Here is a 113,151-nt window from a genome sequence, read left to right on the forward strand (position 1 = left end):
GGATGCGGCCGCTGCCGTCCACCATCAGCACGCCAACGCGCATGCGGCGGATGATCAGTTCGTTGATTTCGGCGAGGTTGGCGGCCTCGGCCCCGCGCCGGTCGGCCAGGGTGCGGCTCTCGCGCATGTCGCGGCCGAGGAAGTTGGTCAGCGACGCCATCGCCAGGTAGCTGACCGAGAACATCAGCACCTCGGCCAGCGGGCGCTCGCGGATCGGGCTGCCCGCCAGAATCACCGCCATGTACTGCGCGACCAGCGCGCCCGAGGCCAGCGCGGCTGCCGCCAGGCCCAGGTGCAGGGGCAGCAGCAGGGCGGCGGCGCCGACGTTGAACAGCAGCATCATCGCGATGCCCGGCCCGGCGTGGGGCAGGGCATGGGTGGCCAGGGTGGCCACGGCGATGTCGATGGCCACGCCGAAAATGACCTGCGCCGGGAGCGGAATGGATTCGCGGCCAGAGAACAGCAGCAGTACGGCGGACGCCACGAGATACGTGGCGGCGACCGCCGAGGCCAGGGCGGGGTCCCGCGCTTCGCCACCGAATACGCCTTGCAGGGGGCCGAATACGGCCAGCGCAAGCATCGCGGCTTCGAGCGTCCGGTACAGGGCCAGCAGGTACAGCTCGCGCCTCATGGCGCGATCGGTGGGGGTCTTGGGCACTCGGGCGGGCTCCGTGGGCGTTGGCGCACTATAATGGTCGGCGCTGTGTCCCACTTTCCCACGACGGACCCCACATGAACTTCCACGAGTACCAGGCGAAGCAGCTCTTCGCCGATTACGGCATTGCAGTCCCGGCCGGGCGCGTCGCCCGGACCCCTGAAGAGGCGGTTGACGCCGCCAAGGCCATCGGCGGCGATTTCTGGGTGGTCAAGGCCCAGATCCACGCCGGCGGCCGCGGCAAGGCCGGCGGCGTCAAGCTCTGCCGCTCGCTCGACGAGGTGCGCGAGCACGCCAAGGGCATGCTCGGCAAGAAGATGGCGACCTACCAGACGGCCGGCATCGAGCTGCCGATCGACTCGGTGCTGGTGACCCAGGCCACCGACATCGACAAGGAGCTGTACCTGTCGGTGCTGGTGGACCGTTCGACCCAGTCGGTGACCTTCATCGCGTCCAGCGAAGGCGGCATGGACATCGAGCAGGTGGCCGCCGAGACGCCCGAGAAGATCCAGTCGCTCAACGTGAACTTCATCCAGGGCCTGCAGCCCTACCAGTGCCGCGACATGGGCTTCGCCCTGGGCCTGACCGGCAAGCAGGTCAACCAGCTCTCGAAGATCATGATGGGCCTGTACAAGCTGTTCAACGAGAAGGACCTGGCGCTGGTCGAGCTGAACCCGCTGGCCATCCTCACCGACGGCAACCTCGCGGTGCTGGACGGCAAGGTCGACTCCGACGACAACGCCGGCTTCCGCCACGCGGACCTGGTCGCCATGCGCGACATCCGCCAGGAAGACGAGACCGAGGTCAAGGCCAGCCAGCACGACCTGAACTACGTGACCATGGACGGCAACATCGGCTGCATGGTCAATGGCGCGGGCCTGGCCATGGCCACGATGGACGTGATCCAGCTGGAAGGCGGCTCGCCCGCGAACTTCCTCGACGTCGGCGGCGGCGCCACCAAGGAGCGCGTGACCGAGGCGTTCAAGCTGATCCTCTCGTCGGATGACGTGAAGGCGATCTTCGTCAATATCTTCGGCGGCATCGTGCGCTGCGACATGATCGCCGAAGGCATCATCGCCGCGGTCAAGGAAGTCGACGTCAAGGTCCCGGTGATCGTGCGCCTCGAGGGCACGAACGTGGACGCGGGCAAGGAGCTCTTGAAGAACTCCGGCCTGGCCATCACCGCCGCCGACAACATCAACGACGGCGCCCGCAAGGCTGTCGAAGCCGCGAAGGCCGCCTGAGCCCCGACATCCACCATATTTCTTCCTGCCACCTGGGCCTTGACCCTGTGGGAGCGGCTACAGCCGCGATTCCCGCACGGCCAAGACAGAAATCGCGGCTATAGCCGCTCCCACAGGTGGGGCGCGGAAGACACAGAAGAACCGAGGAAACACATGAGCGTTCTCGTCAACAAAGACACCAAGGTGATCGTGCAGGGTTTCACCGGCACGCAGGGCACCTTCCACGCCGAGCAGATGCTCGAGTACGGCACCAAGGTCGTGGGCGGCGTGACCCCCGGCAAGGGCGGCACCGAGCACCTGGGCCTGCCCGTGTTCAACACCGTGGCCGATGCCGTGGGCGAAACCGGCGCCAATGCGTCGGTGATCTACGTGCCGCCACCGTTCGCGGCCGACGCGATCCTTGAAGCCGCGGATGCCGGCATCAAGGTCATCGTGTGCATCACCGAGGGCATCCCGGTGCTGGACATGCTGCGCGTCAAGAAGACCCTGGTCACGACCTACCCGGACACCGTGCTGGTGGGCCCGAACTGCCCCGGCGTGATCACCCCGGGCGAGTGCAAGATCGGCATCATGCCGGGCCACATCCACATGCCGGGCAAGATCGCCATCGTCTCGCGCTCGGGCACGCTGACCTATGAAGCGGTCAAGCAGACCACCGACGCCGGCCTCGGCCAGTCGACGGTGATCGGCATCGGCGGCGATCCGATCAACGGCCTGAACTTCATCGACTGTCTGAAGCTGTTCCAGGACGACGAGCAGACCCAGGGCATCATCATGGTCGGGGAGATCGGCGGTTCGGCCGAGGAAGAAGCGGCCGAGTTCATCGCCGAGTACGTGACCAAGCCGGTGGTGGGCTTCATCGCCGGTGCGTCGGCCCCGAAGGGCAAGCGCATGGGCCACGCCGGCGCGATCGCCTCGGGCGACTCGGGCACGGCCGAAGGCAAGTTCGCCGCGATGGAGAAGGCCGGCGTCACCACCGTGCGTTCGCCTGGCGACCTGGGTGCCGCCATCGCGAAGCGCCTGGCCGGCTGATCCGGCGCCTCCCGTGGGAGCGGCCATGGCCGCGATCGCGTTGCAGCGATCGCCGCCATATCGGCTCCGGCAAGGGATGCGTTCCAGGAAGGCCGCCGCGAGGCGGCCTTTTTCGTGCCTGCACGGAAATGCGACCATCATGGCCACCCCACGTCGAGCCACTGGAACCCTCCAATGACCGAACACCTCCGCATCGCCCTGGCCCAGTTCGATTTCCCGGTGGGCGACGTCGCCGGCAACACGACGCGCATCGCCGCCATGATCGGCGAGGCGCGCGACGAATTCGGCGCCGACATCGTGGTGTTCCCGGAACTCGCGGTCAGCGGCTATCCGCCGGAGGACCTGCTCATGCGGCCGCAGTTCCTGGCCGACTGCGAGCAGGCGCTGCGCACCGTCGCCGATGCGGCGACCGGCATCGTCGCCATCGTCGGCTGGCCGGAATCGGCCGGCAGCGTGCTGTACAACTCGGCCAGCGTGCTGCGCGACGGCCGCATCGAACGCACCTATCGCAAGCGCGAGCTGCCCAACTACAACGTGTTCGACGAGCGCCGCTACTTCCACGTCGATCCCGACGGCGGCAGCTGCGTGTTCGAGGTCAAGGGCGTGCCGGTGGGCCTGCTGGTGTGCGAGGACCTGTGGTTCGTCGAGCCCATCGCCGACACGGTGGCGCAGGGCGCGCAGCTGGTGCTGGTGCCCAACGCCTCGCCCTTCGAGCGTGGCAAGCACGCGCAGCGCGACGCGATGATCGCCGCGCACACGCGCGATACCGGCGCGGCGCTGGCCTATCTCAACGTGGTGGGCGGGCAGGATGCGCTGGTGTTCGACGGCTCATCGGTGGTCGCCGACGGCGACGGCACGGTGCATCCGGCCGCGGCCGCGTTCACCGACCAGTGGCTGGTGGTGGACTATGACGTCGCGCGTCGCGCGTTCACGCCCATCGTGTGGATGGACGACGGCGACGAGAGCATGGACGCGATGGCCTGGCGCGCGGTGGTGCGGGGAATCCGCGACTACTTCGGCAAGAACGGTTTCCGCCGCGCCTGGCTGGGGCTGTCGGGCGGCATCGATTCGTCGATCGTGCTGGCGATGGCGGTGGAAGCACTGGGCGCGGACAACGTGACCGCGGTGCGCATGCCCTCGCGCTACACGGCGGAGCTCAGCAACGATCTTGCCGCCGAGCAGTGCCGCGCGCTGGGCGTGGAGATGATGACGGTGCCGATCGGGCCGGCATTCGACGGCCTGCTGGCCAGCCTGGGCGATGCCTTCGACGGCCGCGAGGCCGACGTGACCGAGGAGAACCTGCAGTCGCGCGCGCGCGGGATGATCCTGATGGCGCTGTCGAACAAGCTCGGCGGCCTGGTGCTGACCACCGGAAACAAGAGCGAGTACGCGGTCGGCTATGCCACCATCTACGGCGACATGGCCGGTGCCTACGCGCCGATCAAGGACCTGTACAAGACGGAGGTCTACGGGCTTTCCAAGTGGCGCAACACCGTGGGCGGCGCCCCGGTGATCCCGCCCGCGGTGATCGCGAGGCCGCCATCGGCGGAGCTGCGCGAGAACCAGCTGGACCAGGATTCACTGCCGCCCTACGACGTGCTGGACGCGATCCTCTTGCGCTTCGTCGACCAGGAGCAGTCGCGCGACGAGGTCTGCGCGGCGGGCTTCGATGCGGCGGTGGTGGATCGCGTGGTGGCGCTGGTGCGGCGCAGCGAATGGAAGCGCCAGCAGGCCGCCCCGGGTCCGAAGATCTCCCGCCGCGCCTTCGGCCGCGAGCGCAGGTACCCGATCACCAACAGGTACCCGCACTAACCGCGATTCCCGGCTTACCGGATCGCGGAACGCTCGCTGGCGAAGGGGTTGAGCTTGCGGATGGTCCACGGATAGTCCGGCCAGTCGCCCGTGAGGTACGGATGGTCGGGCTCGTTCAGCTCGAGCACGCGGCGCGCGTCGTTGGCCAGGGCGTCGTTGCCCAGTTCGGCGTAGGCGCCGGCGAGGACGGCCACGGCGTCGTTCTGGTATTCACTCTGCGGGTAGGTCTCGAGCAGGTAGCGGGCGCGCTCGGCGGCACCTACCCAGGCGTCGCGGCGCATGTAATACAGCGCCGTCTCGATCTCGTGGCGGGCGAACGTGTTGCGCAGCGCGGCCATGCGGTTGCGCGCGTCGGCGGCATAGCGGCTGTTGGGGTAGCGTTCGGCCACGGTGCGCAGGTCGTTGTAGCCCTGCATGGGCGTGGCCAGGTCGCGGCGGCTGGTGTCGAGGTTCCACGCGCGCTGCAGGAATACCGTATCGCGGGACGAGTTCACCAGGCCGCGCAGGTAGTACATGTAGGCCACGTTGCGGTGCGTGGGATAGGTGCGGATGAAGCGGTCCACCGACGACACGGCGTCGTCGTGGCGGCCCATCTTGTACTGGGCGTAGGCGATTTCCATCAGCGCCTGCTCGGTGTACGGGCCGTAGGGGTACTGCGCGACCAGGCGGCGGTAGGTGGTGGTGGCGCCGTTCCAGTTGCCGCTGCGCATCGACCGGTAGCCCTTGTCGTACAGGGCCTCGACGGCCACGCCTTCATCGGCCTCCTTGTCCTTGAACATGCCCTTCATCCGCGCGCAGCCCGAGATGGAGAACATGGCCAGCAGCAGGAGCAGCAGGGCGCTGCGGAACAGGAGGGTGCTTCGGGTCATGGGACGTCCGGGGCGGCGAGGGCGTGAACCGGGGATAATAGCAGCCACCACCCGCCCGCCAGCGGCCACGCCTGAACCCGAGCCGACACCCCATGACCGACGACCACGACGCCGAGATCCCGGAAGCCGCCGCAGATGCCCCACGGGCCGCCCGCGTGCCCGATGCCATGGCCGGGCGGCGCTTCGACGCGGTGCTGGCCGAACTGTTCCCCGAGTTTTCGCGCTCGCGCCTGGCCGCCTGGGTGAAATCGGGCGACGTGCTGCTCGACGGCGCCACCGTGCGCCCGCGCGAGGCCGTCCGCGGCGGCCAGGAAATACTGCTCACCGCCACCCTGGAGGTCCAGGTCAGTGCCGGGCCCGAGGACATCCCGCTGTCGGTGCTGTACGAGGACTCCGAGGTCCTGGTGATCGACAAGCCCGCGGGCCTGGTGGTGCACCCCGGCGCCGGCAACCACACCGGCACGCTTGTGAATGCGCTGCTGTTCCGCGATCCGGCGTTCGCCGCGGTGCCGCGTGCGGGCATCGTGCATCGCCTCGACAAGGACACCTCCGGCGTCATGGTGGTGGCCCGCACCCTGCAGGCGCATGCCGCGCTGGTGGCGCAGCTGTCGGCGCGCGACGTGCACCGGCAGTACCTGGCGATCGTGGTCGGCGCGCTGGTCTCCGGCGGCACGGTGGAGGCGCCGATCGACCGCCATCCGCGCGACCGCCTGCGCATGGCGGTGCGCGAGGAAGGGCGCGAGGCCACCACCCATTACCGCCTGCAGGAGCGGTTCCGTGCCCATACCGCGCTTGAGTGCCGCCTGGAGACCGGGCGCACCCACCAGATCCGCGTCCACATGGCACACCTGAAGTTCCCGATCGTCGGCGATCCGCTGTACGGCGGGCCGGTGCGGCTGCCGCGCGCGGCAGCGGACGGGCTGGTCGAAACGCTGCGCGGATTCCGCCGCCAGGCGCTGCACGCACAGGTGCTGGAATTCGTGCATCCGACCAGCGGCGAGCCGGTGCGCTGCGAGGCGCCGCTGCCCGAGGACATGCAGGCCCTGGTCCGAGAGCTGCGGGCCGATGCGGCCGCGCATGCGGTCACCGGGTCGGGCGTGCGCCGATGACCGGCGCGGCCGGGACGGGCGGCATCCGCACGGGATCGCTGCGCCGGGCCTGGCTGGACGCGGATTGGCCCGCGCCACCGGGCGTGCGCGCGCTGGTGACGCTGCGCCACGGCGCCGGTGCATCGATGGTGCCCTTCGACCGCTTCAACCTGGGCAATGTGCACGGCGCGGGCGGCGACGACCCGGTCATCGTGGCGGCGAACCGCGCGGAGCTGGTGGATCGCGCCGACCTGCCTTCGGCGCCCCACTGGCTGCGCCAGGTGCACGGCACCGGCGTGCTGCGGGTCGACGACGTGCTTCCCTACGGCAACGCGACCGCCGAGCGCGGGCGCATGGCGGCCGAGCCGGAGGCCGATGCCGCGGTCACCGGCGTCCCGGGCGTGGTGCTGGCCATCCTCACCGCCGACTGCCTGCCGGTGGTGTTCGCCGCCCGCGACGCCGGCGAGGTGGCGGTCGCCCACGCGGGCTGGCGCGGACTGGCCGCGGGCGTGCTGGAACGCACGATCGCGACGATGCAGGCCGCGCCTGGCGAAATCCTGGCCTGGCTGGGTCCTGCAGCGGGGCCGGCGGCCTACGAGGTCGGCGCCGAGGTGCGCGATGCGTTCGTCGCCGGGGATCCGGCTGCGGACGCGGCGTTCGCGGCGACGCGCGCCGGACACTGGCACGTGGACCTGTACGCGCTGGCGCGGCGACGCCTGTGCGCTGCCGGCATGGCCGGCGCAGACATCCACGGCGGCGGCGAATGCACGATGTCCGATCGCCGGTTCTTCTCCCACCGCCGCGACGCGCGCACCGGGCGCATGGCGACGCTGGCCTGGCTGGACTGAGGCTTTCCGCGCTCCAGCGACCGCAACCGGCTGCAGCGATAATGGCGTCCCCCCCCATGAGGATGCCGATCATGACCAATGCCATCGCCAGCCTGGCCAACGTGCCCGGCGTTGCCGCGCGCGACACCGCGACCAGCGGCTTCGTGTTCAACCACACCATGCTGCGGATCAAGGATCCGCGCGCTTCGCTGGATTTCTATACCCGCGTGCTGGGCTTCAGCCTGGTGCGGCACAACGACTTTCCGGAAGCGGAGTTCTCGCTCTACTTCCTTGCCATCGTCGACCCGGCGGACATCCCCGGCGACGAAGGCGAGCGCAAGGCCTGGGTCGCCGGCCTGCAGGGCGTGCTTGAGCTCACCCACAACCACGGCACCGAATCGCAGGACGGCGCGGTGTACCACGACGGCAACAGCGAGCCGCGCGGCTTCGGGCATATCTGCCTGAGCGTGCCCGACGTGCGCGCGGCCTGCGCGCGCTTCGAGGAATTGGGCGTGCCCTTCCAGAAGCGCCTGACCGACGGGCGGATGAAGGAAATCGCCTTCATCAAGGATCCGGACGGGTATTGGGTGGAGATCATCCAGCCGACGCCCCTGGGCTGACACGCGCTGTTGCAGGGGCGCCATGGCGGCAAATCGCGGCCATGGCCGCTCCCACAAAAGACAGGGTGTCGCTTTTGTGGGAGCCGCTATAGCGGCGATCGATGTCATGCAGGCGCCGCCTGGCAGCGCGCGACGATGGCTGCTCCCGCAGGGCGGGTCAGGCCGTGAGGGTCTCGAGGAAATCGCGCCGCCAGGCGTGGATGTCATAGCCCTCGATCCGGTCCATCATCGCGCGCCAGCGCTGGCGGCGTTCGTCCAGCGGCATCGCGTGGGCTTCGGCGATGGTGTCGGCGACGCCGTCGACGTCGTAGGGATTGACCTGCAGCGCCTCGTGCAGCTCCTGGGCGGCGCCGGCGAAGCGTGACAGCACCAGCACGCCGGGATCGGCCGGGTCCTGCGCGGCCACGTATTCCTTGGCGACCAGGTTCATGCCGTCGCGCATGGGCGTGACCAGGGCGATGTCGGCGATGCGGTAGAAGCCGGCCAGCACGTCGTGCGGGAAGTTGCGGTTGATGTAGCGCACCGGCGTCCAGTCGGGCACCGCGTGGCCGCTGTTGATGTGGCCGCTGAGCGTTTCCAGCTCGCGCCGCAGGCTCCGGTATTCCGGCACGTCGCTGCGCGAAGGCGGGGCGATCTGCAGGAACGTGATGCGCCCGCCCTGGTTGGGATGGCGCTCGAGATGCCGTTCGAAGGCGCGGAAGCGCTCCGGCAGGCCCTTCGAGTAGTCCAGGCGGTCGACGCCGATGGCGAGCGCGCGCCCGCCAAGGCTCTCATGCAGCCGCCGCACCGGAAGTCGCTTCATCGCGCGCACGGCCAGGCCGGCGATCGTGGGTACGTCGATGCCGATCGGGAACGCGCCGCCGCGGAAGCGCCGGCCGTTCGCGGTTTCCATCACCCCGTCCTCGACCACCCGGCCGCGCCCGAACAGGCGCACGTAGTCCTGGAAGCGCTCGAGGTCGCGCCGGGTCTGGAAGCCCACCAGGTCGTAGGATGCCAGCGCGGCGAACAGTTCGCGGTGGTGCGGCAGCGCCGCCAGCAGGTCTGACGAGGGCATCGGCGTGTGCAGGAAGAAGCCGATTCGGTTGCCGATGCCGCGTTCGCGCAGGCGCTGCGCAAGCGGGATCAGGTGGTAGTCATGGACCCAGATCACGTCGTCCGCGCGCAGCTCCGGCACCAGGCGGTCGGCGAACAGCACGTTGACGCGCCGATAGCCGTCGTAGGTCGCGCGCGTGTAGTCCACCAGGTCCATGCGGAAGTGCAGCAGCGGCCACAGCGTGCGGTTGGCGAAGCCGTTGTAGTAGGCGTCGAAATCCGCCGCCGAGAGGTCCATCACCGAATAGCGCGTGCCGCCGTCGGCGTGTTCGTGCATCGTCCCGGAGGTCGCGGCGGCGGACTCGCCGCTCCAGCCGAACCACAAGCCCCCGCGCTCGGCCAGCGCGGCGCGCAGGGCGATGGCCAGGCCGCCGGCCCGGTCTTCGTCGGGCAGGGTGACGCGGTTGGAGACCACCACCAGCCGCGCCACGTCAGGTGGCCTCGGACCAGGGCCGCGACAGGCGCATCGCGGTCATCACCACGCCAACGTGGGAGTACGTCTGGGGGAAGTTGCCCCAGGCTTCGCCATCGTCGAAGGCCAGGTCCTCCGACAGCAGGCCAAGGGGGTTGCGCCGGGCAAGCAGACTTTCGAACTGCTGCCGCGCCTCGTCCACGCGTCCGATGGCGGCGAGCGCATCGATGTACCAGAAGCTGCAGATGGTGAAGCTGGTTTCCGGGTGCCCGAAATCGTCCGGGGCGATGTACCGGAACAGCGAGGTGCCACGGCGCAGGTCGCGGCCGATGGCTTCGACCGTGGCCACGAAGCGCGGGTCGCGGGCGTCGATGAAGCCGAGCTCGGCGAGCAGCAGCAGGCTGGCGTCCAGGCGCCGGCCGTCGGCGGATTCGACGAAATGCCCCAGCTCCTCGTCCCAGGCGCGCTCGAGGATGATGTCGCGCATGGCATCGGCGCGCTGGCGCCAGTGCGTGGCGCGGTCGGCCAGCCCCAGGTGCGCGGCGATGCGCGCAAGGCGGTCGCAGGCGGCCCAGCACATCACGCTGGAATAGGTGTGCACCTCGGCGCGGCCACGGAATTCCCAGATGCCGGCGTCCGGCTCGTCGTGAAGCGCCCAGGCATGCTCGCCCAGGGGCTCCAGGCGGTGGAATGCGGCGACGTCGCCGGGACGCTCCAGGCGCTGGTCGAAGAACAGCTGGGTCGCGGCCAGCACCACGCTTCCGTACACGTCGTGCTGCTTCTGGATCCAGGCCAGGTTGCCGCGGCGCACCGGTCCCATGCCGCGGTAGCCGGCCAGCGCGGGCATGGCGTGCTCTTCCAGCCGGTCCTCGTAGGCGATGCCGTAGAGGGGCTGCAGGGTGCCGTCGTCACCGGTGGCGAGGTTGAGCACGTAGCGCAGGTAGCCCTCCATGGTGCGCGTGGCGCCAAGGCGGTTGAGCGCGCGCACCACGAAGGCCGAGTCGCGCAGCCAGCAGTAGCGGTAGTCCCAGTTGCGCTCGCTGTGCGGCGCCTCGGGAATCGAGGTGGTGATGGCGGCCACGATCGCGCCGGTTTCCTCGTACTGGCACAGCTTGAGCGTGATCGCGCTGCGGATCACCGCCTCCTGCCATTCCAGCGGGATCGACAGCGAGCGCACCCAGTCGCGCCAGTAGTCGATGGTCAGCCGCTCGGCCCGGTGCGCGAAGCCCTGTACCGATTCGGTGAGCGTTTCGTCCGGGCCCAGCACCAGGTGGCGCTCGCCGTCGAGCTCGAAGGGCAGCGATTCGCGCACCAGGCGCACCGGCACGTCGCTGGTCAGGCGCAGGGTGAAGCCGGGCAGCAGGTAGCGGATGTGGTTGCTGCCCCAGGTCTGTGCGGGCACCTCGGCGCCGTAGTCGGCCAGGGGGCGCAGCGCCACCCGGATGCGCGGCCGGCCGGACAGCGGACGCAGCCGCCTGACCAGCATCACCGGCCGGTAGAAGCGGCCGTGCTGGCGCCAGCGCGGCATGCAGTCGGTGATCTCCACCGCGCCGCCGTGGCGGTCGCGCAGCACGGTGCGGAGCACGGCAGTGTTGTCGACGTAGGCCTGCTCGGCGCGTTCGAAATCCTCGAGTTCGATGGCGTAGTCGCCGCCGCCGGCATTGGGCGAAAGCAGGGCGCAGAAGGCCGGGTCGCCATCGAAGGCGGGAATGCAGCACCACGTGACCCGCGCGCGGGCGTCGACCAGCGCGGCGACGCTGCCGTTGCCGATCAGTCCAAGATCAAGGCTGGCCCGCCCCACCGGTGCAGGATCAGGACCGGTCTGCCCCGCCTTTGTGTGAGCGGCTGCAGCCGCGATATCCACTCCGCTCAATGTCTTGTCCTGTTCACAGCTGCGCTCCGCTCACTGCGCCGTTGCGATCCATGCGCACTCCAATCCAGGCATGCACCTCCGCCGTCCCCGCCAACCCGAAGTGCGCCGCGCTTTCCCGCGGCCGCCCCACCAGTACGCTGACGCCGTCGCGCGCGTTGACCGCGGCGAAACCCGCCTCGTCGGTGATGTCATCGCCTGCAAATACCGGCAAGCGGCCTGCGAAGGGAGGCTCGGCAAGGAAGGCCAGGATCGCCGCGCCCTTGTCTGCGCGACCGCCCTTGTGTTCGGCGGGTCGCAGTTCAAGCACGTCATTGCCGGGCTGCAGGCGGTAGCCGGGCAGGCGGGGCAGCGCGGCGTTGGCGAAAGCCACGAGTTCGCCACTGGCGGCGGGCGCTGCGCGCCAGTGCAGCGCCAGCGCCGCGCCCTTGTCCTCGACCACGGCGCCGGGATAGCGGGCGGCCACCCGCGCGGCCTCGCTGCGGACCAGCGCCAGCGCGGCGGGTGTGGCGGGCGCGCGATGGCCACGACGGCCGTGGCGGCGCTCGAGGCCGTGCAGGCCGGCCGCGGGCATGACGGGTGGCGCAAGCAGTGCGTCGAGCGTGGCGATGGAGCGGCCGCTGATCAGGGCCAGGGCGCCATCGAGGCGCCCATGCAGCGCTGCCAGCGCTTCGCGCAGCGCCCCGGGCACGTCGACCGCGTCGGGATGCGGCGCGAAATCGAGCAGGGTGCCATCCACATCGAGGAACAGCGCGCAGCCGTCGTCGATGGCGGGCGGTGGCGGGAGCGCGGAGGTCTCGGCGGCCATGCGCCGCATTGTGTCCCGCCGCATGTGAGAGTTTCGCTAGGACACCCGCGGCCGCGCCTGCACCGGTGGCTTGAATTGGCCGTGCGGGGGCCGCATTTCCAAGGCAATGCCGGCCTGGCCGGCCACCGACAGCCGAGGCATCACCATGCGAATGGACAAACTCACCTCGCGTTTCCAGCAGGCGCTGGCCGACGCGCAGTCGCTGGCCGTGGGCCGCGACCACAACCTCATCGAACCGGCCCACGTGCTGGTGGCGCTGCTTGACGAGTCCGGCGGCGGCAGCGGGCCACTGCTGGCGCAGGCCGGCGTGAACGTGCCGCTGCTGCGCGAGCGCCTGGGCGAGATCCTGGAGAAGCTGCCGAAGGTGTCCGGCCAGGCCGGGCAGGTCTCGCTGGGCAACGACCTGGGGCGCCTGCTCAACCACACCGACAAACTGGCGCAGCAGCGCGGCGACGCCTTCATCGCGTCCGAGTTGTTCCTGCTCGCAGCGCTGGACGATGGCGGCGACGCCGGCCGCGCGCTGAAGGCCGCGGGTGCCGACAAGGCGCGCCTGGAGGCCGCCATCGACGCCATGCGCGGCGGCGACAGCGTCAACGAAGCCAGCGCCGAAGAGGCCCGCCAGGCGCTGGAGAAGTACACCATCGACCTCACCGCGCGCGCGGAGTCCGGCAAGCTCGACCCGGTGATCGGCCGTGACGAGGAGATCCGACGCACCATCCAGGTGCTACAGCGGCGCACCAAGAACAACCCGGTGCTGATCGGCGAACCCGGCGTGGGCAAGACCGCCATCGCCGAGGGCCTGGCGCAGCGCATCGTCAACAACGAGGTGCCCGAAGGCCTGCGCGGCAAGCGCGTGCTGTCGCTGGACATGGGCGCGCTGATCGCCGGCGCCAAGTTCCGCGGCGAATTCGAGGAGCGCCTGAAGGCGGTGCTGAACGACCTGGCCAAGAACGAGGGCCGGATCATCCTCTTCATCGACGAACTGCACACCATGGTCGGCGCCGGCAAGGCGGAAGGCTCGATGGATGCGGGAAACATGCTCAAGCCGGCCCTGGCGCGCGGCGAACTGCACTGCATCGGCGCGACCACGCTGGACGAGTACCGCAAGTACGTGGAAAAGGACGCGGCGCTGGAGCGGCGCTTCCAGAAGGTGTTCGTGGGCGAGCCCTCGGTGGAGGACACGATCGCGATCCTGCGCGGGCTGAAGGAAAAGTACGCGGTGCACCACGGCGTGGAGATCACCGATCCCGCGATCGTCGCCGCGGCGACGCTGTCGCACCGTTACATCGCCGACCGCCAACTGCCGGACAAGGCGATCGACCTGATGGACGAGGCGGCGAGCCGCATCCGGATGGAAATCGATTCCAAGCCCGAGGAGCTCGATCGCAAGGAGCGGCGCCTGATCCAGCTCAAGATCCAGCGCGAGGCGCTGAAGAAGGAGAAGGACGCCGAATCGAAGCAGCGCCTGGCGGATCTTGAAAGCGAGATCGCCGTGCTGGAGCGGGACTACAACGACCTTGAGGAAGTCTGGAAGGCCGAGAAGGCGACGCTGCATGGCGCGACCAGGATCAAGGAGCAGATCGAGGCCGCCAAGCTCGAGCTCGAGGCCGCGCAGCGCCGCCAGGACTTCGCGAAGATGAGCGAGATCCAGTACGGCCGGTTGCCGGAGCTGGAGAAGCAGGCGCGTGCGGCGCAGGAAGCCGAAACCAAGGGCTTCACCCTGCTGCAGGACAGGGTGACCGCGGAGGAGATCGCCGAGGTGGTCGCGCGCTGGACCGGGATCCCGGTCAGCAAGATGCTGGAAGGCGAGCGTGACAAGCTGCTGCGCATGGAGGAGGTGCTGCACTCGCGCGTGGTCGGCCAGCAGGAGGCGGTAAAGGTGGTGTCCGACGCCGTGCGCCGTTCGCGCGCGGGCCTGAGTGATCCCCACCGGCCGAGTGGTTCGTTCCTGTTCCTTGGCCCCACCGGCGTCGGCAAGACCGAGCTGTGCAAGGCGCTGGCCGAGTTCCTGTTCGATTCCAGCGACGCGATGGTGCGCATCGACATGAGCGAGTTCATGGAGAAGCACGCGGTGTCGCGCCTGGTCGGTGCGCCCCCGGGTTACGTGGGCTACGAGGAAGGCGGTTATCTCACCGAAGCCGTGCGCCGGCGCCCGTATAGCGTGATCCTGCTCGACGAAGTCGAGAAGGCGCACCCGGACGTGTTCAACATCCTGCTGCAGGTGCTCGACGACGGCCGCCTGACCGACGGCCAGGGGCGCACGGTGGATTTCCGCAACACGGTGATCGTGATGACGTCCAACCTCGGCAGCCAGATGATCCAGGAGCTCGACGGCGACGATTCGCCCGAGGCCTACATGCAGATGAAGGCGGGCGTCATGGCGGTGGTGCAGTCGCACTTCCGGCCGGAGTTCATCAACCGGCTGGACGACATCGTGGTCTTCCACTCGCTGGACAAGGCGCAGATCAAGGCGATCGCGCGCATCCAGATGGGCGGGCTCGAGAAGCGGCTGGGCGAGCGCGGGATCCGGCTCGAGGTCAGCGACGCCGCCTTTGACCTGCTGGGCGAGGCCGGCTTCGACCCGGTGTACGGCGCGCGCCCGTTGAAGCGCGCGATCCAGCAGCAGCTGGAGAACCCGCTGGCGCAGAAGATCCTGGCCGGCGAGTTCGGGCAGGGTGATGCGGTGAAGGTGGATGCCGAGGGCGGGAAGCTCACCTTCAGCTGAGCCGGCTCCCGCAAAAGGCGCTCCCGGAGTCAGGTGCGGACCGGCCGGTACGGTGGCGTCGCCATCACCATCTCCGCCAGCGAATAGGCAAGTTCGCGTTCGGCCAGCACGGCGCCATCCGCGCCGTGCGCCAGCAGGTGCTTCACCTCCGCATCGCTGTGCGCGCGCGCCAGGACGGTGATCGCCGGGTTCAGGGCCTTCAGCCGGGCGATCGTTTCGCCCGCCTCGAGCGCGTTGGGAATCGCGAACACCGCCAGCGCCGCGCGGCCGGGCGCCGTTTCCAGCATCACGGCTTCCGAAGCGGCGTTGCCGCGGACTGCGTGCAGGCCTTCCCCGCGGGCCGTTTCAACCAGTTCGGCGTCGTCCTCGATCACCACCAGCGGCACGCCGCGGGCATGCAGCAGGGTCGCCAGCTGGTGGCCGACGCGGCCGTAGCCGACCACGATGGCATGCCCCGACAGCGATTCCGGGAGCTGGTGGTTCGCGGCATCCGCGGCGACTTCGCGCGCGGTGGCGCTGGCGGCGTCCGCGACCGCGCTCGCGTCCTGGCGCGCAAGCCAGCGGTCGACCACGCCGAACGCGACCGGGTTGAGCATGATTGTAATCAGCGCGCCGGCCAGCACCAGGTCCTGGCCTTCCTCGGGCAGGATCCCGAGCGTCACGCCCAGGGCCGCGATGATGAAGGCGAACTCGCCGATCTGCGCGAGGCTGGCGGAGATCGTCAGCGCGGTCGACTTCGGATGTCCGAAACCACGCACGATCAGGTAGGCCGCCGCCGATTTTCCGAACATGATGATGAAGGTGGTCGCCAGCACCAGCAGCGGCTCGCGCAGCAGGATGGCGGGATCGAACAGCATGCCCACCGAGACGAAGAACAGCACGGCGAACGCATCGCGCATCGGCAGCGAATCCTGCGCGGCCTTCTGGCTGAGTTCCGATTCGTTGAGCAGCATGCCGGCGAAGAACGCGCCCAGCGCGAACGAGACCCCGAACAGCTCCGCCGAGCCCAGCGCGATGCCCAGCGCGATCGAGAGCACCGCCAGCGTGAACAGTTCGCGCGAACCGGTGCCGGCGGTGCGCTCCAGCATCCACGGGATCACCCGCCGCCCGACCACCAGCATCACCGCCACGAACAATGCCACCTGCACCAGGGTCTTGCCGATCTCGAGCGCCAGCCGCCCGGCCGACACCGGCTCGCCGGCCGCGTTGCCGAACACGCTCGCCACTGCAGGCATCAGCACCAGTGCCAGCACGCAGGCCAGGTCCTCGACGATCAGCCAGCCGACCGCGATCCGCCCGCGCGTGGTCTCCAGCAGCCGCCGCTGCTCCATCGCGCGCAGCAGCACCACGGTGCTGGCCGTGGCCAGCGAGAAGCCGAAGACGATGCCCTGCAGCGTCGGCCAGCCCAGCGCCGCCGCCAGCCCCCAGCCAAGCACGGTGGCGACGCTGATCTGCACCACCGCGCCCGGGATGGCGATGTGCTTCACCGCCATCAGGTCGCGGATGGAGAAGTGCAGGCCGACACCGAACATCAGCAGGATCACGCCGATCTCGGCCAGCTGCGGCGCCAACTCCTGGTCGCCGACGAAGCCGGGCGTGAACGGCCCGGCGATGATGCCCGCCACCAGGTAGCCGACCAGCGGCGACAGTCGCAGGCGATGCGCGGCCAGGCCCAGCACGTAGGCCAGCACGAATCCGACGGTGAGAATCGCGATGAGTTCGGTGTGGTGCGGCATCCGCGTGTCCGCTTGGGGTCGGGACAGAATAGTGGAGGCCGCGTGACGTTGGCTGGATCCCGGGCGCATGGCCCTGCAAGAGCGGCCTTTGTAGGAGCAGCTATAGCTGCGATCCGGCGGGGCGACCTCCAGCAATCGCAGCTATAGCTGCTCCTACAAAAGTTTGCGGGTGTATCCCGAATCGCCTACCAGCTGTAGCCGATCTTTCCGTACACGAAGGCGCCGTTGAAGCCGAACGGCGAGAGGTTGCTGTACGGGAACTGCCCGTTGGTCGAGTTCGCGAAGCTGTTCTCGTCCGGGTATTCGTTGAGCAGGTTGTCCGCGCCCACGGTGAAGGTCCAGTTGTTCATCCTGTAGGCCGCGGAGGCGTCAAGCAGCCACTTGGCGTCGTAGGTCTGGTCGTTGGCGGCGTTGGCCGGGCGGGTGGTGACGCTGCCGTAGCGGGTCGCGGCCAGGGTGAAGTCCCAGGCGTCCAGCGACCAGGTGCCCGAGAGCAGCAGCTTGGTGTTCGGGAAGCCGTCCTCGATCCGGCCGATCTCGGTGCGGTCGATGCGTTCGAGGTCCAGCCCGGCCTGTTCCAGCTCGTCCGGATTGGGCGCGATGCGGGTGATTTCCGTATCGGTGTAGTTCCAGCCGGCGGTGAGATCCAGTGTGCCGGTGCCGAGGTCGATGCCGTAATTGGCGACCACGTCGATGCCCTGCGTGCGGGTGTCGATCGCATTGGTGAAGTAGCGGCCGCCGTTGACGCCGAAGATGCCGCGTGACTCCAGCAGCGCGCGTACCGCGTCGCCGGTGAGGTTGGACGACAGCGCGATGCGGTCGTCCACCTCGATGTGGTACGCGTCGACGGTGACATAGAGCCTGTCCGCCGGCTGCAGCACCAGCCCCAGGCTGTACGAGAGCGATTCCTCCGGCTGCAGCGCCTCGGCGCCGAAGGCCTGCGCTACCGCGCTGGACGCGGGGAAGGTGCGCACCTCGAACGGATCCGGGATGCCGGCGAGGAACAACGTGCTCACGGTCTGGAAGTACTGCTGCGCCAGCGACGGCGCGCGGAAGCCGCTGGACACCGTGCCGCGCAGTGCGACGGCATCGCTGAAGGCGTAGCGTGCGGAGAGCTTGCCCGAAGCCTGGCTGCCGAAGTCGTCGTAGTCCTCGTAGCGTCCGGCGATGCCGCCGGAGAAGCTGTCGGTGAAATCGGCCTCCAGGCTGGCGTAGACGGCATGGCTGTCGCGCGAGTAGGCGCCCGATACCGCCGGCGCGAAACCGCCGAAGCCCTGCGCACCACCCGGGCGGGCAAGGTCTGGCTGCGAATACGAGCCAGGCTCGCCGGGCGACTGGTTCCACTTCTCGTTGCGGAACTCCACTCCCATCGCCAACGCCACCGGATAGGCCAGGCCCCAGTCGAGCTGCCGGCTGAGGTCGAAGTTGGCGATGTTCTGCGTGGTCTCCAGCGCACCGTCGTAGAACGAGGTGGGCGAGGTCGCGCCAATGCTGGCGTTGAGCGTGTTGCGGGTGAAGAACTCGAGGTTGTTGTAGCCGTGGTTGAAGCTCAGGTCCCAGTCCCAGGCCTCGCCGATGCGGCCGGTCAGGCCGGCGACGATGGCGCGGTCGCGGGAGACGTTGTTGATTTCCGGCAGGAAGCCGTCGGGATGGATGGACGGGATGTTCTGGTTCGGGTTGCCCGGCGCGCGGAAGAACGCGAACGAAGTGATGTCGCGGTTGCTGACCGTGCCGAAGGCGTACAGCGACAGCGTCTCGCTGATGTCGAAGCCGGCGTTGAACGACGCGGCGGCGGCATCGACCTCCGGGTCGCCGATCACGAAGGCCTTCTGCCCCGGCTCGGGCTGGGTCGGCCCCGGCGTGCCGGCGAAGGGGCGCGCGCGGTTGGTGCGGTCCTGCCGGTTGACCTGGGCCGAGAGGTGCATGAAGCCGCGGCCGGCGCCCAGCGCCAGGCCTGTATCGCCGGCAAGCTGGGTCTGGTCGCCATCGCCGGCGGAGTACTGGCCGTGGCTGAGCGACAGGCTGCCGCCTTCCGATGCGCCCTTCAGCACCACGTTGACCACGCCGGCGATGGCGTCCGAGCCGTACTGCGCCGAGGCGCCGTCGCGCAGCACTTCCACGCGTTCGATCGCCGAGATCGGGATCGTGTTGAGGTCCACCGGCGCCGAGCCGCGGCCGATGGTGCCGTTGAGGTTGAGCAGCGAGGACGCGTGGCGGCGCTTGCCGTTGACCAGCACCAGCACCTGGTCGGGCGCCAGGCCGCGCAGCTGTGCCGGGCGGATGGCGCTGGTGCCGTCGGTCAGCGCTGGGCGCGGGAAGTTGAGCGAGGGCAGGGCGCGCGCCAGCGCAGTGGCGAGCTCGGTGGTGCCGGTCGACTGCAGCGCATCGCTGGTGATGATGTCGATCGGCGACTGTGATTCGGCGACGGTGCGATCGGTGACCCGGGTGCCGGTGACGATCACGCTGTCCAGGCTGGTGGCGTCGCGCCGCGGCTGGGCCGGCTCCTGCGCCTGGGCGGCGAGGGTGGGGGCGAGGGCTGCAAGCAGTGCGATGGCGAGGGGGGCGATGGCGAGCGGGGCAGGCTTCATGGTCGGATCCTTGCGACAGGGGACAGGAACGGGCTCAGCGATAGGGGCGCTCGCGCATCCAGCGCGTGGCGATCCACTTTTCGCCGCGGGCGACGGGGGCGCCGGCGTGGAAGGACATCGGGTCGGTGCGCGACTGCGCATCGGTGTAGGCGAAATAGACGGCACTGCCCTTGCGCGGGGTGATCGACAGGCCGCTGTCGGGGAAGGTGGTCTCGCCGCCGGCCTCGACGTCGTTGAGGTAGACCACCAGGCTCGAGACGCGCTGCCCGCCGATGGCCAGGTAGGAGGCCTGGCCCGGCTGCGCGAGGTCGAAGTAGTCGAAGTGCGGCTGGTATTCGGCGCCCACGCCGTAGCGCATGACCTGCAGCGGCTCGCCGTTGGCCACGGGCACGCCGGTGATCCGCTCGATGCGGGCGTCGATGCGCGACACCAGGGGCGAGGCGCCGCGGGCGAGCGAGGTGAGCTCGCTGGTGCGGCGGCCGTCGATGTGCGCGCCGCCGCGCTCGGAATCGACCACGGCGGCGCGCGCCAGCCCCGGCCGGGCTTCGGCCACCAGCGCGTCGCATTCCTCGTGGGTGAACACGTTTTCGAACAGCACGACATGCGGGCGCCGGCAGCGGAAGGCGATCCGGACTTCGCCGTGGTCGCAGGCGATGCCGTGGCCGATGTCGTCGGTGATGGCGGCCACGGGCAGGAAGGGTGGCTGTTTTTTCACCGCGCCGAGGGCCGCGGCAGGCGCTTCCACGAGTCCCGCCGGCAGTTTGTGCTCGACCTGGGGCTGGCCGGCGTGCACGCGCGAGAATCCGGCCTTGAAGCCGTCGGGATCGGTCAGCACGGCGTTGTAGAGCTTGCGCACCTGGACTTCGCTGAAGCCCTGCCGAGCCAGCGCGCCCTGCACGGTGGCGAAGGGCGCGCCCGCCACCACCTGCGAGTGCAGCCATGCCGCCACCTGGGTGCTGAGCTGGATCGCCATTCCCCGTACCCTCCCCGACGCGCCATGAGGCGCAGTCCCGACGTTACCGCACACGGACCCGGCCGTGCAGCCCGGTAAACTGTGCGAATGATCTCTTTCCGCAATTTCGCCCTCCGCCGCGGCGAACGCCTGCTCCTGTCCGATGTCGACCTGTCGTTGCACGCCGGCTGGCGGGTGGGCGTGGTCGGCCGCAACGGCACCGGCAAGTCCTCGCTGTTCGCCGCCGTGCGCGGCGAGGTCGAGGCCGACCGTGGCGACCTCGACCTGCCTTCGCGCCTGCGCATCGCCTCGATCGCGCAGGAAATGCCCTCGCTGCCGGACCCGGCCATCGACTTCGTGCTGGCCGGCGACCAGGCCGTGCACGCCGCGCTGCAGGCCGAGGCCAACGCTTTCGCCGCCGAGGACTGGGAGGCCGTGGCCGAGGCCCACCAGACGCTCGAGGAGGTCGGCGGCTACGACGGCGCTGCGCGCGCCGGCAAGCTGCTGCACGGCCTGGGCTTCCCGGGCGAGGCCCAGCAGCGCCCGGTGGCGAGCTTCTCCGGCGGCTGGCGGGTGCGCCTGAACCTGGCGCGCGCGCTGATGACCCCGTCCGACGTGCTGCTGCTGGACGAGCCCACCAACCACCTGGACCTGGACGCCGTGCTGTGGCTCGAGCAGTGGCTGATGAAGTACCAGGGCACCCTGCTGCTGATCTCGCATGACCGCGAGTTCCTGGACAACGTCAACACCCACACCCTGCACCTGCATGGCGGCAAGGCGAAGCTGTACATCGGCAACTACACCGCCTTCGAGCGCCAGCGCTCCGAACAGCTGCGCCTGCAGCAGATCACCCACGAGAAGACCCAGGCCGAGCGCGCCCACCTGCAGAGCTTCATCGACCGCTTCAGCGCCAGCGCCGCCAAGGCCAAGCAGGCCCAGTCGCGGGTCAAGCGCCTGGCGAAGATGGCCGATACCGAAGCCGTGCGCGCCGAGCGCGATGTGCGGATCGATTTCCCGGCGCCGGCGAAGTTGCCGCATGCGTTGTTGCGCTTGAACCACGCCGACTGCGGCTACCCGGGCGCGGCTCCCACGAAAGCCGCTCCGACAGTGATCCTCCATGACGCCAACTTCGGTCTCGAAGCCGGCGATCGCATCGGACTGCTCGGCCCCAACGGCGCCGGCAAGTCGACGCTGGTGAAATCGCTGGTCGGCGAGCTTCCGCTGTTGACCGGTGAGCGCTATGCCCACCCGGACCTGCGCATCGGCTACTTCGCCCAGCACACCGTCGAAGCGCTGGTGGCCGGCACCTCGCCGATCGACCACCTGCGTGAGATTTCGCCGAATGCCTCGACCCAGGACTTCCGCAATTTCCTGGGCAAGTGGAGTTTCCCCGGCGACCGCGCCTTCGAATCCATCGACGGCTTCAGTGGCGGCGAACGCGCACGCCTGGCGCTGGCGCTGATCGCCTGGCGCCAGCCCAACGTGCTGCTGCTCGACGAACCGACCAACCATCTCGACCTTGAGATGCGCGAGGCGCTGGCCGAAGCGCTGTCCGATTTCCCGGGTGCGATCGTGCTGGTTTCGCATGACCGCCACCTGATCGGCCTGGTCGCCGATACCTACTGGCGCGTGTCCGAGGGCGTGGTGCGTCCCTTCGATGGCGACCTTGACGACTACGCGGCGTGGCTGCGCTCGCGGCCCCAGGATGCGAAAGCGGCGACGGCCGCGCCCGAGGCGCTTGGCGCCAATGCCGCAGCTGCTCCTGCCGCGGCACCGGTTCCAGCACCGGCGCCGGCGCCCGCGCCAACCAGGCCTGCAAGGAAGACCAACCCGCACCGCCTGGCACGGGCCGAACAGCGGGTCGCCGAGCTGGAGGCCGCGCGCGCTGCGATCGAGGCCGAGCTTGCCGACCCGGCGCTGTATTCGGCCGGGAGCGGTGACCGTGCCCAGGACCTGGCGCGGCGGCAGGCCGGACTGGTGGCCGAGCTGGCGCAGGCGGAAGAGTTGGTCCTTGAGCTCTACGCCCAGGATGAAGGGGCTGCCTGAGGCGCCGGGCCGATAGGCGGTTGATCCGGGTCAACGCAGCACGCTGCCTGCCGGTCCATGCTGGGTCGACAACACGGAGGGTATTGCCATGTACAAGCAGATCCTGATCCCGACCGACGGCTCCGAACTGTCCCTGGCCGCCATCGACCAGGGCCTTGCCTTCGCACGCGAAGTCGGGGCGTCGGTGACCTTCTTCACAGTGACCACGCCGATCGGCGTCTATGGCGTGGCCGGCGAACAGCTGGCCGGTGGCTTCGAGGCCTACGACACGATCGCGCGCGAAGAAGGCGCGCGCCGCCTGGCGCAGGCCGAGGAGCGTGCGAAAGCGCTGGGCGTGCCCTGCCAGGTGCGCATGGTCGAAAGCGAGCATGCCTGGAAGGCGATCATCGAGGCCGCCAACGAGGCCGGCTGCGACCTGATCGCGATGGCCTCGCACGGCCGCCGCGGACTCGGCGGACTGGTGCTGGGCAGCGAGACGCTCAAGGTGCTGACGCACTCGGCAATCCCGGTGCTGGTCTACCGGCAACCGAAGGCGGGCTAGCGGATTGCGCCGCCACGCGTGCGGCGGTTAGGGTGGCCGGATGACCATCATCCGACTCTCCGCGCTCTCCGCCGCGCTCGTGGCCCTGGCCGCCTGCGCTCCTTCCGCCGACCAGGCGCCTGCGGCCGATGTTGCCGCTGCCGACGCCGCGCCCGCCCAGGCGCTCGACGCCCCGGTGCCGGACGCGGCCCCCGCCGACGCCTTCCTGGCCGCGCTCGCGGACCACTGCGGCCAGGCTTTCGCCGGCCGCATCGTCGCCAATGAGCCGGCTTCGCCCGAACCCGACGCCTTCGAAGGCAAGGACCTGGTGATGCACGTGCGCGGCTGCGACGACCCGACCCGCGGGCTGCGCGTGCCCTTCCACGTGGGCGACGATCATTCCCGCACCTGGGTGCTGACCCGCACCGACGACGGCCTCCGCCTGAAGCACGACCACCGCCACGAAGACGGCAGCCCCGACGAACAGACCATGTACGGCGGCGAGACTGCCACCGCGGGCACCGCAGTGCGCCAGGAATTCCCGGTGGACGCGGAGTCGATCGAACTGTTCGGCCGCACCGGTGCCGACGTCTCCACCACCAATACCTGGGCGATGGAAATCGAACCCGACAGCCGCTTCCTGTACGAGCTCTCGCGTCCGGGCGGCCGCATGTTCCAGGTCGAATTCGACCTGACCACCCCGGTCGCCGAGCCGCCCGCACCCTGGGGCGCGACCGACTGACCGCCCCCGCCGCACAAGCGGCGGCCGTTGTGGGAGCGCCCACTGTGGGAGCGGCCATGGCCGCGATTCGCCGCCACAGCCGCTCCCGGCTGGCCGCCGCTGTTTGACTTGTCGGGGCATGGCGCCAAACTGCGCGCAGTTTCCGCTGCCCCTTGCCAACACCCATGCCCATCTACGCCTTTCGCTGCGCCGCCTGCGGCCACGCTTTCGACCGCCTGCAGAAGCTCTCGGACGCCGATCCGGACACCTGTCCCGAGTGCGGCGCCGTGGGTGAGGTCGGCCGCCAGCTGACCGCGCCGTCGTTCCGCCTGTCAGGCAGTGGCTGGTACGAAACCGACTTCAAGAAGGACGGCGACAGGAAGCGCAACCTGGCCGAAGGTGGGGAAGGGGCGGGGCAGTCCGATGCCAAGCCGGACGCGAAGCCGGACGCAAAACCCGATTCCAAGCCTGATACGCCTGCCAAGGCCGCAACGGAAACGCCCGCGAAGGCCCCGGCCGCCCCGTCTCCGGGCACCACTCCGCCGCCAGCAAAGCCGTAACGTGCCATGACGCGGGAAGTGCTGTACCTGATCCTGATCTTCGGCCTGCTGGTGGTGCCCAGGGTGCTGCAGCGCTGGAAGCTGCCGGCGCCGCTGACCTGCCTGCTGCTCGGGCTGCTGGCGATGCTGGCCTTCGGTGACCGCGTGCACGACCCGGTGCTGGTGCTGCTGTCCACGCTGGGCATTTCTTCGCTGTTCCTGTTCGCCGGCCTGGAGGTGGACCCGCGCGAACTGCGCAAGGGTGCGGGTCCCCTCATCGTCCACCTTGTCATCCGCTGCGCGACCCTGGCCGGAGCGGCCTGGCTGGCCTGGCGCTACCTCGACCTCAACTGGCAGGCCGCGACCCTGCTGGCGCTGGCGGTGCTGACCCCGTCCACCGGCTTCATCCTCGACACCCTCGAACGCCTGGGGCTGGACGAGGCCGAGCGCTTCTGGGTGACCAGCAAGGCCATCGCCGGCGAGCTGCTGGCGCTGGCGGCGCTGTTCGTGGTGCTGCAGGCGGGTGACACGACCGCCATGGCGATCAACACCGGCGTGCTGCTGGCGATGCTGGTGGGCCTGCCGCTGCTGTTCATCGCGCTGGGGCGCTGGGTGGTTCCGCACGCGCCGGGTTCGGAGTTCTCGCTGCTGGTGATGGTGGGCATGGTCGCCGCCTACATCACGTATTCGATGGGCGTGTACTACCTGGTCGGCGCCTTCATCGCCGGCCTGGTGGCGCGGCTGCTGCGCGTGCGGATGCCGCGCCTGGCCTCTGACGACAACATCCATGCGCTGCGCCTGTTCGCGAGCTTCTTCGTGCCGTTCTACTTCTTCCACGCCGGTACCGGCATCCCGCGCGAGGCGCTGTCCTGGGAAGCGGTGCTGCTGGGCGTGGTGCTGACGATGGTGGTGCTGCCGCTGCGCATCGGCGTGGTCTGGCTGCAGCGGCGGGTGATGTTCCGCGAGGCGCAGGCCGGGACGCTCAAGGTCTCGGTGGCGCTGGCACCCACGCTGGTGTTCACCCTGGTGCTGGCGGAGATCCTGTACCGGCGCTTCGACCTGCCGCCGGTGATGTACGGCGCGCTGCTTCTCTACACCGCGATCAACACGTTCTTGCCCTCGCTGCTGCTGAAGGCGCCGTTCGACGTGGATCCGGCGGATGAGGCGTTGGCACTGGCGCGGGGCGAGGCGTTGGCCGATGCCGAGGGCGAGGGCGCGGTGCCCGGGCCGCCTCCGGTGGCCGACGAGATGGCGGACGCTCCGCTCAGGCACCCGTCCTGACGGATGTCGCGTTGGCGGGATTGCCGCCATCGCCATGGTCATGGCCGGCGCGATCGCTGTCCGCGACCGGCATTTCGGCTTCGGGCAGCAGCTCGAACGCAGTCGGTGTGGTCCGCAGCATGACGTGGAACGCGGACGGGTGGTCGTTGTCGCGATGGCGCAGCAGGCGCCTGCCGCCGGCAACCAGCGCGACCAGGGCCAGCGTGGCGGCATAGAACGCCGGCAGCGCCTCGGGGCCGAAGCGGGTCATCGCCACGCCCGCAGCCGCGGGGCCGATCGCCGAGCCCACGCCGTTGAGCAGCAGCAGGCTGCTGCCCGCGGCCAGGGTGCTTTCCGGCGGCAGGTGGTCGAGCAGGTGGGCCATGCAGATCGGGTAGATCGCGAACGCGAGGCCGCCGAAGCAGAAGCACAGCGCGTACAGCGGCAGGCCGGACTGGCCGATCGGCAGCATCATCGCCAGCGCCGCGCCTGCGGCCAGCACGCAGACCACGACCAGCGTCGTGCGCCGGTCGCCGCCATCGGAGAATCGGCCGATCGGCCACTGCAGCGCCGCGCCGCCGACGATGGTGATGCTCATCAGCAGCGCCACACCGGTGACATCCAGTCCGATCCGGGTCGCGAACACCGCCGCCATGCCCCAGAAGGCTCCCACCGTCATGCCCGCCAGCAGGGCGCCGAAAGTCGCGGCCGGCGCCGCGCGGAACAGCGCCTTCAGGGCCAGCCGCGGCATCGGCGGCAGTTCGGGCTGGACCATCCGGCTGGCCGTGACCGGCAGCGCGCCCAGGCAGATCAGGATCGCGACCAGGCTGAAGAGCACGAAGCCCTCCGCCGGCGCGATGCCGATGAACCATTGGCCCGCCGCCAGCGCGAACAGGTTCACCGCCATGTAGATCGCGAACACCTGGCTGCGCTGGCCGGGCGGCGCCTGCACGTTGAGCCAGCTTTCGATCACCGTATACAGCCCGACCAGCGCGACCCCGGTCACCAGCCGCAGCAGGCCCCAGGCCCAGGGCGAGACCAGGATCGGGTGCAGCAGCACGGTGGCGGCGCACAGCGCGGAATAGAAGGCGAATGCGCGGATGTGGCCGATCCGCTGGACCAGGCCGGGCGCGGCATAGGTGCCCAGAAAGAAACCGGCGAAGTAGGCCGACATCACCAGGCCCAGGACCTGGTCGTCGTAGCCCTCGATCCGCCCGCGCACGGCCAGCAGCGTGCTCAGCAGCCCGGCGCCCATCAGCAGCAGCGCCGCGCCTGCGAGCAGGGCAGCCAGAGGGCGGACGGTGGCGATCATGTCGGAACGGACCGCAGGGGCGGGGGCACGCAAAGTGTCGATGCGGGAGAGGCGTGGGGTGGAAGCGGACCCCGGAGCTTAGCCGGTCCGGCATGACTCCTGCCTTTGTGGGAGCCGCTATGGCGGCGAAGGGGGTTTTCCACAGCCAATCGCGGCCGTGGCCGCTCCCACAGCCCACGGGCTGCTCGTCGACGCCGTTGCGGCTCTTCCCGCCTTTGTGGGAGCCGCTATAGCGGCGAAGGTTTTTCCGCAGCCAATCGCGGCCATGGCCGCTCCCACAGTCAACAGCCGCTCCCACAGTTAAACTAGGCGGCTCCGCCTTCTGGCGGCCCGTTTCCCGCGTCCGGAGTCCACATGCGCACCCATTTCTGCGGCCTGATCGACGAGTCGATGGTCGGCCAGACCGTCACCCTCTGCGGCTGGGCCGACGTCGCCCGCGACCTCGGCGGCCTGTGCTTCATCGACCTGCGCGACCACGAGGGCATTGTCCAGGTGGTGGCCGAGCCGTCGGACGCCGAAGGCAACGCCGGCGTGGTTGCGACCGCGGCGAAGGTCGGCTACGAGGACTGCCTGCGCGTGACCGGTACCGTGCGCCGCCGCCAGTCTGTGAACCCGAAGATCCCCACCGGCCAGGTGGAGGTGGTTGCGACCGCGATCGAGGTGCTGAACAAGGCCGAGCCGTTGCCCTTCCACGCCCACGAGAATCCGGGCGAGGACATCCGCCTGAAGTATCGCTACCTGGACCTGCGCACCCCCGAGATGCAGCGCAGGATGCGCACGCGCACGAAGCTCGTGGCCGCGCTGCGCCGCTGGCTTGACGCGCGCGACTTCCAGGACATCGAGACGCCGATCCTGACGCGCGCCACGCCCGAGGGCGCACGCGACTTCCTCGTGCCGGCGCGCATGCACGCCGGTGAGTTCTATGCGCTGCCGCAGAGCCCGCAGCTGTTCAAGCAGATCCTGATGGTGGCCGGCTTCGACCGTTACTACCAGGTCGCGCGCTGCTTCCGCGACGAGGCCCTGCGCGCCGACCGCCAGCTGGAATTCACCCAGCTCGACATCGAGTTCGCCTGGGTGGATGAAGCCGCCGTGCAGGGCACGGTCGAGCAGATGATGCAGGACGTGTTCCGCGAAGTGATGGACGTCGAACTGGGCGCGTTCCCGCGCATGACCTGGCACGAAGCCATGCGCCGCTATGGCTCCGACAAGCCGGACCTGCGCATCGCGCTGGAGCTGGTGGACGTCGACGAGCTGGTGCGAGAGTCGCAGTTCAAGGTCTTCACCGACGTCGCCGGCGTGGACGGCATGCGCGTGTGCGCGCTTCGCATCCCCGGTGGCGCAGCGCTGAGCCGCAAGCAGATCGACGAGTACGCCGCGCACGCCGCGAAGTACGGCGCCAAGGGCCTGGCCTACGCCAAGCTGGCCGAGGACGGCGCGGTGAATTCGCCGGTGGCGAAGTTCTTCGATGAAGCGGCGTTCAGCGCGCTGCTGGAGCACGTGGGCGCTGGCACGGGCGACATCGTGTTCTTCGGCGCGGGCGCGTACAACACCGTCAGCGACTTCATGGGCGCGGTGCGGCTGAAGGCCGGCAAGGACTTCGGCCTGGTCGCGGATGGCTGGAAGCCGCTGTGGGTCACCGACTTCCCGATGTTCGAGTTCGACGACGAGGCGCAGCGCTACGTGGCCCTGCACCACCCCTTCACCGCACCGGCGGTAGACGACGTCGACGAGCTGCGCGCCAACGCCCGCACCGCCACCAGCCGTGGCTACGACATGGTGCTCAACGGCAACGAGATCGGCGGCGGTTCGATCCGCATCCATCGGCCGCAGATGCAGTCGGCGGTGTTCGATCTGCTCGGCATCGGCGCGGACGAGGCGGAGGCGAAGTTCGGCTTCCTGCTCGACGCGCTGAAGTACGGGGCGCCGCCGCACGGCGGCATCGCCTTCGGCATCGACCGCATCGCCGCGCTGATGGCGGGCACGGAGTCTATCCGCGACGTCATCGCCTTCCCGAAGACCACCGGCGCGCAGTGTCCGATGACGGGTGCGCCGTCGCCGATCGATGACGCACAGCTGCGCGAGTTGCACGTTTCGGTCCGTCCCGCCGGCTGATTCCTTGCCTGTGCAGGAGCCGGTATGGCCCACTTCGAGCAGCCGTGGCGGCGGCCTGGCTGGTCCTCGCCGACCGGAATCGCGGTTGTAGCCGCTCCCACGCCAGGAGTTCCACGGCAGGCGCCCGACGGCAGGCGCTCCCACGGGTAGCCATCCTGCAGGGGCGCGCGCCTGCAGGGAAAGGAATACGACATGTCTCCGATCATCCGTCGAGCCACCCCCGAAGACGCCGCGACGCTGTCCAGCCTGGCGGCGCGCAGCTTCACCGAAACATTCGGGCACCTGTATCCGCCCGAAGACCTGCAGGCCTTCATCGACGAGGCCTATGCGATCGACCGCCAGCGCGTGATCCTTTCGCATCCCGATTACGCGGTCTGGCTGCTGGAGGACGAAGGCGAAGCGGTCGGGCACGCCGCCGCCGGGCCCTGCGGCCTGCCGCACCCCGACGTCGCGCCCGGTGACGGCGAACTCAAGCGCCTGTACCTGATGGCCACGCACCAGAACGGCGGCTGGGGCGCGCGCATGTTCGATGCCGCCATGGACTGGTTGCAGCGCAAGGGCCCGTGCACGCTGTGGATCGGGGTGTGGTCCGGGAATTTCGGCGCCCAGCGCTTTTACGCCCGCAGGGGTTTCGAAGCCGTGGGTGAATACCGGTTTCCCGTCGGCCGCGTCCTGGACCGCGAGTTCATCCTGCGCCGCGTCGCGTCGCGCCTGGACCCCGGTGGGAGCGGCCATGGCCGCGATGGCCGTTCCGATGGCGCCTGAATCATCCGCGGCGAAATCCACGGGAACACCGGCCGTCCGCCAGGTCCTCCTGCTCCACGGCCTGTGGATGCCGCCCTTGGCCATGCGGCGCTTCGCTTCGCAGCTGCGGTCCGCGGGCTGGACGACTGCGATCCTCGGCTACCGCAGCATCGTCGGCAGCACCGGGGCCGCGGTCGGGAGCGTGCGCGAACTCCTCCGCGACGGTCCGCCAACCCACGTCGTGGCCCACAGCCTCGGCGGCCTGATGGCGCTGGAAGCATTGCGCGCGGAACCATCGCTGCCGGTCGCGCGCGTGGTCTGCCTGGGCACGCCGCTTTGCGGCAGCGGCGTGGCCAAACGACTCTCACGCCATGCCCTGACCACGCTCTACCTCGGCCGCAGCGCGGCGCTCCTGCGCAGCGGCTGCACGACCCTGCCCGCCGGCGTGGAGGTCGGCATGATCGCGGGCAACCGGCCGCGCGGGCTCGGCGCGCTTGTTGCGCGCTTCGAGGGCGCCCACGACGGCACCGTGGCGATGGACGAAACCCGCGTGCCGGGACTTGCCGACCATGTCATTGTCGACGCCTCGCACAGCGGGCTGCTGTTCTCGGCCGAAGCAGCACGCCAAGCGGTCGGCTTCCTTCGGGATGGTCGTTTCCCGGGCTGACGCGGGGGCTTGGCGGGGGCGGAGGGTGGGCGGTACTCCGCCGGCCTTGGCGGGGGCGGAGGGTGGGCGGGTACTCCGCCGGCGTCGCGGTGGGGCTGCTCCTGATTGCCGGCGGAGTACCCGCCCACCCTCCGCTGCCACCAGCGCGGCCAGCTGGTGGAGAAGGCAGAAGCGTCGCGCTTTTGACTTTCCGACGGCCAGCGGGACTGCGCCGCAAGGCGGGTTGGGGGGTGCGCAGTGGGCATAAAGGCCCGCGCAGCGGGACAGCCCACGGAGTACCCACCGACCCGCCGTACCGCGCGCCTTCGCCTGGTTGGGAAAAGGGTAAAATCGGGGCATTGCAGTCACTTCCAGGATGGGTAATACGCATGGGCAGGGGTCCCTCCATCGAAACCCGCAAGAACGCCGAAGACGCGCGTCGCGGGAAGGTTTTCACCAAGCTGATCCGCGAGATCTCGGTCGCCGCGCGCGCCGGCGGTGGAGACCCCGGGGGAAATCCGCGCCTGCGCAGCGGCATCGACAAGGCGCTTGCGGCCAACATGACCAAGGAGGTCATCGAGCGCGCCGTCAAGAAGGCGACCGGTGAGCTCGAAGGCGTCGACTACGAAGAGATCCGCTACGAAGGCTATGCCCCAGGCGGGGTCGCCGTGATCGTCGACTGCCTCACCGACAACAAGGTCCGTACCGTCGCCGACGTGCGCCACGCCTTCGGCAAGTTCGGCGGCAACCTCGGCACCGACGGCTCGGTGGCCTTCATGTTCCGGAAGCAGGGCATCCTCCGCTACGGCGCCGGTGCCGACGAGGACGCGGTCACCAACGCGGCGATCGAGTCCGGCGCCGATGACGTGGTGGTCTATCCCGACGACGGCGCAATCGATGTGCTCACCAGTCCCGAGGATTTCAGCGCGGTGCGCGACGCCATGGCCGCCGCCGGGGTCGCCGCGGAACATGCGGAGGTCACCATGCGCGCCGACAACGACGTGGCGGTCGAGGGTGACGTCGCTCGGCAGGTGGTCAAGCTGCTGGCCTGGCTGGAAGACATCGACGACGTGCAGGCCGTGTACTCCAACGCCGAGCTCGGCGACGACGCGTACGCGTAAGCTGTCACCCGTGACCAGGATCCTCGGCATCGACCCGGGCTCGCAGCGCACCGGCGTCGGCATCATCGACGTCGACGCCACCGGCCGCTGCACACACGTGTTCCACGCGCCGCTGGACCTGCTCGCCCGCGCCGCGGCGGCGCCGGGCGACCTGCCGCTGCGCCTGCGCAGGCTGCTTGACGGGCTGCGTGCGGTGATCGAGGAGCACCGGCCGGACGAGGTGGCGATCGAGCAGGTGTTCGTGTCGAAGAACGCGGACTCGGCGCTCAAGCTCGGCCAGGCGCGCGGCGCGGCGATCTGCGCGGTGGTCATGCACGACTTGGCGGTCAGCGAGTACGGGGCGCGCCAGGTGAAGCTGGCCCTTGTCGGCAGCGGCGCCGCGGACAAGGTCCAGGTGCAGCACATGGTCGGCGCCATCCTTGGACTCAAGGGCCGGTTGCAGGCGGACGCCGCCGACGCGCTGGCCATCGCCATCACCCACGCCCACACCCGCGCCAGCGCGCAGCGGATGGGCATCGACGCACGATTGGCCTGGAGCCGCAGATGATCGGACGCCTCAGGGGCCTGCTGGCGCACAAATCGCCGCCTTGGCTGGTGCTGGACGTCAACGGCGTCGGCTATGAGCTGGAGGCGCCGATGAGCACCTTCTACGAGCTGCCTGTGCTGGGGAAGGAAGTCTCGCTGTTCACGCACTACGCGCAGAAGGACGATTCGGTGTCGCTGTACGGCTTCGCGTCCGAAGCCGAACGTCGCCTGTTCCGCGACGTGCAGCGGGTGACCGGCATCGGCGCGAAGATCGCGCTGGCGATCCTGTCCGGGGCCAGCGTCGAGGAGTTCGCGCGCCTGGTGCAGGCCGGCGACGTGACCGCACTGACCCGGATTCCGGGCATCGGCAAGAAGACCGCCGAGCGCATCGTGGTCGAGTTGCGCGACCGTGCCGAGGCGATCATGGGCGGTGCGATCGCGATGCCGATGGCCGGCGTGCCGGCCGATCCGCTGAGCGAAGCCACGGTCGCCCTGCAGCAGCTCGGCTACAAGCCGGCGGAAGCGCAGCGCATGGCGCGCACCGCGCATGCCGAGGGTGACACTGCGGAAGCCGTCATCCGAAAGGCGCTACAGTCCGCGCTTCGCTGAGCCGACGCATTACGGAAAGCCGATGTCCGCAGGTCGATCCAGGCAAGTAGACGCGCCGCAGGAAGGGCGTGGCCGCAGCCCTGCCCGCGGTCGCGACCATGGCGGGGGCGGTGGCGGCGAGTCCGGCACGGGCCGCAGCAGGATCGGCCTGGCCGGCCTCGTGGTCGGGGCCATCGGCGTGGTCTTCGGCGACATCGGCACCAGCCCGCTGTACACCCTGCGCGAGGCTTTCAACCCGCATTACGGCCTGACCGCCAACCACGACACCGTGCTCGGCATCCTGTCGCTGATTTTCTGGGCGCTGACGGTGGTGGTGACCTTCAAGTACGTCACCATCATCATGCGCGCCGACAACGAGGGCGAGGGCGGCATCATGGCGCTGATGGCGTTGGCCCAGCGCAGCCTGAAGCCCGGGTCGAAGTCGGTATACCTGGTCGGCATCTTCGGGGTGTTCGGCGCCTCGCTGTTTTTCGGCGACGGCGTGATCACGCCGGCGATCTCCGTGCTGTCCGCGGTCGAAGGCCTGGAGGTGGTCGCGCCGGGGCTGGACGACTGGATCGTGCCGATCACCGTGGTGGTGCTGGGCGCGCTGTTCGCCACCCAGCGCTTCGGCACCGAGAAGGTCGGGCGCGTGTTCGGGCCGATCACCATCCTCTGGTTCGTATCGCTCGCCGCGCTCGGCGTGCTGAACATCCTGCATGAGCCGGAGGTGTTGAAGGCCATCAATCCCCTGTGGGCGGCCCGCTTCTTCATCGAGCACAGCTGGGGCGGAGTCTTCATCCTCGGCGCGGTGGTGCTGGCGGTGACCGGTGGCGAGGCGATCTACACCGACATGGGACATTTCGGCGCCCGGCCGATCCGCCTGGGCTGGTACTGGTTCGTGCTGCCCGCGCTGATGCTGAACTACCTGGGCCAGGGCGCGCTGGTGTTGGACGATCCCGAGGCGATCCGCAATCCCTTCTTCATCGGCGTGCCGGAGTGGGGGCGCTGGCCGATGGTGGTGCTGGCCACCCTGGCGACGGTGATCGCTTCGCAGGCGGTGATCACCGGCGGCTTCTCGGTGGCGCGCCAGGCCATGCAGCTGGGCTACATCCCGCGCATGCGCATCAAGCACACCTCCAGCGAGACCATCGGCCAGATCTACATCCCGGCCGTCAACTGGTCGATGGCGGTGATCGTGATCGCGCTGGTGCTGAGTTTCCAGACCTCGTCGGCGCTGGCCACGGCCTACGGCATCTCGGTGTCGATGACGATGCTGATCGACACCCTGCTGCTGGCGATCGTGGCGCGCGCGCTGTGGCCGAAGGCGCGGCGCTGGGTGCTGCCCTGCTGCGTGGGCTTCGTGGTGATCGACCTGGCGTTCGTGGTCGCCAACGGCGCCAAGATCATGCAGGGCGGCTGGTTCCCGCTGGTGCTGGGCATCGTGCTGTTCACCCTGCTGCGCACCTGGCGCCACGGCCGCCAGCTGCTGCGCGCGGGCGTGCAGGCCGGCGGCCTGCGCCTGGACACCTTCATCAGTGGGCTGATGCTGGCGCCGCCGGTGCGCGTGCCGGGCACCGCGATCTTCATGTCCAGCGACCCCGGCGTGGTGCCGCACGCCTTCATGCACAACCTCAAGCACAACAAGGTGCTGCACGAACGCAACCTGTTCCTGACCGCGGAAACGCTGGCCGTGCCCTATGCGCCGCGCGAGCGCCGCCTGGAGCTGCACGGGATCGGCGAAGACTTCTACCGGGTCACGGTGCGCTTCGGCTTCATGGAGATCCCCGACGTGCCGCTGGCCTTGATGCGCGGCTGCGACATGGAAGGGCTGGATATCGACCCGATGGACACGACGTACTTCGTCGGCCGGGAAACCGTGGTCGCCAGCCGACGCGTCGGTATGCCGCTGTGGCGCGACCGTCTGTTCGCGGTCATGCACCGCAACGCGGCACCGGCGAATGCGTACTTCCGCATCCCGGGAAACCGCCTGGTGGAGCTGGGGGCGCAGGTCGATATCTGAGGCGTTCGTGCCTGGCCTGTGCATGGCATCGGGACAATCCAGAAGCCAGCCACGGTACTGTTACCGATCCTGCCGGTGATGGTGGTGGGCGGCTATGGTGCCTGCACCGGCTGTGGGGATTGCAGCGCCGCGCGTCCGGAGCCGGTTCTGGTATTCGGCGATGGGCGGCTTCCCGCATTCGCAACCGGGGTGCCGCCCGTCGACCAGGACGCCGGTGGCGCCGGGTGGCAGCTATAGCTGCTCCTGCAGGCGTGTCGTCGGGCATGGGCCTGTGCCGGTCGGCGTGCGAACATGGCGGCATGACTGAAGAGCGGATCATCGGCGGCGGGGCCACCCGCGAAGACGCCGCCATCGAGGCCTCGATCAGGCCGCAGCGACTGGACGACTACCTCGGCCAGCAGCCCGTGCGCGAGCAGATGTCGATCTACATCGAGGCCGCGAAGCGCCGCGGCGAGGCCATGGACCACGTCCTGATCTTCGGCCCTCCTGGGCTCGGCAAGACTACCCTCAGCCACGTGATCGCCAACGAGCTCGGCGTCAGCCTGCGTACGACCTCGGGTCCTGTGATCGAGAAAGCCGGGGACCTGGCGGCACTCCTGACCAACCTGCAGCCGCACGACGTGCTGTTCATCGACGAGATCCACCGCCTGTCGCCCGTGGTCGAGGAAGTGCTGTACCCGGCGATGGAGGATTTCCAGATCGATATCATGATCGGCGAGGGCCCGGCCGCGCGCTCGATCAAGCTTGACCTGCCGCCCTTCACGCTGATCGGCGCCACCACGCGCGCGGGGCTCCTGACGGCGCCGCTGCGCGACCGCTTCGGCATCGTCCAGCGGCTGGAGTTCTACAGCGCCGCCGAACTGACCCGGATCGTGCGCCGCTCGGCGCAGATCCTCGGCATCGACTGCGCGCCCGAAGGCGCCGACGAGATCGCGCGGCGCTCGCGCGGCACCCCGCGCATCGCCAACCGGCTGCTGCGCCGCGTGCGCGACTACGCCCAGGTGCGCGCCGCCGGCCACATCGACAAGGACGTGGCGGATGCCGCCATGCAGATGCTCAAGGTCGATCCCGAGGGCTTCGACAACCTCGACCGCCGGCTGCTGAACCTCATCATCGAGAATTTCGATGGCGGCCCGGTGGGCGTGGAGTCGCTGGCGGCGGCGCTGAGCGAGGAGCGCGGCACGCTCGAGGACGTGATCGAGCCCTACCTGATCCAGCAGGGCTTTCTGGTGCGCACCGCCCGGGGCCGTATGGCGACCCACAAGGCCTGGCGCCATCTCGGCCTGCAGCCGCGAGGCCCGGGCGCCGAGACCCTGTTCTGAGCGAAGCCAGCCGCGATCCCACCGCCATGAGTACCTCCGTAATGCCTCTGTTCAGCCTTCCGACCCGCGTGTACTGGGAAGATACCGATGCCGGTGGCGTGGTCTACCACGCGCGCTACGTGGCCTTCATGGAGCGTGCGCGCAGCGAATGGATGCGCAGCCTGGGCTACGGGCAGCAGGCCATGATCGATGGCCGGGACCTGGTGTTTGCGGTGCGCGACATGCAGCTCGATTTCCGTTGGCCTGCACGCCTGGACGACGCGCTCGAGGTCACCGTTGCGCTGGCACGGGTGCGCCGGGCCAGCGTGGAGTTCGCACAGGAAGTGCGGCGCGATGGCGAGCGGCTGGCGTCGGCGCGGGTGCGGGTCGCGGCGATCGATGCACGCAGCTTCCGGCCGCGGGCGCTGCCGGACCAGCTGTACGAACAGTTCAAATCCCTCGAATCCAACGCGGAGCAAGATTGATGAGTGCAACGGCCATCCTGATGCAGGTGAGCAGCATCGAACCCCTGCCGGAGGACGCGCCGGCGGACACCGTGGCGCTGGCCGCGGACGCCGCCACCCAGGCCACGGCCCTGCCGACCACCGGCGGCGAGCTGGACCTGCTGCACCTGATCCTGCACGCATCGCTGCCGGTGCAGCTGGTCATGCTGGTGCTGCTGTTCGCCTCGATCGCCTCGTGGGTGATCATCTTCCGCAAGAAGCGCCTGATCGACCGCGCCGAGAAGGAGGCCGATCGCTTCGAGGAGCGCTTCTGGTCCGGCGCCGACCTCGGCAAGCTCTACAGCGCCGCCAGCGAGCGCAACCGCGAGGTCGAGGGCCTGGAAGCGATCTTCGAGGCGGGCTTCCGCGAGTACAGTCGCAGCGGCCAACGCCGCGGTGGCGACAGCCGGGCGAAGCTGGAAGGCGCGCAGCGCGGCATGCGCGTGGCCAGCTCGCGCGAACTCGACGGCCTCGAGCACAACCTGGAGTTCCTCGCCAACGTCGGCTCCATCGCGCCCTATGTCGGCCTGCTGGGCACGGTGTGGGGAATCATGATCGCGTTCCAGGGCCTGGTGAACGTCAAGGAAGCGACCATCGCAAGCGTTGCGCCCGGCATCTCCGAGGCGCTGATCGCGACGGCCATGGGCCTGTTCGCGGCCATCCCGGCGGTCTGGGCCTACAACCGCTTCGCGACCAAGGTCGAGCGCGTCGCCGGGCGTTACGACGCGTTCTCCGAGGAGTTCTCCTCGATCCTGGAGCGCCAGTCCTCGGCCGGCGAGGCCTGATCCATGGCCGTCCGGTCCCGCCGCGGCAAGCGCCGCCAGCTCAAGAACGAGATCAACGTCGTGCCCTATATCGACGTGATGCTGGTGCTGTTGATCATCTTCATGGTCACCGCGCCGCTGATGAACCTGGGCGTTGACGTGCAGCTGCCCGAATCCAATGCCAAGTCGATCACCGAGCAGAAGGATCCGGTGGTGGTCAGCGTGGACGCGGGCGGCAACTATTTCCTTGCCGTTGAAGCCGGCAGCAACGAGGCCGTGGACCCGACCACGCTCAGCGCCAAGGTGCGCGCGCTGGTGGCAAACAACGCCGACGTTGCGGTGTTCGTCGCCGCCGACGGCGCCGGCAGCTACCAGAACGTGATGGACGCGATGGCGCTGCTGCAGAACGCGGGCGTGGAGCGCGTCGGCCTGATGAGCGATCCCAGGCAGGGTGGCACACCCTGATGCGGGAGGAACGCGCCGATACCACGCGCGCGGTGGTGCTGGCCGTGCTGCTCCACGTCGCCCTGTTCGCGCTGATGTTCGCGGGCCTGTGGTGGACGCGGGACGCGGCGCCGCCTTCCGCCGCGGGCTCACCGATCAGCGCCGAACTGATCGATGTCGGCGACCTGTCGGCGGCGATGCAGCAGACCCTGCTCAACCGCCCCGAGCCGGCGCCGTCGGAGCCGGTGCCGGCGCCACCGGAGCGCGAGCCGGCTCCCGATCCGGAGCCGGTCGTGATCGAAGACGCGGCGCCCGAGCCGCAGCCGATCCCGGTGCCGCTGCCGGAGGACGCGCCGATCGAGCAACAGCCAACGCCGCAGGTCCAGGTGCCGGAGCCTTCGCCCGTGGACCAGGAAGCGGTGCGTCGCGACGCGATCGCCCGCGAAACCGCGGAGCGCGAAGCGGAGGAAAAGCGTCGCCAGGAGCAGATCGACCTGACCGAGCGCAAGCGCAAGGAAGAGGCCGAACAGAAGCGCCGGCTGGCGCAGGAGAAGCTGGCGGAGATCAGGCGCGAACAGGAGCAGGCGCAGCGTGAGCAGCGCGAAGCCCAGCGCAGGCTCGAGCGGATCGCTCAGAGCAGGGCGGACCAGGCGTCGGAGCAGGCCTCGTCGGCCGGCTCGCCGCCGCCCGGCAACCAGGGCGTGGATGCCGGCCTGCAGGCGCAGTACCAGGCCGCGATCATGGAGGCGATCCTCAGCAACTGGACGCGACCGGACAACGTGCCGCTCGGGCAGCGGTGCCGGATCACAATCACTCAGGTGCGCGGCGGGACGGTGGTCAGGGCGGAGGTTTCGCCGTCGTGTCCGTTCGACGAGCTCGGCCGGCGCTCGGTGGAAGCCGCGGTGCTCAAGGCACAGCCCTTGCCCTATGCCGGTTTCGAAAGCGTCTTCAACCGCACCCTCAACCTGAACTTCGAAGCCCGGGATCGCTGACCTGCGCCGGTCGCACTGCAGGAGCGGCCATGGCCGTGCCCGATCCTTGTGGCACCGGCGTGCGATCCCTGTGGGAGCGGCCATGGCCGCGATCGCCGGCGGGAAAGGCATCGCCGCCATAGCGGCTCCCACGACAGCAAGCCGCATCGCCGCTACCGCAACTCCAACGAGAGCCGGGATCCGTTCATCCTTGTGAGCGCCTTCACGCCCATCCTGTCACTGTCTGAAAGTCCACACCCGGAGCCCGGTATGACCCGAATCCAACGCCGGCTGGCGACCACGCATGCGTGGTTTATCGCCTGCCTTGCACTCCTCCTGCCGTTCGCCGCCTTCGCGCAGCAGGGCGGCCTCGAGATCGACATCGTCGGCGGCAACGCGCAGGCGCTGCCGATCGCGGTGGTTCCGATGCCCTACCTCGGCGCCGGCGCGGCTCCGGACACCGACGTCGCGCGCGTGGTGCGCGAGGACCTCGCGCGCTCCGGGCAGTTCCGGGGCCTGCCCGAGCAGGACATGGTGGACCGGCCCACGCGCGGCGGCGAAGTCGACTACGCCACCTGGCGCTCGCTCAAGCAGGACTTCCTGGTGGTTGGCCGCGTGGTCGATGCCGGCGGCGGCGCCTACCGGGTCGAGTACGAACTGTTCGACGTGGCCAAGCAGGAGCGCCTGCTCGGCGTGGCCATGACCGGCCGCGCCAACGCCATGCGCGACGTCGGCCACCAGATCGCCGACGCCATCTACGAGAAGATCCTCGGCGTGCGCGGCGCCTTCTGGACGCGCATCGCGTACGTGACATCCACCGGCACCGGCGAGAACATCAACTACGCGCTGATGGTCGCCGACGCGGACGGCTACAACCCGCAGGTGGTTGTGCGCTCGACCGAGCCGCTGATGTCGCCGGACTGGAGTCCGGACGGCCGCAAGCTGGCCTACGTCTCGTTCGAGCACAACAGCAACTCGGCCATCTACATCCAGGACCTCGGCACCGGCGCCCGCGAGCGGGTGGCAAGCTTCCGCGGGATCAACAGCTCGCCGGCGTTCTCGCCGGATGGCCGCAAACTCGCCTTGACCCTGTCGCGGAGCGGCAGCCCCGAGATCTACGTGATGGACCTCGGCAGCAAGGCGCTGACGCAGCTGACCAGCCAGATCGGCATCGACACGGAGCCGACCTGGAGCGCCGACGGACGCAGCATCTATTTCACGTCCGATCGTGGCGGCAGGCCGCAGGTCTACCAGGTGCCTGCCACGGGTGGCAGCGCAACCCGCGCCACGTTCCAGGGCAACTACAACGCCAGCCCGACGGTCTCGTTCGACGACAAGAAGATCGCCGTGGCGCAGGGTTCAGGAAACGTATACCGTATTGCACTGCTGGACCGCAGCCTCGGTACGCCGCGCTGGTCCACGCTGTCGCCGGGGTCGCTCGATGAATCGCCGAGCTTCGCCCCGAACGCCAGCATGGTGCTCTACGCGGGCAGGGAAGGCACCAGGGGAGTCCTGTATGCCGTTTCCTCCGATGGCCGCGTCCGCCAGCGGCTGGTCCTTGCCGACGGCAACGTCCGCGAGCCGGCGTGGGGACCGTACCGCGAGCGATAACGCTCCGTGCACGGCCGATACAGCAATGTGAATTGACAGCCCATCTGCAGAAGGATCGACGAGAGATGAACACCCCTACCCGCGTACTGCTCACGGCCCTGCTCTGCACGGCCGCCGTTGCCTGCTCCAAGAAAGTGAAGGAAGAAGCTCCGGTCGACACCACGCCGACCACCCCGACCACCACGCAGCCGGCCACCGCCGCGGGCGCCTACGGCCCCGAGGACCTGGATACCGACGCCTGCCTGCGCCAGCGCACGATCTATTTCGACTTCGACCAGGAGTCGGTGCGTCCGGAGTTCCAGGCCGCGATGGCATGCCACGCCAAGTACCTGCGCGACCGTCCCTCGGCGCGCGTCACCCTCGAAGGCCATGCCGACGAGCGTGGCAGCCGCGACTACAACCTCGGCCTCGGCGAGCGCCGCGGCAATGGCGTGTCGTCCGCGCTGCAGGCCAACGGCGGTTCCGCCGGCCAGCAGACGGTGACCAGCTACGGCGAAGAGCGCCCGACCTGCACCGCCTCGAGCGAGGATTGCTGGGCGCAGAACCGTCGGGTGGAGATCACCTACACCGCCCGCTGATCGGCGGCACGGCAATACCACGTCGGCAGCTGGCGGGAACCCCGCCAGCTGCCGATTGTCTTTCATGGAGTCCGAACAGCAGATGCAAACGCCATGACACGCAGCCATTTCCTGACCAGCTTCGCCCTTGTCGCCGCCGTGTCGGCAGCGCTGGCGGCACCCCCGGCCGCCGCGCAGCGCGCCAGCCTTGGCGAGCGCGTAGCGGCGCTCGAGTCCCAGGCCGCCAACAACCAGGGCAACATCGACCTGCTCAACCAGATCACCGCGATGCGCAGCGAACTGCGCGCGCTGCGTGGCCAGGTCGAGGAACTGCAGCAGCAGAACCAGGCGCTCGAGACCGCGCTGCGCAACCAGTACCTCGACGTCGACGACCGCCTGAACCGGCTGGAAGGCGGCGTGCCGGCGGAGGCCGGTGCCGCGGCGCCGGCCGCGCCGGCCAGCAGCGCACCCGCTGCCGCGGGTGCGGCAGCTGCGCGCGCGCCGGCCAAGGTGCCGGCCGAGAGCGCCCCGGTGGTGTTCGGCGACGCAGGCCTGCTCGCCAACGCCGCCGACGAGCGCAGCGCCTATGAAACCGCCTTCGCCGCGCTGCGTGCGGGCGACTACCAACAGTCGGCCAGCCTGTTCAACGAGTTCCTGCGCCTGTACCCGACCGGTTCGTACGCGCCCAACGCCACGTACTGGCTGGGCGAGAGCTACTACGTCACCCAGGACTATGCGCGCGCGCAGACGCAGTTCGAGGGCATCCTCCAGCGCTGGCCGACCCACGACAAGGCGCCCGGCTCGCTGCTGAAGATCGGCCTGTCACAGTACGGACAGCGCGACCTGGTCGCCGCGGAGGCCACCTTGGCCCGCGTCACCGAGCAATACCCCGGCACCGACGCGGCGCGCACCGCCGACGACCGGCTGCGCTCGATCCAGCTCAACAGCCTGCGCTGAAGCCACGCAGCGGCACGCCCGGACGCCGGGCGGCGCCGGGCCGCGCGTTACAATGAAGGCCATGGACACCCCCTCCGCCGAGCCCGGCGCCGCCATTGCCGCGGCTCCCGACCGGCTCCGCATCACCGAGATTTTCCTGTCGCTGCAGGGCGAAGCGCGAGACGCCGGCTGGCCGACCGTGTTCGTGCGCCTGACCGGCTGCCCCCTGCGCTGCACCTATTGCGACACCGCCTATGCCTTCCACGGCGGCCAGTGGCATGACGTGGACGCCATCCTGGCCGAAGTCGCCGGCCACGGCGTGCGCCATGTGTGCGTGACCGGGGGCGAGCCGTTGGCGCAGAAGCGCTGCATCGGCCTGCTGCGGCGGCTGTGCGATGCCGGCTACATCGTGTCGCTGGAAACCTCGGGCGCACTGGACATCCGCGAGGTCGATCCCCGCGTGTCGCGGATACTCGACATCAAGACCCCGGGTTCGGGGGAGGATGCGCGCAACCTGTGGTCGAACGTCGAACTGCTGACGCCGCATGACCAGGTCAAGTTCGTCATCTGCAGCCGCGCCGACTACGAGTGGGCGCGGGAAGCGATGGCGCGGCATGCGCTCGACGCGCGCTGCGACGTGCTGTTCTCCCCCAGCAAGTCCGAGCTGGATGCGCGACAGCTCGCCGACTGGATCGTCGCAGACCGCCTGCCGGTCCGCTTCCAGATGCAGCTGCACAAGCTGCTCTGGAACGACGAGCCGGGGCGGTGACGCAAGCACCGGGGCAGTACCACGCAGCACGCCCGCGTCTCGGCACGGAAACATTGGAGTCCACCTTTTGAACAACGCAGTCGTACTGGTCTCAGGCGGCATGGATTCCGCGGTCGTCCTGGCGCTGGCCCGCGAGCAGGGTTTCGCGGTGCATGCGCTGAGCGTGGCCTACGGCCAACGCCACACCTCCGAGCTCGAAGCCGCCGCCGCACTCGCGACGAGCCAGGGCGCGCTGTCGCACAAGGTGGTCAGCGTCGACCTGCGCGCGATCGGCGGCTCGGCGCTGACCGCCGACATCGAGGTGCCCGAGGCCGGCAGCGCCGGGATCCCGGTCACCTACGTGCCGGCGCGCAACACCATCATGCTGTCGATCGCGCTGGGCTGGGCCGAAGTGCTGGGGGCGGCGGACATCTTCTGCGGGGTGAACGCCGTGGATTACTCGGGCTATCCCGACTGCCGGCCCGAATTCATCGACGCCTTCGAACGCCTGGCCAACCTGGCGACCCAGGCTGGCGTGGACGGGGCGGGCATCCGCGTGCACGCGCCGCTGCAGCACCTGTCCAAGGGCGACATCGTGCGCGAAGGACTGCGCCTGGGCGTGGACTTCTCGAAGACAGTCTCGTGCTATCGCGCAGACGACGGCGGACGCGCCTGCGGGCATTGCGATGCCTGCGTGCTGCGAGCCGAGGGCTTCACGGCCGCAGGGGCCCGGGACACCACGCGTTACGTGGGCTGAGGATCCGGGTCCGGATCCCTGTCCCTGTCCCTGTCCGTGTCCGTGTCCGTGTCCGGGCCTGCGTCCCCGGTGCCTCCGGCGCCGCCGCGACGGTGCAGGCAGGCGGGCTCGTCGCTTGCGCGTCGCAGCCGGCGCAGCGGGTCGATCTCGAGGCCGATGCGCAACGAGCGGCCGATGCGCCGGGCGGCATCGAAGACGTGGCGGGCCTGTTCCCTGGGCAACACCTCGCGGGCGGTACGGTCCCAGAGCGCCAGCCAGCGGGCGAAATGCTGGTCGTCGAGTCCCAGCGGCCGGTGCGCCGCCATTGGATTGCCGCGGTAGCTGCCGGCGCGCAGCAGCACCGAACACCAGAAGCGGACCAGGGTGTCGAGATGCTCGTCCCAGTCGTCCACTGCAACCTCGAACACCGGGCCCAGCAGCCAGTCGGCGCGCGCACGCGCGTAGAACCCGTGGACCAGGCGGGCGATGCCGGCAGGGTCGGGGATATGCGCGGCCGTACCGGCAGGGTGCGCATGCGGAGCATTGGAAGCCATGCCCACAGTATCGGCCGGCGCGCCTGCACCGCGCCTTGATCGGGATCAGGCGCTGCGGGCATCGGGACGGCATGACATAATCCGCCCCCTCCGGGCCGTTAGCTCAGTCGGTAGAGCATCGGACTTTTAATCCGCTGGTCGATGGTTCGAATCCATCACGGCCCACCAGCTGCTTCCATGCCCGGCGAACCCGGCGAAGGATGCCGCGCCGCGGGTTCCGAGGCTTGACCCGGCGGACCCCGCCACGCCGAAGCCTGCCTCGACCGCCTGCGCGCAGGGCTCATGCCGCCTCGGCCTCGGACACCACGTCCAGCACTTCGTCGCCGTAGCGCTCGATCTTGCCGGCGCCGATGCCGCCGATCAGCGCCAGGTCGCCCGGCGTGCGCGGGCGCAGGCGGGCGATCTCGCGCAGCGTGGCGTCGTGGAAGATCACGTAGGGCGGCACCTCCTGTTCGCGGGCCAGGCGCGTTCGCATCGCGCGCAGGGATTCGAACAGTGGCTGGTCGGCGCGCGCCACCTCCACCACCGGACGCGCCGCGCGGGCCTCGCCGCCGCGGCCGCGCCCGCGAGCCGGGCGCGGAGCCTCCTTGCGCAGCAGCACCTCGCGGCGGCCCTGCAGGACCTCGCGGCTGTCCGCGGTCAGGCGCAGGCCGTCGTAGCCTTCGGTGTCGACCTCGAGCAGGCCCGCAGCCACCAATTGCCGGAACACGCCGCGCCAGGCGCGCGCGTCGAGATCGGCGCCGATGCCATAGGTGCTCAGCGCATCGTGACCGAACTGCCGCACGCGCTCGGATTCGGAGCCCCTGAGCACGTCGATCAGGTGCGCCGCGCCAAAGCGCTGCCCGGTGCGGTAGACGCAGGACAGGGCTTTCTGCGCGGCGACCGTGGCGTCCCAGGTCTCGGGCGGCGACAGGCAGTTGTCACAGTTGCCACAGGGCTCGCCGGGTCCCTTGGCCGCGTAGTCCTCGCCGAAGCAGGACAGCAGCACCTGGCGGCGGCAGCGGGTGGATTCGCAGTAGCCGACCAGGGCGTCGAGCTTGCGGTGCTCAAGGCGCTTGCGGTCGTCGCCGGACTCGGACTGGTCGATCATCTGCCGCAGAAGGACCACGTCGCCCAGGCCATGGCACATCCAGGCTTCGGCCGGATCGCCGTCGCGGCCGGCACGGCCGGTCTCCTGGTAGTAGCCCTCGATAGATTTGGGCAGGTCCATGTGCGCGACGAAGCGCACGTCGGGCTTGTCGATGCCCATGCCGAAGGCGATCGTCGCCACCACCACCACGCCGTCCTCGAGCAGGAAGCGGCGCTGGTTGGCGGCGCGCACCCGGGCGTCCAGACCCGCGTGGTAGGGCAGGGCGTCGACGCCGGCTTCGACCAGCATGGCCGCGGTCTTCTCGACCTTGTTGCGCGACAGGCAGTAGACGATGCCGGCCTCGCCGCGATGCCCGCCGATGAAGTCCTGCAGCTGGCGGTTGCCGTTGTCCTTGTGGACGACGGTGTAGCGGATGTTCGGGCGGTCGAAGGAGCTTGTGAAGCGCCTGGCGCCTTCCAGCTGCAGCCGCTCGGCGATTTCGCGCTGGGTGGGCGGATCGGCGGTAGCGGTCAGCGCGACGCGCGGTACCTGCGGCCAGCGCTCGTGGAGCACGGTCAGTTCGCGGTACTCGCGGCGGAAGTCGTGGCCCCACTGCGAGACGCAATGGGCCTCGTCGATCGCGAACAGGCCGATCCGGGCGCCATCCAGCAGCGACATGAAGCGCGGCGTCAGCAGCCGCTCAGGGGCGACGTACAGCAGGTCCAGCGTGCCCTCGCGCAGCTCGCGCTCGATGGCGGCGGCTTCGGCGCCATCCAGGGTCGAGTTGAGATAGGCCGCGTTGACGCCGAGCTGGCGCAGGGCCTCCACCTGGTCCTGCATCAGCGCGATCAGGGGCGAGATCACGATCGCGGTGCCCTCGCGCAGCAGCGCCGGCACCTGGTAGCACAGCGACTTGCCGCCGCCGGTGGGCATCAACACCAGGGCATCGCCGCCGCCTGCGACGTGTTCAATGATCGCGGCCTGCTCGCCGCGGAAGGTCTCGTGGCCGAAGGTGTCGCGCAGGATCCGGTGTGCAGCGTCTTTCATGCGCCAAGGATACCGGGCCGGGGTCTCAGGGCCGGGAACGCGAACGCCCGACACGGGGTCGGACGTTGCGGGGCGGACGCGCCGGGAAAACCCGCCGGCGCAGGCGCTACTGGAGGAGCGAACGCAGCATCCAGGCGTTCTTTTCGTGCACCTGCAGGCGCTGGGTGAGCAGGTCCACCGTGGGGTCGTCGCCGGCATCGTCGGCGTGGGCCAGGGCACGGCGCGCGGTGCGGCAGACCGACTCGTTGCCGTCGACCAGCTGGCGCACCATTTCACGCCAGTCGGGCGCCTGGGTCAGGCCCGGCTCTTCGGCAATAGTCGAGAGCCTGATGAATTCGGCGTACGAACCCGGCGCGTTGTAGCCCAGGGCGCGGATGCGCTCGGCGGTCTCGTCCAGCGCGTTCCACTGCTCGGTGTACTGGTCCATGAACATCGCATGCAGCGAGTTGAACATCGGCCCGGTCACGTTCCAGTGGAAATTGTGGGTCTTCAGGTACAGCGTGAAGCTGTCGGACAGGAACTGGGCGAGATCCTGCGAGATCGTCTTGCGATCCCTGTCCGCGATCCCGATATCAACGCCTGGTGCCACCGATCCCGCCGCCGGCGACGCAGTGGGCGATGCCTTGCGCGTGGCGCTGCGCTTGGTGGTCTTTGTCTTTTCCTTGGTCTTTTCCTTGGTCTTGGCCATCACTGTGTCCTTGGTTGATAGCGCGCGACAATGTGCGCGACAGGAAGAGGGAATGAAGCGGCCTGGAACTGTGGATCGTGAATGAGTGAATTGGAGTCTAGTCCCGTGGAAGCAAGCCCGGCGTCAACGCGCGCGGGGCGGAAAGCCGTGGATGGCGCACTGACGCGTGATCGTGGCCGGCTGCTGGGCCTGTGGCGGCGTTGGGACCAGGCCCGTGGCGACGAGGCCCGCCGCAAGGCGTTCCAGGATGCGCTCGCGCGCTCGCTCGCGCAGCGCGAAGCACGTGCCGCGAACCTGCCTCGCGCCGAAGTCGACCCGTCGCTGCCGATTGCCGGCGAAGCCGAGCGCATCGTCGAACTCCTGCGCACGCACCAGGTCGTGGTGGTGGCCGGCGAGACCGGCTCCGGCAAGACCACGCAATTGCCGAAACTGTGCCTGGCGGCCGGTCGCGGCGCGGCCGGAATGATCGGCTGCACCCAGCCGCGGCGCATCGCCGCACGGGCGGTGGCGCGCCGGGTGGCCGAGGAACTGCAGGTGCCGCTGGGGGGCGCGGTGGGCTACCAGGTCCGCTTCACCGAGAACGTCGGCGAGCAGACCGCGGTCAAGTTCATGACCGACGGCATTCTGCTGGCCGAAATCCAGTCCGACCGCTGGCTGTCGCGCTACGACACCCTGATCATCGACGAGGCCCACGAACGCAGCCTCAACATCGACTTCCTGCTGGGCTACCTGAAGCGGTTGCTGCCGCGCCGCCCGGATCTCAAGCTGCTGGTGACCTCGGCGACCATCGATACCGCGCGCTTCGCCGCGCATTTCGGCGATGCACCGGTGGTCGACGTCGAGGGCCGCGGCTATCCGGTGGACCTGCGCTACCTGCCGCTGGACGGGGGCCTGTATTCGCCGGCTGCGGCCGCAACCGCGACCGCGAAGCCGCGCGGCGGCGACCGCGAAGCGGCCGAGGCGGGATCACGCGGCATGTCCGTGACCGAGGGCATCGTCGCCGCCTGCGACGAGATCGTGCGCGGCGGGCAGGGCATGGGCGGCGACATCCTGGTCTTCCTGCCCGGCGAGCGCGAGATCCGCGACGCGCACCGCGCCCTGGAAGGCCGAAAGTACCGTCACACCGAGGTGCTGCCGCTGTACGCGCGGCTGTCGGTGCGCGACCAGGACCGGGTGTTCAACCCCGGTTCGCAGCGTCGCATCGTGCTGGCGACCAACGTCGCCGAGACCTCGCTGACGGTGCCGCGGATCCACTACGTGGTCGATCCGGGCCTGGCGCGCGTGAAGCGCTACAGCCCGCGGCAGAAGCTCGACCGCCTGCACATCGAACCCATCAGCCAGGCCAGCGCAAACCAGCGTGCCGGCCGCTGTGGGCGCATCGCGCCGGGCACCTGTTACCGCCTGTATGACGAGGCGGATTTTGCCGCGCGGCCGCGGTTCACCGACCCCGAAATCCACCGCGCGGCGCTGGCCGGCGTGATCCTGCGGATGCTGTCGCTGGGCCTGGGCGCGATCGAAGGCCGTGTCCCGGCTTCGCCGGGACGCGCATCCGGGCGACCCCGGGACGGGGACGCCCGGATCATCGAAGATTTCCCGTTCCTGGAACCGCCCGATGCGCGCGCCATTGCCGACGGCTGGCAGCAGCTCGCCGAGCTCGGCGCGGTGGACGCTGCGCGCAGCCTGACCGCACAGGGCAAGGTGATGGCCAGGCTGCCGGTGGACGTGAAGCTGGGGCGCATGCTGGTGGCCGCCAATGAGCACCGCTGCCTGCGCGAGATGCTGGTGATCGCCGCCTTCCTCGGCATCCAGGACCCGCGCGAACGCCCGTCCGACCAGCGCGCCGCGGCCGATGCCGCGCACGCCGCGTTCCAGGATCCGAAGTCCGAGTTCGTCGCCATCCTGCGCCTGTGGGAGGCGTATCGCGTGGCCCACGAGGACCTGACCCAATCGCAGCTGCGCAAGTGGTGCGAGCGCAACTTCCTCGGCTTCCTGCGCATGCGCGAGTGGCGCGAGCTGCATCGGCAGCTGAAGCTGCAGTGCGCGGACCTGGGCTGGCAGGAAGAGGAGCGCGCTGGCGATGCGCTGTTCGCCACCACGGCCGATGGAGCGCGTGCGGGCGGGAGCGATGCTGTCCCCGGCCAGCGCGGCCGTCGCCGGCGTCGCCGCGGCAAGCACCCGGGCCCAGCGCCCGGTTCACTGTCGGCGTCTGCGGAGGCGTCGACGCAGCGGAGGACGCAGGAGGCCGATCCCGCGCTTTCCGGAGAGGCCGCCGCGCGGGATCTGTATGTCCGCCTGCACCGCGCGCTGCTCGCGGGGCTGCCGACCCAGGTCGGGCATGCACCCCCGGCAACCGACAAGCGGCGGCAGGTTGCCTACGAAGGCCCGCGCGGGCGTCGTTTCCAGCTGTTCCCGGGCTCGACCCTGGCCTCGCGCCCGCCGCCGTGGTTGCTCACCGCCACCCTGCTCGACACCGAGAAGGTGTGGGCGCTGACCAATGCCGCGATCGAGCCCGAATGGATCGAGGCCGAGCTCACGCACCTGCTCTCGCGCCGCCACTTCGATCCGCGCTGGTCGCGCAAGCAGGGCCGCGTGATCGGCAGCGAACAGGTCGGCCTGTTCGGCCTGGTGCTGGTGGCGGCACGGGCGTTCCACTATGGCGGCCAGTACCCGGAGGAGTCGCGCGAGCTGTTCCTGCGCGATGGCCTGGTCGCCGGCGAGATCAACCTGCGCGCCGACTTCGTCGCCCGCAACCGGCGCACGCTTGCACAGGCCGAGGAGGAAGAGGCCAAGCAGCGCCGCACCGGCCTGGTGGTCGACGATGACTGGATGCTGCGCTGGTACCGCGACCGGATTCCCGGCGAGATCATCAGCGCGCAGGCGCTCGACGCCTGGTTCGCAAAGCTGCCGAAGGAACAGCGCCGCGCCCTGCAGTGGACCCGCGATGACCTGCTGGTCGCCGACGGCAGCGATGCCGAGCGTTTCCCGGCGTACTTCGCGATCGGCGATGCGCGCCTGGCCGTGCACTACCGCTTCGAGCCCGGCGCGCCGGACGACGGCATGACCGTGGTCGTGCCGCTGCACCTGCTCAACGCGCTGGATGCGCCGCGGCTGGGCTGGCTGGCGCCCGGCTTCGTGCAGGAAAAGGCCACGGCGCTGCTGCGCGGCCTGCCCAAGGCGCTGCGCCGCAACTTCGTGCCGGCGCCGGACTTCGCCCGTGCCTTCGCCGAGGCGCATGGAACGGCCGATGCCGCCACCGACAGCATCACCGGCGCCCTGGCGCGGTTCCTCAGGCGGCTGACGGGCGTCGAGATCGCCGCCACCGATTTCGATGCCGAGGCGCTGGAGCCTTACCTGCGCGCCAACCTGCGGCTGCTCGATGCCGACGGCCGCCGCGTGCTGGCGGAGTCCCGCGACCTGGACGAGCTGCGCGCGCGCTTCGGCGCGCATGCGGCTGACGCCTTTGCCGCGCATGCCTCGGAAGGGCTTGCGCGCGAGACCCTGACCACATTCCCGGACACCGCGATTCCGGTTTCGGTCCCCGGTGCCGGCGGCGTGCCGGCCTACCCGGCGCTGCACGACGCCGGCGACAGCGCGTCGCTTGAAGTCCACGCCGACCGTGCCGAGGCCGAACGCCGGCATCCCGAAGGCGTGCGCCGGCTGCTTGCGATCGCCATGGCCGACCGCGTCAGACAGGCGCGCAAGCAGTTGCCGGCCCAGCCGAAGACCGGCCTGCTGTACGCCGCGATCGAATCCGCCGCGCCGCGCGCGTCAGGCGACGGCCGTCCGGCGGACACGCTGCGCGCGGACCTGGTCGACGGTGCGTTTGCCGCGCTGACCGCGGACGGCCTCGGCGACATCCGCGATCCTGCGGCGTTCGAAGCCCGCAGCGCCGAACTCGGCAAGGCCCTGTTCCCGGAGGCCATGCGCCGCCTGCAGCAGGCCGAGAAGATCCTCGCCCTGGTGGCCGAAGTGCGGGCCGCGCTGGACGGCAAGCTCATGGGCTGGGCGCGCGCCAACCTCGACGACATGCAGGCGCAGCTCGCGGCGCTGGTGCCGCCGGGCTTCCTGCGCGACGTGCCGGCGACAGCGCTTGCCGAGTACCCGCGCTATCTCAAGGCGCTGGCGACGCGCGCCGGTCGGGCGCTGAACGATCCGGTGCGCGACCAGCAGCGCATGCTCGAGCTCAAGCCCTTCGCCGATGCCCTGGAGTGGGCCCGCGCGTCCGGGGTCGCCGACGCGCCGGGTTGGCAGGCGCTGCGCTGGGACCTGGAAGAACTGCGCGTGCAGCTGTTCGCGCAGGAGCTCGGGGCCCGCGGCGGCGTTTCGCCGAAGAAGCTGGCCGCCCGCCTCGCGGTGCTTACTTGATCCGTTCGACCTTGGCGCGCGTGTTGGAGCCCTCGACCGCCATGTACCAGGCATTGCCGACGACGCTCGGCGTGATCCGCACTTCGGGGTCGACCCGGCGCGTCCCGGGCAGGGTGGCGGAATCGATCTGGCGCCAGACCTGGCCATTGTCGAGCGTGTATTCGCGGCCGCGGCCGAAGCCGCGGAACTCGCCGCTGATCCGGCCGGTTACCGGCTCGCTGGAGCCGAAGCTGAAGAAGCCGCGGTTCTCGTCCTCGACCCGCTTGCGGGCCGTGGTCGCGGCCTTCTCGGTCTCGTCCTCGATGGTGCGGTCGAGCCAGGCGTTGAGCCGCGAAAGTTCTTCCGCACTGAGCTTGTCGAGGCCGGTGGCGGCGAACTCGGCGGGCGTCATCTGCGTTTCGATGCCCTGCTGGGCAAGCGCCGGAGCGGCGACGAAGAGCAGGGCGGCAAGGACGAAGCTGCGTACCGGCATGGCGTCTGTTCCCGAGGGCGAGGTCGGGCTAGTGTAGACCGTCGCATTTGAGTGGACTCCAGCCTGCCGTGGCCGACATCGTCGACATCGAGGCGCTCCTGGCGCTGCCTGCGCTGAGGACGCTGCCCGCCGCGGTGGCGGCGCGGCTGCGCGCGGCGGCCGACGGCGGTCCCGCCTCCTGCACCGACCCCGCGGGCGTGCTCGAGGACACGCTGCAGGCGCTGGCCCTGCTCGATGCCGACGACGAGGTCATGGCGGCGGCCATCCTGCATGTGGTGCCCGACTGGGCCGCGCGCCACGAAGCGGCGTCCGGCAGTGGACCAGGCTCGGCCATCCCCGCGCTGCTCGAAGGCCAGGCCGCGGCCGGCCAGGTCTGGACCCTGCACGCCGAGCAGGGCGCCGGGCGCAGCCACGAAGGCCTGCGCCGGTTGCTGCTGGCGATCGTGCGCGACCTGCGCGTGGTGCCGATCCTGCTGGCGCGGCAGCTAGCGCGGATGCGCGCCGCCACCGCGCTGCCCGATGAGGCGCGGACGGCGCTGGCGCGGCTCACGCGCGACATCCACGCCCCGCTGGCCAACCGCCTGGGCATCTGGCAGCTGAAGTGGGAGCTGGAGGACCTCGCCTTCCGCCACCTGGAGCCCGACACCTACCGCCGCATCGCCAAGCTGCTCGACGACACCCGCGCCGGGCGCGAACGCTATATCGCCGAGGTCACGCGCAACCTTGGCGATGCGCTGGCCGCGGCGGGCATCCATGGCGACATCGCCGGCCGCCCGAAGCACATCTACAGCATCTGGAAGAAGATGCAGAAGAAGGACGTGCCAATCGGCGAGCTCTACGACCTGCGCGCCGTGCGCGTGCTGGTCGACGACGTGCAGGCCTGCTACGCCGCGCTTGGCGCGGTGCACGCGCTGTGGGCGCCGGTGCCCGGCGAGTTCGACGACTACATCGCGCGGCCGAAGAACAACGATTACCGCTCGCTGCATACCGCCGTGGTCGGCCCCGGCGGCAAGACCCTTGAAGTGCAGATCCGCACCCGCGAGATGCACGAGCAGGCCGAACGCGGCATGGCCGCGCACTGGCGCTACAAGGAATCGGGCGGCTCGAAGCGCTCGGCCGCCGGCGAAGCAGCGGTCAACCGCAAGATCGAGTGGATGCGCAACCTGCTCGAGGCCACCGCGGACACCGGCGACGGCGCGCTGGCCGGCGCCTTCGACACCGAGCTGGTCGAGGACAGGATCTACGCCCTGACCCCCAGGGGCGAGGTGATCGACCTGCCGCGCGGGGCGACGCCGTTGGACTTCGCGTACCGCGTGCACACCGAGGTCGGCCACCGCTGCCGCGGCGCCAAGGTCGACGGCCGCATCGTGCCGCTGGACCACGTGCTGCACTCGGGCGACCGCGTCGAGATCCTTACCGGCAAGGTGTCCGAGCCGCGCCGCGACTGGCTGATGGCCACCAACGGCTTCCTGGCCAGCGCGCGATCGCGGGAGAAGGTGCGCTCCTGGTTCCACCGCCTGGACCGGGCGCGCAACCTGGCCGACGGCCGTGAACTGCTGGAGCGCGAGCTCAAGCGCGTGGGCCTGGCGCAGGCCGACCTGGGGCCGGTGCTGAAGCGCTTCAACGTCGACAGCGTCGACGATCTCCACGTCCATATCGCGCTGGGCGATGTCGGCCCGCACCAGGTCGCACGTGCGGTGGCGGAGCACGAGCGCAGCCGGAACGAAGACGCCGAGGCCGAAGGCAGCGGCGTGATCGCACTGCGGGCGCCCCGCCGCATGCGCCGCGGCGGGGGGCAGGACTTCACCGTGGTCGGCGTCGACAACCTGCTGGCCCAGGTCGCGCGCTGCTGCCAGCCGCTGCCCGGTGAAGCGGTGGCCGGCTATCTCACGCGGGCCCGCGGCGTGAGCGTGCACCGCGCGGACTGTGCGGCATTCGCGCGGCTGGCGGCGAAGGAGCCGCAGCGCGTGTTGCCGGTGGAGTGGGGCGGGACCGGTGGCGGCCACGAGGCCGCGGTCACCCTGGATGCCGTGGACCGCAAGCACCTGCTCAAGGACGTGACCAACCTGATCGCGCAGGAAGACGCGCACGTGCTGTCCATCGATGGCGGCGCGTCGCGCGGGCAGGGCCGCGTCCAGCTGCGGCTGGCATTGCGGGTGGCCGACTTCGGACAGCTCTCGCGCCTGCTGGGCCGGCTCGAGGCGTTGCCGGGCGTGGAGCGTGCGCATCGCGCCTGAGCGCAACGCGTTCATGTCCGGCCGACTATGCTTCGCGCGTGAATCAGCACCGGCAGGCCGACCCGTTTCCAGAACCGCCCGATGCCGGCACCATCGCGCGTTGGCTGGCCGCGCTCCCCGAGCGCCTGGGCATGTGGCGCCACTGGCGCTGGTGGCTGATCGGTTCGATGCTCGCGGTGGTGGCGCTGGCGGTGCTGCACGCGCCGATCGGCGCCCTGCTGTGGCCGCAGACGCGCGCCCAGGCCCTGCACGATGAGGCCGAACAGGCGCTGGCCAGGGGCCTGCTGACCGCCGACGACGGGCGCGGCGCGCGTGAACTCTTCGAGGCCGCGCTGGCGATGGATCCCGACCGCGGCGCGGCGCGCCAGGGTCTGGCGCGGGTGGCGATCGCCGCGCTCGCGCAGGCCCGCACGGCGCTGGCCGAGGACCGGTTCGATGACGCCCACCGGGAGCTGGCCCTGGCGCGCGCCCTGTCGGTTCCGCGCGCCGACGCCGACGCACTGGCCGAGGCCCTGCGCCTGCGCGAGGCCGAGCATGCCGGCGTCGACGGCCTGTTCGCGCACGCCACGCAGGTGCACGCACAGGGACGCCTGGACGCCGGCAGCGGAAGTGCGCTGCCGCTGTACGCGCGCGTGCTGGCGCTGCAGCCGGGGCACGCAGGTGCGCTGCGCGGGCGCGAGGACGCCCTGGCCGAGCTGCTCGCACAGGCCCGCGAATCGCTGCGCGCCGGAGACGTCGACGAGGCCGTGCGGCTGGTAGGGACGGTGCGCGAATACGATCCCGTCCACGTCGACCTGGCCGATACCCAGGCGCGCCTGATGGAGGAGACGGGGCTCGACGGCGAGGGGATCGCGCGCGTGCTGGCCGGCGAAGCGCGGCCAGCGCGTCGCACGGACGCGGCAGTCCCGGACGACGCGCTCGACCCGGCCTCGCCAAGCGCGGTGGAGGCGGACATGCAAGGGCTTCCCGAGGCCCGCGACTGCCATGCGCGCGCGCTGCGCGGCAACGCCCTCCGCCGTGCCGGCGAGTGCCTGGATGCGCGTGCAGCACTTGGGGACGATCCCGGCGACCTGGCCGCGGCCCGGCGGCAGCTCGCCGAGCGCTGGCTGGCGGTGGGCGACGAGCGCCTCGGTGCCGGCGAGATCGCGCTTGCGCGCAGCGCGCTGGCCGCCGCGCGCAAGGTCGACCCGGCGGTGCCGGGCCTGGCCGACTTCGAGCTGCGGGTGCGCGCCGCCGCCGCCGCGCTCAGGTTCGACTGAGCGCGCGCGTCAGCCGAAGAACACCCGGCGCACGACCTCGCGCGCCGCGTCCGCGGAAAAATGCCGCGCGACGTTGTCAAGACCGTTGGCGGCGAGTCGCTCCCAGAGGTCCCGGTCGCAGTACGCCTGGACCACCGCGTCCGCGAAGGTGCCTGCGTCGTCGGCCACCAGCACGTCGCGGCCGTCGGCCAGGTGCATGCCCTCGACCGCGCAGGTCGTCGCCACCACCGGCTGGCCGTGGGCCATGCTCAGGTTGACCTTGCCCTTGACGCCGGCGCCGTAGCGCAGCGGCGCAAGCGCCAGCCGGCAGCCGTCCATGTACGGGGTGATGTCGGGCACGTGGCCGTGCACGGTGACCCGCGGCGCGTCGGCCAGTGCGGCGATCTCGGGCGGCACGTCGCCGCCGATGCAGTGGAAGCGGACGTCGGGCAGCCGCTCGCGTACCCGCGGCAGGGCCTCGGCCACGAACCAGCGCACGGCATCGACGTTGGGCGGATGCCGGAAGCCGCCCACGAACACCAGGTCGCGGCGCCGGTCGAAGGGCAGGCCGGGGCCGGCCACGCTGTGCAGGTTGGACAGCACCTCCACGCGCGCATCGGGTGCGTCGACCACAAGCACCTCGCGCTCGGCGGCGCTGACCACCAGCGTGGTGTCCGCCGCCGCGATCACCGCCAGTTCCTGGCGGCGTGTGCGCGTGGCGGCCTGCGCCAGGCGCGCGTCGCCGGTGACCTCGGCGCTGCGCGCCTCGCGCAGGTAGTGCAGGTCGATGCTGTCGAACACCACGCGCGCGGCCGGCGCATGGCGGCGCAGCAGCGGCAGGAATTCGCTGGCCACGTAGTGGCGGCAGACCACCACCACGTCGAAGCGCGGTCCGTGCTCGGCCAGCCACGCCGGCGCGCGGGCGGCATGCGGCGCGCACCAGGCCTCGACGCCGAGAGCGCGCAGGGCGTCGGTGTACGCGCCGTCGTAGCGGCGGTTCGCGGGAAGGAACACCACGTGCGCGCCTTCCTCGCGCAGCAGTCGCATCAGATTGACCATGCGCAGCGAGCCGGAGTCGCGATCCGGCTGCGGTGTCAGCGCGTCGATCACCAGCACCTGGCGCTGGCCGCGGTGGAGGGTCGCGGGAGTCGGCTCCTGGCGCGCGTCGAAGCCGGCCAGTGCCTCGCGGCGGTGGGCCAGGAACACGGCCTGGTTGCGCACCTGGCCTGCCTTGGCGCCGGACGCGGTGTCGGTGCCCGAGGTCGCGCCTTCGTCATGCACCACGCGCGCGGCCGGCTGGTACAGCACGCGGCGGCCCGCGGCACGCACCGCGAAGGCGAGGTCGGTGTCTTCGTAGTACGCCGGCACGTAGCGGGTATCGAAGCCGCCGAGGTCCAGGAACAGCTGCCGCGGGATGGCGATCGCCGCGCCGCTGGCGTAGTCCACGTCGCGGACGTAGGCGTAACGCGGATCGGCCGGGTCGCCGAAGCGGCCGTAATTCCAGGCGCTGCCGTCGGCGAAGACCACGCCGCCGGCTTCCTGCAGGCGGCCGTCCGGATACAGCAGCTGGGCGCCGACGAGGCCGGCGCCGGGGTGTGTGTCGAAGGTCGCCAGCAGTGCGTCCAGCCAGCCCGGCTGCGGCACGGTGTCGTTGTTGAGCAGCACCAGTACGTCGCCGCGGGCGAGCGCGGCGCCGTCGTTGCAGGCCGCGATGAAGCCACCGTTGCCGGCGCGGCGGTGATAGCGCAGGCCGTCGATCCGCGGCAGCAGGTCCGGGCTCTCGTCGTTGGATCCGTCATCGACCACGATCACTTCGAACGCGGCCGCGGGCGGATGCGCCGCCAGCGCGCGCAGGCAGGCCAGGGTGTGCGCGAACTGGCCGTAGACCGGGATCACGATGCTCGCGACGGGCCGGTCGCTGGTGGCCAGCGCGAAGGGCGCGAACGGCGTCGCGGCCGGCAGGTACAGGCGGTCGCGCAGCGCCTGCGGTGGCGGCAGCAGCTGCGCTCGCAGCCGCTCCCAGCTGGAGCGCAGGCCGCGGGTGCGCAGGCTCAGCAGTCCGCGATGGGCGAGGCCGGCGGCACGCGCGAGCAGGAAGCGCGCGTCGGCGATCGTGTAGGGCATCCAGCGACAACTCCGGCTGAAGGGGGAAGGGGGCGGCCGGGGGACCGCAACGGGTGCTGGGCTAGACTCCGCACGAATCCGTGCATTCTCGCACTCCGCAACGCGCCGCACCCCGGCGTCCCGCACCCACGGCCGCCGAGTCCACATGGCACGCATCGATTACGACGAAGACGACCACGACGACGATGGCAGCCCGCGCCGCGACTGGCGCCGCACGCTGCTGACCTGGGCGCTGGCCGCCGTCGGCCTCTGCCTGGGCTTCCTGGTGCCCTACATGCTGTACCTGAACAACCAGGTCGGCGAGCGCTTCGGCCAGCTGCAGTGGCAGGAGCCCACCCGGGTCTACGGGCGGCCGCTTGCGCTGGCCAAGGGAACCGCGATGAACGCGGACACCCTGAAGCTCGAGCTCGACGCCGCCGGTTACCGCGAAGGCGACGGTGCCCGTCCGGGTACCTACGTCGATGACGAGGGCCGCTGGACCATCGCCAGCCGCGGCTTCACCGACGTCGACCGCGCGGTGGCGCCGAGCCGCGTCGAAGTGCGCCTGGCCAAGGGCCAGGTGGCCGCGATCCGCGACCTCGTCGGCGAGCGCGAGGCCGAGGCCGTGCGCCTGGACCCGGCGCGCATCGCGACCCTGTACGGAAAGCAGCAGGCCGAGCGCCGGCTGATCCGGGTGGAGGACGTGCCGCAGGAACTCACCGACGCGTTGCAGGCGGTGGAGGATCGTGACTTCGCCCACCACCACGGCATCGACATCCGCGGCATCGCACGCGCGGCCTGGGTCAACCTGAAGGCCGGCGAGGCGCGGCAGGGCGCGAGCACGCTGACCCAGCAGCTGGCGCGCAGCGGACTGCTGGGCATCGGCCGCGAGCAGACCTGGAGCCGCAAGTTCAACGAGGTCCTGTACGCGCTGATCATCGAGGCGCGCTACGACAAGGGCCGGATCCTCGAGGCCTACCTCAACCAGGTCTATCTCGGGCAGCGCGGCAACCAGGCCATCCGCGGCGTGGCCGCCGGCGCCGAGTACTGGTTCGGGCGCCGGCTCGACGACCTGTCGACCGAGCACGTCGCGCTGATGGTCGGAATCATCCGCGGCCCCTCGCACTACGACCCGCGCCGGCAGCCCGAGCGCGCCAGGGTGCGTCGCGACTTCGTGCTCGGCGAGATGCTCGAGACCGGGCTCATCGACCAGGCCGAGCACGACCGCGCCGTGGCCGCGCCGCTGGGCGTGACCACGGCGCCGGGCAGCATCGCCGCCAACCGCTTCCCGCCCTATGTCGACCTGGTCCGGCGCCACCTGGCCAGCGACTACTCGGCCGACGAGCTGCAGGGCGCGGGGCTGACGGTCATGACCAGCATGTCGCCCTCGGCACAGGCCTATGCCGAAGGCGCCGTGGTCGGCACGCTCAAGGCGCTCGCCAGCAAGGGCCGGCCGGCGCTCGAAGCCGGCGTGGTGGTGACCGACGTGCACAGCGGCGAGGTGGTGGCCGTGGTCGGCAGCCGCGACGTCGACACGCCCGGCTTCAATCGCGCGGTCGAAGCGCAGCGGCCGGTGGGCTCGCTGCTCAAGCCCTTCGTCTACCTGCTGGCGCTGGCGCTGCCCGACCGCTGGTCGCTGGCGACCTGGGTCGACGATTCCCCGGTCACCGTCACCCTGCAGAACGGCAAGCGCTGGACGCCCGGGAATTCCGACGGCAAGAGCCACGGCAGCGTGCGCCTGATCGATGCCCTGGGGCGTTCGTACAACCAGGCGACGGTGCGCGTTGGCATGGCCGTGCGCCCCGAGCGCCTGGCGCACATCATCAAGCAGCTGGCCGGTATCGACGCGGTCGCGAACCCGGCGCTGATCCTGGGTTCGGTGGACCAGAGCCCGTATGCGATGGCGCAGCTGTACCAGTTCCTCGCCTCCGACGGCGAGATCCAGCCGCTGTACACCGTGCGCGGCGTGCTCGACCCGGACGGCCGCGTGCTCAAGCGCTACGACAAGGCGCCGCCGCAGCCCGATGACGGCGACCGCACCGCCGCGCGCCTGGTCACCCTGGCGCTGCAGCACGCCGTGGCCTCGGGCACCGGTCGCCGGCTGGTCAACGACGGCCTGGGGCACCTGGACATCGCCGGCAAGACCGGGACCAGCAATGACGGCCGCGACAGCTGGTTCGCCGGCTGGACCGGCGACCATCTGGGCGTGGTCTGGGTCGGCAACGACCAGAACGAACAGACCGGCCTGTACGGCGCCACCGGCGCGATGCGGGTGTGGTCGGCGATGTTCAAGCAGCTCCCCACCGCGCCGCTGCGCGTCGGCGGGAAGGGCCTGGAATGGAGCTGGGTCGTGGCCGGCAACAGCACCGACGCCGGCTGCCCCGGCGCGCGCCGCTACGCCTTCGCCGAAGGCTTCGCGCCGCCCTGGCAGCCCTGCGTGCGCGAGCCGCCGCCCGAGGAACAGTCCAGCGGCGGCTGGCGCGACTGGTTCGGCATCGGCCGCGGCGACGATCCCGCGACCGCACCGCAGCCCGCCGAACAGCCCCGATGACCGCGTCCGGCAGGCAGCCAGCCGGGGCAACCCGCCATGACGACCCGACAGAAACGCATTCCATGATTACCGACCGCAGTCCCCGCACACTTCGCCATGCGCTCCGCGCGCTTCCGCCGATCGCGCTGCTGGCGCTTGCCGCCTGCGCATCCGCGCCGCCGCCGCTGCCCGTGCAGTCTCTCACCGGGGCCACGCCGGAACAGATGGTCGCCGGCATCCGTGCGGTCGCGGGCGACGGCGAGGGCGAGCTCAACGTGCAGCCGTTGCGCGATCCGGGCGTGGAGGACCTGCGGCTGGACGCGGAGCGCCTGCAGCAGCAGGGCTACCACGCCGATGCGGCGGCCGCGCTGGACCAGGCGATCGCACTCGTGACAGACGACCCGGCCCTGCTCCAGGAGCGCGCCGAGGCGGCCCTGCTGATGTCTGACTTCACGCGTGCCGGCGAGCTGGCCGCGCAGGCGCAGGCCCTGGGCTCGGGGGTCGGGCCCCTCTGCCGCCGCCACTGGGCCACGCTGGAGCAGGTGCGCCTGGTGCAGGGCGATGCGGAAGGTGCGGCCGCGGCGAAAGCCGCGATCGAGGCCTGCCGGGTGGCGCCGCCCCAGCGCTGGTGAGCTGCGGCGCTGGTGGCATGCAACGCCAGGCGGCGGCATCCCCGACGCCCGCGTCGGCCATCGGACGAGCCCGCTGGCGGGTGTTTGCGGCGATCATGACGACCTGATGAGCCTTCCCGACGACTCCAACGACGCCACGGCTGCCGCTGTCGCCGGCGCTTCGGTCGACCCTGCCGCGGCCGTTGCGGCTGGATCCGCCGATGGCGCCCGGAGCGAACCCGCGCTCGCCCGCGACAGCCGCGACGCACTGTCCCCCGGCGGGCCACTGGCCGAGGTGATCCCGGGCTTCCGCCCGCGCCAAGCGCAGCAGGACCTCTCGGCGGCGGTGGCCTCGGCCTTCGACGACCGTGCCGTGCTGCTGGCCGAGGCGGGCACCGGCACCGGCAAGACCTTCGCCTACCTGGTGCCGGCGCTGCTGTCGCGGCGCAAGACCATCATCTCCACCGGCACCCGCGCGCTGCAGGACCAGCTCTACCACCGCGACCTGCCGAGGGTGCGCGACGCGCTCGGTACCGGGCTGCGGACGTCGCTGCTGAAGGGCCGCGCCAACTACCTCTGCCGCCACCGGCTGGAGCGCGCGCGCGGCGAGAACCGCTTCCAGACGCCGGCGCAGGCCGATCATTTCCAGCGCATCCTGGCCTGGAGCGGGCGCACGCGGATGGGTGACATGGCCGAGCTCGAGTCGCTGCCCGACGACTCGCCGCTGCTGCCACTGGTGACCTCCACCGCCGACAACTGCCTGGGCACCGAATGCCCGTTCTGGGGCGACTGCTTCGTGGTCCAGGCACGGCAGCGCGCGCAGGAGGCCGACGTGGTGGTGGTCAACCACCACCTGTTGCTGGCCGACCTCGCACTCAAGCAGGAAGGGTTCGGTGAGATCCTGCCGGGTGCCGAAGCCTTCGTGGTCGACGAAGCCCACCAGCTACCGGAGCTCGCCGCGCAGTTCTTCGGCGAGGGCCTGTCCGCGCGCCCGCTGGTCGAGCTGGCGCGCGACGCGATCGCCGAGTCCCGCGACGTTGCCGGCGCGCTGGCGACGCTGCAGGAGCCCGCGCGGGCGCTGGAGCAGGCCACCCGCCTGCTGCGCGCCGCCATGGACGTCCTCCCTGCACGCGGCACGCGGCCGCAGCTGCTGGCGGTACCCGAGGTGGCGGATGCGCTGGACGCGCTGGACGCCGCGCTGCTGGCGCTGGCGGATGCGCTGGCGCCGCTGTGCGCCGCCGCGCCCGGACTGGAAGCCTGCCAGCTGCGCGCGCGTGACCACCGTGGGCGGCTGGGGCGCTGGCGCGATATCGACGGGCCGGCGGAGGATCCCGACCTGGATCCCCGCACGGGCGAAGTCGTCGATCCGGTGTCAGGGCGCAGGCTCGGGGTCGAGGCGCCGCTGGCCGCGGCCATCGCCGATGCCGTTGCAGGGGCTGATGGGGAATCCACGAAAGCAGCCGTGCCGTTGCACCCGGTGGTTCGCGACGACGACGTGCGCTGGTACGAACTCTCTCCGCGCGGCTTCCGCCTGCAGCGCACGCCGCTTGATGTCTCCGGGCCGCTGCGCGCGCATCGCGAACAATCACGCGCAGCCTGGGTGTTCACCTCGGCGACGCTGACCGTGGAGGAGCGCTTCGAGCACGTGTCACGGCGGCTGGGTCTCTACGAGCCGCGCACCCTGCTGGTGCCCAGCCCATTCGACTGGGCCAGCCAGGCGCTGGCCTACCTGCCGCCGGGCCTGCCGGAGCCGTCGGCGCGCGATTACACCACCGCGATCGTCGCCGCGGTCCGCCCGGTCCTGGAGGCGTCCGCCGGGCGCGCGTTCCTGCTGTTCGCCTCCCACCGCGCGCTGCGCGAAGCGGCCGAGGCGCTGCGCGGCGCACCCTGGCCGCTGTTCGTGCAGGGTGAAGCGCCGCGGCACGTGCTGCTGCAGCGCTTCCGCGAGTCGGGCAATGGCGTGCTGCTCGGCTCGGCCAGCTTCCGCGAGGGAGTCGATGTCGCCGGCGGTGCGCTGAGCGTGGTGGTGATCGACAAGCTGCCCTTCGCGTCGCCCGACGACCCCGTGTTCGAGGCACGGCTGGAAGCGATCCGTCGCGCCGGTGGCAATCCCTTCCGCGACGAGCAGGTGCCGCAGGCGGTGATCGCGCTCAAGCAGGGCGTGGGCCGCCTGATCCGCACCGAGACCGACCGCGGCGTGCTGGTGCTCTGTGACCCGCGCCTGCTGGGCAAGGGTTACGGGCGTCGCTTCCTGGATTCGCTGCCGCCGTTCCCGCGCACCCGCGACGTCGCCGACGCGGTGGCGTTCTTCGACGAAGGCTGAGATCACCGCAGGCACGTGGGCCCGATGTCACTGTGGGAGCGGCCACGGCCGCGATCGGCGCTTTAGCGGTCCGACGCCGGCGGCGATTTGCCGACGCGGTAACCTGTTGCCCCCCGTCGACTACCGCTCGCACATGCGCCTGCTCGCCATCGAGACCTCCACCGAAGCCTGCTCCGTCGCCGTGATGGTCGATGGCGCGGTCAGCGAGCGCTTCGAGATCGCGCCGCGGCGGCATGCGGAGCTGGTGCTGCCCTGGGCCGAAACCCTGCTGGCGGAAGCCAGGCTGCGGCGCGCGGACCTGGATGCCATCGCCGTCAGCCGCGGTCCCGGTGCGTTCACCGGCGTGCGCCTGGGCATCTCGATCGCCCAGGGCATCGCACTGGCGCTGGATCGCCCGCTGGTCGCGGTGTCGACGCTGGCGGTGCTGGCGTCGGGTGGGCTGCGGACCCAGCGGGAAGCCTGCCGGGATGCGCTCGATCACGCGGCAGGTGTCGATGCAGATTCCGATGCCGATGTCCCCGACGTCGAAGCGTTGCCGGGTGGCTTCATCCTCGCCGCGATCGATGCGCGCATGGGCGAGGTCTATGCCGGTTCTTTCGTGCGCGACGGCGACGGCCTGCGCGCGCTGGATCGCGAGGTGGTGGCCGCGCCCGATGTCGTCGAGCTGCCGCCCGGTGGATCCTGGCACGGCGTCGGCGTCGGCGTCGGCGTCGGCACCGGCTTCGCGGCGGCCGACGGCGCGCTGGCGCGCCGGCTTGGCGATCGTCTCGCGTCGATCGACGCAAGGGCCCTGCCGCGCGCTGCCGACCTCGCGCGGCTTGCCGCGCTGGCGCTCGCCGAAGGCGGCGGGATCGCGCCGGAGCTGGTCGAGCCCGCGTATCTGCGCAACAACGTCGCGCTCACCCTGGCCGAGCAGGTCGCCGCGCGCGAACGTCGCGGCTGAAGCCTCAGTCGTCCACCAGCTCGCCGCCGGGCAGGAAGTTCCAGGTGCGGGTGACGTGCAGGACGTCGATCGCCTCGTCGGTCTGCGGCAGCGGCGGGTAGGGCTCGGCCAGGCGGGCGATGCGCAGCGCGGCGTCGTCGAGCAGGCGCACGCCACTCGACTGGATCACCTCGGCGCGCTCCACCGAGCCGTCGCGACGGATCGCCACGCTGATCACCAGCGTCCCGGACAGCTGGCGGCGTCGGGCTTCGTCCGGATAGTTGAGGTTGCCGACGCGCTCCACGCGGTCGACCCAAGCGCGCAGGTAGGTGGCGTAGACCCATTCCTGGGTGCTCGCGGAGACGAACTTGCGCTTGGGACGCTTGGCGTAGCGCTCTGACTGGAGGTGGATCTCGGCGGCCAGCCGGGCCATCGCCAGGTCGTGGTCGATCTTTTCCGGACCGCGTGGCAGCGGCAGCGCGTCGCTGCGCGGCGTGGCCAGGGGCGCCGGCGCCGCGTCCTCGCCATGGCGGCTGGCGATGACGCGTGTCTCGGGCGGTGGCGCGACGTCCGGCGACTGGGCGCGCGCGGCGCGCTGGGCGATGCCGGCCTCTTCGTTCGGCAGTTGGCCGGCCTGCGGGTCGCGAGGCCGCCGGCTGGCGTCGTCCTCGCCGCCGCCCTGGTTGCTGGCCTGGGCCAGGAAGTCGGCCTGGGCCTGGGTCAGCGGGCTGGTGGTGCGGGTCAGGATGACGTCGAGGGTGGGCAGCACCGGCGCCGCGTCCTCGAGCGCGAAGCCGATCCCGAGCACGAGCATCCCGTGCAGCAGCAGCGACAGCACCAGGGTCGCGGCCAGCCGTTCGCGCTCGCCGACGCCGCCGGGCGCCGCCATCGTGCTCACTGCGGCGCGCCGGCCCCGGCCGGCATCAGGCGTCGGCGCGCGGCTGGCCGCGCTCGATGGCGTCGAACAGCAGGCCGGCGATGTTGAGGCCGAACCCGGCGTCGAGCTCGCGGATGCAGGTGGGGCTGGTGACGTTGACCTCGGTCAGCCAGTCGCCGATCACGTCCAGGCCGACGAAGCGCATGCCGCGGCGGACCATCTCCGGACCCACCTGCGCCGCGATCCAGCGATCGCGCTCGCTCAGCGGGCGGCCTTCGCCGCGGCCGCCGGCTGCGAGGTTGCCGCGGAACTCGTCGCCCTGCGGGATGCGGGCCAGGCAGTAGTCCACCGGCACGCCGTCGATCAGCAGGATGCGCTTGTCGCCCTCGGTGATCTCCGGCAGGTAGCGCTGGGCCATGGCCAGATGGCGGCCGCCGTCGGTCAGGGTTTCAAGGATCACGTTGAGGTTGGATTCGCCGGCCGCGGCGCGGAAGATCGAACGCCCGCCCATGCCGTCCAGCGGCTTCAGCACGGCCTGGCCGTGTTCGCCCACGAAGGCCTTGAGCGCGGCCGCTTCGCGACTGACCAGGGTCGGCGGGCAGCACTGCGGGAACAGCAGCGCGGCGAGCTTCTCGTTGAGGTCGCGCAGCCCGCGGGGGTCGTTGACCACGTTGGCGCCGGCCAGTCGCGCGATGTCCAGGATCTGGGTGTCGTGGATGTAGTTGGCGTCGACCGGCGGGTCGGTGCGCATCAGCACCACGTCGTTCGCACCGAAATCGCGATGTGACGCGGCTCCCAGTCCGAACCAGTCCGAGGGGTCGTCGCGCACGGTGAGCGGGGCCGCGAGCGCCCGCGCGCGCCCGCCCTCCATCGACAGCCCGCCCGGAAACACGTAGTGCAGCCGGTGGCCGCGCCGCTGGGCCTCGAGGAGCATGGCGAAGGTTGAATCCTTGGCGACCTGGATCGACCCGATCGGGTCCATCACGACAACGACATCAAGAGGCATGGTGGCCATCCGCGGCAGTTACTGACAAATGTTATCAGCTGCGTGGGGCCCCCTGCGCCGATAAGCTGATGCCGCGCGCAATCCGCTCATATCGTGCTTGACACTGCAGCGGTGTGCTGGAAGATTGGATGTTCGCAATGGCGCCGGGCAATCGGCCGCCATGCACCGGGGAGACACGATGACGCAGGACCAAACCCGCGCTGGCAGCCTCGACGGCCTGCGCGTGATGGTGATCGATGACTCGAAGACCATCCGCCGCACCGCGGAGACGTTGCTGCGCCGGGAGGGCGCCGACGTCGTGACCGCGACCGACGGCTTCGAAGCGCTGGCCAAGATCGCCGACCAGCGGCCGCAGATCATCTTCGTCGACATCATGATGCCGCGCCTGGATGGCTACCAGACCTGCGCGCTGATCAAGAACAACCAGCTGTTCAAGCAGACACCCGTGATCATGCTGTCCTCGAAGGACGGCCTGTTCGACAAGGCGCGTGGCCGCATCGTCGGCTCCGAGCAGTACGTCACCAAACCTTTCACGCGCGAGGAACTCCTCGACGCGATCCGAACGCACGTCAACACCTGACCGGGGGGACAGGTACACCATGGCAAAGATCCTGCTGATCGAGGACTCGCCGACAGACACCGCGGTCCTGACCCAGCTCCTCGAGCGCAACGGGCACGAAGTGCTTGCCTGCGGCAATGCCGAAGACGGCATCGAGGTCGCGCGGCGCGAGTTGCCGGCGCTGGTGCTGATGGACGTCGTGCTGCCGGGCATGAACGGCTTCCAGGCCACCCGGGCGCTGTCGCGCGACGAGGCCACAACCGCCATCCCGGTGCTGATCGTCAGCACCAAGGGCATGGAGACCGACAAAGCCTGGGGCATGCGCCAGGGGGCCAGGGGCTACATCGTCAAGCCGCCGGTCGAAAGCGAGCTGGTCGAGCGCATCAACGCGCTGCTGGGCGGCTGACATGGCTCGACGCGACACCCGGCCGCGCCCGCCGGCGCCCTTCGAGGTCCTCGCGGGCTTCGAGCGGCGCAGCCTCGCGCACGTGGTCGGCCTGCCCGAGCAGCTCGATGCGCCGGGCCTGTGGCGCGGCGTGGGCTACCGCGTCGGGCCGCGCCTGCTGGCCTCGGGCTTCGACGAAGTGGTGGAGATCCTGCCGCTGCCGCAGCTCACGCCGGTGCCGGGCGCGCAGCCCTGGATGCTCGGCGTGGCCAACATCCGCGGCAACCTGCTTCCGGTGGTCGACCTGCGCCTGTTCCTCGAGGGCGAGCGCACGGTGCTGCACGAGGGCCAGCGCGTGCTGGTGGTGCGCCAGCCCGGCGGCAACGTCGCGGTGACCATCGACGAACTGTTCGGCCAGCGCAGCTTCCTGGAAGAGCAGCAGTCGAACCACGAGGTCCTTGCCGAGGGCCGCTATTCCGGTTTCATCGATCGCGCCTACAAGGTGGGCGGCAATGCGTGGGGAGTGTTCAGCCTGGACAGGCTGTCCCGCACGCCCGAATTCAGACAAGCAGCGGCGTGATGCCGCATCAGACAGGCCAGGGGTACACCATGAGCAACGTGATCGACAACGAGACCGGCAAGGGTCGCAGCATCGGCGCCAGGGTCTGGATCTGGCTCCTGGTGGCCGCGCTGCTGGTATTCGCAGGCAACACCATCTACGCCATGACCAAGGCCTCGCGCCTGGGCGGTGCCAGCACCGCGGCGTCCAGCCTGCAGGTGAACTCGCAGCGCCTGGCCATCCAGGGCCGGGAAGCGGTCGACGGCAGCAGCGCGTCGTACACCGCGTTCAAGGCCACCAAGGCCGCGATCGACGGCGACATCCAGCAGCTGATCGGAAACTTCGGCGACACGCCCGACGTCGCCGGCGAGATCCGCGCCGTGGCCGCCACCTGGGAGCCCCTTGCAGCCAACGCCGAGCAGGTCATCGCGAGCGAGGCCGCCGTGGTCGCCTTCGCAGGCAATGCCGAGCGCTTCACCCAGGCCGTGCCGCAGCTGCAGGCGCAGCTGGACGAAGTGGTGCGCGCGATGTCCGCCAGTGGCTCGCCGTCCTCGCAGATCTACATCGCGCTGCGCGAAGTGGTGCTGGCCTCGACCATGGCCCGCCGCGTGACCGAGATCCAGGCGGGTGGTCCGGGTGCATCGCTTGCCGGCGACGCCCTGGCGCGCGATGCGGGCGTGTTCGAGCAGGTGCTGGCCGGCCTGCGTTCGAGCGACGAAGCGATGAACGTGCAGGCGCTGTCGAACGCCGCGGCCCTGGCCGCGCTTGACCAGGCGTCGTCGCAGTGGGAGGAAATGAAGAAGGACCTGGACGCGATCCTGTCCAGCTCGCAGAACCTGTTCGGCGCGCAGAACGCGGCCGCCTCGTTGACCACGGGCTCCGACAAGCTGCTTGACGACAGCGAGACCCTGTTCCAGTCGCTGACCACCTTCGGCTCGCTCAACGACACCTCGATCCTCGGCAACATCTGGATTTCGATCGCCTTCCTCGCCTTGGCCGCGCTGGCCCTGGTCGGCCTTATGCGCGAGCTGAGCCGCGACCGCCGCGAGCGCTACGAAACCACGATGGAGCTCAACAACCGCAACCAGGAGGCGATCATGCGCCTGCTGGACGAAATGGGTTCGCTCGCGGAAGGCGACCTGACCGTGAAGGCCACGGTCACCGAGGACATGACCGGCGCCATCGCCGACTCCATCAACTTCGCCGTCGAACAGCTGCGCAGCCTGGTGCAGACCATCACCGACACCTCGGTGCAGGTGGCGTCCAGCGCGCAGGAAACGCAGGCCACCGCCATGCACCTGGCCGAGGCCGCCGAGCACCAGGCGCAGGAGATCAGCTCCGCCTCCGACCGCATCAACGAGATGGCGCAGTCCATCAACCAGGTCTCGCGAAATTCCGCCGAATCGGCCGACGTGGCGCAGCGCTCTGTGCAGATCGCGACCAAGGGCGCGGGCGTGGTGCGCGAGACGATCGCCGGCATGGACTCGATCCGCGACCAGATCCAGGAAACCTCCAAGCGCATCAAGCGCCTGGGCGAGAGCTCGCAGGAGATCGGCTCGATCGTCGAGCTCATCAACGACATCTCGGAACAGACCAACATCCTGGCGCTGAACGCGGCGATCCAGGCGGCCTCGGCCGGTGAAGCGGGCCGCGGCTTCGCGGTGGTGGCCGACGAAGTGCAGCGACTCGCGGAACGCGCCTCCAATGCGACCAAGCGCATCGAGACCCTGGTCGAGACCATTCAGTCCGATACCAACGAAGCCGTCAGCTCGATGGAGCAGACGACCTCCGAGGTGGTCGCCGGTGCGCGCCTCGCCGAGGACGCCGGTACGGCGCTGGGCGAGATCGAAAGCGTCTCGACCAGCCTGGCGGCACTCATCGAAGGCATCTCCGGGGCCTCGCAGCAGCAGTCCGCGGCGGCGTCGAACATCACCGAGACCATGAACACCATCCAGTCGATCACCGCGCAGACCTCGCAGGGCGCCAACCAGACCGCCGAGTCGATCGGCAACCTGGCCCAGCTCGCGGCCGACCTGCGCCGTTCGGTCGCCGACTTCAAGCTGCCGGCCTGAAGCGCAGACCGATGACCGCACTGCGCGACGCGATCGACTACACCACGCTCGGCTGGGTCAAGCCGGAGCTCGACGAGACCCTGCGCCAGGCGCGGATCGAGATCGAGGACTTCGCCGCCGATCCCACCGACACCAGCCGGATGCGCTTCTGCGCTGGCTACCTGCACCAGGTGCAGGGCACGCTGCGCATGGTCGAGCTGTACGCGCCGGCGATGGTGGCCGAGGAAATGGAGCGCCTGGCCCAGGCGCTGCAGGACGGCGCCGTGGCCGACCGCGACGCCGCCTGCGCGATGCTCATGCGTGGCGTCGTGCTGCTGCCCGACTATCTGGAGCGCCTGCAGAGCGGCCACAAGGACATCCCGATCGTCCTGCTGCCGCTGCTCAACGACCTGCGCGCGGCGCGCGGCGAGACCGGACTGTCGGAAAGCGTGCTGTTCGCACCGGACCTGCAGCGCCCACTCCCGGGCGATCTGGCGCCCGTGGCCGTCGCCAACGATCCGATGCCCGTGCGCAACGCACGCGCCCAGCCGCTGCTGGCCGACCTGCGCGCGGCGATGGCGGCGTGGCCGGAGGAGGGCGCCGGGAGCGGCGCGCTGGCAGCGGCGCTTGACGCCCTGCTGGCCCATGTCCAGGCCGAGCCGGCGCGCCGCATGCTCTGGGTGGCGGCCTCCGTGGCCAGGGCCACCGCCGACGGCGCGCTGGAGGTGACCCCGGCGCTGCGCCAGGCCTTCGCCAGCGTCGAACGCGAGTCGCGCCGCCTGTTCGAGGACGATGGCTTCGGCATCCCGCGCGCGGAAGCGTCGCTCGAGCCGACGCGCCAGCTGCTGTACCACGCCGCCCACGCGAGCGCTGACCACGCCGACCTGCGCGCGCTGCACGACACCTTCGAGCTGCAGGCGCAGCTCCCGACCGACTCCGAGATCAGCCACGCCCAGGGCAGCATGACCGGCCGCAACCGGGCCCTGCTCGACACCGTGGCCGCGGCCGTCAAGGAAGACCTGCTCCGGGTCAAGGACGCGCTCGACCTCCACCTGCGCACCGGCGAAACCGACCTCGAGCGCCTGGTGCCGCAGGTCGAGGCCCTCGGCCGCGTCGGCGACACGCTGGGCATGCTTGGCCTGGGCATCGCCCGCGGCGTGGTCGAACAGCAGCGCGAAGCGATGGCCGAGATCGCCGAAGGCCGGCGCCCCGCCGACGAGGGAACGCTGCTCGACGTCGCCGGCGCACTGCTCTACGTCGACGCCACCCTTGACGACCAGGTCGCGCGCCTTGGCGCCGGCGACCAGGATGCGCCCGTACAGGGTGATCTTGCCGCCGGCGAGGCGGACAAGGTGCTCGACGTGCTCGCGCGCGAGGCGATCGCCAACTTCGCCGACGCACGCCAGGCCTTCGTCGCCTTCATCGAGACCGGCTGGGACCACGGCGAGCTGGCCGAAGTGCCGCGCCTGCTGCGCGAGGTCGCCGGCGCTTTGGAGATGCTGGAACTGCCGCAGCCGGCGGCCTACCTGGCCGGCGTGCGCCGCTACATCGAAGACGAACTGATCGACAGCCGGCGCGTGCCCAACGGCCGCCAGCTCGACACCTTCGCCGACGCGCTGGCCAGCCTCGAGTACTACCTCGAAGCCCTGCGCGAGAACCGTTTCAACCGCGAAGAAATCCTCGACGTCAGCCGCCACAGCCTGGAAGCCCTCGGCTATTGGCCGCTACCCGCCGAGCGGACGCCGGAGCAGGCGAATGCGGGGCAGGCCGCGGCCGACGGGCCGCTGGTGAGCGACGCCGACATCGAACGGACCGTGGCCGCGCTCATCGACCGCGCACCGGCGCCGGACGCCGCCGCCGATGCACCTGGCGTGCCCGATGCCGTCGCGGCGCCGTCCGTCGCCGCGCCTGCGCCCGCGGGCAGCGGTGGCTTCGAGGCCACGGGCGACGAGATCGACGACGAGATCCGCGAAGTCTTCCTCGAAGAGTTCGCCGAGGAGATCGACAACCTCGACCAGCTGCTGCCGATGTGGCGGGCGCAGCCCGACGACCTCGAGCGCCTGCGCCCGATCCGCCGTGTCTTCCACACGCTGAAGGGCAGCGGCCGGCTGGTCGGCGCGCGCACGCTGGGCGAGTTCAGCTGGAAGGTCGAGAACATGCTCAATCGCGTGCTCGATGGCACGCGTCCGGCCAGTCCCGCCGTGGTGGCCATGGTCGACCAGGCGTTCTACACCCTGCCCGAGCTGCAGGCCGCGCTGCGCGGCGACGGTGCCGTGCTGTCCGACCTCGACCGCATGCAGGCGTCCGCCGAGCGCATTGCCGCGGGCGATGAAAACATGCCCGAGGAAGCCATGGTCCGCGCGCCCGTCGCGCCGGCGACCATGGACGCCGAGCAGGGCGCCGGCGCGACGGCCGTGCTGGCCGATGCCGGCGATGCTGCCGGTCACGCGGATCACGCGCGTGGGGCGCCAGTGGGCGGCGATACCGTTGCCGACGCGGGGGATGCCGAAGCAGGCGATCCGGCGATCGTGGATGCAAGCGCCGACGTGCCATTCGAGATGGTTCCGGCATCGGTCGACGCGCTCCTGCTTGAAATCCTGGATGCGGAAGTCGCAGGGCACCTGATCACGGTCGATGCGTGGGTGGAACGCGCAACGGCGGGCGAAACCCCGGCGTCGGAAGGATTGCTGCGCGCGCTGCACACGATGAACGGCGCCTTCGCGATGACCGAAGTGCCCACGGTGGCGCAAGCGCTGACGCCGGGCGAGGCCTATGTGCGCCGCCTGCTCGCGACCGGCGCGCCGGTTCCCGTCGACGGCGTGGCCGCGATCGGCGAACTCGCCGGCGTGGCGCGCGCGGCCATCGTCGGCCTGCAGTCCACGCGTCCGGAAGTCCCGGTGGCGGTTGCGCTGGCCGCCAGGCTCGCCGCGCTGCGTGACGGTCTTCCGCCCCCGGCCCCGATGGATGCCGGAGCGCTGGATGCAGGCATCGACGCAGATGCGGATGTGCATGACCCGGCCACCCCGACCCTGGTGGACGTCGATCTCAGCGCATACGCCGGCTTCGCCGATGCCGCTGCGGAGGAATCGCAGGATGCCGGGCGCGCCGACGCGGAGCGGCTTGAGGGGGGGCGTGTCGAAGCCGAGCGACTCGAAGCCGAACGACTTGAGGCAGAGCGACTCGAGGCAGAGCGACTCGAGGCAGAGCGACTCGAGGCAGAGCGACTCGAGGCAGAGCGACTCGAGGCAGAGCGACTCGAGGCGGAGCGACTCGAGGCAGAGCGACTCGAAGCAGAGCGACTCGAAGCAGAGCGACTCGAAGCAGAGCGACTCGAAGCAGAGCGACTCGAAGCGGAACGACTCGAAGCAGAGCGACTCGAAACAGAGCGACTCGAAGCGGAACGTCTCGAAGCAGAACGACTCGAAACAGAGCGACTCGAAGCGGAACGTCTCGAAGCAGAACGACTCGAAGCGGAACGTCTCGAAGCGGAACGTCTCGAAGCCGAGCGCGCGGGCGCCGATCGCGCCGAACTGGAGCGAGCCGAGGCCGAGCGCCTCGCCATGGAACGTGCCGCTGCGGAACTCGCGGAAGCCGAGCGCCTGGAAGCGGAACGCCTCGAGGCCGAACGCATCGAGCTGGCCGAACTCGAAGCGCAGATACTGGAGCTCGAGCGTCTCGACGCAGAGCGTGCCGAAGCAGAGCGTGTTGAAGCAGCGCGCCTCGAAGCCGAACGCGCCGAAGCCGAACGCGTCGAAGCAGAGCGCCTCGAAGCCGAGCGTCTCGAAGCCGAACGTCTCGAAACCGAGCGTGTCGAAGCCGAGCGTGTCGAAGCCGAGCGTGTCGAAGCCGAGCGCATCGAAGCTGAACGCATCGAAGCCGAACGCGTTGAAGCGGAACGCCTCGAGGCTGAGCGGATCGAAGCCGAACGCGTTGAAGCCGAACGCGTCGAAGCGGAGCGCATCGAGGCCGAGCGCCTCGAAACGGAACGCATCGAGACGGAACGCCTCGAAACGGAGCGTCTTGAAGCCGAACGGATCGAAGCAGCACGCCTCGAAGCCGAGCGCATGGACGCGGAGCGTGTGGCCACCGCCGCGAGCACCGCGATGCTGGCCGCGATCCCCGTCGAGGACGACCCGGACGCCGAGTTCGACTTCAGCGGCCTGGACTCCGAGCTCGTCGACATCTTCGTGGAGGAGGGCCGAGACCTCCTCGATCACTCCGATGGCCTGCTGGCCAGACTGCGCGAGTCGGCCGACGACCGCGAGTCCCTGGTCGGCCTGCAGCGCGACCTGCACACGCTCAAGGGCGGCGCGCGCATGGCCGGCGTGTTCGCCATCGGCGAGCTCGGGCATTCGATGGAGTCGCTTCTGGAAGCGGTTTCGGAGCAGCGCTTCGATCTCGCGCGTGGCGACGTTCCGCTGCTCGAGCGTGGCTTCGACCGCCTGCACGCCATGGTCACCCGCGTTGGCGAACGTCGCGCGATCAGTGCCTCGCAGGGTCTGATCGACGCCTTCGACGCCCGCGCGCGCGGCGAGGAGCTGGCGGATGCCGGCGCCCTGTCCGGCAAGCGCGTCGCCGCGCCGGCGGTGGTGTTGTCGCCGCTCACCGCGCCGGTCGTCGATGCACTCCACGCCGATGACGACGACATCACCATTCGCGCGCCCCAGGAGCAGGTGCGCATCCGCGCCGACCTGCTCGATCGCCTGGTGAACTACGCCGGCGAAGTGGCGATCTACCGTGCGCGCCTCGAGCAGCAGCTGGGCGCGTTCCGCGGCGCGATGGGCGAGATGGAGCAGACGAACATGCGTCTGCGCGACCAGCTGCGCCGGCTCGACATCGAGACCGAGGCGCAGATCATCGCCCGCTACCAGCGCGAGCAGGATTCGGCCGATCCCACCTTCGATCCGCTCGAGCTCGATCGCTTCTCGAACCTGCAGCAGCTCTCGCGCGCGCTGGGCGAGTCCGCGGCCGACCTTTCGAGCCTGCAAGGCACGCTCGACGACCTGACGCGCCAGTACGAAACCCTGCTGCTGCAGCAGTCGCGCGTCAGCTCCGACCTGCAGGAAGGCCTCATGCGCACGCGCATGGTGCCGTTCGACTCGCTTGTCCCGCGCCTGCGCCGCGTGGTCCGCCAGGCCGCCACCGAAACCGGCAAGCACGCACAGCTCAAGCTGGATGGCGCGCAGGGCGAGCTCGACCGCAACGTGCTCGAGCGCATGACCGCGCCGCTGGAACACATGCTGCGAAACGCCGTGGCCCACGGCCTGGAGAAGCCGCGCAAGCGTCGCGACGACGGCAAGCCCGACGAAGGCTCGGTGCGCATTTCGGTGCGACGCGAGGGTTCGGAAGTCGTGCTGGAGGTCGCCGACGACGGCGCCGGCCTCGACCGCGCCGCCATCCGCCGCCGCGGCATCGAGCGCGGCCTGATCCGCGAGGACGCGGCGCTGATCGACAGCGACCTCGACACGCTGATCTTCCAGCCCGGCTTCTCCACCGCCGACGAGGTCAGCCGCCTGGCCGGCCGCGGCGTCGGCATGGACGTGGTCGCGAGCGAGGTCCGCCAGCTTGGCGGAGCGCTCGACATCGCCAGCGAGCGGGGCAAGGGCACCACCTTCACCATGCGCCTGCCGCAGACGCTGGCCGTGACCCAGGCGGTGTTCGTGAAGATCGGCGAGACCAGTTTCGCCGTACCGATCGCATCCGTCCGCGGCGTCGGCCGCATCTCGCGCGGGGAGTTCGAGCAGGCCGGGGCGAGCTATGCCTACGGCGGCGAGGACTACGCGGTGCACGACCTCGGTGGCCTGGTCGGCCATGCGGCGGCACGCGCCGAAGGCCACCTGCAGATGCCGCTGCTGCTGATCCGCTCCGGCGAGCTGCGCGTGGCGGTGGCCATCGACCAGATCCTCGGCAACCGCGAGATCGTGGTGAAGCCGGTCGGCCCGCAGGTCGCGTCGGTGCCGGGCATCTTCGGCGCCACCATCATGGGCGACGGCAGCGTGGTCGTGATCCTGGACATCGCGCCGCTGGTGCGCCGCCAGCAGGTGGCGCAGCCCCGGGACGTAGCCCCGGTGGATGCGTCCGAGCGCCGCCGCGTGCCCCTGGTCATCGTGGTCGACGACTCGATCACGATGCGCAAGGTCACCGGCCGCGTGCTGGAGCGCAACAACTTCGAGGTCGCGACCGCGCGGGACGGCATCGACGCGCTGGAGCGGATGGTCGACCGGGTGCCGGACCTGATGCTGCTCGACATCGAAATGCCGCGCATGGACGGCTACGAGCTCGCGACGGCGATGAAGGCCGATCCGCGGCTGCGCAACGTGCCGATCATCATGATCACCTCGCGGACCGGCGAGAAGCACCGCCAGCGCGCCTTCGAGATCGGCGTCGAGCGCTACCTCGGCAAGCCGTACCAGGAGAACGAATTGCTGCGCAACGTGCATGACCTGTTGAAGCTCCAGCGCGATGGCTGACCAGGGCGCGACCCCCGTGCGGGTGCTGCTGCTCGCGCGCGCCGGCGAAGCCCGGCAGCGGCTGGAGTCCGCGATCGGCGAAGCCGGCGCGGAGCTTGTCGCGGCCGTGGACCCGGGCGAGGGCGACCCGTCCGCGACCATCGCCCTGGCGCCGGCCGCGGTGCTCGTGGCGCTCGAGCCCGCGATCGAGGAATCACTCGAAGGTTACGAGGCACTGCTGTCGGATCCCGCCGTGCTGGTGATGTTCGACGAGGCCGACGTGGCCGCGCAGCGCGACGGCTGGGACGCGGCGCGCTGGGTCAGGCACCTTGCCGCCAAGCTCAATGGCCACCAGGACGTGCTGCCTCCGGGCGCGGGATCCGACGACGCCGTGCATCCCGCGCCGGGCCGGCTCCCGGAGCAGAGCTTCGACCCGGCCAGCGTGGACATCGACGCGCTCGCCGACACCGCGCTCGACCTCGCGGCCGACGTGCCACGCGCGGAAGGCTTCGAGTCGCCGCCGCCGGCCCTGGACGAACCGGGCGCGGATGGCGCGGACGCGGACGCGGCTACCGGTCTCGACGCAGATGCCGCGGCGGACAGGGCCACCGACGACGATGGCGACGCCGCGGGCGAGCTGAGCGTCAGCGGCCTGGTGTCCGCCGAAGACATGGACTGGTCCGCGTCGTCGGACAGCTACGCTGCGTCGCTGGCGGAAGACCCCGCCCTTGCGGAGCTGCTGGCCTCCGCCTCCGCCTCCACGGCGGCCGCGGACGACGACGCTGCAAACGGATCCACGGGCGAGGCCATGGACCTTGCCGACGACTTCGATGTCGACTTCGACGCAACGACTGCCGGCGACATGCCGGGCGATGACGCCGATGCGACCGTCGACGCCCGGTCCGGCGCGGACGCCGCCGCCCCGGCGGTTGATCCGCTTTCCCTCGGCGACGGCCTGTCGCTGGCCGACGACGACGCGCCGATCGCGCTCCCCGCGCGTGGCGGTGACGCCGTCGATCTCGAAGCGCTCGCCTCGCGCCTGGACGGCCTGTCCCTGGCTGACCCGGACAGCTATGGGCACGGCGTGCTGCGCGGCGCAGTGCTGGTCGAGGCGGGCCTCGGCGGCCCCGACGCCGTGCGCCAGCTGCTTGGCGGCCTGGGCGCGGAATTCGCGCGCGCGGTGCTGGTCCGGCTGCAGCTCGACGGCGGGCGCTACGAGCGCCTGGTCCAGCAGATGCAGCGCGCCACGGCGCTGCCGGTCAAGCTTGCCGAAGCGGGTGCCATGGCCGAGCCGGGCACCGTGTATTTCCTGCCTCCCGACATCGCGGTCGCGCGCGATCGCGCCCGCCTCGTGTTCGCGACGGTGTCGGATGGCGCACTCGACCATTACGATTCCCTGGCCGCCGGCGACAGCGCCCTGGTGTTCCTGAGCGGGGCAGCCGTGGACCGCGTCGACGCCGCGATGGCCCTGGCCGCCGATGGCGCCCTGGTGCTCGCGCAGGCGCCGGCCAGCTGTTACGACGGCCTCGCGGTCGACGCCCTGGTCGCCCGCGGCGCGCAGGCCGCGGAGCCCGGCGAGCTGGCGCAGTCACTGCTTGATCGTTGGCCCTGATGAGGATCCGCCCATGACGTCACCCGCCATCCAGGACATCCGCGGCGTGCTGATGCAGGTCGAGGGCGCGCGCCTGCTGCTGCCCAACGCCACGATCGCCGAAGTGCTGTCCTATGCCGAACCCGAGCCCGTGGCCGACGCGCCGGACTGGCTGCTGGGGCGCATCCGCTGGCGCGGCTGGCAGCTGCCGCTGGCCTCGTTCTCGCGCCTGGCCGGGATCGCCGAGGACGTCGGCGGGCTCGGCAGCAAGGTCGTGGTGCTCAAGGCATTGGGCGGCGATGCCCACCTGCCTTACGTGGCGCTGCTGACCAAGGGCTTTCCGCGCCTGGTGACGGTGTCGCGCGATGCGCTGGTCGCCGATGCGGGCGACGGCGACGCCCGTGCCGGCGCGCCCGGGTTGCCCCTGGGCGTGCTGATGCGCGTGATGCTCAATGACGAAGCCGCGCTGCTGCCCGACGTGGATGCGATCGAAGGTGCGATCCGCGGGGCGCTGGCGGCCTGAGCCCGGGCCTCAGCCCAGGTCGCCGAACGCGGCCTGCAGGGCGCTGATCGCGGCGATGCCCGCGGTTTCGGTGCGCAGGATCCGCGGTCCCAGGCGCAGTCCGGAAAACCCGGCCCCGGCCAGCACGGCGCGGTCGCGCGGAGACCAGCCGCCCTCGGGTCCGATGGCGACCACCACGGCGCGTCCGCCCGGATCGGCGAGGTTGCGTACCGCGTCGCCTGCACCCGGGTCGAGGGTGAGCCTGGCGGCGTCGTGCGGAAGCGTGGCCACGGCTCCCGCCAGCGCCACTGGCGGCCCCACCTGCGGCAGCGTCGCACGCCCGCTCTGGCCGCAGGCCGCCGCGACCACGCCCTGCCAGTGGGCCAGGCGCTTCGCCGCGCGCGCATCGTCGAGGCGGACCTCGGTCCGGTCGCTGTTGACCGGTACGAAGGCGGCGACGCCGAGCTCGGTCGCCTTCTGCAGGATCCAGTCCATCTTCTCGCCGCGCGCCACGCCCTGCAGCAGCGTGATCCGCAGCGGCGACTCGTTGTCGACCGGTTGCGCCGACAGCACGTCCACTTCGCCGCCGCGCTTGCCGGTGGCGGTGACGCGGCAGTCGTAGTCGAAGCCGTCGCCGTTGAACAGCACGCAGCCGTCGCCGACGCCGAGCCGCAGCACGCGCAGGAGATGCGCGGCCGCGGCCTCCGGCAGTACCACCTTGGCGCCGACAGCCAGGGGTTGGTCCACATACTCACGGTTCTGGCGCATGACTTACCTTTTTTGCCGTGGATTGACGCGGATGACGCGGATGACGCCGATGACGCCGATGACGCCGATGACGCGGATCGTACCGAGGCAGGATTGCTGCCAGGCCCCCATCTGGAGAATTCCTGTCCGGCGCGTGGTGCCTGCACTGGCATCGGCCGGCTCCGTGTGATCCGCGTCGATCCGTGCTTATGTTTTCCCCGTCGCCTCGATGATCACGGCCTCGGTCGTCCCTGCCAGCAGCGCAAGCTGGGCGTCGTCTATGCAGTACGGCGGCATCCAGTAGAGGATGTCGCCCAGCGGGCGCAGCATGACGCCGCGCTCGAGCGCGGCGCGGTAGGCGCGCAGGCCGATCCGCTGGGCGGGATCGAACGGCGTGGCGCGATCGCCGTCGCGGGTCAGTTCGAAGGCGACCACCATCCCCGCCTGCCTGACCTGGGCCACGTGCGGCAGGGCGGCCATCGCGGCGGCGGCGTCGGCCATCTTCGCCGCGGTCACACGGTTGCGTGCGATCACGTCGTCGGATTCGAAGATGTCCAGCGTTGCCAGGGCGGCGGCGCAGGCCAGCGGATTGCCGGTGTAGCTGTGTGAATGCAGGAAGGCGCGTTCGCGGGAATCGTCGAGAAAGCCGTCGTAGACCGACTGCGTGGCCAGCACCGCGGCCAAGGGCAGGAAGCCGCCGGTGAGGCCCTTGGAGACGCACATCAGGTCGGGCATGACGCCGGCCTGCTCGAAGGCGAACATGGTGCCGGTGCGGCCGAAGCCGGTGGCGATCTCGTCGGCGATCAGGAACACGCCGTGCACGTCGCAGAGTTCGCGCGCGCGCCTGAGATACACCGGGTGGTGCATGCGCATGCCGCCGGCGCACTGCAGCAGCGGCTCGAGGATCAGCGCGCAGACTTCGCCGGGATGCTCGTCCAGCAGGCGCGCCAGGGCGTCGGCGGCCTCTTCGGCGCAGGCCTCGTCCGACTGGCCCGGGCGTGCGTTCCAGGCATCGGGCGAGGGCGTGAACATCGCTTCCACCAGCAGCGGCGCGTAGACCCGGCGGTACAGCGGGATGTCGCCGACCGAGAGCGCACCGATGGTCTCGCCGTGGTAGCCGTTGGACAGCGCCACGAATTTCGTGCGCCGCGGCTCGTCGCCGCGGTTGCGATACCACTGGAAGGCCATCTTCAGCGCCACCTCGACGCCGGCCGAGCCGTTGTCGGCATAGAACACCTTGGCCAGCGGGTCGCGGCCGGGCTGGCGCGGGGCGATCGCGAGCAGGCGCTCGGCCAGCTCGACCGCGCCTTCGTGGGTGGCGCCGGCAAGGATCACGTGCTCGAGCCTGCGCGCCTGGCGCGCGATCGCCTCGGCGATGCGCGGCTCGGCGTGGCCGTGGATGTTGGTCCACCAGCTGCTGACCGCATCCAGCGTGCGGCGGCCGTCGTGGCCGACCAGCCAGGCGCCGTCGCCGCGGGCAACGCTCAGCAGCGGCATGGTGTCGGGATGTTCCCGCATCTGCGTGCAGGGGTGCCAGACGACGGCGAGGTCGCGGGATCGCCAGTCGCCGCCCTCGGCTAGAATGGCGGGATCGTGCAAAGACTTGTCGGACATCCCTGCATTATCGCCCCTCGGGCCCCAGGGGAGTGCCGATGAGCCGCCGGCTGCCGATCATCCACGACATCACCGAGTCCGACGCGGGTCCCTATCGCCTGGAGCGGATGGACCTGGAGTTCTCCAACGGCGAGCGCCGTCGCTACGAGCGTCTGCACGGCCGCGGCCACGGCGCGGTGGTGGTGGTGCCGATGATCGACCACGACACCGTGCTGCTGGTGCGCGAGTACGCCGCCGGCGTCCACCGCTACGAGCTCGGCCTGGTGAAGGGCCGCATCGACGCCGGCGAAACGCCCGCCGAGGCGGCCGACCGCGAGCTGAAGGAAGAGGCCGGCTACGGCGCCCGCCACATCGACGTCCTGCGCAGCCTGACCCTGGCGCCGACGTACATGAGCCATGCCACGCACCTGGTGGTGGCGCGCGAGCTGTATCCCGAGCGGCTGCCCGGCGACGAGCCGGAGGAACTCGAGGTGGTTCCATGGAAGCTGGATCGCCTGCACGAGCTGATCCTGCGCGAGGATTTTTCCGAAGGCCGTTCGATCGCTGCCCTTTTCATCGCGCGTGACTGGCTGCAGCACCATGTCGCGAGCTGAAGGCATGCCCGATGCGATGCGAGAAGGCGTGATCGCGATCGCCCGCGAGGCGGGCGCGGCCATCATGGCCGTGTACGGCGGCGAGGTCGCGGTGCGCGCCAAGGCCGACGACAGCCCGGTGACCGCCGCCGACCTCGCAGCGCACCGCTGCATCGTGGATGGACTGGCGCAGCTGACGCCGGACATCCCCGTGCTGTCCGAGGAGTCGGCGCATATGGTGCCGCTGGAGTCGCGTCGCAGCTGGTCGCGCTTCTGGCTGGTCGATCCGCTCGATGGCACCCGCGAGTTCCTCAAGGGCAACGGCGAGTTCACCGTCAATATCGCGCTGGTCGATGACGGCGTGCCGGTCTTCGGCGTGATCCAGGCGCCGGTGACGGGTGCGGTCTGGCACGGCACGCCGGGGCAGGGCGCCTGCCGTCGCGATGGCGACGCCGAGCACGCCATCGCCACCCGCAGCCCGGCCACCGCGCCGCTGCGCGTGGCCGCCAGCCGCTCGCACCTCGACGCGCGCACCGCGGCCATGCTCGGGCGCATCGGCGAACACGAATCGATCGGCCTGGGCTCTTCGCTCAAGTTCTGCCTGCTCGCCGAGGGCGGGATGGACGCCTACCCGCGCCTGGGCCCGACCAGCGAGTGGGACACCGCCGCCGGACAGGCCATCCTCGAGGCCGCGGGCGGCTGCGTGCTGGACCTGCGCGGCCGCCCTTTCCGCTACAACCAGCGCGACACCGTGCTCAACGGCGACTTCGTGGCGCTGGGTGATCCTGCGTTGCCGTGGCGGGAGTGGGTTCAAGAGCCTTTTGCCACGGATGCACGCGGATGAACGCGGATTTACACGGATAGGGCAGGAGCTGATCGCATTTGTGAAGCAGCGATAGCTGCGATAAGCGCGCGGCCCCGAAAACGCCTTCAGCCACGGATCGGACGGATCACACGCGCAAATCCGTGGCAAGGAACGCTTTGAAAAGGAGTGCCGAAGTGTCAGACCAGGTCCACCGACTCCTCGCGATCATGGCCAGGCTGCGCGATCCCGATGGCGGCTGCCCATGGGACCTGGCGCAGGACTTTTCGACGATCGCGCCCTACACGATCGAAGAAGCCTACGAAGTCGCCGATGCGATCGACCGTGGCGACATGGACGACCTGCGCGAAGAGCTGGGCGACCTGCTGCTGCAGGTCGTGTTCCACGCGCAGATGGCCAGCGAAGCCGGCCACTTCGGCTTCGACGACGTCGCGCGGGTGATCTCCGACAAGATGGAGCGCCGCCACCCGCATGTGTTCGGCGGTGCCGTTGCGGCGGATGCCGGTGCCGAAGCCGTGCTTGCCAGCTGGGAAGATATCAAGCGCGAAGAACGCGCCGCCGCCGGTGAAGCCGACACCTCGGCGCTCGCGGGCATCACACGGGGCTTGCCGGAGTGGCAGCGCGCGGTGAAGCTGCAGGACCGCGCCGCGCGCACCGGGTTCGACTGGGCCAGCCCGGCGCCGGTGATGGCCAAGCTCGAGGAAGAGCTGGCCGAGGTCCGCGCCGAGTTCGACGCGGTTGCAGCCGCGCCGGCGGACGCCGCCGCGCGGGAGCGCCTCGAGGCGGAGCTCGGCGACCTGCTGTTCGTGGCCGCGAACCTCGCGCGCCATGCGAAGGTGGACGTCGGGACCGCGCTGCGCGGCGCAAACCGGAAATTCGAGCGCCGCTTCCGCGCCATGGAGGCCTTCGCCGCCGCCGAGGGCACGCGGCTGGCGGACCTGCCGCTGGACGCGCACGAGGCGTACTGGGATCGCGCCAAGGCCGCCGAGCGGCCCCCGCGCCGCTGAGGCATCATCAGGCGACCGGCAGGACAGGAGCCACGCCATGGCCCGCTTCGCCAGCTTCCGCGAGTTCTATCCCTTCTACCTGGCCGAGCACGGCAACCGCACGTCGCGGCGCCTGCACTTCGTCGGCAGTTGCGGTGCGCTTGGATTCGCCGCAGCCGCGATCATCGGCGCCGATCCCCGATGGCTGCTCGCGGCCCTGGCCTGCGGCTACGCCTTCGCATGGATCGGTCATTTCTTCTTCGAGAAAAACCGGCCCGCCACCTTCCGCCATCCGCTGTATTCCTTCGCCGGCGACTGGGTGATGTTCAGGGACATCCTGACCGGAAAGATTCCTTTCTGAGCGTGTGGCCGCCGGCGTCGTCTTCACATCGCCTCGACTGCTTTCCCGGCAGCCTTTCACAAAGCTGAAGACGTCCCTTTGGAGGATATGAACATGCGCGGATCGCAGGAGCCGGGTGGCCTGGTACTGATCGTCGAGGACAACCGCAATATTTCGGAAATGGTGGGCGAATACCTCGAAAGCCGCGGCTTCGAAGTGGACTACGCCGCCGATGGACTGGACGGCTATCGCCTGGCCAGCGAGAACAACTATGACGTGCTGGTGCTCGACCTGATGCTGCCGAGGCTGGACGGCATCGAAGTCTGCAAGCGCCTGCGCGAAGAGGCGCGCAAGTCGACGCCGGTGCTGATGCTGACCGCGCGCGACACGCTGGACGAGAAGCTGGCCGGCCTGGGTGCAGGCGCCGACGACTACCTGGTCAAGCCCTTTGCCGTGGAAGAGCTCGAGGCGCGACTGCGCGCGCTGATCCGCCGCGAGCGCCGCCAGGTGGGCTCCGAGGTCCTGAAGGTCGCCGACCTGGTGCTCGACCCGGCCAGCCTGCGTGCCACCCGCTCAGGCACCGAGCTGCAGCTGTCGCCGATCGGCCTGAAGCTGCTGACCATCCTGATGCGCGAGTCGCCGCGGGTGGTCAACCGCCAGGAGATCGAGCGCGAGATCTGGGGCAACAGCCTGCCCGACTCCGACACCCTGCGCAGCCACCTGTACAACCTGCGCAAGACCATCGACAAGCCGTTCGACAAGCCGCTGCTGCACACGGTGCAGAGTGCCGGCTATCGCATCGCGGACATCGAACAGCCGCCGGCCTGACGGCAGCGGAGAACGTCGATGCCACAGGGGTTGCCGCGCAAGCTGCGCCGCGTGTTCGTGCTCCAGGCGCTGCTGGCGATCATCGCGGTGGTGGCGTCGCTGTACGTCTCCAGCGTGTTCGCACGCGGCGTGCTGGCGACGCATTGGGTACAGGCGGAGGCGGCGCGGTTCTGGGGCGAGGTCGCCGAGGACCCGGCATACGCGCCGCCGTGGTCCTCTTCGGTCAACGGTTATTTCGTTCCGGCCGGCACCGACCCGGTGGACGCCGGCGTGCCGGCCGAGTACATCGCGGCGGGGCCGGGCCTGCACCGGCTCAAGACGCCTGGAAGCTCGCAGCGGCTCCTGGTCGAGGACGGCCCCGGTGGGCGCCTGTACCTCCAGATCGCGTTCCGGCTGGTCGACAACGTCGGCCGCTGGTCGATACTGATCGCGGCGCTCCTGACCTCGCTCGCGATCGCGACGGTCAGCTGGCTCAGCTACAGGATCGCGCGGCGGATGGTGCTGCCGGTGACCGCGATGGCCGCCGAGGTCGCGAACTGGGACCCGCTCCGCATCGAGCTGGAGGCCATCGATCCGGCGCAGCTGCCGGGCGAGGTGGGGAGCGAGGTGCGCATGCTGGAAGGCGCGCTCCGCGGCCTGGCCGAGCGGACCCAGGCCTTCGTCCGCCGCGAGCGTGACTTCACCCGCGAGGCCAGTCACGAGTTGCGCACGCCGCTGACCGTGGTCCGCGTGGCCGTGGACATGCTGCGTCGCGATCCAGAGCTGCCGCAGCGGATGCACCGTTCGCTGGACCGCGTGCAGGTGGCCGCGCGCGACATGGAAGCGGTGCTGGACGCGCTGCTGATCCTCGCCCGCGAGGACGTGGCCTCGAACACCGAAGTGTTCGAGGCGCTTGAGGTCGCCTCCGAAGCGGTCGCGGCCGGGCGGGCGCTGCTCGGCGAGCCGGACGGAGACGCGGCGGTCGGCGTTTCGCTGGTCGGGAACAGCGCACCCAGGCTGCGCGGCTCGCGCCGTGCGATGGCGGTGATCCTCGAGCAGCTGGTGCGCAACGCCTGCACGTTCACGCCCACAGGCAGCATCGAGGTGTGCGTCGAGCACGACCGCATCGAGGTCCGCGACACGGGAGTCGGCATGGCGCGTGATGTGCTCGAGCGCGTCTTCGAACCGTTCTACCGCGCCGACCAGTACGTCGGCGGCCGTGGCCTGGGCCTCGCCATCGTGCGCCGCCTCGCGGGCCGCTATGGCTGGTCGGTTCACATTGAGAGCGCGCCGGGACAGGGAACCAACGTGATTCTCCGCTTTCCGGTGGCAGCGGACGATTGACCGGGTCAACGGTGGCGGTGCTGGTGCGTTAGCCTTCACGACCCCAGCCGGATCACCCAGCGAATGAGCCACCGCCCCAAGCCTGCCAGGCGCCCCCGCAAGACCCTCGCCGTCATGGTCGTCGTCGCCCTCGCGCTCGGCGCTGGGGCCTGGTACCTGAGCCAGCGCGGCGCGTCCGCCGATGACGGGGCGTGGCGCACCGTCGAGGTCGAAGAGGGCGACATCCGCGTGGCGATCTCGGCCACCGGCACGCTCAGTGCGATCTCGACGGTCGTTGTGGGCAGCCAGATCTCGGGCCAGGTGACCGAAGTGCTGGTGGATTTCAACGACAAGGTCGAGCAAGGCCAGGTGCTCGCCCGCATCGACCCCAGCAGCTACCAGGCGCAGATCGAGCAGGGCTCGGCGCAGATTGCCAGCGCCCGCGCCAGCCTCGCCCAGGCGCAGGCGACCCTGCGCAACGCCGAGCTCGACCATCGGCGCAAGGCGGAGCTGGGCGAGCGCCAGCTGGTGGCGCGCAGCGACATCGACCTGTCGCGCGCCGCGCTCGACCAGGCCCGCGCCCAGGTGGCCTCGGCGCAGGCGCAGATCACCCAGCAGACCGCGTCCACCCAGACCACGCGCATCAACCTGCAGCGCACGGTGATCCGCTCGCCGGTGGACGGCGTGGTGCTGACCCGGACCATCGAGGCCGGCCAGACGGTGGCGGCCAGCCTGCAGGCGCCGGAGCTGTTCACCATCGCCGAGGATCTTTCGAAGATGAAGATCGAGCTGGCGGTGGACGAAGCCGACATCGGCCAGGTGCAGGCCGGGCAGGGCGTGAGCTTCACTGCCGATGCCTTTGCCGACCGCCAGTTCCGCGGCGTGGTGGAACAGGTGCGGCTGAGCGCGACCAACACCAGCAACGTGGTGACGTATCCGGTGGTGGTGACTGTGGACAACAGCGACGGCACCCTGCTGCCGGGGCTCACGGTGAATGCGGAAATCGAGGTCAGCCGCCGCGACGGCGTGCTGAAGGTGTCCAATGCCGCGCTGCGCTACAAGCCCACGGGTGCCGAAGGCGCCGCACCGGCGATGCCGCAGGGCGGCCCCCGCGGCGGCGTCACCGACGACCTTCGTCGCGAAGCGACGGCGCTGGGGCTTTCGGCTGGACAGCAGGCGGCATTCGACGCCGCGGTCACTGCGATCCAGGCACGGCAGGCCGCGCGGCAGGCCGCGCCGGACGCGCGCGGCGGTGGAGGCGGCGGCTTTGGTCCACCGCGCGGCGGCGGTGCGCCTTCGGGCGCGATGGCTTCGCAGATCCGCCAGCGCATGCTGCAGCGCTTCCGCGAGGACTTCGCGGGATTCCGCGAAAGCCTCGACGCTGCGCAGGCGCAACGTTGGGACGCGGCCGTCGCCAACCTGGTCGGCGCCACGCGGGCCACGGTCTACAGGTTGACCAACGGCAGCCCGGAGCCGGTGATGGTCCGCGTCGGCGCGACCGATGGCACCGCCACCGAAATCTCCGGCGCGCTGCAGGCCGGCGACCAGCTCATCACCGGCGAGCGCGCCGCGCGATGAGCACAGCCGTGCCGATCATCGAGACCCGCGCCCTGGGCAAGGTCTACTCCGCCGGCACCGAGGCCGAAGTCGTGGCACTCAAGGGCGTCGACCTGCGCATCGAGCACGGTGCGTTCGTGGCGATCATGGGTCCGTCCGGTTCCGGCAAGTCGACGCTGATGAACCTGATCGGAGGCCTGGATACCCCGGGTTCCGGCAGCTACTTCTGCGATGGCGTGGATGTCTCCACGCTCGACGCCGAGGAGCTCGCGGTGCTGCGGCGCGAGAAGATCGGCTTCGTCTTCCAGGGCTTCCACCTGCTGCCGCGGATGACCGCGCTCGAGAACGTGGCGATGCCGCTGAGCTACGCCCGCGTGCCGCCGGCCGAGCGGCTGCGCATGGCCGAGGAGGTGCTGGACGCAGTGGGACTGGGCGGGCGGACGGGGCATCGTCCCAACGAACTGTCCGGCGGCCAGCAGCAGCGCGTGGCGATCGCGCGCGCGCTGGTCAACAAGCCGCCACTGCTGCTGGCCGACGAACCGACCGGTGCATTGGACTCGAAGACCGGCGAAGAGATCCTAGCGCTGTTCAAGCGCCTGCGCGACGAGGGCCACACCGTGGTCCTGATCACCCATGACGCCGAGGTCGCCGCGCACGCCGATCGCACCTACGTGATGCGCGACGGCGAGCTGCATCCCGAGCAGCCGGAGGCCGCGGCATGAAGTTCAGCGACGTCATCCGCACCGCGATCCATGCGCTGCGAGGCAACTGGATGCGCAGCGTGCTCACGTCCCTGGGCGTGATCATCGGCATCGCCGCGGTGATCGTGATGGTCTCGGTGGGCCAGGGCACGCAGTCGGAGATCGACAAGATGGTCTCCGGCCTGGGGTCGCAGCGCCTGGACATCTCGCCCGGCTCGCGGCGCGGACCCGGTGGCGTGCGCCAGAGCGCATCGAGCTATTACACGCTCACCGAAGGCGACGTCGATGCGATCCGCAACGACATCCCCGAGGTGCAGTACGTGTCCGGCTCGCTCAGCGGCAGCACCCAGGTGGTGTATGCCGAGAACAACTGGTCCAGCCGCTGGCAGGGCGTGCAGCCCGACTACTTCGACATCAATGCCTGGACCCTGGTCGAGGGCGAGGCCTTCGACGCGCAGGACTACGGCGGGGCGGCCAAGGAAGTGATCGTGGGCGAGACCGTGCGCCGCGAGCTGTTCGGCGACGAGCCTGCGATCGGGCAGACGGTGCGCCTGGGACGGGTGCCGTTCGTGGTCGTGGGCGTGCTCGCGCCCAAGGGGCAGGGCGGCTGGGGCCAGGACCAGGACGACGTGATGATGGTGCCGATGCAGACCGCGCGGCGCCGCTTGCTGGGCTCGATGGGCCTGCCGCCGGGCGCGGTGATGCAGGTCGCGCTGACGGTGAACGATGCCGACGACCTCGGTTACGTGCAGGGCGAGGTGGAATCGCTGCTGCGCCAGCGCCACCGCATCGGCCCGGGCGCCGACGACGACTTCACCGTGCGCAACATCTCCGAGATCGTGGCCACCCGCACCGCGACCACGCGCCTGATGTCGCTGCTGCTGGGCGCCGTGGCGACGATCTCGCTGATCGTGGGCGGCATCGGGATCATGAACATCATGCTGGTTTCGGTGACCGAGCGCATCCGCGAAATCGGGCTGCGCATGGCGGTGGGCGCGGGGCCGTCGGACGTGCGCAGGCAGTTCCTGGCCGAGGCCATGTTGCTGTCGCTGGTGGGCGGCGCCCTCGGCATCATGATCGGCATAGCCGGCGCGCTGCTGGTGGGGCGCTTCGGCGACCTGCCGGTGGTCCTGAATGGCCAGGTGGTGGCGCTGGCGGCCGGCTTCTCGGTGGCGACCGGGCTGTTCTTCGGCTATTACCCGGCGCGCAAGGCGTCCCAGCTCGACCCGATCGAGGCCCTGCGCCAGTAGGCCTCGGGTCAACCCCATAGGGGCGCGCCACGGGTTGGCGGGCGCCGGGGCGCGGCGGAGACTGCGTCCATTGCCACGCACCGCGCGCAGCCCAACGGAGACGCCATGACCGCCATCCACAACATCGCCTTTGGCGACACGCTGTCCCAGATCGCGCAGCGCTTCGGCACCAGCGTGGATGCGTTGATGGAGGCGAACTCGCAGATCAGGGATGCCGACCTCATCTATGCCGGCAACACCCTGAACATCGGCGGTGGAGCGCGTGGCGGCGGCGCTGACGGGTCGGGCGGCGTCTCCGGGACTGAAGGCGTCTCCGGCGGTACGACGAAGGTGGGCGGCAACAACGCCGCAGCGATCGCGGAGCAGTTCATCGGCCGCAACGCAGGCGAGCTCAAGTTCAGCGACGAGCTGCCGATGCAGTCCTGGGTCCCCAACAACGTCAACTGCGCCAACTTCGTGTCCGCTTGCCTGCAGAAGGCCGGGCTGATCGACGCGGGGCAGGCCAGCGCGTCAGTGGACAACCTGGCCAGCAACCTCAAGGCCGACGGCTGGCGGACCACCTCGCTGGCCAATGCGCAGCCTGGCGACGTCGTGCTGATGCAGCGCAACGGCCAGTCGCACGTGGTGCTGTTCGCCGGAATGGAAAACGGGCAGCCGAAGTTCATCGGCTCCAACAACGTCAACTCCGATGGCTCCCAGCGGATCAGCTGGGGCGGCGCGTCCGGCAACTACGAAATCATCACTCCGCCGCGTTGATGCAAGCCGTGCAGGAAAAAGAAGGCCGGGCAATGCCCGGCCTTTTCCGTTGAGCGGGACGTGGCGGGCAGCCTTGCGTCAGAAGCCGAACAGTGCCCGCGGTGCGGCGTGCCGCTGCGGCCAGTCGAGCCAGGCCACGTCGCCGGGCCCGATCGCATGGTCCAGCAGGATCCACGGGCCGCCCCCTGACGCCGCGGTGCCGGCTCCGGCAACAGTCGGGCCGCCGGCATCGGTGCCGCCGTCCGCGACGCCTTCATTCCGGAGCAGGGCGACGTAGATATCGGACATCGCACCCTGTTCCGCCGCCTCGGCGAAGCGCGTACCCGCGAGGTCGGGACGACCGCCGCCAGGCGCGCGCATGCTGCCGAGGACGAAGACCCAGCCACCGATACGGTCGATGCGCTCGACCTCCAGCCGCACGCGTCCATCCAGCGTGTCGCGCAGCGGGCCCGTGGCGGCGTCGAGGATGGCTTCGTAGCCGGGATCGCCCGGCTGCATGGCCTGGGGCGCGGCCTGCGCGAATGAAGGATTCATCATGGCTCCCATGGCCAACGCGGCGATCGATCCGAGGATAACAGCGGCTCGGTGCATGCATGGACCCCGGGCTTCGAATGCGTGATGGCTGCATCGTGCCAGCCGCCACCTGCGTTTGGAGTGAATCCGGGTCCCGGGCGCCGGGTTGTGGCAAAATTGCCCGCTTCTGGTCGGACTCGGCAGCGAATTCGCATGCAGTTCCCATTCCGGCGGCGCCTTCGGGGCAGCCGCTCCCTGGCCTCCGCTGGCGCGAGCGCCGCGACAGTGGCGCCGCCTGGCCGCGGTGGTCCGCGCTGAGCGGATGCATCGCGATGGCTGACGAGACCGGACACCTGCCCCGCAGCCCGGCGCGAATGCTCAAGGCGACCGTCTGGTCGCTGCAGGGCCTGCGCGCGGCCTGGCGGCACGAGTCGTCGTTCAGGCTCGAGGTCTATCTGTTCGCGGTGCTGGCACCGCTGGGCTGGTGGCTGGGTGGCAGCGGCATCGAGCGCGTGCTGCTGGTGGGATGCCTGGTGCTGGTGCTGGCGACCGAACTGTTGAATTCCGCCATCGAGGCCGTCATCGGCCGCTACGGCGACGAACACCACGAGCTGGCGGGCCGTGCCAAGGACATGGGTTCGGCGGCGGTGTTCCTCATGATGCTCAACGTGCTCCTGGTCTGGGGCACGCTGCTGTGGCCCCGGCTGCCATGACGCCCGTGCAACGCACGACAAGACTTCCCAAGGATTAGCAGGCAATGCAAGCACTCATCGAATTCCTCTCCGACCCGCAGGTCTGGATCCTGCTGCTCACGCTGTCCACGATCGAGATCGTGCTCGGCATCGACAACCTTGTGTTCATCTCGATCGCGGTCAGCCGCCTGCCGGTCGAGCGTCGCGAATTCGCGCGCAAGTTCGGCATCGCGGTGGCCTGCATCACCCGCCTGGGCCTGCTGCTGACGCTGGCATGGCTTGCGGGCCTGACCGCCGACCTGTTCACCTTGTTCGGCAAGGGCATCTCGGTGCGCGACCTGGTGCTGGTGCTTGGCGGCCTGTTCCTGGTGGTCAAGGGCGCGTTGGAGATCCGTTCGCTGGTCGTGGGCGAACACGAAGAGCTGGACTCCGCCGGCAAGGCGGCGACCTCGTTCGGCATGGTGATCGGGCAGATCGCGGTGATCGACATCGTGTTCTCGCTCGACTCGGTGATCGCGGCGGTCGGCATGGCCGGCGACTACGTGCCGGTGATGGTGGCGGCGATCCTGATCGCGGTCGGCGTGATGCTGCTGGCGGCGCAGCCGATGGGCAAGTTCATCGACAACAACCCGACGGTGAAGATGCTTGCGCTGGCCTTCATCGTGCTGATCGGCGTGTATCTGGTCGGCGAAGGCTTCGGCCTGCACATCCCGCGCGGCTACATCTACGGGTCGATGGCGTTCTCGGCCTTCGTCGAGGGGCTGAACCTCTGGGCCAAGCGGCGCGCGCTGGCCGGCGTCGCGCGCGAGTAGCCCGGCATGAGCCTCCTGCACCTGGTCGACCCGGTCGCGCTGCAGTCGCCGGCCTTCCAGCTGTTCGGCAGGAGTTTCGAGCCCGGGGTGCACTGGTACGGGCTGATGTACGCGCTGGCCTTCCTCAGCGCGTGGCTGCTGGGGCGGTCCCGGATCCGTGCCGGGCGCCTGCCGGGCGTCGATGACGCGGGCTTCGGCGACCTGATGTTCTACGGCATGCTGGGCGTGGTGCTGGGCGGGCGCATCGGCTACGTGCTGTTCTATTCCTTCGGCGATTTCGTCGCCAACCCGCTGATGCTGCTGCGGGTGTGGGAAGGCGGGATGAGCTTCCATGGCGGCCTGCTCGGGGTGCTGCTGGCAAGCTGGCTGTGGTCGCGCGCGCGCCGACTGCATTTCTTCGACACCATGGATTTCGTGGCGCCGCTGGTGCCGCTGGGCCTGGGCTTCGGCCGCATCGGCAACTGGATCGGCGGCGAGCTCTGGGGCAAGCACACCGACCTGGCCTGGGGCACGGTGTTCCGCAACGCGCTGCCGCCGGACCTTGCCTTCCTCGACGATGCCGCGCTGCGCGCGCTGCACCAGGCGGGCCAGCTGGAGCCGTACGCGCGCCACCCGTCTCAGCTCTACCAGGCGTTCCTCGAGGGCGTGGTGATGTTCGCGGCACTGTGGTGGTTCTCGCGCCGGCCGCGACCACGCTATGCGGTGTCGGGCCTGTTCGCGCTGCTCTACGGCAGCTTCCGCTTCCTGGTGGAGTTCGTGCGCGAGCCCGACGCCCACATCGGCTACCTGGCCTTCGGCTGGCTGACGATGGGGCAGGTGCTGAGCACGCCGCTGGTACTGATCGGCCTGTACTGGCTGTGGCTGTCCCGCCGCAGCCCGACGCTTCGGCCCGCACCACCCGGCACGCCCGCCGCCCCCATGTAGGCGCGGCCGCAATCCCCGCAATCCCCGCCACCTCGAACCCCGGATGACGCGACGATGCACCAGTACCTCGACCTCCTCCGCCACGTGCTGGAAAACGGCACGGAGAAGTCCGACCGCACCGGCACCGGCACCCGCAGCGTGTTCGGCTGGCAGATGCGTTTCGACCTGTCCGAAGGCTTCCCGCTGGTCACCACCAAGAAACTGCACCTGCGCTCGATCATCCACGAGCTGCTGTGGTTCCTGAGGGGCGAGACCAGCGTCGCCTACCTGCGTGCCAACAAGGTCACGATCTGGGACGAGTGGGCGGATTCCGACGGCGAGCTTGGCCCGGTCTATGGCAAGCAGTGGCGGCGCTGGGCCGACGGCCGCGGCGGCGAGATCGACCAGATCCGCTGGGTGATCGAGGAGATCCGCCGCAACCCCGACTCCCGCCGCCTGGTGGTCAGCGCCTGGAACGTGGCCGACCTGCCGGCGATGAAATTGCAGCCCTGCCACGCGCTGTTCCAGTTCTACGTGGTCGACGGCAAGCTCAGCTGCCAGCTCTATCAGCGCAGTGGCGACATCTTCCTCGGCGTGCCCTTCAACATCGCAAGCTATGCGCTGCTGACCCACATGGTGGCGCAGGCGACCGGGCTTGGCGTCGGCGATTTCGTGCACACGCTGGGCGACGCGCACCTGTATTCGAACCATTACGACCAGGCTCGCGAGCAGCTGGCGCGCACGCCGCGCGCGCTGCCGAAGCTTGCGCTCAACCCGGCCATCCGCGACATCTTCGACTTCAGCTACGAGGACATCGCCATCGAGGGCTACGATCCGCTGCCGCCGATCAAGGCGCCGGTGGCGGTCTGAGCGCGGCGTGGCCGGTGCGGACGTGATGGCGCCACGGGACGGTGACGCACCGTCGATCGTCCTCGTGGCCGCAGTCGATCGCCGGCTCGCCATCGGCCGCGACAACGCGATGCCCTGGCACCTGCCGGACGACTTCCGCCATTTCAAGGCGCTGACCCTGGGCAAGCCGATCCTGATGGGGCGCAAGACGGCGGAGTCGCTGGGTCGCGCGCTGCCGGGGCGCCGCAACCTGGTGCTGACGCGCAGCGGCCGCGCACCATTTCCCGGGATGGAGGCAGTGGCCTCGCTGGCGCAGGCCCGCGCATGCGCCGCCAGCGACGGCGCCGCCACCCTGTGCGTCATTGGCGGGGGCGAGGTCTATGCACTCGCGCTGCCGCAGGCGTCGGTGCTGCAGCTGACCCTCGTCGATACCGGAATCGAAGGCGCCGACGCCTTCTTTCCGGCATTCGACGCGGACGACTGGCACGTGGTCTCGCGCGAGCCGCACCAGGCCGATGCGCGCCACGCCTTCTCCTTCGAGTTCGTCGAGTACCGGCGTCGCTGAAGCGACGTGGATCGCGGACGGCATGGTCCGCGTGGCTACGCGTGCTGCGTCAGGGCCGCGGCGACGGCCTGCCCGGGACCTGCACCACCTGCAGCTCGTCCGAATCCAGGCGCAGCGCGGTCAGCTTTCCACCCCATACCGCGCCGGTGTCGATCGCGTGCACGCCGTGGCCGATGAACAGCCCCAGCGACGACCAATGGCCACAGGCGATCTTGAGTCCGCGCTCCACGCGCCCGGGCACCGCGTACCAGGGATAGAGCCCCGGCGGCTGCGTGCCCGGCGCACCCTTCTCCTCGAACGCGATGCGCCCGCGCGGGCTGCAGTAGCGCATGCGGGTGAAGATGTTGATGATCGCGCGCTGGCGGTCGGTGCCGCGCAGGCCCGACGACCAGGCGGGCCGGTCGCCATACATGTTGCGCAGCAGCCCCAGGCGGTTGCGGCCCTGCAGCACCTGCTCGACTTCGGCCGACATCGCCAGCGCGTCGTCGGCGGTCCACTTGGGCGCCAGGCCGGCGTGGACCATCATCCAGCCGAGTTCGCGGTCGGCGTGTACCAGCGGCTGCGTGCGCAGCCAGTCGAGCAGATCGTCGCGATCGGGTGCGAACAGCACGCGCTGCAGGTCGGGATTGACCTTGCGCTGGTCGGCCTCGCGGCGCTCGGCGATCGCCAGCAGAGAAAGGTCGTGGTTGCCGAGCACGGTGACCGCGCTTTCGCGCAGCGAGTGCACAAGGCGCAGCGTCTCCAGCGACTCGCCGCCGCGGTTGACGAGGTCGCCGCAGAACCACAGCCGGTCGCGCGCGGGCTCGAAGCGGATGCGTTCGAGCAGCCGCTCCGTGGGCCCCAGGCATCCCTGGAGGTCGCCGATCGCCCAGACGGCCATGTCAGTGCAGCGTGCGCGGAACGGCGAGGGTGAACGGCGGGATCGGTGCGTCGAAGCGGGTGCCGTCGTCGCCAACCATGCCGTAGCTGCCTTCCATGCTGCCCACCGCGGTCTCGAGCACGGCGCCGGAGGTATAGGTGAACTGGTCGCCGGGCTCGATCAGCGGCTGCTCGCCCACCACGCCATCGCCGCGGACTTCTTCGACGTGGCCGTTGCCGTCGGTGATCACCCAGTGGCGATCAAGCAGTTGCGCGGCGCGCCGGCCGAGGTTGCGGATGCGAATCGTGTAGGCGAAGACGTAGCGATCGTCTTCGGGCGCGGATTCCTCGGCAAGGAAGCGCGTCGCGATCTGGATCTCCAGGGTGTAGTCGGGGGTGTCGTCCATCAGGCGAGTGTAAGCGCTCGGCGTGAATACTTGGACTACGCGGCGGGCGCGGCGTTGGCGAGCCGCGCGAAATCGGCGACTTCCAGCTGCTCGGCGCGCAGCGATGGATCGATGCCGGCAGCGACGATCCGCTCGCTGTCGCACAGCGTCTGCAGCGAGTTGCGCAGGGTCTTGCGGCGCTGCCCGAAGGCCGCGCGGACGATCGCCGCGAAGCGCGCGGGATCGTCGATGCCGATGGTCGAGGGATCGCGCGGCACCAGGCGGACCACGGCCGAATCGACCTTCGGCGGCGGCCTGAATGCGCCCGGTCCGACGGTGAACAGCGCGGTGACGTGACACCAGGCCTGCAGCATCACGCTCAGGCGCCCGTACACCTTGCTGCCGGGTCCGGCGGCCATGCGGTCGACCACTTCCTTCTGCAGCATGAAGTGCATGTCGCGCACGGCCGCGGCGTGGTCGAGCGCATGGAACAGGATCGGCGAGGACAGGTTGTAGGGCAGGTTGCCTACCAGGCGCAGGGGCGTGCCGTCGGCCAGCGTGGTGAAATCGACATCAAGCACGTTGGCGTGGATGAGTTCCAGCGCGCCGTGCGCGCGCGCGCGCACCGTGAGCGGTGCCAGCAGGTCGCGGTCGAACTCGATGGCGGTCAGGCTGCCGTGGCGGTCCAGCAGCGGGAAGGTCATCGCGCCCTGGCCCGGGCCGATCTCGACGATGCGATCGCCGGGGCGCGGGTCGACCGCGAGTACGATGCGGTCGACCACCCCGCGCTCGTGCAGGAAGTGCTGGCCCAGCGCCTTCTTGGCGGGTTGCCGGAAGCGGCCGTCGTGGCCATCGTGCGGGCCTGTCATGCAGTGCTCCTGGCGGCGTGCACCTGCGCAAGGCGGGTGCAGGTTTCGATGGCGGCGAACAGGCTGGACGGGTCGGCGCGGCCGCTGCCGGACAGGTCCAGCGCGGTCCCGTGGTCGACCGCCACGCGCGGCCACGGCAGGCCGAGGGTGATGTTGACCGCTTGCTCGAAGCCGCTGTGCTTCAGTACCGGCAGGCCCTGGTCGTGGTACATGGCCAGGACGGCGTCGAAGCCCTCGAGCCTGGCGGGCAGGAAGGCGGTGTCCGCCGGCAGCGGGCCTTCCAGTCGCATGCCCGTCGCGCGCAGGCGCGCCAAAAGGGGGATGATGGTGTCGAGTTCTTCGCGGCCGAGATGGCCGTCCTCGCCGGCGTGCGGATTCAATCCCAACACCGCGATCACAGGCTCGGCAATGCCGAAGTCGTCGCGCAGCGTCGCGTGCAGGATGCGCAGACAGCCCTCCAGCCGGTCCGCAGTCAGCGCGTCGGGCACCTCGCGCAGCGGCATGTGCACCGTGGCCAGGGCCACGCGCATGGACGGATTGGCCAGCATCATCACCACGTCGCGGTCGGCATGGGCGGCCAAGAGACCGGTGGTGCCGGTGTAGGCGATGCCGCCGTCGTTGATCGATGCCTTGTGCACCGGCCCGGTGACCATGCCCTGGCAACGGCCTGCCAGGCAGGCGTCGGCCGCCGCCAGCATCGCGCCGATGGTCGATGCGGCGTTGGCGGGCTCCGGCGTGCCGGGCGCAGCCGCGACCGCGAGGGGGCGATGGTGCAGGGTGAATTCGCCGCCGGGTGCCTGCAGGCGGTCAGGGCCGAGGCGCGACAGGGGCAGGCCGATGCGCTGCGCGGCGGCGACCAGCACGTCGCCGTCGCCGAATACGTCCAGCCCGGCGTCCCAGTGCTGCTGCAGCGCGCGCGCGCACAGTTCCGGCCCGACGCCGGCCGGTTCACCCGGGACCAGCGCGAGCCGAAGGCGCTGCATCTCAGCTGTCGCCGATGGCCCCGGACGCGGGACGGATGTCGATATAGGCTTCGCCGCGCATTTCGCGCAGGAACCGGTTCCATTCGTCTTCCAGCTTGCGCTGGCCGATGGTCTCGCGGGCCTGGTTGCGGCGGTTCTCGTCATCAGCGCTGGCCTGGCGCGTGCCGGTGCGCTGGATGATGTGCCAGCCGGCCTGGCTGCGGAACGGGGCGGAGACTTCGCCTTCCTGCAGCGCTGCGACCTGGTCGCCGAACTGCGGGCCGAAGTCGTCGTGCGCGAACCAGCCCAGATCGCCGCCCCCGTCGCGGGTGACGGTGTCTTCCGACGATGCACGGGCGACCGCCTCGAACGCGGCGCCCCCGGCCAGTTCGGCGCGGATGGCGTCGATGCGGGTCTTGGCCGCGGCGTCGTCGCCGCGCACCAGGATATGGCTGGCCTGGTACTGGGTGACGGACTGGCCGGTGGCGGCGGCGCCGTCGCGGACGTCGACGAGCTGCAGTAGCTGGAAGCCGCTTGGGCCACGCGCGGGGCCGAAGACCTGGCCCGGCGTGAGGTTGCCCACCACCGCGTTGAAGGCCGACGGGATCTCGTCGACGCTGCGCCAGCCGAGGTCGCCGCCTTCCAGTGCGTTGGGGCTGTCGGAATAGCGCACCGCCGCGGCCGCGAAGTCCATCTCCCCGCGCGCGAGCAGCTGCTGGACGCCCTGGATCTTCTCTTCGGCCGTCGCGATCTGTTGTGGCGTGGCGCCGTTGGGCAGTGCGACCAGGATGTTGGCGAGCCGGTACTGGGTGCCCGTGGCCTGGGCGGCCAGGGCGGCGTCGACTTCGGCGTCGGTGACCATGATCGTGCTCTGCGCGAAGCGCTGGCGCAGGCGCTGGATGGCGAGTTCGTCGCGCAGCGAACTGCGGAAGTCGCTGTACGCGATGCCGTCCCCGGCCAGCTGCTGGCGGAGCTGGTCGGGCGTCATGTTGTTCTGGCGGGCGATCCCCGCGGCGGCGGCGTCGAGCTCTTCGTCGGCCACGCGCACGCCGGTGGACTGGGCGCGCGCGGTCTGCAGCTCGACCAGGATCAGCCGCTCCAGCACCTGGCGGCGCAGCACGGCCTCGGGCGGAAGCTGGCCGGAGCGGTCGCCGTACTGCGACTTGATGTTGCGTACCGCGCGCTCGAGTTCGCTCTGCAGGATCACGTCTTCATCGACGATGGCGGCGATGCCGTCGATCGGCTGCACCTCCTGGGCGAAGGCGGGCGAAACAAGGGCCGCCAGGGCGAAGGCGAGGGGAAGGAAGGGATTCTTCATGGGGAAACGTCGTCCGAGGGCGTGGCGCCGTCGTCGTTGCGGACATTGGGCGGAGGCACCAGGTACAGGTCCTCGCGGTGGTAGCCGAGAATAGCACGGCGCAGGCGGCTGGTCGTTTCGGGGCCGGCCGAGCCCAGGCCCTTGAACTCGATCTCGAGCTGGATGGCGTCGTTCATCTCGCCCTGGAAATTGCGCACGTAGCGGCGCGCCACCAGGCGCGCGGCCATGCAGCAGCTGTCCCACTGCACGCCGGCGATGCCCTCGAGCATCTGCTTGTCCAGGAGCGAGTAGTAATAGCGCCCCACCAGGCTCCAGGAGGGGTTGAGCGGGTACAGGAACGAGAAGTCGACCTGTTCCAGCAGGTCTTCCTGGTCGTTGGCGTTGCGCCGGTAGCGGTAGGCCAGGTTGACCACGCCGTCGTCGCCGATCAGGTAGCGGGCGCGGACGCTGGCCAGGTCTTCCTGGCTTGTGGCCGGGTTCCAGTGGAAGGTGCCGCCGAGGCTCCAGCGGTCGTTGACCTCGTAGTTGGCGTCGGCGATCCAGGCCGAGCGGCCTTCCGGAATCACCGGCGAGCCCGGGGCCAGGCGCACGCGCGAGTCCTCGAAATAGTGGATCTGGCCGATGCTTGCCGACAGCTTCTCGCGGCCGCTTTCGGCGTTGACCAGGCGCGTGGTCAGGGCGAGCGTGATCTGGTTGGCGTCGGTCTGGCGGTCGGCGCCGGTGAAACGGTTGTCGCGGAACAGCTGGCCCCAGCTGTAGGACATGGCCTGGGTGTCGAACAGCGGCAGCGCGGACTGGTCGCGGTAGGGCGTGTTCAGGTAGAACAGCCGCGGCTCCAATGTCTGCAGGTGGGATTCGCCGCGGAACAGCATGGTGCGGTCGAAGTACACGCCGGCATCGACCGTGGTGATCGGCATGCTGCGCGAGGGCGTGGTGTCGGGGGCGTCGCCGGTGCCGAGGGCGATCCGCTGCGCCAACGCGTCCTCAAGCTCGTAGCCGGTATACCGCCACGCCAGCGTCGGGGTGATGAACCAGGCCGCGCCCTCCAGCGGCATCGAGACCCAGGGCTTGATGTCCAGCCGGCTGCCGCCCGGCTTCTGGCGGCTGTCGGCATGCGCGAAGCGGGTGATGTCGGCCGAGGCGCCGCCCACGAACCAGCGCCCGAAATCCTGTTCCCAGTTGGCGTAGGCGCGCGGCAGGCGGTGGTAGGGCAGGATGACCTCGGGCTGGGTGTAGTCGCCCAGTTGCCAGTAATCGGCCATCAGGCCGGCGTCCCAGTTGCGCGCGCGGCCGTACACGCCCAGGTCGCTCTTGATCGAGAAGTTGGTGCGGCCGTTGAGGTTGCTGCTGGAGTCCTCGATGTAGCGCGGGTCGCTGGCCCAGGACAGGTTGGTGCGGGCCTGCCAGTGGCGGTTGAGGTTCTGCTGGCCACTGAAGCGGAACAGCCCGCGGTCTTCCTTGCGCCGGTTCTCCTCGGGGATTCCCTGGGCGATCTCGTCCTGGAGGCCGTCGCGCGCGAGCTTGTCGGACGGCAGTACCTCGATGTCGAACACGCCGCGCCCGCCATTGCTGCGGTAGCGGAACTCGGTGCCCAGCAGGAAGCCGCGGTTGGTCATCAGCCGCGGCTCGAGCGTCATGTCGTAGTGCGGCGCCAGGTTGAGGTAGATCGGCTGGCGCCAGTCGAAGCCGTTGCGGCTGGAATACGAGATTCCCGGGTACAGCAGGCCCGTCTTGCGCCGGTTGTCGGTGGGAAAGGCGAACACCGGCACGTACAGCACGGGGACCTTGCCCAGGCGCAGGGTGGCGTTGCGCGCGATGCCCTGGCCCTTGTCGTTGTCGATGTCGATGCGCTCGGCGCGAAGCTCCCACCAGCGGTCGTCGGGCGGACAGGTGGAATAGGTCGAACCGTACAGCGCGCCCTGCGAGCCCTTCATCTCGATGCGTTCGGCGCCGCCGTTGCCGCGGCGCTCGGTGAGCTGGTAGGCGACGTCGTCGACGCGGTGGGTATCGGCTTCCTGGTCGCCCTCGAGCCGTTCGGCCATCAGGCGCATGCCCGAGTCCTGGTAGCGGACGCGGCCCGTGGCGACGTAGGTCGAGCTTTCGCTGCGGTATTCGATGTTGTCGGCGCCCAGGAACTGGTCGCCGCGGCGCAGGGTCACGTTGCCGGAGTACTCGAGGTTCTCGCCGTCGACGCCGGCCAGGGTGTCGCCCGCGATGTCGGTCGGCAGGGTGGACCGGTCGCCGGGGCCGCCGGTGGCGGGCTGCGCGTCGGGGAACTCGGGCACCGACGAGACGATCGGGCACAGGCTCCAGTCCGGCTCGATGTCATCGTCGGCCATGGCGGCCGGATGGGCCGCCGTCAGCGCAAGGGCGATGCACAGCGACAGCGGGAGCAGGCGGGGGGCTGGGCGCACGCAGGATTCCGGCGGAAACGAAGGGCGGCGGCTAGCTTGCCGCATCCCCCCGGTAGCGGCAATGCGCGGCCCGTGAACGGTGGGCGCTCAGGCCTGTGTCCCGGCGGCCAGTGCGCGGAGGTGGGCGATGCTGCATTCGGCAAGGGCTGCGAGGTGGTAGCCGCCCTCGAGCACCGAAACGATCCGCCGGCCGGCATGGCGGGCGGCGATGTGACCGAGCTCGCCGGTCAGCCAGGCGAAGTCGTCGGCCTCGAGTTCAAGGTGGGACACGGGGTCGGCGCGATGGCCGTCGAAGCCGGCCGAGATCATCACCAGCTGCGGTTCGAAGCCGTCGATCGCCGGCAGCAGGCGGTCGCGCCAGGCCTCGCGGAAGCGGTGGCTGCCACTTCCCGGCTGCAAGGCGGCGTTGTGGGTGTTCCCCGCGCCGCGGTCGCGTGGATGGCCGGTCCCGGGAAACAGGGGCATCTCGTGCGCACTGGCGTACAGCACCCGCGCCTCGTCGGCGAAGATCGCCTGGGTGCCGTTGCCGTGGTGGACGTCGAAATCCACGATCGCGACCCGGGCCAGGCCATGGCGGTCGAGCGCATGGGCCGCGCCGACGGCGACGTTGTTGAACAGGCAGAAGCCCATCGCGTGCGCGGGCATGGCGTGGTGGCCGGGGGGGCGCACCGCGCAGAAGGCCACGTCCGATTCACCGCCCATCACCAGGTCCACGGCCGCGACCACGGCGCCGGCGGCGCGCAGCGCCGCCTCGGCGGAGCCGGGCGAGAGCACGGTGTCGGGGTCGAGCTGCTCCAGCCCCTCCGGCTTCGACTCGAGCACCGCGTGCAGCAGCAGCGGCTCGTGCACGCGCAGCAGCTGCCCGCGGGTCGCCCGCGGCGCCTCCAGCCATTCGATGCCGGGCACGTGGTCGCGAAGCGCGGTCACCACCGCGCCCACGCGGGCCGGAACTTCGACGTGCGCGGGACCGGTGTCATGCGCGAAACACGCTGCGTGGGTGAAGACCGGCAGCCGCGTCGCGTCCATGCCTCAGGTCCGGCGGCGCTCGTGCTGCCAGATGACCTCGCCGTGGCCGCCTTCGCGTGCCAGCACGCGGCACAGCACGAACAGCAGGTCGGAGAGGCGGTTGAGGTAGCGCACCGCCTGTGGCCGCACCTCTTCCTCGCGGGCCAGCGCCACCGCGCAGCGCTCGGCGCGGCGGACCACGGTGCGCGCGACGTGGCAGCGCGCCGAGGCTTCGCCGCCACCGGGGAGGATGAACTCCTTGAGCGCGGGCAGGTCGGCGTTGTAATGGTCCAGGTGCTGCTCGAGCCGGGTGATGTCGTCGTCGTCGATCGCCGCGTGGCCCGGGATGCAGAGCTCGCCGCCAAGGTCGAACAGCTGGTGCTGGACAGCGGTCAGCAAGGTCCGCACGGACTCGGGGACGTCGGCCGCAAGCACCACGCCGATCGTCGAATTGGCCTCGTCCACGGTGCCGTAGGCCTCGACCCGCAGCGAATCCTTGCCGGTGCGGCTGCCGTCGCCGAGGCCGGTGCTGCCGTCGTCGCCGGTGCGCGTATAGATTTTCGAGAGCCGGTTGCCCATGCCTCAGCGCTGGCCGTGGCGCCGCGCCGCGCCGGCATTGCGGGCAACGGCCTCGGACACCACCTGGGCGAGCGCGGCGGCGGCCACGAACATCGCGGTGGCCGCGAGGTAGGGCGCGAACCAGTGGCCGAAGTTGGCGGCCCAGCCCGCCACGGTCGGCTCGGCGACCGCCGGCGAGAGCCAGTAGAACCCGCCCTGGGCGAACAGGTGGCAGGTCGCGGTGGACAACACCACGACCGGGGCGAGGCGCGCCAACGCGGCCAGGCTGGCGCCAGTGTAGTGCTGGCGCAGCCAGTGGCCGCCGGCCCACATCGCCGCGTGCGCGGGCACCAGCATCCAGTAGCCGGGCGAGACGCAGTAGTGGGCGAAGAAGTCCAGGCCCTGGCCGCGGATCACCAGGAAGTCGATCAGCACCGCCAGCGCCATCAGCGCCGGGAACGCCCAGCGTGCCCAGGCGCGCAGGTAGAAGCCGCCGACCAGGAATGCCGCCCAGCTCGCGTCGGGCACCGGGGTGAAGTGGGTGAAGACGTGGCTTCGCGTCGCCGCCATCAAAAGCACGAGCAGCGACAGGACGATGGCGCGTTGCAGGGTGGTGTTCATGGCGCTCTCGGCTCCGACGGCTGATGGCTGGATTCGCGCCATTCTAGCGAACTGCGGGCCGCGGCGGCCGTATCATGCCGCCATGACGACGACGCATGACGTGGTGATCATCGGCGGCGGGCTGGTCGGCGCCAGCCTGGCCATCGCGCTGGAAGGCAGCGGGCTCGAGGTGGCGATGGTCGAGGCCACGCCCGCAGCAGCGATGCCGGCGGTGTTCGACGAGCGCAACCTGAGCTTCGCCGAGGCCACGGTGAACGCGCTCACGTCGCTGGGCGTGATGCAGCTGCTGCGGGCACCCACCGGAGCGATCACCCGCATCCACGCCAGCCGCCGCGGCGACTTTGGCCGGGTGGTGCTGGACGCCGCGGACCATGGCCGCAGCGCATTCGGCCAGGTGGTGGTGGCGCGCGACTTCGGCGATGCGCTGGAGGCCCGGCTTGCCAGCCTGTCCGGACTGGTGCGTCATCGTGCGACGCGCTTCACCGGTTTTGCAGCCGGGGAAGACGGGCATCGCGTCCTTGAACTGGCGGGCGAAGGCCCGCCGCGCATGCGCGCACGCCTGGTGGTGGCCGCCGACGGAATGCACAGCGGCGTGCGCGAAGCGCTGGGCATCAGCGCGACCCGCCACGATTACGGCCAGGTGTTGATGGTGGCCAGGCTGCGTGCCACGCGCGCCCCTGATGGCACGGCATATGAGCGCCTGGGCGACGACGGCCCGACCGCGCTGCTGCCGCGCGGCGACCGCGCCTGGGGCCTGGTGCACGGGGTGGCCAGCGCCGATGCCGAGGCGGTGCAGGCGCTGGACGAGGCCGGCTTCCTGGCGCGGATCCAGGACGCCTTCGGCTGGCGCATCGGCCGCCTGCTTTCGGTGGGTCCGCGCAGCGCCTATCCGGCGGTGGCGGTGCGCGCCCGGGCGCTCGTGACCGCGCGCGCCGTGCTGGTCGGGAACGCCGCGCAGAGCATGCATCCGGTGGGTGCGCAGGGCTTCAACCTTGGCCTGCGCGATGCGATGACATTGGCCGCGCTGCTGCGCGACTGCGCCGGCGCGGGCGGCGATCCTGGCGACGGGGAGCTGCTGGCCGCCCATGCCGCGCGCCGAGAAGAGGATCGCGCGCGCACCCTGGAATTCTCCGATGGCCTGGCGCGCTTCACCGCCAACCCGACGCCCGGCGCATCGCTGCTGCGCAGCGCCGGGTTGCTGGCGCTGGCTGCATTGCCCGGACTGCGGGCCGGCCTGGCCGGTGGCGCCATGGGGTACCGCGGCGACGTACCCGCCGCCTGCCGTCCGGAGGCGCTGCGATGAGCCGCGCGATGCTTGACGTGGCCGTCGTTGGTGGCGGCGTGGTCGGGGCCTCGGCGGCGCTGGCGCTGGCACGGCTCGGCCTGTCGGTGGTGCTGGTGGAGGGGCGTGCGCCGCCGGCCTGGTCGGAGACGAAACCCGACCTGCGCGTGTTCGCCTTCGCGCACGACAATGCCGCCCTGCTCGACGACATCGGCGCCTGGGCCGGGGTCGAGGGCCGCGACGGCGCGCCTACGCGCCTGCAGCCCTATCGCCGGATGCGGGTCTGGGACGCGGCGGGTGGCGGCGAACTGGCATTCGACGCCGACCGCCTGGGGCGTCGCGAACTCGGTTGGATCGTCGAGAACGTATTGCTGGTCGACCGTCTGTGGGCCTGTCTTCCCGGTGCCGGCGTCGAGATCCGCTGCCCGGCACGGGTGGAAGAGCTCGAGCAGGATGACCGCGGCGTGCGCCTGCGCCTGGACGATGGCCGCAGGGTGGCGGCGCGCATCGCACTGGCCGCTGACGGCGCCGGCTCCACCCTGCGCCGGCTGGCCGGGGTGGAGGTCGACGGCCATGGCTACGGGCAATCGGGCGTGGTCGGATTCGTGCGCACGGAGCAGGAACACGAGGCGACCGCCTGGCAGCGCTTCCTGCCTGGCGGCCCGCTGGCCTTCCTGCCGTTCGCAGACGGCAGCTGTTCGATCGTGTGGTCGCTGCCGACCGCCGAGGCTGAGGCCGCGCTGGCAATGGACGATTCCACGTTCGGCGAGGCGGTCGCACGCGCATTCGATCGTCGCCTCGGCCAGGTCGTGCCCTGCTCGGCCCGTGCGGCGTTCCCCCTGCGCTTGCAGCTCGCTCGCAGCCACGCCGCGGGGCGCGTGCTGCTGGTGGGGGATGCGGCACACGTGATGCATCCGCTGGCGGGGCAGGGCGTCAACGTCGGGCTGCGTGACGTGGCCGCGCTGCGTGACTCGGTGTCCGCGGCGCTGTCTCGGCGCCAGCCCTGGGATACGCCACAGCGGATCGAACGCTGGGCGCGGGCGCGACGCAGTGAATCGACCCTCGCAGCGCGCACATTCGACGGTATCAACCGGGTCTACACCAGCGACTCGCCCGCCGCGGTGATGCTGCGCGGACACGCGCTGGGGCTGGCCGGGCGGCTGCCGGGCGTTGCGGGCGCGCTCTGGCGACGCGCGGCCGGCGCCTGAGGCCGGCCGCGCGGATCGCGTTTTCCTCAGCGCATCCAGCCCTTGAGTTCGCCGGCATCCAGCACGCCGTCAGTGTTGTTGTCCACGGCGGCGAACTCTGCGCTGAGCGTGGCGTTGGCGCGCGCTTCGGCGCGGCTCAGGCGGCCGTCGCCATTGCGGTCCAGGGCCGCCATGTCGATCCGGTAGTCGCCAACCACCGAATCCGGGGGGCTGGACGTGAACGTGACCAGTGGTTCGCTGGGATAGGTGGCGTCGACGCGCGCAGGTGGCGGCGGGGCGGGCTGGGCGCTGGCCGCCGCGCGCGCGGTCTCGGCCGCGATGGTGGCCTCGAGCGCGGCCTGGCGTGCCGTGCCGGTGGCGGCACTGGCGTCGCGCGCGGCGGCGTGCGATTGCGCAACGATCTCCGCGGGACGGGCGGCCCCTCCGTCGGCGGCTGACGTCGCCGCGCCGGCATGGTCTGCCGCGCGGCGCGCCTCCACCGCGGCCAGCTCGGCGCGTCGCGATGCCTGGTCGGCCTCCCAGGCGCTGTATTCGGCCTGTGCCTGGCCGCGCGGCGTCACGGCACCGGCGCGCCGTTCGGTAGCGGCGGCCTGTGCTGCGGCGCGCGCGGCCTCCGCGTCCCTGCTGGCGGCGCGTGCGTCGTCGTAGGCGGCTCGCGAATTGACTTCGGTCCGCGCCTGGACGCCGACACTTTCGGAGGATTGCGCCAGCAGCGGGCCGGCGGCGACCAGGCTGCTGGCGAGCAGGGCAATGGCGAGGGGATGCTTGGGCTTGGACGGGTTCATGGCGCGGCCTCCGTTGGGAACGGCCGCCACGCTAGACCTGTCGGCATGAATCCCGGGTCAGGATCGGCCGGACGCAGGCTGAATGTCCGGTGCCGGGTTCAGCCGCTCTTCGGCATGGCGAGGACGGTGATCTCCTCGCGGTCGTGGTAGAGCTGCCGCGCCCGCAGCTCCAGTGGCCGCTGCGCCTCGCGGCTGAACAACTCCAGGCACAGCGAGGTCTCCAGCCAGCGCTTCTTCATCGGCAGCTTGAGGTTGAACACGGCCTGGCGGCACCAGCCTTCGCGGAACCAGGTCGCCATGCGCGATGCCACGCGCCGCGGCTGCTCGACCATGTCGCAGACCATCCAGTCCAGCGGGCGCGGGGGCTGCCAGCGGAAGCCGTCCTCGCGCAGGTGCTCGACGCCGCCGCCATCGAGGACGTGCTGGCGCAGCGGGCCGTTGTCGACCGCGGACACCTGCAGCCCCGCGCGCTGCAGCACCCAGGTCCATCCGCCGGGGGCGGCGCCGAGGTCGGCGGCGGTCATGCCCGCGCGCAGCAGCCGCGCCCGTTCGCCGTCGTCGAGCAGGGTCAGGAAGGCTTCTTCCAGCTTCAGCGCCGAGCGCGAGGGTGCATCGCGATGCAGGCGCAGGCGCGGGACTCCCATCGGCCATGGCGAAGCGTCGCTCGGGTCGGCCGTGGCAAGCAGCAGGTGGTTGCCTGCCAGCAGGCAGACGTGCAGCGCGGGCCGGCGCGCATCGTCCTTGGCGGCGAGCAGCCCGGTCTTGCGGAGGGCGGGGCGGAGGGCATTGCCAAGCGCGCGTGCCAGGCCGGCGAGCGGCCGGGCTTCGTCGCTGTCGGGATGTTCGACCACCAGTGTGCCGAATGCCGACCGCGGGCCGCCGCCGGCCGCGTCCACGTGTCGTTGCAGGGCCGCGAGCACCGGCGTCACGCGGTCGCTCGTGTCCAGTGCGTCGAGTTCCGCGAGCAGCACCAGCTTCTGCCGCGCGAACACCAGCGAGCGCCAGGGCAGGGCCCGGGACAGCGCGCCGGCGTCGCCGCCGGGCGCCAGGAAGCGCACGAAGCCGCTGCCGCGTTCGGTGGCCGCGTAGCCGTGCTGGCCGGCGCTGGCCGCGCGCTCGCCAAGCTCCGCCGCAAGCTCGGGCTCGAAGCCGCTGCGGCAATAACAGAGCAGGCCGCTCATGCCGCGGCGCGTGCCTGGCGGGCCCCGGTCGCGTGCATCAGTAGCGCGCGCCGCCACCGCTGCCGTACGTGGCCAGCACCTCGCGCGCGGCGTCGCGGGCAATGTCGCGGACGACCTGGACGCCGCGGCGGGCGAGCTCGCCGGGCCAGTCCGCCGGAAGCGGGCCTTCGTCGAACTCGGTGAGTTCGTGCACGTCATCGGCGCGGGCGCCGATCAGCAGGCGGTCGATGCCGGCCCAGACGGTCGCACCAAAGCACTGGCAGCAGGGTTGGGCCGAAGTGGCAAGGGTGTACGGGCCGCAGGCGCGGCCCTCGGCATCGACGTTGATGCGGGCGCGGCCAAGCGACTGCTGGGCCAGCATGTAGGCCATGTTCTCGGCGTGCGCAAGCGAGGTCGCCTGCGGCACCACCACGTTGACCGCGGCGGCGACGATGCGATCGTCCGGGCCGAACAGGACAGCGCCGAAGGGTCCGCCGGTGCCTTCGGCGATGTTGCGGGCGGCAAGGCTGATTGCGAGCGCCACCTTGTCGGCGTCGCTGGCGCAGGCACGTTCGCGGTCGACCGCGCCGTGGACCCAGTCCGGCAGGCGCAGGTCGACGCGCGCGGGCAGGCTCATCGGACCACCCCGCCGGACGCGGCCGGCTCGCAGCTGTTGGACACGCAGGCGCAGGCCTGGATGTCGCGGAAGCCGCAGACGCCAGCCATCCCGGATTCCGCGCAGGCGGCCTGGACCGCCGCGGGATCCGGTTCAGCGTCCGTGTTCACGCAGGAGGGGAAGTAGCCGCAACAGTTGCCGACGTTCTTCACCGCGCAGTCGCTGTCGACGCGGCAGCTGCGGTCGAGGTCGGGCACGTCGGCGGGGGCGGAAGGCACCGGGGGCGCGGGCTGCCCGACGGGCGTCGCCGGCAGCGGGTTGCTCATGGGCGGCGGCGTGACGCCGCCGTCGGGCGGGGCGGCCGTGCAGGCCGCCATGGCGAGCAGGAACAGCAGGATGGATGCGGACTGGATGATCCGGCGCATGGAGGTCTCCGTGTCGTGGACGACGCAGGCATGGTAGCGCTGCCGCGGCGGGTGACCGCGGGGCAGCGCCGGCATGCCGGCGCGGGGTGGCGGCTCAGGCCCTGGCGGCCCAGGTGTCGCGCAGGGTCACGCTGCGGTTGAACACCGGCGCGTCGGCGCGGTGGTCGCGGCGGTCGGCGACGAAATAGCCCAGGCGCTCGAACTGCCAGGCATCCTCCGGCGCGGCTTCGGCGGCGGCGGGCTCGATGTAGCCGCGCACCGACATCCGCGACTCCGGATTGATGTGGTCGCGATAGGTGCGGCCCTCGCTCTCGTCGTCCGGGTCGGGCACCGAGAACAGGCGGTCGTAGAGCCGGACCTCGGCTTCGACCGCGCGCGCGGCGCCGACCCAGTGGATCGTGCCCTTGACCTTGCGGTTGGCGCCTTCCATGCCCGGGCGCGATTCCGGATCGAGGGTCGCGCGCAGCTCGATGATTTCCCCGGCTTCGTCCTTGACCACCTCATCGCAGCGCACGATGCCGGCGCCGCGCAGGCGGACTTCGCCGCCGGGTACCAGACGCTTCCAGCCCTTGGGCGGGACTTCGGCGAAGTCGTCGCGCTCGATCCAGAGCTCGCGCGAGAACGGCACCTCGCGCTCGCCGAAGGACCCGTCCTTCGGGTGGTTGGGGAAGCGCAGGGTTTCCTCGTGGCCTTCGGGCAGGTTGTCCAGCACCATCTTCAGCGGCGCGACCACGGCCATGCGCCGCGGCGCGCGCGCGTCGAGATCCTCGCGCAGCGCGCCCTCCAGCACCGAGAAGTCGATCATCGAGTTCTGCTTGCTGATGCCGATGCGGTCGACGAACAGGCGCAGCGCGCCGGGCGTATAGCCGCGGCGGCGCAGGCCCTGCAGGGTGTACATGCGCGGGTCGTCCCAGCCGTCCACCAGGCCTTCGGCGACAAGCTGGGTCAGCTTGCGCTTGCTCATCACCGTGTAGTTGATGTTGAGGCGCGAGAACTCGATCTGGCGCGGCTTGGCCGCTTCGATCGGCAGGCCACGGTCCGCCAGCGGCGCCAGCAGCTCCGGGTTGCCCGCCAGGTCCACGCGGTCCACGCACCAGTCGTACAGCGGTCGGTGGTCCTCGAACTCCAGCGTGCACAGCGAATGGGTGATGCCTTCGACCGCGTCGCCCAGGGCGTGCGCGAAGTCGTACATCGGGTAGATCGGCCAGGCGTCGCCGGTGTTCTGGTGCGGCACCTTCTTGATCCGGTAGATGGCCGGGTCGCGCAGGTTGATGTTGCCGCTGGACATGTCGATCTTCGCGCGCAGGGTGCGCGCGCCGTCGTCGAACTCGCCCGCGCGCATGCGCCGGAACAGGTCGAGGTTCTCCTCGACGCTGCGGTCGCGGTACGGCGACTCGCGGCCCGGCCCGGTCAGGCTGCCGCGGTACGCGCGCACTTCTTCCGCGCTCAGGTCGCAGACGAAGGCGTCGCCCTGGCGCACCAGCTTCTCGGCCGCGAGGTAGAACACCTCGAAGTAATCCGACGCGTGGCGCAGGCTGTTCCACTCGAAGCCGAGCCAGCGCACGTCGTCCTGGATCGCGGTGACGAACTCGGGATCCTCCTTCGCCGGGTTGGTGTCGTCGAAGCGCAGGTTGCAGCGGCCGCCGAACTCCTCGGCGATGCCGAAGTCCAGGCAGATCGCCTTGGCGTGGCCGATGTGCAGATAGCCGTTGGGCTCGGGCGGGAAGCGGGTCCGGATCGCGGCGTGCCTGCCGCTGGCCAGGTCGTCGCGGACGATCTGGCGGATGAAATCCTGCTTCACGGGCGCGGTGGCGGCGTCGGCCGTGGTGTCGTTGGGCTCGGTCATGCGTGTCGTCGGGGAGGCGGGCGCGGTCCTGCGCCGGGGACCGGGCAGTGTAGCGGAGCTGCGCGCACCCGGTGCCCCGACGGCGCGGCCGGCGCGGCGTGGCACGGGCTGAACGGCGGGTGGGCCGCGGCTTGGAGCGCGCCGCGACAGGCCACATCATGGAAGGCCGGATCCGCTTGAGGCAGTCAACGATGAACGACGTCCACCATGTCCATGGTCGCCCCCTGCGCGGCGCGTTTCCCGGTGCGGAGCGCGTCCATTTCGGGATGGGCTGCTTCTGGGGCGCCGAGCGCCTGTTCTGGACCCTGCCCGGCGTGGCGACCACGGCCGTCGGCTATGCCGGTGGCCACGCGGACGCCCCGACCTATCGCCAGGTCTGCAGCGGCGGCACCGGCCACGCCGAGGTGGTGCTGGTGGTGTACGACCCGGCCCAGGTCGCCTTCGCGGCCCTGCTCACGCGTTTCTGGGAAGGCCACGATCCCACCCAGGGCATGCGCCAGGGCAACGACGTCGGCAGCCAGTACCGCTCGGTGATCCATTGCCATACGCAGGCGCAGTACGAGGCCGCGCTGTCCAGCCGCGATGCCTACCAGCAGCGGCTCGCCGCGGCCGGGCATGGCGCCATCACCACCGAAATCGTGTTCCCGGCGCCGCCCTTCCATTACGCGGAAGGCGAGCACCAGCAGTACCTGTCGAAGAATCCGGGTGGCTACTGCGGGATCGGCGGCACCGGCGTCAGCTGCCAGGTCGGCGTGGGCGCCTGACCGCAGCCGTGTCCCGCGCGCGCGGCACCCGCGTGCTCGGGGCCTAGAGGCCCGGGGCGCCGGGAACGTGCAGGGCGGTGGTGGTCTCGCGCAGCGTCGGCAGCAGCAGGTCGGGCGGCAGCTGGCGCAGCACGCCGGCAAGTTCCTGCAGGAAGGGCGCCATCGCCGAGCTCCGGCGCCACACCATCGCGATCCGGCGGCTGGGCGGCGGGTCGCGGAAGTCCACCAGTTCGATGCTGTCCGAGCGCGCCACCGGCGGTTTGACCGCCAGCGCCGGCAGCAGGGTGACGCCGACGTTCGCGGCCACCATCTGGCGCAGCGTCTCCAGGCTGGTGGCCTGGAATTCGCCCTTCTCGCTGGCCCCGGCCAGGTGGCAGACATCCAGCGCCTGGTCACGCAGGCAGTGGCCATCGGCAAGGAGCAGCAGGCGCTGGTCGGCGAGGTCGCGCAGCGAGATCGGGCCGTGGCCGGCCAGCGGATGCGTCTCCGGCACGGCGAGCACGAAGGGCTCCTCGAACAGGAACTCCACGTGCAGCTGCTCGTCGTTGACGGGCAGCGCGAGCAGCGCGGCGTCAAGCCGCCCCTGCTGCAGGCGCTCCAGCAGGACGTCGCTCTTTTCCTCCACCAGCAGCAGTTCGAGCTCCGGGAAGCGGCTGCGGATCGCCGGCACCACGTGCGGCAGCAGGTAGGGCCCGAGCGTGGGGAACAGGCCGAGGGTGACCTTGCCCGCTTCCGGATCCTGGCTGCGGCGCGCGGCTTCACGCATCTGTTCGACGTCGGCCATGACCCGGCGCGCACGCGCCGCCACCTCGTGCCCGGCGGGCGTGAGCATGACGTTGCGTGGCGCGCGCTCCACCAGGGCCACGCCCAGCTCTTCCTCCAGCTTGCGGATCTGGGTGGAGAGCGTGGGTTGGCTGACGAAGCTCGCCGCCGCCGCGCGACCGAAGTGCAGGTGATCGGCAAGGGCGATGAAGTAGCCCAGGTCGCGGAGGTTCATGGCGGTGCCTCGCTGTGCTCGGGTCGGCTGGCCGTCAGGCCGCCGCGGTTGCCGTCGTCGCCGTGGCGGCCGGGCTGCTGCTGCGGATCAGATGGTCGAAGGCGCTGAGCGATGCCTTGGCGCCTTCGCCCATGGCGATGACGATCTGCTTGTAGGGCACCGTGGTGGCGTCGCCGGCGGCGAACACGCCTGGAAGCGAGGTGCGGCCGGCGTGGTCGACCACGATCTCGCCGCGCGGGCTGAGTTCGATCGCGCCCTTCAGCCACTCGGTATTGGGCAGCAGGCCGATCTGCACGAACACGCCCTCCAGCTCCACCCGGTGCGAGTCGCCGCCGGTGCGGTCGCGGTAGACCAGGCCGTTGACGCGCTTGCCGTCACCCAGGACTTCGGTGGTCTGCGCGGAGGTGATGATCTTCACGTTCGACAGGCTGCGCAGCTTGCGCTGCAGCACCTCGTCGGCGCGTAGCTTGTCGTCGAACTCGACCAGGGTGACGTGGGCGACGATGCCGGCCAGGTCGATCGCGGCCTCGACGCCGGAGTTGCCGCCGCCGATCACCGCCACGCGCTTGCCCTTGAACAGCGGGCCGTCGCAGTGCGGGCAGTAGGCCACGCCCTTGTTGCGGTACTGGTCCTCGCCGGGCACGCCCATCTGGCGCCAGCGGGCGCCGGTGGCGAGCACAACGCTGCGGCTGCGCACGGTGGCGCCGCTCTCGAGCTGGACCGAAGTGATGCCGTCCGCGTCCTGGCTCAGGGCCTGGCCGCGCTGCAGGTTCATGATGTCGACGTCGTACTCGCGCACATGCGCCTCAAGCTGGGCGGCGAAGCGCGGGCCCTCGGTATGCGGCACCGAAATGAAGTTCTCGATCGACATGGTGTCCAGCACCTGGCCGCCGAAGCGCTCCGAGACCACGCCGGTGCGGATGCCCTTGCGCGCGGAGTAGATCGCGGCCGCGGCGCCGGCGGGGCCACCGCCGACCACCAGCACGTCGAACACGTCCTTGTTCGCGATCGCCTCGGCGTCGCGCTTGGCGGCGCCGGTATCGAGTTTGGCGACGATCTGCTCCAGGCTCATGCGGCCCTGGTCGAAAACCTCGCCGTTGAGGAACACGGTCGGCACCGACATCACCTCGCGCGACTCGACCTCGTCCTGGAACAGGGCGCCGTCGATCGCGACGTGGTGGATGCCGGGGTTCAGCACCGCCGCCAGGTTCAGCGCCTGGACCACGTCCGGGCAGTTCTGGCAGGACAGCGAAAAATAGGTTTCGAAACGGTATTCGCCCTCAAGGCCGCGAACCTGCTCCAGCAGCTCCGGCGCGGCCTTGGACGGATGCCCGCCGACCTGCAGCAGGGCCAGCACCAGCGAGGTGAACTCGTGGCCCATCGGCAGGCCCGCGAAGCGCAGGTCGATGTCGTGGCCGGGGGAGGTCACGGCGAAGGACGGCTTGCGGTGGGCGTCGTCGCGCGACACCTCGACCGTGACCTTGTCGGACAACGCGCGGATGTCTTCCAGCAGCTCGAGCATCTCGGTCGACTTCGTGCCGTCGTCGACGCTGGCCACAAGCACGATCGGGCGCTGCAGGCGCTCCAGGTAGGCCTTGAGCTGGGTCTTGAGGTCGTCTTCGAACATGGTGGAACTCCTTCGAAAGGCAAGGCGGGGGCCTGCGTCCCGTCGTTCGACGGGTCGCCACCGGCGTGGGGATGGACCGCAGGCCGCGCATTGCACGGACTCCGGTCCAGCCCCACCCCCACTGAAAGGGGATGGGCTGGGTGAAGCGACTGTGGAAGCGGCCATGGCCGCGATTTGTAGCGATCGCCGCTATAGCGGCTCCCACAAACGCCGGCGGTTAAAAGTCCGCCGGCGGTCCAGCGAGCGGCGGTCTTAGATCTTGCCGACCAGGTCCAGCGACGGCTTCAGGGTCTTCTCGCCTTCCTTCCACTTGGCGGGGCAGACCTCGCCCGGGTGGGCGGCGACGTACTGGGCGGCCTTGACCTTGCGCAGCAGCTCCAGCGCGTCACGGCCGATGCCCTCGGCGGTGATCTCGATCGACTGGATCACGCCTTCGGGGTCGAC

Annotated in this window: 96 protein-coding genes, 1 tRNA gene and 3 pseudogenes (2 of these 100 only partly in view); 63 read left to right on the plus strand and 37 right to left on the minus strand. The window is 70.5% G+C overall.

Going from position 1 to position 113,151, the window contains the following annotated elements; all coding sequences use genetic code 11:
• Window positions 1-631: the 5' portion of a sensor histidine kinase gene (locus tag WCE39_RS11705; protein WP_343276988.1), read on the minus strand. It extends 947 nt beyond the left edge of the window; the window shows 631 of its 1,578 coding nt (coding positions 1-631); the start codon lies at window positions 629-631; the stop codon falls past the left edge of the window.
• A 101-nt stretch (window positions 632-732) separates the two neighbouring features.
• Between WCE39_RS11705 and sucC the strand changes: the two genes are divergently transcribed.
• The 3 genes from sucC to WCE39_RS11720 all read left to right on the plus strand — a co-directional run bounded on the left by sucC (window position 733) and on the right by WCE39_RS11720 (window position 4,743).
• Window positions 733-1,899, plus strand: coding sequence for an ADP-forming succinate--CoA ligase subunit beta (gene sucC, locus WCE39_RS11710; protein WP_343276847.1), 1,167 nt, complete (start codon window positions 733-735; stop codon window positions 1,897-1,899).
• Between the two features lie 153 nt (window positions 1,900-2,052).
• Window positions 2,053-2,931 carry a succinate--CoA ligase subunit alpha gene (gene sucD, locus WCE39_RS11715; protein ID WP_343276848.1) on the plus strand — a complete coding sequence of 293 codons (879 nt, stop codon included), beginning with the start codon at window positions 2,053-2,055 and terminating at the stop codon, window positions 2,929-2,931.
• Between the two features lie 174 nt (window positions 2,932-3,105).
• Window positions 3,106-4,743 carry an NAD+ synthase gene (locus WCE39_RS11720; protein WP_343276849.1) on the plus strand — a complete coding sequence of 546 codons (1,638 nt, stop codon included), beginning with the start codon at window positions 3,106-3,108 and terminating at the stop codon, window positions 4,741-4,743.
• Window positions 4,744-4,757: 14 nt separating this feature from the next.
• Here the strand turns inward: WCE39_RS11720 and WCE39_RS11725 are convergent, their stop codons facing one another.
• Window positions 4,758-5,612, minus strand: coding sequence for an outer membrane protein assembly factor BamD (locus WCE39_RS11725; protein ID WP_343276850.1), 855 nt, complete (start codon window positions 5,610-5,612; stop codon window positions 4,758-4,760).
• A gap of 92 nt (window positions 5,613-5,704) precedes the next feature.
• On the opposite strand from WCE39_RS11725, the gene rluD reads away from it, so the two are divergent.
• The 3 genes from rluD (at window position 5,705) to gloA (ending at window position 8,147) form a co-directional block, all read left to right on the plus strand.
• The gene (rluD, locus tag WCE39_RS11730; protein WP_343276851.1) at window positions 5,705-6,721 is read left to right on the plus strand and encodes a 23S rRNA pseudouridine(1911/1915/1917) synthase RluD; all 1,017 of its coding nucleotides are present in this window, start codon (window positions 5,705-5,707) and stop codon (window positions 6,719-6,721) included.
• Window positions 6,718-7,548, plus strand: a complete 831-nt coding sequence (gene pgeF, locus WCE39_RS11735; protein ID WP_343276852.1) for a peptidoglycan editing factor PgeF — start codon at window positions 6,718-6,720, stop codon at window positions 7,546-7,548. Before rluD ends, pgeF begins: the two co-directional genes overlap by 4 nt.
• Before the next feature lie 71 nt (window positions 7,549-7,619).
• Window positions 7,620-8,147: a lactoylglutathione lyase gene (gloA, locus tag WCE39_RS11740; RefSeq protein WP_343276853.1), complete on the plus strand. Its 528-nt coding sequence runs from the start codon at window positions 7,620-7,622 to the stop codon at window positions 8,145-8,147.
• 157 nt (window positions 8,148-8,304) lie between these two features.
• Here the strand turns inward: gloA and otsA are convergent, their stop codons facing one another.
• The 3 genes from otsA to otsB are packed head-to-tail and all read right to left on the minus strand — an operon-like array spanning window position 8,305 to window position 12,329.
• The gene (otsA, locus tag WCE39_RS11745; protein WP_343276854.1) at window positions 8,305-9,669 is read right to left on the minus strand and encodes an alpha,alpha-trehalose-phosphate synthase (UDP-forming); all 1,365 of its coding nucleotides are present in this window, start codon (window positions 9,667-9,669) and stop codon (window positions 8,305-8,307) included.
• A 1-nt stretch (window position 9,670) separates the two neighbouring features.
• The gene (locus WCE39_RS11750; RefSeq protein ID WP_452299595.1) at window positions 9,671-11,509 is read right to left on the minus strand and encodes a glycoside hydrolase family 15 protein; all 1,839 of its coding nucleotides are present in this window, start codon (window positions 11,507-11,509) and stop codon (window positions 9,671-9,673) included.
• 28 nt (window positions 11,510-11,537) lie between these two features.
• Entirely contained in the window at window positions 11,538-12,329 is a 792-nt protein-coding gene (gene otsB / locus WCE39_RS11755; RefSeq protein WP_343276856.1) for a trehalose-phosphatase, read from the minus strand.
• 145 nt (window positions 12,330-12,474) lie between these two features.
• Here otsB and clpB point away from each other — a divergent pair, with 145 nt between their 5' ends.
• Entirely contained in the window at window positions 12,475-15,054 is a 2,580-nt protein-coding gene (clpB, locus tag WCE39_RS11760; protein WP_343276857.1) for an ATP-dependent chaperone ClpB, read from the plus strand.
• A gap of 29 nt (window positions 15,055-15,083) precedes the next feature.
• On the opposite strand, the gene ybaL is transcribed toward clpB, so the two are convergent.
• The 3 genes from ybaL to WCE39_RS11775 form a co-directional block, all read right to left on the minus strand.
• Window positions 15,084-16,790 carry a YbaL family putative K(+) efflux transporter gene (gene ybaL / locus WCE39_RS11765; RefSeq protein WP_343276858.1) on the minus strand — a complete coding sequence of 569 codons (1,707 nt, stop codon included), beginning with the start codon at window positions 16,788-16,790 and terminating at the stop codon, window positions 15,084-15,086.
• Between the two features lie 185 nt (window positions 16,791-16,975).
• Window positions 16,976-19,378, minus strand: coding sequence for a TonB-dependent receptor plug domain-containing protein (locus tag WCE39_RS11770; RefSeq protein WP_343276859.1), 2,403 nt, complete (start codon window positions 19,376-19,378; stop codon window positions 16,976-16,978).
• A gap of 34 nt (window positions 19,379-19,412) precedes the next feature.
• Window positions 19,413-20,351 carry a 2OG-Fe(II) oxygenase gene (locus tag WCE39_RS11775; RefSeq protein WP_343276860.1) on the minus strand — a complete coding sequence of 313 codons (939 nt, stop codon included), beginning with the start codon at window positions 20,349-20,351 and terminating at the stop codon, window positions 19,413-19,415.
• Between the two features lie 87 nt (window positions 20,352-20,438).
• Here WCE39_RS11775 and WCE39_RS11780 point away from each other — a divergent pair, with 87 nt between their 5' ends.
• The 5 genes from WCE39_RS11780 to WCE39_RS11800 all read left to right on the plus strand — a co-directional run bounded on the left by WCE39_RS11780 (window position 20,439) and on the right by WCE39_RS11800 (window position 25,437).
• Window positions 20,439-22,376, plus strand: coding sequence for an ABC-F family ATP-binding cassette domain-containing protein (locus WCE39_RS11780; RefSeq protein ID WP_343276861.1), 1,938 nt, complete (start codon window positions 20,439-20,441; stop codon window positions 22,374-22,376).
• A gap of 88 nt (window positions 22,377-22,464) precedes the next feature.
• Window positions 22,465-22,917 (plus strand): universal stress protein, encoded by a 453-nt coding sequence (locus WCE39_RS11785; RefSeq protein ID WP_343276862.1) that lies wholly within the window; start codon window positions 22,465-22,467, stop codon window positions 22,915-22,917.
• Between the two features lie 40 nt (window positions 22,918-22,957).
• On the plus strand, window positions 22,958-23,638 hold the full coding sequence (locus tag WCE39_RS11790) for a hypothetical protein (RefSeq protein WP_343276863.1): 681 nt from the start codon (window positions 22,958-22,960) through the stop codon (window positions 23,636-23,638).
• A gap of 164 nt (window positions 23,639-23,802) precedes the next feature.
• Window positions 23,803-24,177, plus strand: a complete 375-nt coding sequence (locus tag WCE39_RS11795; protein ID WP_343276864.1) for an FmdB family zinc ribbon protein — start codon at window positions 23,803-23,805, stop codon at window positions 24,175-24,177.
• 6 nt (window positions 24,178-24,183) lie between these two features.
• Window positions 24,184-25,437: a cation:proton antiporter gene (locus WCE39_RS11800; protein WP_343276865.1), complete on the plus strand. Its 1,254-nt coding sequence runs from the start codon at window positions 24,184-24,186 to the stop codon at window positions 25,435-25,437.
• Here the strand turns inward: WCE39_RS11800 and WCE39_RS11805 are convergent.
• Window positions 25,421-26,728 (minus strand): MFS transporter, encoded by a 1,308-nt coding sequence (locus WCE39_RS11805; RefSeq protein WP_343276866.1) that lies wholly within the window; start codon window positions 26,726-26,728, stop codon window positions 25,421-25,423. The genes WCE39_RS11800 and WCE39_RS11805 overlap by 17 nt on opposite strands.
• Window positions 26,729-27,082: 354 nt before the next feature.
• On the opposite strand from WCE39_RS11805, the gene aspS reads away from it, so the two are divergent.
• The 17 genes from aspS (at window position 27,083) to queC (ending at window position 43,079) form a co-directional block, all read left to right on the plus strand.
• Window positions 27,083-28,840, plus strand: a complete 1,758-nt coding sequence (gene aspS / locus WCE39_RS11810) for an aspartate--tRNA ligase (protein ID WP_343276867.1) — start codon at window positions 27,083-27,085, stop codon at window positions 28,838-28,840.
• A 192-nt stretch (window positions 28,841-29,032) separates the two neighbouring features.
• The gene (locus WCE39_RS11815) at window positions 29,033-29,605 is read left to right on the plus strand and encodes a GNAT family N-acetyltransferase (protein ID WP_343276868.1); all 573 of its coding nucleotides are present in this window, start codon (window positions 29,033-29,035) and stop codon (window positions 29,603-29,605) included.
• On the plus strand, window positions 29,574-30,251 hold the full coding sequence (locus WCE39_RS11820) for an esterase/lipase family protein (RefSeq protein ID WP_343276869.1): 678 nt from the start codon (window positions 29,574-29,576) through the stop codon (window positions 30,249-30,251). Before WCE39_RS11815 ends, WCE39_RS11820 begins: the two co-directional genes overlap by 32 nt.
• A 368-nt stretch (window positions 30,252-30,619) precedes the next feature.
• Window positions 30,620-31,351, plus strand: coding sequence for a YebC/PmpR family DNA-binding transcriptional regulator (locus WCE39_RS11825; protein ID WP_343276870.1), 732 nt, complete (start codon window positions 30,620-30,622; stop codon window positions 31,349-31,351).
• A 10-nt stretch (window positions 31,352-31,361) separates the two neighbouring features.
• Window positions 31,362-31,898 carry a crossover junction endodeoxyribonuclease RuvC gene (ruvC, locus tag WCE39_RS11830; protein WP_343276871.1) on the plus strand — a complete coding sequence of 179 codons (537 nt, stop codon included), beginning with the start codon at window positions 31,362-31,364 and terminating at the stop codon, window positions 31,896-31,898.
• Window positions 31,895-32,485, plus strand: a complete 591-nt coding sequence (gene ruvA, locus WCE39_RS11835; RefSeq protein ID WP_343276872.1) for a Holliday junction branch migration protein RuvA — start codon at window positions 31,895-31,897, stop codon at window positions 32,483-32,485. The genes ruvC and ruvA overlap by 4 nt, the downstream gene beginning before the upstream one ends.
• Window positions 32,486-32,507: 22 nt before the next feature.
• Window positions 32,508-34,487, plus strand: a complete 1,980-nt coding sequence (locus WCE39_RS11840) for a potassium transporter Kup (RefSeq protein WP_343276873.1) — start codon at window positions 32,508-32,510, stop codon at window positions 34,485-34,487.
• Between the two features lie 299 nt (window positions 34,488-34,786).
• Window positions 34,787-35,809 carry a Holliday junction branch migration DNA helicase RuvB gene (gene ruvB / locus WCE39_RS11845; RefSeq protein ID WP_343276874.1) on the plus strand — a complete coding sequence of 341 codons (1,023 nt, stop codon included), beginning with the start codon at window positions 34,787-34,789 and terminating at the stop codon, window positions 35,807-35,809.
• Between the two features lie 26 nt (window positions 35,810-35,835).
• Window positions 35,836-36,273, plus strand: coding sequence for a tol-pal system-associated acyl-CoA thioesterase (gene ybgC / locus WCE39_RS11850; protein ID WP_343276875.1), 438 nt, complete (start codon window positions 35,836-35,838; stop codon window positions 36,271-36,273).
• Window positions 36,270-37,076, plus strand: a complete 807-nt coding sequence (gene tolQ / locus WCE39_RS11855; RefSeq protein ID WP_452299589.1) for a protein TolQ — start codon at window positions 36,270-36,272, stop codon at window positions 37,074-37,076. The genes ybgC and tolQ overlap by 4 nt, the downstream gene beginning before the upstream one ends.
• Window positions 37,077-37,079: 3 nt before the next feature.
• The gene (tolR, locus tag WCE39_RS11860) at window positions 37,080-37,520 is read left to right on the plus strand and encodes a protein TolR (RefSeq protein ID WP_343276877.1); all 441 of its coding nucleotides are present in this window, start codon (window positions 37,080-37,082) and stop codon (window positions 37,518-37,520) included.
• Window positions 37,520-38,491, plus strand: a complete 972-nt coding sequence (locus WCE39_RS11865) for a cell envelope integrity protein TolA (RefSeq protein WP_343276878.1) — start codon at window positions 37,520-37,522, stop codon at window positions 38,489-38,491. Before tolR ends, WCE39_RS11865 begins: the two co-directional genes overlap by 1 nt.
• 249 nt (window positions 38,492-38,740) lie before the next feature.
• Window positions 38,741-40,081, plus strand: coding sequence for a Tol-Pal system beta propeller repeat protein TolB (gene tolB, locus WCE39_RS11870; RefSeq protein ID WP_343276879.1), 1,341 nt, complete (start codon window positions 38,741-38,743; stop codon window positions 40,079-40,081).
• Window positions 40,082-40,146: 65 nt separating this feature from the next.
• Entirely contained in the window at window positions 40,147-40,659 is a 513-nt protein-coding gene (pal, locus tag WCE39_RS11875) for a peptidoglycan-associated lipoprotein Pal (RefSeq protein WP_343276880.1), read from the plus strand.
• A 93-nt stretch (window positions 40,660-40,752) separates the two neighbouring features.
• Entirely contained in the window at window positions 40,753-41,595 is an 843-nt protein-coding gene (ybgF, locus tag WCE39_RS11880) for a tol-pal system protein YbgF (protein ID WP_343276881.1), read from the plus strand.
• 61 nt (window positions 41,596-41,656) lie between these two features.
• Complete coding sequence (queE, locus tag WCE39_RS11885; RefSeq protein ID WP_343276882.1) at window positions 41,657-42,343, plus strand: 7-carboxy-7-deazaguanine synthase QueE; 687 nt, start codon at window positions 41,657-41,659, stop codon at window positions 42,341-42,343.
• Between the two features lie 67 nt (window positions 42,344-42,410).
• A complete protein-coding gene (gene queC / locus WCE39_RS11890; RefSeq protein WP_343276883.1) occupies window positions 42,411-43,079 on the plus strand; it encodes a 7-cyano-7-deazaguanine synthase QueC in 669 nt (222 codons plus the stop codon).
• Here queC and WCE39_RS11895 read toward each other — a convergent pair.
• Complete coding sequence (locus WCE39_RS11895) at window positions 43,067-43,612, minus strand: group III truncated hemoglobin (protein ID WP_343276884.1); 546 nt, start codon at window positions 43,610-43,612, stop codon at window positions 43,067-43,069. The genes queC and WCE39_RS11895 overlap by 13 nt on opposite strands.
• A 92-nt stretch (window positions 43,613-43,704) precedes the next feature.
• Here WCE39_RS11895 and WCE39_RS11900 point away from each other — a divergent pair.
• Window positions 43,705-43,780 (plus strand) — tRNA-Lys (locus WCE39_RS11900).
• A 112-nt stretch (window positions 43,781-43,892) separates the two neighbouring features.
• Here WCE39_RS11900 and recQ read toward each other — a convergent pair.
• Together recQ and WCE39_RS11910 are read right to left on the minus strand one after the other, a co-directional pair.
• Window positions 43,893-45,728 (minus strand): DNA helicase RecQ, encoded by a 1,836-nt coding sequence (gene recQ / locus WCE39_RS11905; protein ID WP_343276885.1) that lies wholly within the window; start codon window positions 45,726-45,728, stop codon window positions 43,893-43,895.
• Window positions 45,729-45,834: 106 nt separating this feature from the next.
• Window positions 45,835-46,416: a Dps family protein gene (locus tag WCE39_RS11910; protein ID WP_343276886.1), complete on the minus strand. Its 582-nt coding sequence runs from the start codon at window positions 46,414-46,416 to the stop codon at window positions 45,835-45,837.
• A gap of 81 nt (window positions 46,417-46,497) precedes the next feature.
• Between WCE39_RS11910 and WCE39_RS11915 the strand changes: the two genes are divergently transcribed.
• Window positions 46,498-50,781: a DUF3418 domain-containing protein gene (locus tag WCE39_RS11915; protein ID WP_343276887.1), complete on the plus strand. Its 4,284-nt coding sequence runs from the start codon at window positions 46,498-46,500 to the stop codon at window positions 50,779-50,781.
• Here the strand turns inward: WCE39_RS11915 and WCE39_RS11920 are convergent.
• Window positions 50,774-51,253 carry a hypothetical protein gene (locus WCE39_RS11920; RefSeq protein WP_343276888.1) on the minus strand — a complete coding sequence of 160 codons (480 nt, stop codon included), beginning with the start codon at window positions 51,251-51,253 and terminating at the stop codon, window positions 50,774-50,776. The two genes, WCE39_RS11915 and WCE39_RS11920, sit on opposite strands and share 8 nt — an antisense overlap.
• 68 nt (window positions 51,254-51,321) lie before the next feature.
• On the opposite strand from WCE39_RS11920, the gene WCE39_RS11925 reads away from it, so the two are divergent.
• A complete protein-coding gene (locus WCE39_RS11925) occupies window positions 51,322-53,490 on the plus strand; it encodes a RelA/SpoT family protein (RefSeq protein ID WP_452299590.1) in 2,169 nt (722 codons plus the stop codon).
• A gap of 38 nt (window positions 53,491-53,528) precedes the next feature.
• Window positions 53,529-54,749, plus strand: coding sequence for a hypothetical protein (locus tag WCE39_RS11930; protein ID WP_343276889.1), 1,221 nt, complete (start codon window positions 53,529-53,531; stop codon window positions 54,747-54,749).
• 9 nt (window positions 54,750-54,758) lie between these two features.
• Here the strand turns inward: WCE39_RS11930 and WCE39_RS11935 are convergent, their stop codons facing one another.
• A complete protein-coding gene (locus WCE39_RS11935) occupies window positions 54,759-56,852 on the minus strand; it encodes a glycosyltransferase (RefSeq protein ID WP_343276890.1) in 2,094 nt (697 codons plus the stop codon).
• A gap of 145 nt (window positions 56,853-56,997) precedes the next feature.
• Here WCE39_RS11935 and mrcB point away from each other — a divergent pair, with 145 nt between their 5' ends.
• The 4 genes from mrcB (at window position 56,998) to tsaB (ending at window position 63,238) form a co-directional block, all read left to right on the plus strand.
• Window positions 56,998-59,382 (plus strand): penicillin-binding protein 1B, encoded by a 2,385-nt coding sequence (gene mrcB / locus WCE39_RS11940; RefSeq protein WP_343276891.1) that lies wholly within the window; start codon window positions 56,998-57,000, stop codon window positions 59,380-59,382.
• Window positions 59,383-59,444: 62 nt separating this feature from the next.
• A complete protein-coding gene (locus WCE39_RS11945; protein WP_343276892.1) occupies window positions 59,445-59,993 on the plus strand; it encodes a hypothetical protein in 549 nt (182 codons plus the stop codon).
• Between the two features lie 106 nt (window positions 59,994-60,099).
• A complete protein-coding gene (locus WCE39_RS11950; protein ID WP_343276893.1) occupies window positions 60,100-62,295 on the plus strand; it encodes an ATP-dependent DNA helicase in 2,196 nt (731 codons plus the stop codon).
• 133 nt (window positions 62,296-62,428) lie between these two features.
• Window positions 62,429-63,238, plus strand: coding sequence for a tRNA (adenosine(37)-N6)-threonylcarbamoyltransferase complex dimerization subunit type 1 TsaB (gene tsaB / locus WCE39_RS11955; protein ID WP_343276990.1), 810 nt, complete (start codon window positions 62,429-62,431; stop codon window positions 63,236-63,238).
• Window positions 63,239-63,242: 4 nt separating this feature from the next.
• Here tsaB and WCE39_RS11960 read toward each other — a convergent pair whose 3' ends face one another.
• Both WCE39_RS11960 and gshB read right to left on the minus strand, forming a co-directional pair.
• Window positions 63,243-64,115, minus strand: a complete 873-nt coding sequence (locus tag WCE39_RS11960; RefSeq protein ID WP_343276894.1) for an energy transducer TonB — start codon at window positions 64,113-64,115, stop codon at window positions 63,243-63,245.
• A 25-nt stretch (window positions 64,116-64,140) separates the two neighbouring features.
• Entirely contained in the window at window positions 64,141-65,100 is a 960-nt protein-coding gene (gene gshB, locus WCE39_RS11965; RefSeq protein WP_343276895.1) for a glutathione synthase, read from the minus strand.
• Between the two features lie 178 nt (window positions 65,101-65,278).
• Between gshB and pilG the strand changes: the two genes are divergently transcribed.
• The 5 genes and pseudogenes from pilG to WCE39_RS14310 form a co-directional block, all read left to right on the plus strand.
• Window positions 65,279-65,680: a twitching motility response regulator PilG gene (pilG, locus tag WCE39_RS11970; RefSeq protein ID WP_343276896.1), complete on the plus strand. Its 402-nt coding sequence runs from the start codon at window positions 65,279-65,281 to the stop codon at window positions 65,678-65,680.
• A gap of 19 nt (window positions 65,681-65,699) precedes the next feature.
• On the plus strand, window positions 65,700-66,065 hold the full coding sequence (locus WCE39_RS11975; RefSeq protein ID WP_343276897.1) for a response regulator transcription factor: 366 nt from the start codon (window positions 65,700-65,702) through the stop codon (window positions 66,063-66,065).
• Between the two features lies 1 nt (window position 66,066).
• Window positions 66,067-66,624 (plus strand): chemotaxis protein CheW, encoded by a 558-nt coding sequence (locus tag WCE39_RS11980; protein WP_343276898.1) that lies wholly within the window; start codon window positions 66,067-66,069, stop codon window positions 66,622-66,624.
• Between the two features lie 29 nt (window positions 66,625-66,653).
• On the plus strand, window positions 66,654-68,675 hold the full coding sequence (locus tag WCE39_RS11985; protein ID WP_343276899.1) for a methyl-accepting chemotaxis protein: 2,022 nt from the start codon (window positions 66,654-66,656) through the stop codon (window positions 68,673-68,675).
• A gap of 11 nt (window positions 68,676-68,686) precedes the next feature.
• Window positions 68,687-70,876 (plus strand): annotated as a pseudogene (locus WCE39_RS14310) (Hpt domain-containing protein); the annotation flags it as partial.
• A gap of 823 nt (window positions 70,877-71,699) precedes the next feature.
• Here the strand turns inward: WCE39_RS14310 and WCE39_RS14315 are convergent.
• On the minus strand, window positions 71,700-72,701 hold the full coding sequence (locus WCE39_RS14315) for a pentapeptide repeat-containing protein (protein ID WP_452299596.1): 1,002 nt from the start codon (window positions 72,699-72,701) through the stop codon (window positions 71,700-71,702).
• Between the two features lie 134 nt (window positions 72,702-72,835).
• Here WCE39_RS14315 and WCE39_RS14320 point away from each other — a divergent pair.
• The 3 genes and pseudogenes from WCE39_RS14320 to WCE39_RS12000 form a co-directional block, all read left to right on the plus strand.
• A pseudogene (locus WCE39_RS14320) lies at window positions 72,836-75,124 on the plus strand (response regulator); the annotation flags it as partial.
• Window positions 75,117-76,715 carry a chemotaxis protein CheB gene (locus WCE39_RS11995; RefSeq protein WP_343276901.1) on the plus strand — a complete coding sequence of 533 codons (1,599 nt, stop codon included), beginning with the start codon at window positions 75,117-75,119 and terminating at the stop codon, window positions 76,713-76,715. The pseudogene WCE39_RS14320 and the gene WCE39_RS11995, both read left to right, overlap by 8 nt.
• Window positions 76,716-76,728: 13 nt before the next feature.
• Window positions 76,729-77,217 (plus strand): chemotaxis protein CheW, encoded by a 489-nt coding sequence (locus WCE39_RS12000; RefSeq protein ID WP_343276902.1) that lies wholly within the window; start codon window positions 76,729-76,731, stop codon window positions 77,215-77,217.
• Between the two features lie 9 nt (window positions 77,218-77,226).
• Here the strand turns inward: WCE39_RS12000 and WCE39_RS12005 are convergent, their stop codons facing one another.
• Both WCE39_RS12005 and bioA read right to left on the minus strand, forming a co-directional pair.
• Window positions 77,227-77,964, minus strand: coding sequence for a 16S rRNA (uracil(1498)-N(3))-methyltransferase (locus WCE39_RS12005; RefSeq protein ID WP_343276903.1), 738 nt, complete (start codon window positions 77,962-77,964; stop codon window positions 77,227-77,229).
• A gap of 186 nt (window positions 77,965-78,150) precedes the next feature.
• A complete protein-coding gene (gene bioA / locus WCE39_RS12010) occupies window positions 78,151-79,557 on the minus strand; it encodes an adenosylmethionine--8-amino-7-oxononanoate transaminase (RefSeq protein ID WP_343276904.1) in 1,407 nt (468 codons plus the stop codon).
• A gap of 38 nt (window positions 79,558-79,595) precedes the next feature.
• Between bioA and nudE the strand changes: the two genes are divergently transcribed.
• The 10 genes from nudE (at window position 79,596) to WCE39_RS12060 (ending at window position 88,672) form a co-directional block, all read left to right on the plus strand.
• Window positions 79,596-80,150 carry an ADP compounds hydrolase NudE gene (gene nudE, locus WCE39_RS12015; protein WP_343276905.1) on the plus strand — a complete coding sequence of 185 codons (555 nt, stop codon included), beginning with the start codon at window positions 79,596-79,598 and terminating at the stop codon, window positions 80,148-80,150.
• Window positions 80,137-80,973, plus strand: coding sequence for a 3'(2'),5'-bisphosphate nucleotidase CysQ (gene cysQ / locus WCE39_RS12020; protein ID WP_343276906.1), 837 nt, complete (start codon window positions 80,137-80,139; stop codon window positions 80,971-80,973). The genes nudE and cysQ overlap by 14 nt, the downstream gene beginning before the upstream one ends.
• Window positions 80,974-81,128: 155 nt before the next feature.
• Window positions 81,129-81,959 (plus strand): nucleoside triphosphate pyrophosphohydrolase, encoded by an 831-nt coding sequence (gene mazG, locus WCE39_RS12025; protein WP_343276907.1) that lies wholly within the window; start codon window positions 81,129-81,131, stop codon window positions 81,957-81,959.
• A gap of 37 nt (window positions 81,960-81,996) precedes the next feature.
• Complete coding sequence (locus tag WCE39_RS12030; RefSeq protein WP_343276908.1) at window positions 81,997-82,299, plus strand: DUF962 domain-containing protein; 303 nt, start codon at window positions 81,997-81,999, stop codon at window positions 82,297-82,299.
• Between the two features lie 93 nt (window positions 82,300-82,392).
• The gene (locus WCE39_RS12035; protein ID WP_343276909.1) at window positions 82,393-83,106 is read left to right on the plus strand and encodes a response regulator transcription factor; all 714 of its coding nucleotides are present in this window, start codon (window positions 82,393-82,395) and stop codon (window positions 83,104-83,106) included.
• Between the two features lie 18 nt (window positions 83,107-83,124).
• Window positions 83,125-84,429, plus strand: coding sequence for a sensor histidine kinase (locus tag WCE39_RS12040; RefSeq protein WP_343276910.1), 1,305 nt, complete (start codon window positions 83,125-83,127; stop codon window positions 84,427-84,429).
• Between the two features lie 63 nt (window positions 84,430-84,492).
• On the plus strand, window positions 84,493-85,986 hold the full coding sequence (locus WCE39_RS12045) for an efflux RND transporter periplasmic adaptor subunit (RefSeq protein ID WP_343276911.1): 1,494 nt from the start codon (window positions 84,493-84,495) through the stop codon (window positions 85,984-85,986).
• Window positions 85,983-86,687, plus strand: coding sequence for an ABC transporter ATP-binding protein (locus WCE39_RS12050; RefSeq protein ID WP_343276912.1), 705 nt, complete (start codon window positions 85,983-85,985; stop codon window positions 86,685-86,687). The genes WCE39_RS12045 and WCE39_RS12050 overlap by 4 nt, the downstream gene beginning before the upstream one ends.
• A complete protein-coding gene (locus WCE39_RS12055) occupies window positions 86,684-87,916 on the plus strand; it encodes an ABC transporter permease (protein WP_343276913.1) in 1,233 nt (410 codons plus the stop codon). Before WCE39_RS12050 ends, WCE39_RS12055 begins: the two co-directional genes overlap by 4 nt.
• A gap of 105 nt (window positions 87,917-88,021) precedes the next feature.
• Complete coding sequence (locus WCE39_RS12060) at window positions 88,022-88,672, plus strand: LysM peptidoglycan-binding domain-containing protein (protein WP_343276914.1); 651 nt, start codon at window positions 88,022-88,024, stop codon at window positions 88,670-88,672.
• Between the two features lie 78 nt (window positions 88,673-88,750).
• Here the strand turns inward: WCE39_RS12060 and WCE39_RS12065 are convergent, their stop codons facing one another.
• On the minus strand, window positions 88,751-89,206 hold the full coding sequence (locus WCE39_RS12065) for a hypothetical protein (protein WP_343276915.1): 456 nt from the start codon (window positions 89,204-89,206) through the stop codon (window positions 88,751-88,753).
• Window positions 89,207-89,517: 311 nt separating this feature from the next.
• On the opposite strand from WCE39_RS12065, the gene WCE39_RS12070 reads away from it, so the two are divergent.
• Genes WCE39_RS12070 through WCE39_RS12090 form a run of 5 tightly spaced genes read left to right on the plus strand, consistent with a single transcriptional unit; the run spans window position 89,518 to window position 93,006 of the window.
• Window positions 89,518-89,898, plus strand: coding sequence for a diacylglycerol kinase (locus tag WCE39_RS12070; RefSeq protein WP_343276916.1), 381 nt, complete (start codon window positions 89,518-89,520; stop codon window positions 89,896-89,898).
• A gap of 44 nt (window positions 89,899-89,942) precedes the next feature.
• Window positions 89,943-90,689 (plus strand): TerC family protein, encoded by a 747-nt coding sequence (locus tag WCE39_RS12075; RefSeq protein WP_343276917.1) that lies wholly within the window; start codon window positions 89,943-89,945, stop codon window positions 90,687-90,689.
• 6 nt (window positions 90,690-90,695) lie between these two features.
• Complete coding sequence (gene lgt, locus WCE39_RS12080; protein ID WP_343276918.1) at window positions 90,696-91,613, plus strand: prolipoprotein diacylglyceryl transferase; 918 nt, start codon at window positions 90,696-90,698, stop codon at window positions 91,611-91,613.
• A 54-nt stretch (window positions 91,614-91,667) separates the two neighbouring features.
• Window positions 91,668-92,462, plus strand: coding sequence for a thymidylate synthase (locus tag WCE39_RS12085; protein ID WP_343276919.1), 795 nt, complete (start codon window positions 91,668-91,670; stop codon window positions 92,460-92,462).
• A 25-nt stretch (window positions 92,463-92,487) separates the two neighbouring features.
• Entirely contained in the window at window positions 92,488-93,006 is a 519-nt protein-coding gene (locus WCE39_RS12090) for a dihydrofolate reductase (protein WP_343276920.1), read from the plus strand.
• 52 nt (window positions 93,007-93,058) lie between these two features.
• Here the strand turns inward: WCE39_RS12090 and WCE39_RS12095 are convergent.
• From WCE39_RS12095 to WCE39_RS12135, 9 genes and pseudogenes are all read right to left on the minus strand, one after another.
• A pseudogene (locus WCE39_RS12095) lies at window positions 93,059-93,886 on the minus strand (symmetrical bis(5'-nucleosyl)-tetraphosphatase); the annotation flags it as partial.
• A gap of 1 nt (window position 93,887) precedes the next feature.
• Window positions 93,888-94,271 (minus strand): Co2+/Mg2+ efflux protein ApaG, encoded by a 384-nt coding sequence (gene apaG / locus WCE39_RS12100; protein ID WP_343255487.1) that lies wholly within the window; start codon window positions 94,269-94,271, stop codon window positions 93,888-93,890.
• A gap of 35 nt (window positions 94,272-94,306) precedes the next feature.
• Window positions 94,307-95,119 carry a 16S rRNA (adenine(1518)-N(6)/adenine(1519)-N(6))-dimethyltransferase RsmA gene (gene rsmA, locus WCE39_RS12105; protein WP_343276922.1) on the minus strand — a complete coding sequence of 271 codons (813 nt, stop codon included), beginning with the start codon at window positions 95,117-95,119 and terminating at the stop codon, window positions 94,307-94,309.
• Entirely contained in the window at window positions 95,116-96,102 is a 987-nt protein-coding gene (gene pdxA / locus WCE39_RS12110) for a 4-hydroxythreonine-4-phosphate dehydrogenase PdxA (protein WP_343276923.1), read from the minus strand. Before pdxA ends, rsmA begins: the two co-directional genes overlap by 4 nt.
• A 1-nt stretch (window position 96,103) precedes the next feature.
• Entirely contained in the window at window positions 96,104-97,399 is a 1,296-nt protein-coding gene (locus WCE39_RS12115; RefSeq protein ID WP_343276924.1) for a peptidylprolyl isomerase, read from the minus strand.
• Window positions 97,396-99,813: an LPS-assembly protein LptD gene (lptD, locus tag WCE39_RS12120; RefSeq protein WP_343276925.1), complete on the minus strand. Its 2,418-nt coding sequence runs from the start codon at window positions 99,811-99,813 to the stop codon at window positions 97,396-97,398. Before lptD ends, WCE39_RS12115 begins: the two co-directional genes overlap by 4 nt.
• An 87-nt stretch (window positions 99,814-99,900) precedes the next feature.
• Window positions 99,901-100,824, minus strand: coding sequence for a histone deacetylase family protein (locus tag WCE39_RS12125; protein WP_343276991.1), 924 nt, complete (start codon window positions 100,822-100,824; stop codon window positions 99,901-99,903).
• An 18-nt stretch (window positions 100,825-100,842) separates the two neighbouring features.
• The gene (locus tag WCE39_RS12130; protein ID WP_343276926.1) at window positions 100,843-101,397 is read right to left on the minus strand and encodes a cob(I)yrinic acid a,c-diamide adenosyltransferase; all 555 of its coding nucleotides are present in this window, start codon (window positions 101,395-101,397) and stop codon (window positions 100,843-100,845) included.
• 3 nt (window positions 101,398-101,400) lie between these two features.
• Window positions 101,401-101,997 (minus strand): hypothetical protein, encoded by a 597-nt coding sequence (locus WCE39_RS12135; RefSeq protein WP_343276927.1) that lies wholly within the window; start codon window positions 101,995-101,997, stop codon window positions 101,401-101,403.
• Window positions 101,998-102,079: 82 nt separating this feature from the next.
• On the opposite strand from WCE39_RS12135, the gene ubiH reads away from it, so the two are divergent.
• Both ubiH and WCE39_RS12145 read left to right on the plus strand, forming a co-directional pair.
• The gene (gene ubiH, locus WCE39_RS12140) at window positions 102,080-103,300 is read left to right on the plus strand and encodes a 2-octaprenyl-6-methoxyphenyl hydroxylase (protein WP_343276928.1); all 1,221 of its coding nucleotides are present in this window, start codon (window positions 102,080-102,082) and stop codon (window positions 103,298-103,300) included.
• Window positions 103,297-104,487 carry an FAD-dependent oxidoreductase gene (locus WCE39_RS12145; RefSeq protein ID WP_343276929.1) on the plus strand — a complete coding sequence of 397 codons (1,191 nt, stop codon included), beginning with the start codon at window positions 103,297-103,299 and terminating at the stop codon, window positions 104,485-104,487. The genes ubiH and WCE39_RS12145 overlap by 4 nt, the downstream gene beginning before the upstream one ends.
• Before the next feature lie 26 nt (window positions 104,488-104,513).
• Here WCE39_RS12145 and WCE39_RS12150 read toward each other — a convergent pair whose 3' ends face one another.
• The 5 genes from WCE39_RS12150 to WCE39_RS12170 form a co-directional block, all read right to left on the minus strand.
• Complete coding sequence (locus WCE39_RS12150) at window positions 104,514-105,272, minus strand: EF-hand domain-containing protein (protein ID WP_343276930.1); 759 nt, start codon at window positions 105,270-105,272, stop codon at window positions 104,514-104,516.
• 98 nt (window positions 105,273-105,370) lie between these two features.
• On the minus strand, window positions 105,371-106,453 hold the full coding sequence (rlmM, locus tag WCE39_RS12155; protein ID WP_343276931.1) for a 23S rRNA (cytidine(2498)-2'-O)-methyltransferase RlmM: 1,083 nt from the start codon (window positions 106,451-106,453) through the stop codon (window positions 105,371-105,373).
• A gap of 37 nt (window positions 106,454-106,490) precedes the next feature.
• Window positions 106,491-107,069, minus strand: a complete 579-nt coding sequence (locus WCE39_RS12160; protein WP_343276932.1) for a nucleoside deaminase — start codon at window positions 107,067-107,069, stop codon at window positions 106,491-106,493.
• Window positions 107,066-107,473, minus strand: coding sequence for a hypothetical protein (locus WCE39_RS12165; RefSeq protein WP_343276933.1), 408 nt, complete (start codon window positions 107,471-107,473; stop codon window positions 107,066-107,068). The genes WCE39_RS12160 and WCE39_RS12165 overlap by 4 nt, the downstream gene beginning before the upstream one ends.
• A gap of 94 nt (window positions 107,474-107,567) precedes the next feature.
• Entirely contained in the window at window positions 107,568-109,319 is a 1,752-nt protein-coding gene (locus WCE39_RS12170; RefSeq protein WP_343276934.1) for a glutamine--tRNA ligase/YqeY domain fusion protein, read from the minus strand.
• 158 nt (window positions 109,320-109,477) lie between these two features.
• Between WCE39_RS12170 and msrA the strand changes: the two genes are divergently transcribed.
• Window positions 109,478-110,083, plus strand: coding sequence for a peptide-methionine (S)-S-oxide reductase MsrA (gene msrA / locus WCE39_RS12175; protein WP_449284025.1), 606 nt, complete (start codon window positions 109,478-109,480; stop codon window positions 110,081-110,083).
• Window positions 110,084-110,126: 43 nt separating this feature from the next.
• Here the strand turns inward: msrA and WCE39_RS12180 are convergent, their stop codons facing one another.
• The 3 genes from WCE39_RS12180 to ahpC all read right to left on the minus strand — a co-directional run.
• A complete protein-coding gene (locus WCE39_RS12180; RefSeq protein ID WP_343276935.1) occupies window positions 110,127-111,080 on the minus strand; it encodes a LysR substrate-binding domain-containing protein in 954 nt (317 codons plus the stop codon).
• A gap of 34 nt (window positions 111,081-111,114) precedes the next feature.
• Window positions 111,115-112,707 (minus strand): alkyl hydroperoxide reductase subunit F, encoded by a 1,593-nt coding sequence (ahpF, locus tag WCE39_RS12185; protein WP_343276936.1) that lies wholly within the window; start codon window positions 112,705-112,707, stop codon window positions 111,115-111,117.
• A 252-nt stretch (window positions 112,708-112,959) separates the two neighbouring features.
• Window positions 112,960-113,151, minus strand: partial view of an alkyl hydroperoxide reductase subunit C gene (ahpC, locus tag WCE39_RS12190; RefSeq protein ID WP_343276937.1) — the final stretch only. Its footprint extends 369 nt past the window's final position; the window shows 192 of its 561 coding nt (coding positions 370-561); the start codon falls outside the window, past its right edge; it ends in the stop codon at window positions 112,960-112,962.

Origin of the sequence: Luteimonas yanweni, from assembly GCF_039548475.1 — a bacterium.
GTDB lineage: Bacteria > Pseudomonadota > Gammaproteobacteria > Xanthomonadales > Xanthomonadaceae > Luteimonas.

Bases quoted from the DNA above. Each gene is read 5' to 3' on its own strand.
- WCE39_RS12085 (WP_343276919.1), top strand. From the start codon at position 91,668: ATGCACCAGTACCTCGACCTCCTCCGCCACGTGCTGGAAAACGGCACG.
- WCE39_RS11790 (WP_343276863.1), top strand. From the start codon at position 22,958: ATGACCATCATCCGACTCTCCGCGCTCTCCGCCGCGCTCGTGGCCCTG.
- mrcB (WP_343276891.1), top strand. From the start codon at position 56,998: ATGGCACGCATCGATTACGACGAAGACGACCACGACGACGATGGCAGC.
- WCE39_RS11975 (WP_343276897.1), top strand. From the start codon at position 65,700: ATGGCAAAGATCCTGCTGATCGAGGACTCGCCGACAGACACCGCGGTC.
- gloA (WP_343276853.1), top strand. From the start codon at position 7,620: ATGACCAATGCCATCGCCAGCCTGGCCAACGTGCCCGGCGTTGCCGCG.
- WCE39_RS12005 (WP_343276903.1), bottom strand. From the start codon at position 77,964: ATGCGCCAGAACCGTGAGTATGTGGACCAACCCCTGGCTGTCGGCGCC.
- WCE39_RS12115 (WP_343276924.1), bottom strand. From the start codon at position 97,399: ATGAAGAATCCCTTCCTTCCCCTCGCCTTCGCCCTGGCGGCCCTTGTT.
- WCE39_RS12035 (WP_343276909.1), top strand. From the start codon at position 82,393: ATGCGCGGATCGCAGGAGCCGGGTGGCCTGGTACTGATCGTCGAGGAC.
- WCE39_RS11795 (WP_343276864.1), top strand. From the start codon at position 23,803: ATGCCCATCTACGCCTTTCGCTGCGCCGCCTGCGGCCACGCTTTCGAC.
- pal (WP_343276880.1), top strand. From the start codon at position 40,147: ATGAACACCCCTACCCGCGTACTGCTCACGGCCCTGCTCTGCACGGCC.
- WCE39_RS12075 (WP_343276917.1), top strand. From the start codon at position 89,943: ATGCAAGCACTCATCGAATTCCTCTCCGACCCGCAGGTCTGGATCCTG.
- WCE39_RS11950 (WP_343276893.1), top strand. From the start codon at position 60,100: ATGAGCCTTCCCGACGACTCCAACGACGCCACGGCTGCCGCTGTCGCC.
- WCE39_RS11780 (WP_343276861.1), top strand. From the start codon at position 20,439: ATGATCTCTTTCCGCAATTTCGCCCTCCGCCGCGGCGAACGCCTGCTC.
- WCE39_RS11915 (WP_343276887.1), top strand. From the start codon at position 46,498: ATGAGTGAATTGGAGTCTAGTCCCGTGGAAGCAAGCCCGGCGTCAACG.
- apaG (WP_343255487.1), bottom strand. From the start codon at position 94,271: ATGGACGACACCCCCGACTACACCCTGGAGATCCAGATCGCGACGCGC.
- WCE39_RS12135 (WP_343276927.1), bottom strand. From the start codon at position 101,997: ATGAACACCACCCTGCAACGCGCCATCGTCCTGTCGCTGCTCGTGCTT.
- WCE39_RS12130 (WP_343276926.1), bottom strand. From the start codon at position 101,397: ATGGGCAACCGGCTCTCGAAAATCTATACGCGCACCGGCGACGACGGC.
- WCE39_RS11725 (WP_343276850.1), bottom strand. From the start codon at position 5,612: ATGACCCGAAGCACCCTCCTGTTCCGCAGCGCCCTGCTGCTCCTGCTG.
- pgeF (WP_343276852.1), top strand. From the start codon at position 6,718: ATGACCGGCGCGGCCGGGACGGGCGGCATCCGCACGGGATCGCTGCGC.
- nudE (WP_343276905.1), top strand. From the start codon at position 79,596: ATGAGCCGCCGGCTGCCGATCATCCACGACATCACCGAGTCCGACGCG.
- pilG (WP_343276896.1), top strand. From the start codon at position 65,279: ATGACGCAGGACCAAACCCGCGCTGGCAGCCTCGACGGCCTGCGCGTG.
- WCE39_RS11820 (WP_343276869.1), top strand. From the start codon at position 29,574: ATGGCCGCGATGGCCGTTCCGATGGCGCCTGAATCATCCGCGGCGAAA.
- WCE39_RS12040 (WP_343276910.1), top strand. From the start codon at position 83,125: ATGCCACAGGGGTTGCCGCGCAAGCTGCGCCGCGTGTTCGTGCTCCAG.
- bioA (WP_343276904.1), bottom strand. From the start codon at position 79,557: ATGTCCGACAAGTCTTTGCACGATCCCGCCATTCTAGCCGAGGGCGGC.
- clpB (WP_343276857.1), top strand. From the start codon at position 12,475: ATGCGAATGGACAAACTCACCTCGCGTTTCCAGCAGGCGCTGGCCGAC.
- aspS (WP_343276867.1), top strand. From the start codon at position 27,083: ATGCGCACCCATTTCTGCGGCCTGATCGACGAGTCGATGGTCGGCCAG.
- sucD (WP_343276848.1), top strand. From the start codon at position 2,053: ATGAGCGTTCTCGTCAACAAAGACACCAAGGTGATCGTGCAGGGTTTC.
- WCE39_RS12060 (WP_343276914.1), top strand. From the start codon at position 88,022: ATGACCGCCATCCACAACATCGCCTTTGGCGACACGCTGTCCCAGATC.
- WCE39_RS11910 (WP_343276886.1), bottom strand. From the start codon at position 46,416: ATGGCCAAGACCAAGGAAAAGACCAAGGAAAAGACAAAGACCACCAAG.
- tolB (WP_343276879.1), top strand. From the start codon at position 38,741: ATGACCCGAATCCAACGCCGGCTGGCGACCACGCATGCGTGGTTTATC.
- WCE39_RS12170 (WP_343276934.1), bottom strand. From the start codon at position 109,319: ATGACCGAGCCCAACGACACCACGGCCGACGCCGCCACCGCGCCCGTG.
- ybgF (WP_343276881.1), top strand. From the start codon at position 40,753: ATGACACGCAGCCATTTCCTGACCAGCTTCGCCCTTGTCGCCGCCGTG.
- WCE39_RS12150 (WP_343276930.1), bottom strand. From the start codon at position 105,272: ATGAACCCGTCCAAGCCCAAGCATCCCCTCGCCATTGCCCTGCTCGCC.
- WCE39_RS11720 (WP_343276849.1), top strand. From the start codon at position 3,106: ATGACCGAACACCTCCGCATCGCCCTGGCCCAGTTCGATTTCCCGGTG.
- WCE39_RS12180 (WP_343276935.1), bottom strand. From the start codon at position 111,080: ATGAACCTCCGCGACCTGGGCTACTTCATCGCCCTTGCCGATCACCTG.
- rluD (WP_343276851.1), top strand. From the start codon at position 5,705: ATGACCGACGACCACGACGCCGAGATCCCGGAAGCCGCCGCAGATGCC.
- rsmA (WP_343276922.1), bottom strand. From the start codon at position 95,119: ATGACAGGCCCGCACGATGGCCACGACGGCCGCTTCCGGCAACCCGCC.
- WCE39_RS11935 (WP_343276890.1), bottom strand. From the start codon at position 56,852: ATGCCCTACACGATCGCCGACGCGCGCTTCCTGCTCGCGCGTGCCGCC.
- WCE39_RS12000 (WP_343276902.1), top strand. From the start codon at position 76,729: ATGACGTCACCCGCCATCCAGGACATCCGCGGCGTGCTGATGCAGGTC.
- pdxA (WP_343276923.1), bottom strand. From the start codon at position 96,102: ATGCAGCGCCTTCGGCTCGCGCTGGTCCCGGGTGAACCGGCCGGCGTC.
- WCE39_RS12050 (WP_343276912.1), top strand. From the start codon at position 85,983: ATGAGCACAGCCGTGCCGATCATCGAGACCCGCGCCCTGGGCAAGGTC.
- WCE39_RS11995 (WP_343276901.1), top strand. From the start codon at position 75,117: ATGGCTGACCAGGGCGCGACCCCCGTGCGGGTGCTGCTGCTCGCGCGC.
- tolR (WP_343276877.1), top strand. From the start codon at position 37,080: ATGGCCGTCCGGTCCCGCCGCGGCAAGCGCCGCCAGCTCAAGAACGAG.
- tsaB (WP_343276990.1), top strand. From the start codon at position 62,429: ATGCGCCTGCTCGCCATCGAGACCTCCACCGAAGCCTGCTCCGTCGCC.
- WCE39_RS11825 (WP_343276870.1), top strand. From the start codon at position 30,620: ATGGGCAGGGGTCCCTCCATCGAAACCCGCAAGAACGCCGAAGACGCG.
- WCE39_RS11945 (WP_343276892.1), top strand. From the start codon at position 59,445: ATGATTACCGACCGCAGTCCCCGCACACTTCGCCATGCGCTCCGCGCG.
- ybgC (WP_343276875.1), top strand. From the start codon at position 35,836: ATGAGTACCTCCGTAATGCCTCTGTTCAGCCTTCCGACCCGCGTGTAC.
- ubiH (WP_343276928.1), top strand. From the start codon at position 102,080: ATGACGACGACGCATGACGTGGTGATCATCGGCGGCGGGCTGGTCGGC.
- ruvB (WP_343276874.1), top strand. From the start codon at position 34,787: ATGACTGAAGAGCGGATCATCGGCGGCGGGGCCACCCGCGAAGACGCC.
- WCE39_RS12165 (WP_343276933.1), bottom strand. From the start codon at position 107,473: ATGCGCCGGATCATCCAGTCCGCATCCATCCTGCTGTTCCTGCTCGCC.
- ruvA (WP_343276872.1), top strand. From the start codon at position 31,895: ATGATCGGACGCCTCAGGGGCCTGCTGGCGCACAAATCGCCGCCTTGG.
- rlmM (WP_343276931.1), bottom strand. From the start codon at position 106,453: ATGAGCGGCCTGCTCTGTTATTGCCGCAGCGGCTTCGAGCCCGAGCTT.
- WCE39_RS11775 (WP_343276860.1), bottom strand. From the start codon at position 20,351: ATGGCGATCCAGCTCAGCACCCAGGTGGCGGCATGGCTGCACTCGCAG.
- WCE39_RS11805 (WP_343276866.1), bottom strand. From the start codon at position 26,728: ATGATCGCCACCGTCCGCCCTCTGGCTGCCCTGCTCGCAGGCGCGGCG.
- WCE39_RS11800 (WP_343276865.1), top strand. From the start codon at position 24,184: ATGACGCGGGAAGTGCTGTACCTGATCCTGATCTTCGGCCTGCTGGTG.
- gshB (WP_343276895.1), bottom strand. From the start codon at position 65,100: ATGCCTCTTGATGTCGTTGTCGTGATGGACCCGATCGGGTCGATCCAG.
- WCE39_RS12055 (WP_343276913.1), top strand. From the start codon at position 86,684: ATGAAGTTCAGCGACGTCATCCGCACCGCGATCCATGCGCTGCGAGGC.
- ahpF (WP_343276936.1), bottom strand. From the start codon at position 112,707: ATGTTCGAAGACGACCTCAAGACCCAGCTCAAGGCCTACCTGGAGCGC.
- cysQ (WP_343276906.1), top strand. From the start codon at position 80,137: ATGTCGCGAGCTGAAGGCATGCCCGATGCGATGCGAGAAGGCGTGATC.
- WCE39_RS11770 (WP_343276859.1), bottom strand. From the start codon at position 19,378: ATGAAGCCTGCCCCGCTCGCCATCGCCCCCCTCGCCATCGCACTGCTT.
- WCE39_RS11980 (WP_343276898.1), top strand. From the start codon at position 66,067: ATGGCTCGACGCGACACCCGGCCGCGCCCGCCGGCGCCCTTCGAGGTC.
- queE (WP_343276882.1), top strand. From the start codon at position 41,657: ATGGACACCCCCTCCGCCGAGCCCGGCGCCGCCATTGCCGCGGCTCCC.
- WCE39_RS12090 (WP_343276920.1), top strand. From the start codon at position 92,488: ATGGCGCCACGGGACGGTGACGCACCGTCGATCGTCCTCGTGGCCGCA.
- WCE39_RS12160 (WP_343276932.1), bottom strand. From the start codon at position 107,069: ATGAGCCTGCCCGCGCGCGTCGACCTGCGCCTGCCGGACTGGGTCCAC.
- WCE39_RS12045 (WP_343276911.1), top strand. From the start codon at position 84,493: ATGAGCCACCGCCCCAAGCCTGCCAGGCGCCCCCGCAAGACCCTCGCC.
- msrA (WP_449284025.1), top strand. From the start codon at position 109,478: ATGGAAGGCCGGATCCGCTTGAGGCAGTCAACGATGAACGACGTCCAC.
- WCE39_RS11865 (WP_343276878.1), top strand. From the start codon at position 37,520: ATGCGGGAGGAACGCGCCGATACCACGCGCGCGGTGGTGCTGGCCGTG.
- recQ (WP_343276885.1), bottom strand. From the start codon at position 45,728: ATGAAAGACGCTGCACACCGGATCCTGCGCGACACCTTCGGCCACGAG.
- WCE39_RS12145 (WP_343276929.1), top strand. From the start codon at position 103,297: ATGAGCCGCGCGATGCTTGACGTGGCCGTCGTTGGTGGCGGCGTGGTC.
- WCE39_RS11895 (WP_343276884.1), bottom strand. From the start codon at position 43,612: ATGGCTTCCAATGCTCCGCATGCGCACCCTGCCGGTACGGCCGCGCAT.
- WCE39_RS11785 (WP_343276862.1), top strand. From the start codon at position 22,465: ATGTACAAGCAGATCCTGATCCCGACCGACGGCTCCGAACTGTCCCTG.
- ybaL (WP_343276858.1), bottom strand. From the start codon at position 16,790: ATGCCGCACCACACCGAACTCATCGCGATTCTCACCGTCGGATTCGTG.
- WCE39_RS12065 (WP_343276915.1), bottom strand. From the start codon at position 89,206: ATGAATCCTTCATTCGCGCAGGCCGCGCCCCAGGCCATGCAGCCGGGC.
- lgt (WP_343276918.1), top strand. From the start codon at position 90,696: ATGAGCCTCCTGCACCTGGTCGACCCGGTCGCGCTGCAGTCGCCGGCC.
- sucC (WP_343276847.1), top strand. From the start codon at position 733: ATGAACTTCCACGAGTACCAGGCGAAGCAGCTCTTCGCCGATTACGGC.
- WCE39_RS11920 (WP_343276888.1), bottom strand. From the start codon at position 51,253: ATGCCGGTACGCAGCTTCGTCCTTGCCGCCCTGCTCTTCGTCGCCGCT.
- otsB (WP_343276856.1), bottom strand. From the start codon at position 12,329: ATGGCCGCCGAGACCTCCGCGCTCCCGCCACCGCCCGCCATCGACGAC.
- WCE39_RS12070 (WP_343276916.1), top strand. From the start codon at position 89,518: ATGGCTGACGAGACCGGACACCTGCCCCGCAGCCCGGCGCGAATGCTC.
- WCE39_RS11815 (WP_343276868.1), top strand. From the start codon at position 29,033: ATGTCTCCGATCATCCGTCGAGCCACCCCCGAAGACGCCGCGACGCTG.
- WCE39_RS12030 (WP_343276908.1), top strand. From the start codon at position 81,997: ATGGCCCGCTTCGCCAGCTTCCGCGAGTTCTATCCCTTCTACCTGGCC.
- WCE39_RS11840 (WP_343276873.1), top strand. From the start codon at position 32,508: ATGTCCGCAGGTCGATCCAGGCAAGTAGACGCGCCGCAGGAAGGGCGT.
- WCE39_RS11985 (WP_343276899.1), top strand. From the start codon at position 66,654: ATGAGCAACGTGATCGACAACGAGACCGGCAAGGGTCGCAGCATCGGC.